Genomic DNA, 115,343 nt, shown 5'->3' on the forward strand with positions numbered 1-115,343 from the left:
GGTACTGCGTTAAATCGTTACTCCCCACCGAGAAGAAATCGACACGCTTGGCCAGCGCGTCCATCTGGTAGATGGTGGCCGGGACCTCGATCATCACGCCCACTTTGGGGCGCTCGACGCTAATGCCCTCCTCGCCCAACTCCAAGATAGCTCGGTCGAGGAGACGAATGGCTTCATCCACTTCCTCGACGTTGGTGATCATGGGGAACAGGACATAGAGATTGCCCAAATCGTGAGACGCTTTGAGCATGGCGCGTAGCTGCACCATCAGTACTTCGGGGTGATCCAGGGTTACCCGCATGCCCCGCCAGCCCAGGAACGGGTTGGCTTCCTCGATGGGAAAGTAGGGCAAGTCTTTGTCGCCACCGATATCCAGCGTACGCATCACGACAGGCAGAGGCGCAAAGCCCTCCAACTGCTCGCGGTACATACGCATTTGCTCTTTCTCACCGGGGAAGCGCTCGGTGATCATGAACGGCACTTCGGTGCGGTAGAGCCCTACTCCCCCAATCCGGCTCTTGAGCAGTGCAGAGGCGTCCACTGCCAATCCGGTGTTCACCATCAGCGGCATCTCATGGCCGTCGGGGGTTTCGCTGGGGAGGTCTTGCTCGTGCTCCAGTACTTCGCTGAGCACTTTCTCTTCGGCAATCAAGCTGGCGTAGCGGGTTTGCAGCTCGGCAGCGGGGCGAACGAACAAGCGCCCCCGATGCCCATCGAGCACCACGGGCGCGCCATTAAGACGCGGCAGCGGCAAATCGACCATGCCCAATACGGTGGGAATACCCATGGCACGGGCCACGATCGCCACGTGAGACGTACTAGAGCCGCGAACTGAGACGAGGCCTTTGAGCTTGTCGCGGGGTACTTCCCCCAGCATGGCCACACTGATTTCATCACCGACCAGGATGGCATTATCCGGATAGGTTTCCGGCGTGGAGGGCGTATCCTCCTGCAGGTGCGCCAGCACGCGGCGGCCCAGGTCACGGATATCTGCCGCCCGCTCGCGCAGGTAGTCGTCATCGACGCGTTCAAGATACTGCACATGGCGGCGGACGACATCGGCGAGCGCCCCCGGCGCCCACTGCCCTTCACGAATACGCTTCTCTACCTCTTCGGAGAGCGCGGCTTCGCCCAGCATTTGCTGGTATACGTCAAACAGCGCCAGCTCCTGGGAGGAGATCCGGTTGACCAAGCGCTCCGCTGCCGCACGAATTTCATCGCGGGTTTTGCCGATGGCCTCTTTTAGGCGAGCAATTTCGTACTCTTGATCGCTGGGAATCAGGTCAGGAACGCTGTTAAGGTCGGCAGGCGGTGTGATTACCACGGCTTCGCCCATGGCCATACCGGGTGACGCCGCGACACCTTTGAACATGGCTTGCCCGCCGGGCAGCGCCGGGCGCGACAGGTTGCCCGTGGCTAACGCATGTGCCAGCACACCCGCCAGTTGGGCGGCCATGGTCACCAAAAAGGCTTCGTCTTCATCGTCGTAGCGACGCTTTTCCGCCTGTTGAACCACCAGCACGCCGAGCATGTGGCGCTGGTGGATGATGGGCACGCCTAGAAAGCTGGAGTAGCGCTCCTCACCGGTGGCTTCGAAGTAACGGAAATGGGAGTGCGATTGGGCATCTTCCAGGTTGAGCGGTTCGCTTCGCTTGGCAACCAGGCCCACCAAACCCTCGCCCAAAGGAAGTACCACACGCCCAACCGCTTGGGTACGCAAGCCGATGGTTTCCATGAGCACGAGCGACTCCAGCTCTTTATCGTAGAGATAAAAGGAGCACACATCGGTCTGCATGGCTTTGCGTATGCGGCGAACCATGGTCGACAGCGCGGCGTCGAGGTTTCGTGCGCCATTCACTTCTTGAATAACGCGTCGCAGCACCTCAAGCATGGACGTTTTACTATTCACTATTATCTGCCTCGCTGAGGGATTGTCCGGCTGGCTACCACTGCACTTACCCTGCAGTGATACGCGCGTTATCCTTCGTCATCTTGTGCCAAGCGCTGCACGCGCGGAGAAAGCTCCCTGAGTGCGCGCCGATAAACCTCGCGTTTGAACGGCACTACTTGCCCAAGCGGGTACCAGTAGCTCACCCATCGCCAACCGTCGAATTCCGGCTTGGGCGTGGCCGTCATACAGATCCGGTTTTCTTGGCAACGAATTTTGAGTAAAAACCACTTCTGCTTCTGGCCGATACAGACCGGCCGTGAGTGGGTACGAATCATGCGTCGTGGCAGACGGTAGCGCAGCCAGCCCCGGGTGCAGGCGACAATATCAACATCGTCGGCGGTTAAGCCGATCTCTTCGTGAAGTTCACGAAAAAGCGCTTGTTGTGGAGTCTCGCTTGCTTTGATGCCTCCCTGGGGAAACTGCCACGCATTTTGCCCTACACGACGCGCCCAAAGCAGCTGCCCCTGGCTATTGGCAATGATGATGCCAACATTGGGGCGAAAGCCGTCAGCGTCGATCACGGACATCACCTTCATAAATTTTCAGTTGTCCCCATTTTTCCACAAGGGAGACAACCGTATCAATACAATATAACGCTAAGTGGTTAAACCTAGGTGACTCTGCGATAATCCGGCGCTTTGTGTCCCACGACCAACGTCCACTATTCACCACCAACCGTAACCATAAGGGGAGCGCCGTGAGTCTGGCCATTTTCGATTTGGACAATACGCTGCTATCCATCGACAGCGATCACGCCTGGGGAGAGTTCTTGCTTGAACAGGGGGCGGTGGACCCCGTGGCGTACCGCGAAGCCAACGAACGTTTCATGGCTGATTACAATGCGGGCACGCTGGACATGGCGGCGTTTTTGGAAATGGCGCTCAAGCCGTTGGCCGATAACAGCCCCGAACAGCTAGTGGCGTGGCACCAGCAGTTCATGGCCAGCAAGATCGAGCCGCACATTCTACCCAAAGCCGAAGAGCTGCTGGCTCGGCACCGTACCAAAGGCGATACGCTGCTGATCATTACCGCCACCAACCGTTTCATCACCGGCCCCATCGCCGAGCGCCTGGGCGTAGATGATTTAATCGCCGTAGAACCCGAAATGATCGACGGCCGCTATACCGGACGTGTCGATGGCGTACCCAGCTACCGCGAAGGCAAAGTCACTCGTTTACAAGCGTGGCTGGAAGCCCAAGACCTCACGATGGACGGCGCGTGGTTCTACAGCGACTCCCACAACGACCTCCCGCTGTTGGAAAAAGTCGAGCACCCCGTCGCCGTCGACCCCGACGACACCCTACGCCAAGTGGCTGAAGAGCGAAACTGGCGAATTATGAGCCTGCGGGATTAAGGTAAGTGTCACGCATTTCTTGAGATGGCGACAGCCGCCTCGATATTACCGCCGTAATTCATCCAACCTAATGCCACCATCGGCACCCCTAGCGGGGTGCTTCGCGGGTGCGCTCCGCTTACCACGCGCTACAAGGTGCCCACCGTCAGTACGTGACACTCCGTAGCGCGGCGTAACGAATCTTGCGAGGTAACGAGCAAATGAGGCACCCGCGAAGGCGGCGATTAGCCGCCCGGATGGAGCCACCATGAACCATCAAATCTTGGTGACTCCATCGTCCCCCCTAACGTGGTGCTTCGCGGGTGTGCTCCGCTTACGCCGCGCGACAGGATGAGTGAATAGATACAAAAAACCCCGCAAGACATCTTGCGGGGTTTTGCGTGACTAACCGCTTGTTAAAAGCGCTTAGCAGGCGCGCTTAGCCAAGCAGATGCTCGACGGCAGCACGCTCTTCGCGCAGTTCTTTCTCGGTGGCTTGCATCTTCTCTTTGCTGAATGCATCCAGCTCGAAACCTTGTACGATTTCGTATTTGCCACCCTGGCAACGAACCGGGTAGGAGTAGATGATGCCTTCGGCGATGCCGTAGCTGCCGTCGGAAGGAATCGCCATGCTGACGATGCCGTCGCAACCCAGCGCCCAATCGCGCATGTGGTCGATGGCAGAAGACGCAGCAGAAGCGGCAGAGGACGCACCGCGCGCTTTGATGATGGCGGCACCGCGCTGTTGAACGGTCGGGATGAAGTCGTTTTCGTACCAGTCACGCTCGACCAGATCGAAAGCGGCTTTGCCGTCGACTTTGCACTGGGCCAGATCCGGGTACTGGGTGGCACTGTGGTTGCCCCAGATGATCATGTTTTCGACGTCCGTGACGTGCTTGCCAGTTTTTTGAGCCAGCTGCGTCAGCGCGCGGTTGTGGTCCAGACGCGTCATGGCAGTGAACTGGCCTGCGTCCAGATCCGGCGCGTTGCAAGAAGCAATCAGCGCGTTGGTGTTGGCCGGGTTACCGACGACCAACACTTTGACGTCACGGCTGGCGTGGTCGTTCAGCGCTTTGCCTTGTACAGAGAAGATCGCGGCGTTGGCTTCCAGCAGATCTTTACGCTCCATACCCGGGCCACGCGGACGCGCACCTACCAGCAGGGCGAAATCGGCATCTTTGAAGGCAACGTTCGGGTCGTCGGTGGCAACGATGTCTTGTACCAGCGGGAACGCACAGTCGTTGACTTCCATCACGACGCCGTTCAGCGCGTCCATCGCTTGAGGAATTTCGAGAAGCTGGAGAATGACGGGCTGATCCGGCCCCAGCATGTCGCCAGCGGCAATACGGAAAATAAGAGAGTAGCTGATCTGGCCGGCACCGCCGGTAATCGCAATACGTACTGGATCTTTCATCATTGCTCCTTGATGGTTCGCCTAATGGAGGTTCGCCTGGTAAAGAATAGCGCCACGATGTTATGCCCAGATGCTCAAAAACTCAATCAGACATGAGACGACTACCCATTTGCCCGCGGGCTTGGTACTCGCTGAAAACGGCCAGTTACGCTATGGTGTGACGGGCTGCGGCACCTTCCTTACCGCACTCTTTATCTTTTGTCATCCTATTTGGAACCGTGACTTCCCATGCGACGAATTCCCCCCTCTTACGCGCTGGCAAGCCTTCTGGTGCTGGCGTTAGTGGTATGGCTGGCCGTTGGCGATTTTCAGCAGTTTCAATCGTCACCTCCTGAAAGTGCAGCAGAGGAAGCCGAGACCCTTCCCCGCGTCGAGGTAAACACTCAGCAGAGCACGCCCTATATTCCCCAGCAGGTGCTGCAGGGCCAGCTGACCGCCGAGCGCGAAACGGTGCTGCGTGCCAACGTCGGGGGGTATGTAGCAGAGAAGCCGATTGAGCAAGGAGAAAGCGTGCGCCAGGGCGAAACGCTACTCGTGCTGGATAACGATGCCCTGCCCGAGCGCTTGCAGCAGGCCAGAGACGAGCTAGCGCTGGCCGAAGCCGAGTACGCTGGCGCCCAGAACTTGCGCCGTCGCGAGCTAATTTCACAACCGGAACTGCTGCGCTTACAGAGTGCGCTCAGCGGCAGCGCGGCCCAAGTAGCTCAGCTCGAGAAGCAACTACAAGACACTCGCCCTACGGCCCCGTTCGAGGGCGTATTAGACCGCGTACAGGTGGAGCTTGGCGATCTGCTCCAGCCTGGCGAAGAGTGGGCGCGCTTGATCGATGACCGCCGCTTGACCGGCACCGCCTGGGTATCTCAGCAGCAGGTAGGCGAATTGGCCGTTGGCTTGCCCGTGACGGCGCGCTTGCTCAACGGCGGCTCGCTCACCGGCGAAGTCAGCTATATCAGCAGCCGGGCAGAAGAAGCTACCCGCTCCTTCTATATCGAAGTAGCGCTCGATAACCCCGAGCGCCTGCGCCTGGCGGGCGGCAGCGCCGAGTTCACCATTACTTTGCCGCCTCGTCAGGTCCACACGCTCTCCCCGGCGCTGTTTAGCCTGGATGATCGGGGCCAGCTAGCCATCAAGCACTTGGATGACGAGGATCGTGTGGTGCAAACCGCCGTCGAGCTGGTGAGCGCCGACACCGAGCGCGCCTACGTCAGCGGACTCCCCAACCCGGTCACCCTCATTACGTTAGGGGCTGGTTTGGTGAACCCCGGCGACGCGGTAACGCCGGTGCCTGCCCAGGAAGGTGGACATGCGACAGCTGATTAATGCCGCCCTCACCCATACGCGTACTACGCTGCTGCTGCTGGTAGGGCTTCTGCTGGCGGGCACTGCTGCATGGCAGATGATTCCCAAGGAGGCGAACCCGGACGTGACGATTCCGATCATCTACGTCTCCCTCGCCCTGGAAGGTGTCAGCCCCGAAGATGGCGAGCGGCTGCTGGTCCGCCCCATGGAGCAAGAACTGCGCGGCATCGAAGGGCTGCGTAAATTTACTGCGCAATCCAGCGAAGGGCATGGCTCGGTGACACTGGAGTTCGACCCCGGTTTTGACCCAGACACCGCGCTGGCCGATGTGCGCGAGCGCGTGGATATTGCCCGCAGCAGCCTGCCCGATGAAGCTGAAGAGCCTCGGGTGATGGAGGTGAATGTCTCGGAGTTCCCCGTTCTGAGTATCGGCCTCTCCGGCGACCTGGATACCCGCGAGCGTATGACCATCGCTCGGCGACTGAAAGAGGAAATCGAAGGCATCGCCGACGTGCTGGAAGTGGACATCGCCGGGGAGCGTGAGGACCTTTTAGAAATTGTCGTCGACCCACTGGTGCTAGAGAGCTACGGCGTCGATTTTGATACCCTCTTCAACCAAGTTTCCCGCAATAACCGTTTGGTGGCAGCCGGTAGCCTGGATACCGGCGCGGGGCGGCTGGCACTCAAAGTGCCCGGCATTATCGAGTCGCTGAACGATGTGATGAACATGCCTGTAAAGGTCGAGGGTGATCAAGTCGTCACCTTTGGCGACGTGGCTTGGATTCACCCTACCTACAAAGAGGCCGAAGGGTTCGCCCGCATTGATGGTCAGCCCGCCGTGGTGCTGGAAATTTCCAAACGCGCGGGGGCCAATATCATCGCCACCATCGAGGCGGTGCGCGCGACCTTTGCCCAAGCCGAGGACCTTTTGCCCGAGCAGCTGCGCGTCACGACCATCTTGGACGAGTCCGTCACGGTCCAGAGCATGCTGTCTGAGCTGCTCAATAACGTGTTGACCGCCGTGGTGCTGGTGCTGGTCGTGGTGGTCGCTGTGATGGGCTGGCGGATGGCGCTGCTGGTGGGGCTGACGATTCCGGGGGCATTTCTCACCGGTATTCTGCTGGTGTGGGCGTTTGGTTTTACGCTCAATATCGTGGTGCTGTTTGCGCTGATTCTCGTGGCGGGCATGCTGGTGGATGGGGCCATCGTGGTCAGCGAGTTGGCGGACCGCTACCTGCACGAAGGCCAAGCGCCGCATCAAGCATGGCTCAACGCGGCCTCGCGCATGAGCTGGCCGGTGATTGCTTCCACGGCAACGACACTCGCCGTATTCATCCCGCTACTGTTCTGGCCCGGCGTGGTGGGCCAATTCATGAAGTACCTACCCGCCACGGTGATTTTGTGCCTGCTAGCCTCGCTGGCCATGGCGCTGGTATTTCTGCCCACCCTTGGCCGCCTGTTCACCCGCACCTCGCAGGCGAGTGGCACCGGGCCGATAGATGAAAGTACAGCGCTTGGGCGTGGGTATCGTCGGATCTTGAGCCGCCTGCTTCAGCATCCTGCCTGGGTATTGCTGTTTGCGGTACTGCTGATTGCCCTACTCTACACCGGCTATGCGCGCTTCAATCATGGCGTGGATTTCTTCCCTAACGTCGAGCCGGACAGCGCTCAAGTACTGGTGCGCGCCCGCGGTGATTTTTCGGCGGAGGAAACCGATGCCATTTTGCAGCGCGTGGAGCAGCGGCTGGGCGGACTGAGCGAAGTGGAAGCGCTCTATGCGCGCTCTTATGCCGTGCCCGATCAACAGATGGGCAGCGATGTGATTGGCATGCTGCAGTTTCAGTTCATCGACTGGCACCAGCGCCGCCCCGCGCGCACTATTCTGGCGGATATGGCCGAACGTACGCAGGATATCCCGGGTATTACCTTGGAGTTCCAAGAGCAGGAGATGGGCCCCGGCGGTGGTAAACCTATCGTGCTGGAGGTCAGTGCGACCGACCCAGAGGTTGCCGATGCGGGGGTCGACCAACTGACGGCCATGATGCGCCAACTGGGCGGTTTCACCGATATTCAGGATAACCGCAGCTTGCCGGGGGTCGAGTGGCAGGTGAACGTGGATCGTGAAGCCGCCGCCCGCATGGGAACCGACATCACCACGATTGGTAGCGCCGTGCAGCTACTCACGACCGGGCTGCAAGTAGCGTCTTACCGCCCGCCCACGGTAAACGACGAGGTGGATATTCGGGTGCGACTGCCGGAGAACTGGCGCACGCTGAATCAGCTCGAGCGTTTGACGATTAATACCCCGCGCGGTCAGGTACCGATTTCACACTTTGTAGAGATCACCCCTGCGCCGAAAGTGGGCACGCTCAACCGTATCGATGGTCGCCGTGCCATTACGGTAGAGGCTGACTTAGCGCCAGGGTTCTTAGCCGATGAGCGGCTGCGCGCGCTATTAGACGCAGGCCAAGGTCAATTGCCCGACGGCTTGATGGTCAACGTCGCCGGTGAACAGGAGGATCAGCAGGAGTCGATGCAGTTTCTGGTCGGTGCTTTCTTGATTGCAATTGGCTTGATGGCACTGATTCTGGTGACGCAGTTCAATAGCTACTACCAAGCAGCGCTGGTGCTCTCGGCGATTGTGTTTTCCACCGCCGGAGTGTTGATGGGCTTGCTCATTACCGGGCAGGCTTTTGGCATCGTCATGGTGGGTATGGGGGTCATCGCGCTGGCAGGCATCGTGGTGAACAACAATATCGTGCTGATCGATACCTATAACGAGCTACGCGCCGATGGCATGCCACCTGCGCAGGCGGCGTTGGAAGCGGGTTGCTTACGCCTGCGGCCCGTGTTGCTCACGGCCATTACCACGGTGCTAGGTTTGATGCCGATGGTATTAGGGGTGAACGTGAACCTCTTCGCCCCGGCGCTTGGGTTCAACGCCCCTTCCGCCCAGTGGTGGACACAGATGTCCAGCGCGATCGCTGGCGGCCTCACCTTTGCCACCGCCCTTACCCTGCTGCTCACTCCCTGCATGCTGGTGATTGGCGGGGCGTTGAGGCGTAACAAGTAAAGGCTGGGCGGTGAACCGTTGTGATTCAGGCAGCGACGTGCGCTGCCTGAGGAGGAGGTGTCAAGCGGGAGACTTGGCCTGCTGAGGGCTGTGGGCAGCGTGTAGCCGGGCGATGAGCTGGTCTTCCAATGCAAAGCGCTCAGTCAGCCCTTTGGCGAGGCGGTCGATCCAAGCGGGAAGCCGCGCCAGGTTCTGCTGGCAACGCACCGGAGAGGCGAAATCCTCGTCGAACTCCAGCACCATGGCCGTGGACATCTCTAGCCGTTCGAGCAGTTTAGCGGCGATCTGGAGTGCGCTGTCGTCGTCGAACGCTTTGGCTTCTTCCGCTAGCTGCGGATACACCTCGAAGTGTCCGGCGCTGATGTAATCCATCAGCAGTTCGCTAAAGGTATCGATGCGCGCCTTGCTGACGGCCTCTAGCTCTACGTCGCAGGCATCTTTTAGCTCAATGAAGCTCACCAGCAGCGCACGGCGTTGGTCCAGCCAGCGGTCGATCAGGCTGTGCACGCCCCCCCAGCGCTCCAGGGCATTTTTGCAATCTTCGAGCATGGGGCTTTCTCCTTGCAGATAGCCGCCTTGAACAGGGCTAGACTCGCCTTTCCTTCTACCTCTGTCAATCGTGGCGGAGATGATTTCCTTGATACTGGATAGTGTGCCTTCGATAGTCAACGATTACGTCAGGCAGCCGCGACTAACTCGACCGCCTGACGCCTATCCTAGCGCTTAATGGCCAGCCATAGAATACGCAGTGGCACCAGCGCGAGCACTAAAAAGCCAATCAGCGTCCAGGCGGGCAACGAGAGGCCTAACAGCATGAAGTCGATCTCGGCGCACTCGCCTGACCCTGTCAGCACCCTCGCCACGACCTCCTGCATGGGCAGAATGTCCATCATGTAATCGAGCCCCGGGCCGCAGCTCGGCACTTCATCGGCAGGCAGACCTTGTAGCCATACGTGGCGACCGGCAATGAACGCGCCAGTGCCCACGGCCGCAAGCCCTAATACGCCGTAGATGCCTTTGCCTACACCGCCTTTGGGGTTATGAATGGCCGCTACCGCCAACACCAACCCTGCCGCAATGACCGCAACGCGCTGAAAGATACACAGCGGGCAAGGTTCCAAACCGACGATGTGTTCGAGGCTCAAGGCGACGGCCATCATCAGTACGCAAAAGGCAACACCGGCGAGCGCTGCCGGACGAATGGCGGGTGTAATCATTGAGCGTCCTCGGAGGGGAGTGCAGACAGTGCCCGTGACTCACGCGCTTTGGCAAAATAGCTTTCAAGAAACGCGCTAAAGCTCTCTTGATCGGCCTCTTCGATATCCCGCTGCTGCTGATGCGAGGTATCGATCAACTGCGCCAACAGCGCTTCGCGTGAGCGCAGCATCGGCGTAGCTTTCAGCTTATCCGCTTGTGCCTGGGCCATCTCAAGCAGCGTGTCGCTAAGCGAGCCATTACCTTCCTGTAAACGCGCCAGCATCTTTCCTGACGGCGTTAGCGATGGGTCTTCGAGACGCGGTGCCAGGTCGTCGAGCGCAGCGGCATGAGGCGCACCCTCTTCGACCGCATCGAGCAATCGCGCCACTTCCCTCATTTCCGCAAAGATTTGCTCACTCCACTCAGGCAGCGTGACCGACTCACCATCCCGCATTAGGCGCAGGTCCGGGTCGCGCCCCCGCTCCACCACCAAACGGCGGTTATCGTCTAAACGATCACACTCTTCGTCGGAGATCCAAGGGCTATCGCTGAGCAAACACCACATCAAGAACGTATCGACAAAGCGCATCTGGGTTTCGGTCACGCCCAGCGGGTCGAACGGGTTGAGGTCCAGGCAGCGCACTTCGATGTACTCGACGCCCCGAGCTTCCAGCGCTTGGCTTGGCGTTTCGTTGTGCTTGGCGACGCGCTTGGGCCGAATGTCGCTGTAGTACTCGTTTTCGATCTGCAGGATATTGGCGTTGAGCTGCTGCCACTCATCGCCGTTTCTAACGCCCAGCGCCTCGTAATCGGGCCAGGGCGTGGAGATGGCGTGACGCAGCGTATTGACGTAATTCGACAGCGAGTTGAAGCAAATTTTGAGCTGCGACTGCACCTTGTTTTGGTAGCCGAGATCCGACATGCGTAGCGTCGTGGCATAAGGCGCGTAGTAGGTGTCGTCACTCAGCGGCTGGAGCTTATCCGGCACTTGGCCATGGGGCAGGAAGCTCTTGTCGATGGCCGGAGAGGCACCAAACAAATAGAGCAACAGCCAGCTATGGCGGCGGAAGTGACGAATCATTCCGAAATAACGAGTCGAGCGGTAGTCGTTGAAGGGAATATTGGTGGCTTTTTCCATTTCCCGCAGGGCGTGCCACATATCCTCCGGCAACGATACGTTGTAATGCACGCCGGCGATGGCCTGCATGATACGCCCGTAGCGCACATCCAGTCCCTTGCGATAGACATGCTTCATGGTGCCCACGTTGGAGCTGCCGTAATCCGCAATGGGAACGCTATCGTTACCTGACAGCCTTGAGGGCATGCTACCCGGCCAAATCCACTCGTTTTCCAAGTGGTGATAGGTAAAGGTGTGCAGGTCGGATAAAAAGGCCAGCGCCTCTTTCGGCTCGGAGTACACCGGGGTGATGTACTCTAGTAGCGCCTCGGAGTAATCGGTGGTGATATGCGGGTGAGTCAGCTTCGACCCGAGCGCATGGGGATGCGCCGTTTGCGCAATATGGCCGTTGGCATCGACACGCAGCCCCTCTTTCTCTAGCCCGCGACGCAAGCGCCTTAAACGCCCTAGCCGTGCACTCGGCAGCAGCCGCTCTACCTGGGCGGTGAGCGAAGGTGGCACAGTGAGTGGTTCAGACAAGGTGAACACTCCTTGTTAGTAAGGCCTGCATCGAGCAGGCCTTGTTGACGTCAGCTGGCATTGCCATAACCATTACCCTGCTTTCTAATCGAGAATAGACAGCAGGATATGGCGGCAATGGTTAAATATTCAAGACACGCGACTATTTGCCCCGCTTGGCCTTGAGTAACGCAGCCCCCAGCGCGCCCATGGCGGCTGGGGCTTCATTGGCTTGACCTCCCTGACGCTGACCACCTTGGCGCTGGCTGCGAGCAGGTTTACGCGGCGCTGCCGAGGCCGTGGTGCCCGGCGCATCGGGCTGTTCCGGTTCGTCATCCAGGCGCATGGATAGCCCTACCCGTTTCCGCGGAATGTCCACGCTCATCACTTTGACCGTGACGATATCGCCCGCTTTGACGACGCTGCGCGGGTCATCGATGAAGCGGTCGGACAGCGCCGAGATATGCACCAAGCCGTCTTGATGAACGCCAATATCCACAAACGCCCCGAAGTGGGTCACGTTGGTGACGGTGCCTTCCAGCACCATGCCCAGCTTGAGGTCTTTGAGGGTTTCGACGCCCTCACGGAATTCGGCAGCTTTGAATTCGGGCCGCGGGTCGCGACCGGGCTTGTCCAGCTCTTTGAGAATGTCGCTAACCGTAGGCACACCAAAACGCTCGTCGGCGAAGTCGGCGGGCTTGAGCGCTTTCAGAGTGGCGCTGTCGCCAATCAGGCCTTTCACATCACGACTATTCTGCTTGGCGATACGCTCCACCAGCGTATAGGCCTCGGGGTGAACAGCACTGGCATCCAGCGGGTTATCGGCATTGCTAATGCGTAGAAAGCCTGCGCACTGCTCGAAGGTTTTCGGGCCTAGACGGCTCACTTCCAGCAGCTCTTTACGGCTCTTGAATGCCCCCTGCACGTTACGCTGGGCCACGATATTTTCGGCGATGGCGGCGCTTAGCCCTGCGACACGAGACAGCAGCGCGCTGGAGGCGGTGTTGAGATCCACGCCCACGGCGTTCACACAGTCTTCGATGACCGCTTCCAAGCTACGCGAGAGCTGCACTTGGGAAACATCGTGCTGATATTGGCCAACGCCGATGGATTTGGGTTCGATCTTCACCAGCTCGGCCAAGGGGTCTTGCAAACGCCGGGCAATCGAGACGGCACCGCGAATGGTCACGTCGAGATCCGGCAGTTCGCGCGCAGCGTACTCGGATGCCGAGTACACCGATGCGCCCGCCTCGGACACCATCACCTTGCTCAGCCGGTGGGCAGGCGCCAGCGCTTTTACCAGCTCACCCGCTAGTTTGTCGGTTTCTCGGCTGGCGGTGCCGTTACCCACGGCGATCAACTCAACGCCATGCTGCTTGACCAGCTTAGCGAGCACGTTGAGCGACTCGTCCCAACGGTTTTGCGGCGCATGGGGATAAATGGTGGCTTGGTCGACGAACTGGCCGGTGGCATCGATCACTGCTACTTTACAGCCGGTACGCAGGCCGGGGTCGAGTGCCAGAGTCACTTTCTGCCCGGCAGGCGCTGCCAGGAGCAGGTCTTTGAGGTTGGCGGCAAACACGTCGATGGCAGTCTGTTCGGCCTGGTCACGCAGGCGGCCCAGCAGCTCGGTTTCCAGCGCAGTGTAAAGTTTCACACGCCAGGTCCAGCGCACCACTTCGCTCAGCCACTTATCCGCCGCGCGCCCCTCATCGCTAATGCCCACCTGCTTGGCAATCGCCACTTGCGCAGGATGAATCGGCGCGTCGTCTTCACCCGGCAAACGGATCGCTAGGCTCAAGACGCCTTCATTGCGGCCACGGAACATGGCCAGCGCCCGGTGCGAGGGCACTTTCGCCAGCTTTTCATCGTGCTCGAAGTAGTCGGAGAACTTAGCGCCCTCCTGCTGTTTGCCATCCAGCACGCGCGCACTGAGTTCGCCTTCTTGCCATAGCCGCTCCCGCAGTTGACCAATCAGCTCGGGGTCTTCTGCAAAGCGCTCCATCAGAATCTGCTTGGCACCATCCAGCGCCGCCTTGGCATCTTCAATGGCGGGGATATCCCCTTCGGCTTCGCGCAGGTATTGGGCGGCTTCGCTTTCGGGCTCAAGCGTTGGATTTGCCAGCAGCGCATCCGCCAGCGGCTCCAGCCCCGCTTCACGGGCAATTTGCGCTTTAGTGCGGCGCTTTTTCTTGAAGGGGAGGTATAAATCTTCCAAACGCTGCTTGGTATCGGCGGCTTGAATGGTCGCTCTGAGGGTCGAATCCAGCTTGCCCTGCTCATCGATGGCGGCGAGTACCGCCTCACGACGCTCTTCCAGCTCGCGCAGGTAGCGCAGGCGTTCGTCCAACTGGCGAAGCTGCGTATCATCCAGCGCGCCGGTGACTTCTTTACGGTAACGGGCAATAAAAGGCACGGTAGCGCCCCCATCCAGAAGCTCTACCGTGGCGGCGACCTGTTCAGGCCGGACGCTTAGCTCTTCAGCCAAGCGTGCAGTAATGCGTTGTTTGACATCCATAACGTGCAACTAACTCATGCAGCATTCGAGGTGCCGACAAGGTACCACAAACCACCTGGGGTGGCATGGCTTGGGTCGCATGGACTGAGTGGCCGACACCCCATACTGCTAGGCGGGCACGAAACGCAGCGCTACGCCGTTGTTGCACCAGCGCAGGCCGGTAGGCTCGGGACCATCTTCGAAGACGTGGCCTTGGTGCCCACCGCAGCGTGCGCAGTGGTACTCGGTGCGCGGCCAAACCAGTTTGAAATCCAGCTTGGTCAGCAAGTGACCTTCGACATGTTCGAAGAAACTCGGCCAACCCGTGCCCGAGTCGTACTTCATAGCACTGGTGAACAGCAGCAAATCACAGCCTGCACAACGGTACTCGCCCTCACCGTACTGTTTATCCAAAGGGCTCGAGAACGCCGCTTCGGTGCCCTCTTCACGCAGTACGTAAAAGGCGTCGTCCGAGAGGCGCTCCCGCCACGCCTCTTCACTCAGTTCCAGTTTTTCCAACCCAGGCGCGGCTTCGAGATCGAGACGAGGAAAACCGAACGAGACCCCTGGCAGCACACCGGCTAAACCGGTCAACCCTGCCAAGCCTAAAAAGTGGCGACGTTTCATTGGCGTGACTCCCATCGACAACGGTCGAATAGCAAAGAGAAACAAGCAGATATGAAAAAGGGACAGTGCCGTGGCACCGTCCCTTTCTGACTACTTAGTTGTCCGTACGTTCGACAACTTACAGCGAGGCGTAAAAAATTACGTCAACTGCGGGCCCGCTTGAATGATTGCTTCGTTAACGCCCTCAAACTTCTTGAAGTTATCGACGAATTTCGTGGCCAGCTCTTGCAAGTGGCGGTCGTAGGCGTCGCGGTCTGCCCATGTTTCACGCGGGTCGAGCAGGCTGGAATCGACACCCGGTACGGCGACCGGCACATTCAAGTTCAGGCCATCGATGTGCTTGGTGTCCACATCACGAAGAATGCCCGACTGGATGGCGCTAATGATCGCGCGGGTGGTTGGAATGGAGAAACGCGAGCCGCCTTCACCATAAGCACCGCCGGTCCAGCCAGTATTGACCAAGTAAACCTGAGCGTCTTTTTTCTCGACGCGCTTGATGAGCAGGTCCGCGTACTCACGGGCCGGGCGCGGGAAGAATGGTGCCCCGAAGCAGGTGGAGAACGTCGCCGCCAAGCCTTCGGACGAGCCCATTTCGGTGGAGCCGACTTTGGCCGTGTAGCCTGACAGGAAGTGGTAAGCCGCTGCTTCTTTGGACAGCACGGAAACCGGCGGCAGCACACCGGACATATCGCAGGTCAGAAAGACGATGGCGTTCGGCTCGCCTGCCAGATTTTCCGCGACACGTTTTTCGACGTGCTCCAGCGGGTAAGCCGCGCGGGAGTTCTGAGTCAGGCTGTCGTCGGCGTAATCCGGCTCGCGGCGGTCGTCGAGTACGACGTTTTCCAGCACGGTGCCGAACTTGATCGCGTTCCAGATGACCGGCTCGTTCTTCTCAGACAGGTCGATGCACTTGGCGTAGCAGCCGCCTTCCATGTTGAAGACGATACCGTCGCCCCAGGCGTGTTCGTCATCACCAATCAAGAAGCGCGCCTGGTCGGCAGACAGCGTGGTTTTACCGGTGCCAGAGAGACCGAAGAACAGGCAGGTCTCACCATCTTCGCCCACGTTGGCCGAGCAGTGCATCGGCAGCACGTCGGAAGCGGGCAGCAGGAAGTTTTGAACGGAGAACATGGCTTTCTTCATTTCGCCTGCGTAGCGCATGCCAGCGATCAGCACTTTACGCTCGGCGAAATTGATGATGACGCAGCCATCGGAATTGGTGCCGTCGCGGTTCGGGTCACACTCGAAGCCAGCGGCGTTAAGAATCGTCCACTCCTCTTTGGCCGCCTGGTTGTAGGCCTGCGGGCGGACGAACATGGTGCGACCAAACAGGTTCTGCCAGGCGGTTTCCGTGGTCACGCGTACCGGCAGGTAGTGAGTGGCATCGCTGCCGACATGCAGTTCAGAGACGAAATGCTCGACGCCGCCCAGGTGCTCTTCCACGCGCGCCCACAGGGCTGAAAACTTTTCCGCGTCGAAGGGGCGGTTGACACTACCCCAGTCGATGCTGTCGCGGGTCGTGGGTTCATCGACAATATAACGATCTTTCGGCGAACGCCCAGTGCGCAGGCCGGTGTTTACTACCAGAGCACCATTGGCGGACAGGCGGCCTTCACCACGGGCCACGGCGCGCTCGATCAGTTCGGCGCTGCTGAGATTGACGTGGGCTTGGGGAGCGGCTTGAGTCGTGGTCATGTCGATTCCTGGGTCTCTATGTTTACCGGGCGTCGCCGACGCCTTGAGAAATCATCCTAGCCGCTGGCATGGCGGTCACAGCTGGCTAGGTGCGCTGAAGTCCGGCGCATTATGGCAAAAAGAAAACCCCCGGGAAACGGGGGCTTTGACCAAATATCTTGTAGTTAAACTACTACAATGACACTACATTTTGTGTTGCAGCGCAGTATGTTTTCAAACACTCGTTTGCCATTCGGCCGCTAGGCGGGGCGACATGGGGGATGCAGCCCAGGGGCCAAACAGCCTGCGTGCTAAGGGCCGACTACACAATTAGTGAATCACCGGCGGCGGCGCGCCCGGGTCTTCCAATAAAATTTCAATATCGGCGGCGGTGTAGTGATATTTCGTGTGACAAAAGTGGCATTGCGTATCAATAGCCCCTTGTTCGCGCAGAATATCGCGGAGTTCCTCTTTGCCCAGCGTGTAAAGGGCGTGGCTCATACGCTCCCGAGAGCAGGTGCAGCCAAAACGCAGTGCTTTCGGTTCGAAGACCCGCACGGTCTCTTCATGGTAGAGACGATAGAGCACCTCTCGCTGCTCCAACCCCAACAGTTCCTCGGGCTTGATGGTATCCGCCAGATGTACGCTGCGCTCCCAGGCATCGACATCCTGGTTCTGCGAGGCATCCGGCAATCGCTGAAGCAGCAAACCGCCAGCTCGCTCGCCATCGGCCGCCAGCCATAACCGAGTCGGCAACTGCTCGGATTGGCCGAAATAGGCTTCCAAACACCCGCCCAGAGTATCGTGGTCCAGCGCGACGATCCCTTGGTAGCGGTGCCCTTCGCGCGGGTCGAGGGTAATCACGATTTGGCCCTCGCCTACCAGCTCGCGGAAGCTGGCGTGCTTGCTGGGCAACGCGGCGTCTTCGGCAATACGGGCAATGGCTCGCAGCTCGCCACCAGGGTTGGATTCGGCCATGAGCAGGGCGAGCGCCCCTTGGCCGCGGACCTCGATGCTCAGCGTGCCATCGAGCTTTACGGTATCGGTCAGTAGCGCCACCGCCGCCAGCAGCTCACCTAGCAGCTGGTTGACCGCAGGTGGGTAGGCGTGACGGTCGAGCACCTCATGGTAAGCGGTGCCGAGCGTGACGATTTCGCCCCGCACGTTGGTTTGGTCGAACAGAAAACGTTGGATTTGATCGGACATAACGAGACCATAAGAAGAAGGAGTCATGGGAGAGCGTAGGGGTAAGCGACGGCTTACTCCCCTTGCTGACGCTGAAAACGCTGGATATCGCGCCGCTGCTTTTTATCGGGACGCTTGAGAGGATGCTGCATGGCTTCATTGGTCAAACGGCGCGCCTCGGCTTCTTTGGCACGGCGTTTCGCACTCTCTTCGGTTTCTGTATAGAGCTTACGCGCTTCTGGGGCGCCACGACGCTGATCCGAAAGCGCCGTGACCTCCACCTCGAAAATATCCCAGCCTTGAGGTACGCGAATCAAGGCACCCAGCTCGACGTTCTTGCTGGTTTTGACACGGGCACCGTCGTAGTGGACCTTTCCGCCCTCAATGGCTTTTTTGGCTAGGGCACGGGTTTTGAAAAACCGCGCTGCCCATAGCCACTTATCCAAGCGAACGCTGTCACTCATACGCTCTCCTCAGCTAGGTGAGTGCTGCCCCGGCAGGTCAGCGGGCAGCAGTTGGGCAAATCGGTCAAGGGCAATGAATTCCTGTAGCTCTTTTTCAGGGCGCTGGCTATCGGGCTGCTTGATACCCAGCAGATGTCGGATGCCAAACTCGCGGGCGCTCTCCAACACGCGGGGGTTATCATCGATGAAGAGCGTGCGGGCAGGGTCGAACGGCTCGCGTTCTTGAAGTGCAAACCAGAAGGCTTGCTCCTCTTTGGCCGCGCCCACATCTTCTGATGAGATGATGGCGTCTAGGTAGTTTTCCAACCCCGTGAGCGGGAGTTTTAATGCGAGGCTTGCGCGGTCGGCATTCGTAGCAAGCACCACTCTGGGGTGAGCTTGCTTGAGCCATGTGAGGAAATCCAAAGCATCGCTGCGTAGCCCAATCAAGTGCTGTACTTCGCGCTTGAGGGCAACGATATCCACGTTCAGCTCGCGGCTCCAGTAGGCGAGGCTGTACCAGTTCAGCGTGCCCTGCTCACCCATAATGCGTGCTTTAAGTGCATCCTGACTGGCTTGGTCGAGCTGATGCAGCTCTACGTAGCGACGTGGCAGATGTTCGAGCCAAAAGTGGCTGTCGAAGTGAAGGTCTAGCAGCGTGCCGTCCATGTCGAGCAGGACGGTATCGATCTCGCGCCAATCAATCATTGCCGCTCCAGTCTGAAAGAGTAAGCGTGCTATTGTAGCGTAACCCGTTTTTTGCAGCCACGGAGGCAGAATGTCACGCGACGATACAGCTAACGACCATACGCCGAGCGGCTATCCACGCAAGCCGCAAATACTGGGGCGACAGCGCGTTGCCCAAAGCCGCCTGTTCCAAATCGAGTCGTTGGATTTACGTTTCTCCAACGGCGAGGAGCGACAGTTCGAGCGACTCACGGGCGCTGACCGCGGCGCGGTGATGATTATTGCCATGCCCGACCCGGACCATGTACTGCTCATTCGGGAGTATGCCGCGGGGTTCGAAGATTATGTGCTGACGCTTCCCAAAGGTTTGGTCGACCCGGGCGAAGACATCATCACCGCCGCCAATCGCGAGCTGATGGAGGAGTGCGGCTTCGGTGCGCACCGCATTGAGCCGTTGGTGGAGCTGTCACTAGCACCCAACTATATGCGCCACCGCATGCAGGTGTTAATGGCAACGGACCTCTACCCCAAGCGCTTACCGGGCGACGAGCCAGAGCCGCTGATTGTAGAGACCCATGCCATCGAAGAGCTGCCTGCCCTACTCATGCGCGAGGACTTCCACGAAGCGCGCGCCATCGCGGCGCTCTATATTGCGCGGGATAAGTTGCGCGAAGAGCGGCGCAGTAGCGACATGGATTTGCTGTAACTGTTTGGCTTCACAGTCAGAACGCGCTAGGCGTTCTGGCTGCGGTGCATTACAGATGATGCTTGAGCGAGATCCAGCGACGCTGGCGGTGGCTATCTAGGCCAGCTTCCAGCAGGGCCATGCTACGCAGGGCGTCATCGATATCCACGGGCAGCGGCGCTTTATCACGAATCGCCGCACTCACGCCTTGGTAATACGCTAGGTAATCACCCGGTAGCGTGGGGTGCTCGTGACGGACGAGCGGTGCGTCTTCGCCGTCTTCCTCGCGCAGGGTAAGCGTTCCAGGGCTATCCTCTCCCCAGGATGGGGACGGCACCTCTCCGGCTTTCAAGCGATCTTCCTGCGGATCTAGGCCATATTTGATATAGCTACCTTTCGTGCCGTGGAGACGGTAACGCGGCGTCGGCTCGGCAACCAGCGTGCCCGCACTCAAACTGACGCGTCGACCGTCGTACTCTAGCAGGGCGAGAAAGTCATCATCGGCTTTGGCGCCATCACGCCGTACGCCCAGCTCTAGGAATATGGCATGGGGCAGACCGAACAGTTCGCACGCTTGATCCAGCAGGTGAGGCCCCAAGTCGTACCAGATCCCGCCCCCTGGCGTGGCCTTTTCTCGCCAGCGATCCCGTACTTCTGGGCGGAAACGGTCAAAGCGCGATTCGAATCCTGTTATCCGCCCCAGCGTCCCTGCTTCCAAGAGCGCTTTCAGTGTCAGGAAATCGCTATCCCAACGGCGGTTATGAAAGACCGATATCAGCCGCTCTTTATCAACCGCCAGAGCTTTAAGCTGCTTGGCCTCGGAGAGCGTAACGGTAAACGGCTTATCGACCACCACGTGTTTCCCTGCCGTGAGGGCCGCTTTGGCCAACGGGAAGTGCGTGTCGTTCGGCGTGGGAATGACGATGAGATCGATATCCGGTCGCTTACATAGCGCCAGCGCTTGGCTTTCTACCTCGACATTGGGCAGATCCGCTTTCACCTTGGCCGCATCGCTCGACGAGACGGCCACTAAATCCAGCCCTTCGGTCGCTTGAATCAAAGGGGCGTGAAACGTCTTGCTCGCAAACCCATAGCCAACGAGGCCAACGTTGATGATCGCCTTCATTACAATCCTTAGTCGATGTGACGGTTCAGGTTGGCAAAAAAACAGCCCGCACGAGACGGGCTGTGATGTCGCTTAATCCAGCTTGGAGAGGTCGCGTACCGCGCCTTTGTCAGCGGAGGTAGCGAGTAGCGCATAGGCCTTGAGCGCTGGAGTGACCTTACGCGGACGCTGCTCGACCGGTTTCCAGGCGTCTTTGCCTTTGGCGTCCATCGCTTCACGGCGTTTGGCCAGCTCGGCGTCGCTTAGCTGCACGTTGATCGAGCGGTTGGGAATGTCGATCAGGATGGTATCCCCTTGCTCGACCAAACCAATGGCGCCCCCTGCTGCTGCTTCCGGAGAGACATGACCGATCGACAGGCCCGAGGTACCGCCAGAGAAACGGCCATCGGTGAGCAGTGCACAAGCCTTGCCCAGCCCTTTCGATTTCAGATACGAGGTCGGATACAGCATCTCCTGCATACCGGGGCCACCTTTGGGGCCTTCGTAGCGGATGACGACCACATCGCCCTCTTTCACTTTGCCTTCCAACACGTTGGCCACCGCTTGGTCTTGAGACTCCACCACGTGGGCTTTGCCTTCAAACACCAGAATGGAGTCATCGACGCCGGCGGTTTTCACCACGCAGCCATCCAGCGCGATGTTGCCGTACAGCACGGCCAAACCGCCCTCGCGGGAGAACGCATGTTCCAAATCACGGATACAGCCGGTGGCGCGGTCGCCATCCAGGCTTGGCCAGCGGGCGCTTTGGGAGAAAGCGGTTTGTGTCGGAACACCGCCCGGGCCTGCTTTGAAGAACTCCACCACATCAGGGCTTGGCGAGCGCATGATGTCCCACTCGTCCAACGCTGCTTTTAGGCTGTCGCCGTAGACGGTCGGCACCGAGGTATCGAGCACGCCTGCCCGGTCCAGCTCACCGAGAATGGCCATGATCCCACCGGCACGGTGGACGTCCTCGATGTGGTACTTCTGGGTATTGGGGGCCACCTTGCACAGCTGCGGCACTTCCCGAGAGAGACGGTCGATATCCGCCATGGTGAAGTCAACTTCCGCTTCTTGGGCGGCGGCCAGCAGGTGAAGAATGGTGTTGGTCGAGCCGCCCATGGCGATATCCAGCGTCATGGCGTTCTTGAAGGCGGCTTTGCTACCAATCGCGCGGGGGAGCAGGTGCGCCTCTTCGCCCTCGTAATAGCGTTTGGCCAGCTCGACGATGCGATGACCGGCGGTCTCGAACAGACGGCGACGATCGGCGTGGGTCGCCAGGACGGTGCCGTTACCCGGCAAGGCCAACCCCAATGCTTCGGTGAGACAGTTCATGGAGTTGGCGGTGAACATACCCGAGCAGCTTCCGCAGGTAGGGCACGCACTGCGCTCGACTTCGGCCAGGGTTTCGTCATCGACACTGTCGTCGGCCGCCATGACCATGGCATCGACGAGGTCGAGGCCGTGATCCAGGAGTTTGGTTTTACCGGCTTCCATCGGGCCGCCGGAGACGAAAATGACCGGAATATTGAGGCGCATCGCGGCCATCAGCATGCCAGGGGTGATCTTGTCGCAGTTGGAGATACACACCAGCGCATCGGCACAGTGGGCGTTGCACATGTACTCGACGCTATCGGCAATGATGTCGCGACTCGGCAGCGAATAGAGCATACCGTCGTGGCCCATGGCGATCCCATCGTCCACGGCGATGGTGTTGAACTCCTTGGCAACGCCACCCGCTTTTTCGATTTCACGCGCCACCAGTTGGCCCATGTCTTTTAGGTGGACATGGCCCGGGACGAACTGGGTAAACGAGTTGGCGACCGCAATGATCGGTTTATGAAAGTCGTCATCTTTCATACCGGTGGCACGCCAAAGGGCACGAGCGCCAGCCATATTGCGGCCAGCGGTGGTGGTACGGGAGCGGTACTCGGGCATGGTGTCCTCTACATCTTTATCGTGGCCTGCCGCATACGTGGCGGCAGGCAATTGAATCCAGCGGCCTTAGATTGTGGCATGAGCGCACCGCAGAGACTAGATGTAGAGGGCAACCAAACGCGTGTGATGCCTATGGACGGTTAAAAGGTCTCCCATTCCTCTTCGGCGGGGGCGGTTTCAGGCCGGTTGAGCGCCGGACGGGATGGCGCTTCTGCCTGCGCCTCGTCTTGGCGCTGCGACGGCAGGCTGGAAGTAGAGGCATCACGCCGAGACAGTCGCATCCGCGCGGCTTCGCTGCTCTCCTCCTCTGCGCCTTCTAAACGGAAGGCGGCAATCACGTTCGCTAGGTCGAGCGCTTCGTTGGTCAACCGCTGGGCAGCGCCGGAGATCGATTGTACTTTGCTCGCGTTCTGCTGGGTGACATGATCCATCTCAGAGACCGCCGTATTGATCTGGGCGATACCGCTGCTCTGCTCGTCCGAGGCGGTGCTGATCTCTTCCATGATATCGCTGACACGCATCACTTGGTTGACGACCTGGTCGATGGCCCGTTCGGCCTCTTTGACGGCATCCGCGCCACCGGCAATCTCTTGAGAGGAGGTATCGATCAACCGACGAATCTCACCCGCCGCCTCGGCACTGCGCCCGGCCAAGTTGCGCACCTCGTTGGCGACCACGGCAAAGCCGCGCCCCTGCTCCCCTGCCCTGGCGGCTTCGACCGACGCGTTCAAGGCCAGAATATTGGTCTGGAAGGCGATGCCATCAATGACGGTGATGATGTCGTTCATTTTGTCGGCACTGGCCGCGATGCGCTCCATTCGCTCCACCAGCGCCTGCATGCGCTCCCCCGTTTCACGGCTGGTGGTGGCATTTTGCATGGCCAGTTGATTGGCCTGGCGTGCGTTCTCGGTGTTCTGCTGCACCGTGGCCGTCATTTGATCCATGCTGGACGCCGTTTGTTGCAGCGAAGAGGCCTGCTGCTCGGTGCGCGACGCCAACTCCTCGTTTTGCTGCTGGATATGCTCCGAGGCAGGCGTGACGATCTCCACTTTGTTACCGACTTCGGTAATCAAGCCAGAGAGACTGGCGCGCATGGTTTCCAGGGAAGCCAGGAGCTCCCCCAACTCATCGTCGCGTTTGAGAGTGACACGGTTGGCCAAGTTGCCCGCCGCAATTTGAAACGTCACACGGCGCGCCTCGTTGAGAGAGCGGATCAGTGAACGCAGCACGGCCACGCTGAGCCCCACCATCATCAAAATACCGAACAGGAGAACGCCCAACTGGCCCCACAGTAACCACTGCTGCTGACGCTCGGCATTGGTCATGAGCGTTTGCGCTGCGCTACGCTCGTTATCGACCAGTAGATTGATGGTGGCGCTGATGCTATCGGAGGTCGGCTTCACGACATCATTGAACGCCTCGAACGCGGCGAACCCATTGCCATCGCGTATCGCGGTGAACGCCGTATCAGCGCCGCTCAAGAACGTCGCCAAATGCGCTGTTAGCCCCTGCTGAACGCCGCTGGCTTCCGTGCGCTGGGCAGTGAACGCTTGCCATGTTTGGTTGATGTCCCCCTGGAGTGCGCTCAACTGCTCTTCGAGCAGATCCAGGTCGGCCCGGCGCGGATTGCGCACGGCGGGTTCTAGCGCCTGCAAAAGCTGCCCGGTGCCCTGCTCGATTTGTTGGAGGTCGGCGACGCCTTCAAGGCCCGTTTGATTCAGCGTGCGTAACCGGTCAGCGGAGCTGGTGATCCCGTAGACGCCTGCCGCCCCCGCGACGGCCAGCAGCGCAATGGCGACAATGACCATTCCCATCAGCTTGGCCTGCATACTGCTGAAACTAAAGCGCTGCACCCAACCACGCACGCCGGTGCGTCGTAATGCACCATAATGGAGCTTGAACCGTCGGCTCCGCCCCTGTTGCATGGCGCTATACGCCTTGGCGGCACGAGCGATGGCTTTTTGCCCGGCTTTACGACGAATTGCCGTGTAACCTGCCACTCGGTTGCCGTCGAGCAGCGGCGCTACCGTGGTATGCACCCAATACGTATCGCCATTCTTACAGCGGTTTTTGACGATCCCTTGCCACGTTCTACCTTTTTCGATGGTGGCCCACATATTGCTGAAGACCAACGCGGGCATGTCTGGATCACGAAAGATGCTGTGGGGTTCGCCCATCAGCGCCGTCTGTGAGTAACCACTGACATCGATGAATGTCTGGTTAACGTAAGTGATCTTTCCCTGCCGGTCAGAGCGTGAAATCAACACCTGATCGTCTGACAATTCGAATGCTGCCTGGCTGGATATGCTCATCAAGAACCCCACCTGTTATTTTTGAGAAAGGCCTGTTTTGCCTATGACCCAGCGACGTCCTTTTTACCAAGCCGTGACCTGACGTCGAGCCGCTTTCCGACCAACGCCTCACACCAAAAGATGCAGCAAAAAATATGCCACCCGGCGGGTGGCATATTCAAATGATCGATCATGCGATACATCAATGGTGATTAAACGCAGCGCTGCGCCTCACCTCATTCAAAACGCATCCCACTCCTCGTTCTCATTGTGAGCCGGCGTATGTGCGCGCTGGCGAGCGCTCGATTCTTGCGTCGGCGCGTCACTCGGCAGGGCTGCTACGTTCTGCTTGACGGCTTTCTGAGCCCGCGCCAGCTTTTCACGGGCCGTGCTGGTGCTCTCGGCCTGAGCGCCTTCGAGGCGGAAGGCATCGACGACGTTGGCAAGCTCGAAGGCTTCCAGCGCCAGGTTGTCTGCCGAGGCCGCGATCGACTGCACTTTGGTGGCGTTTTGCTGGGTCACCCCATCCATTTCGGCAATGGCGGCATTGATCTGGCCAATTCCGCTGCTCTGCTCGCTCGACGCAGTACTAATCGAGGCCATGAGGTCGCTCACGCGGCTCACCTGCTCCACCACGTTTTCAATCGCGCGCTCGGCTTGCTCGACAGCGCTTCGACCGCCGCTCACCTCTTGGGTGGTGCTATCGATCATTTTGCGAATTTCTTGGGCGGCGTCGGCACTGCGGCTTGCCAACGTGCGTACCTCGCTGGCGACCACGGCAAAGCCTCGCCCATGCTCGCCCGCCCGGGCTGCTTCGACCGACGCATTGAGCGCCAGAATGTTGGTTTGGAAAGCAATGCTGTCGATGACACCGATCATCTCGGTCATCTTCTCCGCGCTTTTGGCAATGCGCTGCATGCGCTCGACGAGCTGCTCCATCTGCTGGCGGGTATCCCGCGTGCTGGCGGCATTTTGCTGAGCCAATTCCGTGGCTTGGCGGGCATTGTCGTTGTTTTGCTGAACGGTCGACGTCATCTCCTCCATGCTCGACGCCGTTTGCTGCAACGAAGACGCCTGCTGCTCCGTCCGCGAGGCAAGCTCTTCGTTCTCGGCGGCAATTTGCTGAATCGCGGGGGTTACCACGGAAACACGGTTCTCCACGTCGCCGACGATGCTCGAAAGACTGAAGCGCATCGTATCCAGGGAGTAGAGCAGCTCTCCCAACTCGTCATTGCTCTGGCGGCGCTCTCGAGCCGCCAAATTACCCGCGGCGATTTGAAACGTCATGTAGCGCGCGCCCGCCAGACTGCGAAACACCGATTTCAAAATGAATACGCTGAGCGCCACTAGGACGCAGATACCAATGAGTAGGAGTACCGACTGAGCAAGAAACATCTGTTGGCGGCCTTGACGCGCATCGTCCATCAAATCGGCGGCGCCCGCTCGCTCCTCATCCACTAGCTGACTGTTGAGCTCGCGGATACTGGCCGTGGCGGGCAGCACCTCGCTATTGAGCGCCTCGAACGCTGCGAAGCCGTTGGCTTGGTCGATCGCATCGACGGCCCCCTTCACGCCAGCGCGCCAAGCAGCGAAGGCCTCATCGAACCCCTGAAGCACCGTTTGCGACGCGCTACTGGTTTGACGATACGTCTCCCATAGTGTTTGGGCACTTTGCGTGTTGGCCGCTAATTGCGTCGAGACGGCCTCCATATCCACACGACGCGGATTTCTGACCGCAGGTTCCAACTCCTCCACGGCCAACCCAATGTGGCGCTCGATGAGCTGCAGGTCGGCAACGGACTCTAGTCCGGCGCGATTGAGCGTTTCCAGGCGCTCGCCGGAAACGTTCAAACCGTACAGACCCAGCCCGCCCGACAGCCCTAACAGCACGACCGCCGCGATGACCATTCCCGTCAGCTTGGCTTTGAGGCTAGTAAATTGAAAGCGCGCCACAATGCCGCCCAAACCGCGACGCTTCAACGCCCCTTGGTGTAGCGCATAGCGGCGTGACTTGCCTTTTTCACGTATGTCGGCATAAACCTGTTCGGCCAGCGCGATACGCTTGGCCGACGCTTTACGGCGCAGCGAGGTATAGCCCACGATGCGGTCGCCATCTCGCAAGGGAGCAACCGTGGCGTTGACCCAATAGTAATCACCATTTTTGCGTCGATTCTTGACCGTCCCCTGCCAAGTACCGCCCGCTTGAATGGTTTTCCAAAAATCGGCGTACGCCGCTTCGGGCATATCGGGGTGGCGGATCAGATTGTGCGGTGCGCCCAGCAGCTCATCCCGCGAGTAGCCGCTGACCTCCACGAAGGCAGCGTTGGCATAGGTCACGTTACCTTTCAAATCAGAACGTGAAATGAGTACGGTCTCTTCATCGAGCACGTATTCACGTTGAGTAACGGGCTGGTTATTGCGCATAGAAGCTCCCTGACGCTTTATTTTTAATAATTGATTTTGCACCATTATCACGAATTTCCGGGGAACTTAACCAGTAAACAGATGTAAAAAAGCGCCGCTCTCTTCAGAGCGGCGCTGGGGTGAACGAAAAGGCTTAGGGCGTCACACGCTATTTGAAGACCACGTTCGCCACGTCTTTATAGCGATTGGCGAAATGAACGGTCATGCCCTCTTTGAGGTAGTCGGGCAGCTCCTCGTAATCTCGACGGTTGGCCTCGGGGAGAATCACCTCGAAGATCTCGCTGCGCCGCGCAGCGATGACTTTCTCACGAATGCCTCCCACCGGTAGAACTTGCCCTGTCAGGGTCAGCTCACCGGTCATGGCCAGCGGACGATCGATGGCTTGGTGCTTCGCCAGCGATAGCAGCGCCGTCGTCATGGTCACCCCGGCGGAAGGGCCATCTTTGGGCGTAGCGCCTTCAGGCACGTGCAGGTGGACGAACGCGGAGTCGAAGAAGTCGGCATCCGCGCCATACTCGGCCAAATGGCCAAGGGTATAGCTATAGGCGATGTTGGCAGACTCCTTCATGACATCGCCCAGCTTGCCGGTCAGCTTGAAACCGCGATCCAGCGAGTGCACTTTTCCGGCTTCGATGGGGAGCGTGGCGCCACCCATGGAGGTCCAGGCCAGCCCGGTCACCACCCCTTCACCTTTGAGCACTTTCTCTTTACGGAAGAGCGGCGCACCGAGAAACTCTTCGAGGTTTTTCACCGAAATCTTGACGGTATCAACCTCCTCTTCGAGCAATTTCACTGCCGCTTTGCGTACGATACGGTGGAGCTGTTTTTCCAGTTGGCGAACACCGGCCTCGCGGGCATACCCATCGATGACCTGCTTTAACGCCGCGTCGCTGAGATTGATACGCTTCTTCGGCAGATTGTCGCGTTTGAGCAGCTTCGGCCAGAGGTGATGCTTGGCGATTTGCAGCTTCTCTTCAGCGATATAGCCTGAGAGACGAATCTGCTCCATGCGGTCCAAGAGCGGGCCGGGAATGCTATCCAGTGTGTTGGCGGTACATACGAAGAGCACCTTCGAGAGATCCATGCGCACGTCGAGGTAGTGATCCAGAAAATCGACGTTCTGCTCAGGATCGAGGACTTCGAGCAGTGCCGACGCAGGGTCGCCCTGGAAGGATTGCCCCAGCTTGTCGATCTCATCGAGCATGATGACCGGGTTCTCGACCTCCACCTCTTTGAAGGCCTGGACCAGCTTACCGGGCATTGCCCCCACGTAGGTGCGACGATGGCCTTTGATCTCGGCCTCGTCTCGCATGCCCCCCACGGAAAAGCGGTAGAACTCACGGCCCAGCGCCTCGGCGATGGAGCGCCCAATAGAGGTTTTACCCACCCCTGGCGGGCCTACCAACAGCACGATGGAACCACCTACATCGCCTTTGAAGGTACCTTCGGCCAGAAACTCGATGATGCGCTCTTTGACATCCTTCAAACCGTCGTGGTCGCGGTCGAGGACCTGCCGGGCATGGGCAAGATCCAACTTATCCTGGCTGGTGACGCCCCAGGGCAGCGAGGTCAGCCAGTCGAGGTAGTTACGCGTGGTGCCGTATTCCGGGGAGCCGGTTTCCAACACGCTGAGCTTATTCAACTCGTCATCGATGCGCGCCTGCACCCGCTCGGGCACCACCAGCGATTCCAGGCGGTTTCTAAACGTATCGACGTCGTTTTCACGATCATCTTTGGAGATACCCAGTTCGCGCTGAATGACCTTGAGCTGTTCGCGTAGGAAGAATTCCCGCTGACGCTCCTGCATCTGCGCGTTGACCTGCTCGCTGATTTCGCTTTGGAGTTGGGCGACATCGATCTCTTTGCGCAGCAGCGGCAGCACTTTGTGCATGCGCTCAGCGACAGGCAGCGTGGCCAGCACATCCTGCAGCTCCGGGCCTTTGGCCGACGTGATGGCCGCCGCGAAATCGGTCAGTGGGCCGGGCTGATGCGGACTGAAACGGTTTAGGTAGTGCTTCAGCTCTTCCCCATACAGCGGGTTGATCGGCAGCAGTTCTTTGATGCCGTTGATGATCGCCATGGCATAGGCACGGGTCTCTTCGTCTTCGGCATTGACCGGCTCTTTGGGGTAGGTCACTTCGACCAAATACGGCGGCTCTTTGGAGAGCCAGCGCTGAATTTTGAAGCGCTGAAGCCCCTGAGCGATGAACTGAATCTGCTGATCTTCGCTCTTGAGTTTATGAACCTTGACCGCTGTACCGATCTCGGGAAAGCCCTCATGGTCCAGCGATTCGACGCCCTGCTCGCCCACGAAGGCCACGCCAATCGTGTGGTGCGGCGTATTGCCAACGCGACGCATGGTCTCTTCCCAGCGTTCGCGGTTGATCACCAGCGGCTGCACCTGGGCAGGGAAAAAGGGGCGATTGTGGATCGGTAGGAGATAAATGCGCTCGGGCAGCATGTCGCTGGCGGGTACTAACGAGCTTACCCGTTCGCCGTCCGAACGGTAGTCATCGCTGTGCGCACTCTCTGCGTGAGCATCCTGTTCCTGGGAATCTGGAGACTCAGCATCGGTGAGCCAGTCGTGGTGTTCGTGATCGCGGTCGTAATCCTGGTCGCTCATGCGCCCTCCCATCAACAGTGACCCGCGGCTTTCGCCGCTTAGCATGCTTCAAGGAATGTGGGCACAGAGTGAAAACTTCAACCCTAAAGACGATTTACCTAGCCGCCCACTGACCTCTATCAGGAGCACTCACGGCTGCCATAGCGGCGGCATCGGCCGCCCGTTGACACGCCATACCCCACGAATCACATCGAACTGTAGCTCGCGAGTGCCCAACGGTAGGCCGAGCCAGAGTGCCGCCACGGTTGGGGCGTCGTGCCAAATGAAGTCCCCATCAATGCGCTCGATCCAGCGTGCGCGTTCGACCGGTTTGTCAAGCGCGGTAATGCTCAGCTCTTCGAGGCGCCGCGCATCGAAGAATAGCGCGCCCTCTGCGTCCACTTGCAGCCCCAACAGCGGGCTATCCAAAGCAATGGTGGTGACATCGAGCCGTGGTGAATCGCTCAAGACCTGGCGCAGATCAGGCTCCAAACGCGCCAACAGGCCCTCCGCCATGGGCAAGCTCGCGTCGCCCCAGGCAGCCTCTTGGCGCAAACGACGAATCGTTTGCCGAACGGCGTCGCCATTCAAACGCGACAGCTCTGCCTCGATACGACCGCTGAGAAGCGGGGTGTCGGGCGCTTCACTGGGCACGCGCACCTCGCCTACGATCAGCTCGCCTTTCAGGCGTAGCTCGCTCTCGTCCAGCTCCATATGGCTATGGAGATCCAGGGGAGCGACGTGAATGTCGTAAGCCGGATAATGCAGCGCCAGCTGCTCGATATGCAGGTGATCCCGCTGGGCAAAATGGTAGGCATCGTCGATGTAGGTGTAGCGACTTTCCAAAGTGGCGGGGCCAAGCGTGAGCTGCGACAGGCCGTCGGTCAGCGTGAGTTGATCCAGCAGCCCGCGTAAGCGCCAGTCACCAAACACTCCCTCCAGGCGAACCCGTGCGCCACGTACGTCCAGCTCGCGTCCATTTTGCTGAATGACGAAGGGGGCCAGTGCCAAGCGAAGTTCGGTATGACCGCTCAAGGTCTGATAGCGGCCCTGCCAGCGCGGCACGGAGGGCGCGGAGACCTCCCCCACCGCTTTTTGCAGCACGCTATCCAAACGCGGCAGCAGCGTGCCTTCGACATCGGTGCTCAATACCCCGTGTCGGGCTCGGTAGGAGAGTTCCAAACGCCAGGGACGGCCCAACAGTGGCGAGAGAATGAGCCGCCCCCGGGACGTGAGCCACCCTTGGCGGCTCTCCACTCGGCTGACTCGCCATTCGCCTCGGGCCTCTAAGTCCTCCAGCGCCTGACGAAGGCTGCGCTCGAAAAGTACGCTGGATAGCAGTTGCGCGACCATCCACACGACGGCTATCGTCGCGAGAATAGGCACGATCAAACGTTCCTTGCGCATGCTATCTCCTTGAACGGTCTCTCAACGAGACCCGACTCCATGCCACCGATCGCTCAATGTAGCCAAAACCATAGGTGCATGGTGCTCCAGGCGTAGATCCCTGCCATGACATCATCGATCATGATGCCAAATCCGCCCGCGACCCGGCGGTCGGCCCAGCGAATGGGCCAAGGTTTGAAAACATCGAAAATGCGGAACACCACGAATCCCCATAGCGCCGCTTCCCAGGAGAATGGCACGGCTGCCATGGTAATCCAATAGCCAACGAACTCATCCCACACGATCCCCGAGTGGTCATGCACGCCCAGGTCGTGGGAAGTCTTGTCACATAGCCAAACCCCGACGACAAACGCGGCCAACACGATTCCCAGGTACCAACCCAGGCTTAAGTCGGCCATCATCCAGTAAAAGGGAATGGCGGCCAGTGTGCCGAAGGTACCCGGAGCCCACGGCACCGTGCCGCTGCCCAGGCCAAACGCAAAAAAGTGAGTGGGGCGCCGCCAAACGCTCGCCGGTGCACGATTCATCGGGCACCCCCACGGAAGTGCTGCCAGCCCGTCGCCCCTTCGGCAGGCACCCCCGTCACGCCGAGCGCTTGCGTGCAATAGCCGATCACGCTTAGCGCAAGGCCACTCTCGGCAAGCTGCGCGGCAGCTTCTTCGACCCGGTCAGGCGGCAGCGTCACCAGAAGTTCGTAATCATCTCCACCGGAGAGGGCTGCAGTCAGCGCCTGCTCATGACCGAGCGTCTCGACCAGCCCATCGACCAGCGGCAGCGCGTCGGGGATGAGGTCGACTCCCACGCCGGATGCGGCTCGCAAATGAGCCAAATCCGCCAGCAGACCGTCGGAAACATCCATGGCCGCCGACGCCAACCCGCGAAGCACGATGCCCGCACCAAGCCTCGGCTGCGGCAAAAGATAGCGCTGAAGCAACGGGTGCCCGAGGTCTCGCTCACCCTGTTGCCACAGCGCTAGCCCGCCTGCACCGCCACCTAGGGCGCCGGTCACCGCGACGACATCGCCTGGCCGTGCACCTGACCGAGTCATCGCTAACCCCGTCGGCACCTCGCCCATGACCGTCACCCCGATACTCAGCTCGCCAGAAGTCACATCGCCGCCCACCAGCGCTGTGTCGTACTGCTGACAAAGCGCATGAAAGCCACTGGCATAGCGAGATAGCCACCGCTCAGCAGCGGCATCATCGTTGAATGCCCGCTGGTCGAGGGTCAGCGCCATGAGGCACCAGCGCGGAGCTGCGCCCATGGCCGCCAAATCGCTCAGCGCGACTGCCAACGCACGATGCCCCACTGCATGGGCAGGGGCATCGTGGGGGAAGTGAACGTTCACCACTGACGTATCCACGCTAACAGCCAGCTGCTGGCCAGACTGGGGAATCAATAACGTGGCGTCATCGCCGCATCCTAGGGCAACGCCATCTGTCGCTTGCGCCTCCTGCGGCGACATGAAGTAACGTCGAATCAGATCGAATTCGGCAAGCACAAAGGCCCCTTAAACGCTTGATCAGCCCTGCCGCTTACAGGCGGCGGGCGCTGACTTCGGCACTTCGTAAGCGGTTCGCCAGCTTATCGAGAATGCCATTCACGTATTTATGGCCGTCGGTGGCGCCAAATGATTTTGCCAGCTCAACGCCTTCGTTAATCACCACGCGGTAAGGCACTTCCATCCGCCGGGAAAGCTCGTACGCCCCCAGGCGAAGAATGGCCAGTTCTACCGCGTCCAAGTCTTCCAGACGACGATCCAGCAACGGGGCAATTTCACGGTCCAGCTCGGCTTTGAAGCGTACCGTGTTGTGCAGCAGCTCATGGAACAGCGCTTTGTCCGCGATCTCCATGACCTTCACCCAGTTCTCATGATCTTCGAGATCGTCGTCGGCCACCTGGCTGCGAAATTCCGCCTCGATGGTGGTAATGGACTTACCGGTCATCTGCCACTGGTAAAGCCCTTGTACCGCTAATTCCCTTGCGGCGTGACGCCCCTGCTGTGCGGCTGAGGGCTTGCGCTCACGACGCTCACTCATTGGGAATCTCCGACCGGCAGCGCGCGCAGCAGTGAGACCATTTCCATCGCCGCCATGGCAGCTTCGGTGCCTTTGTTGCCGGCTTTGGTGCCTGCACGCTCGATGGCCTGCTCAATGGACTCAACGGTCAGTACGCCGTTGGCAACTGGCGTATCGAACTCCAACTGGAGATGATTGATGGCCGTGTTACAGCCACCGGCCACGTACTCGAAGTGCGGCGTGCCGCCACGAATGACCGCACCAAGGGCGATCACTGCATCGGGCTTCATCACGTTGAGCACTCGCTTGACGGCCAGGGGCAATTCCCAGGCGCCAGGAACGTGAACGATATGGATATTTTCCATGTCCACACCGTGACGCGTCAGGCTGTCGACAGCGCCTTCTACCAAGCTATCCACGACGTGGTGATTAAAGCGGCCCACCACGATGACGTAGCGCCCATCGACGTCTACAAAAGTGCCTTCGATTTGCGAAAGGGATTGCATCAATTTATACCTGCTGAAAAGTTGGCTCGTCGGCCGTGTCATTCGGACCCAAACGCTCGACGACTTCCAGGTCGAACCCAGAGAGCGCGGAGAACTTCCACGGTGAGCTGAGTAACCGCATCTTACCCACGCCGAGATGGCGCAGAATCTGCGAACCCGTACCAATCGTTAAATAATTGCCAGAGCCATCGGAATCGCTGGTGCGCGGCTGACGCACGCGATCCAGATAGATATCTAGCTGGTCTTTCAAATCTTGATTCGGCCGTCCGTCGTCGATCAAAACGAACACGCCTGCAGACGCTTGGGCAATTTGATCAATGGCACGATGCGCGTCCCAACGGCACTGCTCGCCTTTCATCAACCCCATTACATCGCGCAGCGTATCGGCCAAATGCACGCGAACGGTGGTCGCCTGCTCGGGCGTTGGCTGCCCCTTCACGAGGGCCAGATGGTGAGCGCCCTGGATACGATCACGGAAGACGTGAAGCGCTAGTTCGCCATGCACGGTGGTGACTTGAGTCGTTTCGACATGATCCACCGTCTGCTCATTCACGATACGGTAGTGGATCAAATCGGCAATGGTGCCCATCTTGATACCGTGCGCCTTGGCAAAGGCCTCCAGCTCCGGGCGGCGGGCCATACTGCCATCATCGTTCATGATCTCGCAAATGACGCCGCTGGGGTCCAAACCCGCCAGCGCTGCCAGATCGCAGGCGGCTTCGGTATGCCCTGCGCGGCGCAGTACGCCGCCTGGCTCGGCCATCAGCGGGAAAATGTGGCCCGGCTGAACGATGTCCGAAGGCTTGGCATTCGGAGCAACGGCGGCTTGCACCGTCCGAGCACGATCGGCAGCGGAAATACCGGTGGTGACCCCTTCGGTCGCCTCGATGGAGAGCGTGAACTTGGTACCAAAACCGGAGCCATTGTCCCGCACCATCAGCGGCAGGTTGAGCTGCTCGCAGCGCTCGCGGGTCATCGGCATACAAATTAGACCGCAGGCATACCGCGCCATGAAGTTGATATGCTCAGGCTTTACCATTTCGGCGGCCATGATGATATCACCTTCGTTCTCGCGATCCTCATCGTCCATGAGAATCACCATTTTGCCCTGGCGAATGTCATCTACCAGCTCAGCGATGGGGGATAAACCCTCTGAAGAGGAGTGCGCCATGGAATCTCCAAAAAATAGGCTCGCATCGTATGCGAATTCGGGCGTCAGGGTACCTTGCAATGACGGCTTGCGCTAGTCAGCCTGCGGGGTGGCAATGATCCACCAGTCGCTCCCAACGGTTCGCGATGCCGTCACCGCCAAACGTTTCTGATCGGCCATCTGGGTAATCCCCGGCAGAGCAAATAGCGGCCTGGCCTCGCCGCCCAACAGCGTGGGCGCGACAAAAAGCTGCAGCTCATCGATCAAATCCGCCTCTAGCAGTGCGCCCGCCAGCGTGGCACCCGTTTCCACCAACAGTTCGTTAACCTGCTCATTATCCGCTAGCCAGCGCAGCATGTCAGCCAGCGCAATACGTCCGTTTTCGGCAGGTACTACCTGAATCTCGGCCCCGGCTTCTGCCAGTTTACGCCGTTTCTCTTCGCTGTGTTGATCCGTCGTGATGATGAGCGTGCGCCCCGGCTCGCGTAGGCAGGCAGCCGCTAGTGGAAGACGAAGGCGCGAATCGAGGATCACCCGTAGCGGTTGGCGCTGGACGATGTCATCGGCGTTGTCCAGCGCTAACTGGTCGGCCCTGAGGGTGAGGCGGGAGTCATCCATGATCAGAGACTCCACGCCGCTCAGTATGGCGCTTGACCGGGCACGCAGACGCTGCACCTGCGTGCGCGCCTGGGGCCCGGTGATCCACTGCGACTCACCTGACCCCATCGCGGTACGACCATCCAGACTCATGGCCATTTTCAACCGCACGTAGGGACGGCCGCGCTCCATCCGGGAGATGAACCCTGGGTTGAGCGCCTTGGCGTCGGTCTCGAGCAGCCCCACCTGCACCTGGATGCCCGCCGCCTCTAAATGGGCGATGCCACCCCCACTAACCCGAGGGTTCGGGTCCCGCATCGCCACGACGACACGGGCAACACCGGCATCGGCCAGTGCCACGGCGCAGGGGCCGGTCCGTCCGGTATGAGAGCAGGGCTCGAGCGTGACATAGGCGGTAGCGCCTCGAGCCTCGCTGCCCGCTGCCTGCAGCGCATGGATTTCTGCGTGGGGTTCTCCGGCACGCACATGGTACCCCTCCCCCACGATATGGCCCTCTTCGCTGTCCGCGAAGGACACGATCACGCACCCCACTCTCGGATTGGGGTCGGTGGTATACACCCCCCGCTTGGCCAATTGAATCGCGCGGGCCATATAGCGATGGTCGGCGGTGGAGAACTCACCCATCATGATGCTCCGTTCGATGAACCCTGTCCGGCCGACTCATCGGAGGGCTCCTGGGAGAGCCGATCGATTTCAGCGCGGAATTCGTCGAGATCCTGAAACTTGCGGTATACCGAGGCAAAGCGAATGTAGGCAACTTGATCGAGACTACGAAGCGCTTTCATCACGGCCTCACCGATCTCGCGGGCGTTCACTTCACGGTCGCCGCGGGCGCGCAGCGTTTGCCGTATACGCTCGACCGAGGCCTCGATGGCTTCGGCGCTGACCGGACGCTTTTCCAGCGCGCGCAGCATGCCGTCGCGTAACTTCGCTTCATTGAAGCTTTCACGAGAGCCGTCGGATTTCACCACCCGCGGCATAATCAGCTCGGCGGTTTCGTAAGTCGTAAAGCGTTCATGACAGTTGGCGCACTGGCGACGACGGCGCACCTGGTCCCCCTCTGCCACCAGCCTGGAATCTGTCACTCTCGTATCGTTTGCACCACAAAAAGGGCAATGCATGGCAGTCAACCTATTATCAGTACGCACTAGAACCAGTGCGTGCAGCGTGTCAGCCTGGGCGAACGAGCAGCATCAAGGCGTCGGCCCTAGCGCGCTTCGCCATTTTATAAACTGTTTTATCGCCAACGGGTCGGCGGCAGCGTCAGCCACGACCTGATGGCATAGCGGTGTTATACGACGCGTATCTCATCGTATTGTAACGATTTGGCACACAAGCTGCAGCGTTTGTCGAAGTTGATTGATAGGACGCCCGCTATGACCGCTTTCGAACAGACCGTTCACCGCTACCTCACCCATCTATATGGCCCGCGCGCCGGGGAGGTTCAGCGGCGAATAGGACAGCACCTTGCGCATTTTCGCGCGATGTCGACGACCGCCCTAACGACGAGCGAGACGCCTCACGATGCACCAACATGGAGCGAACAAGATCAGTGGGTCATCTGTTACGGCGACTCCATTGTGGAGGAGGGAACGCCGCTGTTAGCGGTGCTGGATACCTTTCTGCAGCGCTACCTGGGGGATGCCATCAGCGGGGTCCACGTGCTGCCCTTTTTCCCCTGGAGCAGTGACGATGGTTTTTCGGTGATTCACTACCGCGAGGTCAATAGCGAGCTGGGCGAGTGGGCGCATATTCAAAACTTGGCCAGTCACTATGATTTGATGGCCGATTTAGTGCTCAATCATGTCTCGCGGGAGTCGCTCTGGTTCGTCGATTACCTGACCGGCAGCCTGCCCGGTCGCGACTACTTTATTGAAGTCGATCCGGATACCGATGTTTCCCAGGTCACCCGACCACGCAGTAGCCCACTCCTAGTGCCGATCTCTACGCGCCGGGGGACGCGCCACGTGTGGGCGACTTTCTCGGAAGACCAAATAGATCTCAACTTCGAAAACCCGGATGTGTTGCTCGAGTTCGTGGGTATTTTGCTGTTCTACCTACAGCAAGGAGTGCGCATTATTCGCTTGGACGCGGTGGCATTTTTGTGGAAGCGCCTGGGCACCTCCTGCCTTCACCTGCCCGAAACCCATACGGTGGTGCGCTTACTTCGCGCCATCGTGGATGAAATAGCCCCCGGTACGCTGCTGATCACCGAAACCAACGTGCCCCATGCCGAAAACATCAGCTACTTTGGCTTGGAGCGATTAGCGGAAGGCGCGCCCGATGAAGCCCACATGGTGTACCAGTTCGCCTTGCCCCCGCTGCTACTGCACACCTTGACTCGCGGCGAAGCGACGACGCTGCAAACGTGGCTGAACAGCCTGCCAGTACTACCGAAGCAGTGCACCTACCTAAATTTCACCGCCAGCCACGACGGTATCGGCGTACGACCGCTAGAAGGCCTGCTGCCCGACCATGAGCGCGACGCGCTGCTGGAGCTGATGCACCGCTTTGGTGGGTTTGTCAGTATGCGCAGCAACCCTGACGGTAGCGACACGCCCTACGAGATCAACATTACCTGGTTTGAAGCCATGCGCGGCACCCGCCGCGGGCCAGACCCGTGGCAAATTGCGCGCTTTCTATGTAGCCAAGCGATCATGCTCAGCCTGCAAGGAATACCCGCGCTCTATATCCATACGCTTACCGGCACGCTGAACGATGTCGAAGGCGTGGAACGCAGCGGCCGCTTACGCTCGATCAACCGTCGTCGCTGGCAGCTCGATGAGCTAGCTCTGCTATTAGAGAGCCCTTCCACCCCGACCCACGACGTGTTCCACGCCCTGCATCGGCTGCTAACACGGCGCCGTCAAGAGCCCTGCTTTCACCCCAACGCACCGCAGCGCGTGATAGAAACGCCCCCTGAACTGCTGGCGATCGAGCGCGGCCCGCTCGCTAGCGGCCGGCGCTTGCTCGCCTTGTACAACGTCACCGATGGCAAGGTTGACCTCGCCCACGCAGGCGATGCTCTGAACCAAGCGCTCACTCAGCACCACTGGCAGCCGCTAGACACGCTGACCGCTCACCACGAGGAAACACTGCCGCCCTATGCCGTCCGCTGGCTGGTGGCCGATGCGTAAGACCTGCGACAAAACGCCTCAGCCGTGCACGAACGTCGTTCTGACCTCGTCATCACCTGCGATACTGGTAGCCGATCACCTGACGGGGCATAGTGCCCCGTTTCGTTTTGCAAAAAGGATGATGCAATGTCATGCGTTTCGTTAAAGCGTTTCTGTCGTTTCAGCCTACTGGCCGCCGTAACCTGTGGCACCGTCACCAGCCACGCCGATGAGCTACCCGCCCCCGTGCAGGCGCTCGCCAACCAAGGATTGACGGTTCATGGCGAATTTGAAGCGCCGGGTGGAATGCGCGGCTTCGGGGCCAGCGTACAAGGCCAGGATATGGCGATTTATCTCACGCCTGATGGAGAACACGCGATTATTGGTACGCTGGTCGATAGTGAAGGCAGCGACCTGACTGAGGCTCAGCTCGATGAGCACGTACGTGCGCCACTGGAAGCCGATACCTGGGCACTGCTCGAAGAGAGCCACTGGATTCAAGATGGCGACCCAGACGCCCCACGCGTCATCTATACCTTCACCGACGCCAACTGCCCTTACTGCCGTCAGCTGTGGCAACAAACGCGCCCCTGGGTAGAGGCGGGTGAGGTCCAGTTTCGCCATATCATGGTCGGTATTCTCGCCCCCAATAGCCCTGCTTTAGCCGCTACGCTACTCGGTGCAGACGACCCTTCCGCCGCCTTGCACCGCCACAGTGAAGGCGATGAGTTCGCCCCCAGCGCGCAGCCACGGGATATCGAAGAGCAGGTCTACGCCAACAATCAACTTTTTGAAGAGCTGGGTCTCTATGCCACGCCCACCAGCGCTTTCCAGCGTGAGACGGAAGGCGGCACGGTGCGTATCGACCGTATCCAAGGCTTACCCAGCCAAGAGCGCCTTATCGAGATGATGGGTAGCGAAGCACCTTAATGCTCGATCAGTTCTTAGCGTTCAACGAAAGGGCGGCCTCATAGCCGCCCTTTCGTGTTATTTGCTACTCCTGAGGCATCAGCGCCTTGTTCGATTCGTGGCATGCCGACATCCCTGCACTAACTTTAGTTGCTGAATGACGATGCTCCACTGAGCCCGGCCGAGTGCTATCCGCAACGCTGATCAACTATCGGGAGAGTCGCTGAGCGATAAACCAACCCAATACCATCGCTGCCAGTAGCGCCAGCAGTGGCAGCGTTAGCCCACCGATAGAGGCAATCGCAGGCCCAGGGCAGTAACCTGAGAGGCCCCACCCCACTCCAAACAGCGCCGCGCCGCCTAACAGTTTGGCATCTAGCTCTTGCTTGGTCGGCAGTTGAAATTGGGTGCTAAAAAGTGGCGTACCGCGGGCAAAGACTAACCGATAGCCCACAAAGGTCGTGCCTACTGCGGCCCCCAGTACAAATATCAGCGTTGGGTCCCAGGCACCGGCAATATCCAAAAAGCCGAGTACCCGCGCAGGGTCGGTCATCCCAGAAATCGCGAGTCCCAGACCAAACAACAGGCCAGCGAGGTATCCCGCTGCGGTTTTTACGGCCGGTGTGCTCATACCCCACCTCCGATGACATGCCGTACCACATAGACCGTCGCGATGGCCGCGACCAGGAAGGTTCCAGTAGCCGCCATAGACCGGGGCGCTAACCGCGCCAAGCCACATACGCCATGGCCGCTGGTGCAGCCACTGCCAAGCCCCGTGCCTATCCCCACCAGCAGGCCTGCTAACAACATAAGCGGCACGCCGCCTGCAGGTTCACCAATCACCGCACCGGGCACGCCTGCCACGTTCCCCAGCCCACCCCCAACGGCCATGACGAGCAGCGGACCACTAATTAGCCCCGCTAAAAACGCTAACCGCCAAGCACTGTCTCCTTTAGGCCGCTGAGTAATTAAGCCGCCAATAATGCCGCTAATACCGGCAATACGCCCTAGCGCGCCCATCAGCCACACCGCTGAAAGCCCAATCAGCACGCCACCGACCAGCCCTTGCAGGCTTGCTATCCAACGGATCGTTTCACTCATTACTGTGTATCTCGCCTCATAGTGCTCAAACATCAAAACCGATTGAGCGGTACTTTTAAGTACACCTGGCCGTCATCTTCGGCAGGCGGTAGCTCACCAGCCCGCATATTGACCTGCACAGAAGGAATAATCAGGCGCGGCATGCCTAACGTGGCATCTCGCTCGGTGCGCATCTTGACGAACTCTTCCTCGCTAATGCCGTCGTGCACATGGACGTTGGCCTGGCGCTGTTCGGCAACGGTGGTTTCATGCTGATAAGCGTTTCGTCCCGGCGCTTTATAGTCGTGGCATAAGAACAGCCGCGTTTGCTCGGACAGTGCCAGTACTTTCTGAATGGAGTGGTAAAGCGTGCGGGCGTCGCCGCCTGGGAAATCACAGCGCGCCGTGCCGTAGTCCGGCATGAATAAGGTATCACCCACAAAGGCGGCATCGCCCACCACATAGGTCAAGCAGGCTGGCGTATGACCCGGCGTATGCAGCACCCGCCCTTCAAGCCCACCGATGTTGAAGATGTCGCCTTCTTTAAAGAGCGCATCGAACTGGCTGCCGTCCCGCGCAAACTCAGTGCCTGCATTAAAGGCTTTCCCAAAAATTTCCTGCACGTCGACGATGTGGGCGCCAATGCCGGTGCTGCCGCCCAGCTTGGTATGTAGGTACGGTGCGGCGGATAGATGATCCGCGTGGACATGGGTCTCTAGTATCCACTCCACTTTCAGCCCTTTGCCGCACACATACGCAATGATCTGCTCCGCCGAGCGAACGTCGGTGCGACCGGCGGCGTAATCGAAGTCGAGTACCGAGTCGATGATGGCGCATGCATCGCTGTTGGGGTCTTCCACCACATAGCTGAACGTATTGGTCGGTTCGTCGAAAAAGTGGGTGACGATGGGTCGTTGCATCAAGGGCCTCCCATTGATAGCTGACGGGCATTAAGTCCGTGCACTGAGCATAGCGCAATTTTAAGTTATATATTTATATCTTTTTAGAATTACAGATAAGTCTCCATCGTCAACTTTTTCTTAATTCGACTAAGGTATGAGCAATGTTGGCCGATAACAGTAAGGGCTTACTTACTGATTGGATTTTTCACAGGGACACTATGAACCGTTTGACAACGACACAGAAACTTTGGAGCACCCTCGGCATCATCTGGGTGGCGATGCTACTCCTCGTGGGCTGGTTGGCGTGGGAGAACCGCCAAACCATCGAAAGTGAACGTCGCGATAGCATTCAGCATATTGTGAGCAGCATCCATGGACAGTTGGAAGCGCTACAGGCGCGCGCCGAGCGCGGCGAATTGACGGAAGACGAAGCGCAGCAGCGAGCCATCGACAACATTGCAAGCGTCCGCTTTGGCGAAGGCGAGTATGTGTTTGCCTTCGATAACGACTTGGCGATCGTGTCGCACCCTAATCGCCCACGAGGCGAGGATATGAGCGCTTATCAAGATGCCAGCGGCATGCGGCTGTACGCTGCCTTCTTGGACGTTGCCCAAGCCGGTGGCGGTCATGTGGACTACTACTCGCGCCGCATCAGCGGGGATGACCAAGTGCCCAAAGTGAGCTATGTCGCACACCTGCCAGAGTGGGGTTGGTCATTGGCCGCCGGCGTCTATGTCGACGACATCAATGCCGCCTTCATTACCGGCCTGATTCGCTCAGCGATCATTTTATTAGTGATTGGCGTGCCGGTGACGCTGCTAATGGGCTGGGTCATTCGTGACGTTGCCCGTCGTCTAGGCGGCGACCCGCGCTATGCAGCCACGGTGGTACGCCATATTGCCGATGGTGATCTTACCCAAGCCGCCACGCTCTCCGCCAAGGATCAGCACAGCTTGCTGTATGACATTAATCGCATGCGCGAGACGTTGGCAGGCACCATCAGCGACATTCACCACGGTGCCGATCAGGTGAATCATGGCGTGGAGCAGATCGTCGGCGTCAACGAAGAGCTCTCCACCCGAACTGAAGAGCAGGCGGCCTCCTTGGCAGAAACCGCCTCCAGCATGGAGCAATTAACGGCCACGGTGAAACAGAACGCCGACCACGCTGACCATGCCCGCACCCTGGCCACCAAAACCGCTGAAAGCGCCCAACGCGGTAGCGACGCTATGGCGTCAGTGATTCACACAATGGAGAACATCAACAACAGCGCGACGCAAATGAGCAGCATCGTGAATACCATTGATGCCATCGCTTTTCAGACCAATATTCTGGCGCTGAACGCCTCGGTGGAAGCGGCCCGCGCAGGCGAGCAAGGCCGTGGTTTTGCCGTCGTCGCCAATGAAGTGCGCCAGCTGGCCAGCCGCTCGGCGTCCGCCGCCCAAGAGATCAAAGGATTGATTGAAAACGCGGATGCGCAGGTGGTCGAAGGCAGCCGCCAAGTCAAAAACACGGGTGAGATGATTACCGGTGTGGTCGCCGATATTCAGCAGCTCAGTACGCTGGTACAGGAAATCTCGGCAGCCACCATCGAGCAGAGCAGCGGTATCGAGCAGGTCAACCAGGCCGTGACGCAGATGGATCAAATGACCCAGCAAAACGCGGGACTGGTACAGCAGAGCAACCACGCGACCCAGCAGCTAGCGCAGCTAAGCACCCAGCTTCGCCACTTGGTGACTAACTTCAAGTTGAACAAAGAAACCCACCAGCCTGCCATTGCCGCGCCCGCAGCCCAACCCTCTTCCTTCAGCGACTTCTAATAGTCATAGCCCCCGCCCAACCAGGCGGGGGCTTGCTCACCTTATTTCCCAGCTACACCTTGCCCTGGTTATCCAACTCTACTGCTTCGTGCATTCGCGCCAGGATGTCGGGCACCGCAGCCTGTACGCGGTTCCAGCTAGGAATGAACGGCCGTTCGCGAGGGTTATCTAAGAATAAGTTGCCTGCTTCCAGCAGGTTGCTGGCAAACAGCTCTACCGCCTGCTCTTCACAGTGGCGATCCAAACTCAGGCCATTCATGGTGGCGTCGTGATCATAGGCTTCGATCAAATCGAGCGCTAAACGGTAGTATGTCGCTTTTAGCGTGCGGAAATCTTCACTGCTGAAGCTCACGCCTTGGGTGGCCAGCTTGCGGTACAGCGCTTTGGCGATATCCAGACTCATGCGATTCAGGCCGCCGTTGGCATCATCCTCGCTAACGGGCTGATGCTTGTGGTCGTAGGCATCGGCAATATCGACCTGACAGAGCTGGCGGTGTGAATAGTTACGCTGCAGTTCAGACAACACCCCAATCTCCAGGCCCCAGTCAGCGGGGATACGAATGCCCTCCAGCACATCGCTGCGCATCGCAAACTCTCCCGAGAGCGGATAACGGAAGCTATCCAAGTAGTCCAAATAGGGCAGCGGCCCGCATACGGTTTTGAGCGCTCGCAGTAGCGGCGTCACCATCAGCCGAGACACCCGGCCGTTGAGCTTTCCTTCGGCAATGCGGGGGTAATAGCCTTTGCAGAAACTGTAATTGAACCGTGGGTGAGCCACGGGATACATGAGCCGCGCCAGCAGGCTACGGTCATAGGTCAGAATATCGCAGTCATGCAGGCCAACCACCGACGAGCGGCCAGAGGCCAGCACGTATCCTGCGCAATACCACACGTTGCGCCCTTTGCCGGGCTCTAAGGCCCCTAAACCGTGGCTTTCCAGCTCGGCGTCTAGCTCACGCAGGCGTGGACCATCGTTCCATAGAATGCGGGTGTGCTGGGGAAGACGAGAGAAGAATTCGCGGGCATATAGGAATTGCTCACGGTCTGCCCGGTCCAGGCCGATCACAATCTCATTGAGATAAGGCACTTTCACCAGCTCATCGACAATGGCCGAAAGCGCTGGGCCTTCCAACTCGGAAAATAGCGACGGGAGTATCAACCCCATCGGACGACGCTTGGCAAACTGGCCTAGCTCCTGCTCTAGCGCCTCCACCGGACGGCGAGTGAGGTTGTGGAAATCGGTAATGACGCCATTCTGATGAAAATCACTCATACGCTGATCCCTCGTTGATTAGGCCGTAACGGACGCTTGGGTAGGTGCCGACGCTAATCGGCGGTCGTCTCGCCCCCACCAGTGGGCCACCCCCTCGGCCCAGCCTGTCGGCCCGGTTTCCTGAGTGCGATATAGCGCTGTATTCGTCGGCGTGACGGTCAAGTCGTGGCACCCTTTGATCACGACGGCCCGATCAACGGCATCGAGCATGGATATATCGTTCGGGCCGTCACCTAGTCCTAATGAGAGCGGCTCACGGCCACGCAACGCGGTAAAGCGTTTGATGAGCCAATCAACGGCGCTGCCCTTATCCGAGGCTTTCCCCATCACATGCCAAAAGCGTCCGCCTTGGGTGAGCATCAAGCCATCGCCTTTCAGCGCTAACCGGAAATTGGCCAGCGCAGCCTCGTCGTCTTCCCAAATAAGCGGCTCGCTGCCTTCACGCTGCCGGGCCGCTTTGGCGCGGGTTTCGTCTAAACCGGTGAGCGACATCACAGCCGCCATATCCAGTTCGCTCATCCGGGTAAAGCGCACGCCCAAACGCTTGCGCCAGACGTTCAGCCGTGCACGGATAAACCCCACGTCCACACCGGTGTGTTTCACGACAACGCCGTCCAGCCCGCTGCCAGGGCGATCTAACCGGGCGTGACACCAGCCCGGAGGCAGGCCAATCACAGCGCCGTTTTCCGCCACGAACGGCGTCGCCGTCAGGCCTAGTGCTTCACGCAGGGAGATCAGCTCGGCGCGGGTTTTACTGGTGACCGGGATCACGGGCACGCCCAGCTGTTTTAGGCGCGCCAACCAAGGCGCGGCAGGAGAGAAGTCGTAACTGTGGTGATCGAGCAGCGACCCATCTAAGTCGGTGACCACCAAGCGCGGCTGAAGGGCCGGGTCGGGGCTTCCTGGCGGCTGCTGGGTAAGGCTCGCCCCCTCAGAGTGGGCGGCTGTCGTGCGGGTGTGTTCGGTCATGACACCACCTTATTGCGTTCTTGAAAGCCGTTACGCGGACGTCGTTCTTAGATAAGCAATAAAGCAGAATGCATGCCAATAGCATTTAGATAATAAAAATCAAACGCTTGAAAAAAATCACGGTGCCATAACGACGGTAAGCACCAAAACAGGGCACCTAAAGTGCACCAGTACAGTGCGGGAAGAGGCTCGTAATAAAACGGCCCCGGAAGACATCTGCAAAAAAGTTGCACAAAGCCTTGGCAAACGCTCACAAATAGCTATACTCGAATTGTACCCACTGACAACCTTGTACACCCCCTCACCTGATGTCAGTGGGCTGCAGTGAGCCAAGCCCTTTCATGCCCGCCTCCCCCGGCGGGCTTTTTTTGACCACACTGCTACTCCACGTGAATCACTACCTCGACGCGGCGATTGCGTGCCCGCCCTTCTGCCGTGCTGTTATCTTCCAACGGCTGCGTCGCCGCAAGCCCCACGGCCCGCAGCCGCTCAGGCGCAACACCGGCCGCTTCCAAGGCTTCGACAATGGCAATCGCACGGGCGCTAGAGAGCGCCCAGTTCGAGGAGAACTCTGGGGTATTAATGGTCTGGCTATCGGAGTGGCCCTCAACCCACACTTCACCGTCATAGCGCTGAATCGTCTCCAGCAGGCTACCTACCAGCGATGAGCCGCCTTGTGTCAGCTCTGCCGTCGCCGAGGGGAAAAGCAGCCTGTCCTGCACGCGTAGGCTGATCCCTTCGGCCACCCGGGAGACTTCGACACCCTCCAAGTTGGGCAAATAGGGGGACGCCTCTACCCGCTCGGCCAAGTTTTCCGTGAGTGCTAGAGCGCTACTGATGGCCTCGTCGCTGACCTCTTGTACATTCACGGGGGGGCGATCCGTGAGAAGTACCATGTAATCCGCTAAGGGAAGCGGCGCTGGCGGATCCTCTTCCCGCACCAGAGGCGTGGGCAGCCTCGTCGTTGACGACGAAGGCGCAGACGCCAACGCGGCTTGCAGGGTGTCGATGAGCGACGCTACCCGCGTAGGCTCTGATGGTGATGCAGAGTTCACCGCCTCTTCCGGCAGCGCCAGTAACGGCGGCACGCTGGGCACCACCTCGGCTCGCGGGGGCAGCCCTGCCACGCCCAAGGCGGCGCTGATCGCCATGGGGCTGAGCTCACCAGGCACCACCACTGGCATTGGGGAGCGCGGTGGGCGACGCTCATCCAGTAAGGCAGGCAGCGGCACTTCCAGCGGTGTCGCCAGGCCTGTGCTCGTGTCCACTTCCGCGTCATCGGGGGTCCAGTCGGGGCTTGTGACCCCGGCAGCCGCAATAATGATGACGAATAGGGCGACCAGCAGCGTCATAATATCGATATAGCTGATCATCCAGCCGCTGTTGCTATCGTCCTCAGGGTACGTCGACATCAGGGAGTCATGACGTGGGCCGCTGCGGTGGTCCTCAAGCATGGGAGTGATTACTCATTCAAGTTTCTAACCTCGTGGCCGATCTATGCTAAGCATGGCAAACTAGTCTATCAAAAAGCCGATTAGTAGCGATAAGGAACTACCAGGTGCGCACTCGTCCTATGTCACACCCCATTGTCGATTTTTTACGCCCCGTTGGCCTGGGACTTGCGAGCCTGATGCTCAGCGGCTGTTTTTACGCCAGCACTTCTCAGGCCCCCATTGCCACAACATACCCCTACACGGAACAGCAAAAAATGCAGGCCGCCCAGCATTGGGAAGTGCTTGCTCAGCATGAAGCCGCCGGCATCCTATCCAGCGAGCGGGTGCGCTTTCGTGACCTACACATTGCGGCGCCGGAACATGAGCAGTACGGCTCATATTACAGCGGCGGGGAATTCGAGCGTGGTTTTAGAACACTGTTGACCAGCGAGCTAGTATCCGGTGGTGGCAGCGTGACGACTCAGCCTCGCGCTAACGGCGCCACCATCCAAATCGACGTGGAAGTGGTCGAACACCGGGATCGCGGCTATACGCGCCCCCCTTCGGCGCTTACACCGCCTTGGCGAGTGGCATCGCGGTGGCCAGTATCCCGTTGGGCAACTGGAGCGAGCCAGCATTGGCACTCATTCCGGCGGCCATGGTGGCCGACACTACCAACGGTAGCTGGACAGCCAAGGGTAATGAAGAAATCATCATCACCACACAGATAGTGGAACAGGATCAAATCCTCTACTCTTCCTCCAATATCTATTACATTAATTCGGGTGATCGTCGCCAATATGCCCCGCACCGGGTCCCTAGAACCCCCACGACCCCGACTGTTTCTATCACTGATACTTGGTAATGTTTATGTCTTTACGTTCGATTTTTGCATTAACGTCGGTGCGCCTGTTTCGCGCTGACGTTTTGGCTGCACTTTGCATGACGTTACTGCTGACGGGCTGCGCTAACTTGGGCAACAACGCTCAGCCTCAAGAACCAGAACCTGACCTGTCAGAGCTCGCCCATGAAGCGGCAGAGCAGATGGTGATGAACAACCCCGACTTGACCCGCTACAGCCCGATGATTGCGGCCACCTTTGTCAGTATCGACAACCTCAGCCAATCCTCGACCTTTGGTCGGATCAGTTCTGAGATCATGGCCTCGGCCCTGGCCCAACAGGGTATGCAGGTTCGCGAAGTCAAAATGCGCGATAGCATGTTTATCGAAGAGAGCGTGGGGGAGTTGATTCTATCCCGCCAAGTTCAGCGGCTAAGCTCTCAGCACAATGCACGTTCTATCCTGATGGGTACCTATGCCCAAGGTCAGGACTATTTATACGTGAGCGTTCGTGTCGTTCGCGCTGGCGATGCCATGGTATTGGGAAGTGCAGACTTCCAATTGCCATTGGATAATAATATGCGCAGCCTGTTAGAGGCTCAGGGCGGCTGGTAATACCCCGCTCTTACACCACTGACGTACTGAAAGCCTAGCCAACACGCTAGGCTTTTCATTTGCTCATCGAAAGGACGACCATGTCTTCACGTCGCCGTACCCGCCAGCCCCATATCGTGGCCGTCAGCCGGGTGATCAAACTGTTGGCCAACATTACGAAAGTATTGAGCTATGGATTTCACGCCCTCTTTCCCAACAAGCGTTTTACGCTGCCAGAACGCGCAGCCCCCTGGCTGCCCGCCAAGCAAGAGACCGTCATCCCTCGTATTATTTGGCAAACCAACTTTACCAATAAGGTGACGCTGCCGGTTTATCTCAATTATCTTTTCAATCGTCTGATGGCGCCGCGCTTTGAGTATCGTTTCATGATCACCCAAGCGCGCCAGGACTTCATTAAACAAAACTTCGATCCTGCGTGGCTCGAGAGCTACGATAAATTGCAGATTGGTGCCGCTCAGGCCGATTTTTGGCGACTATTGGCGCTTTATCAACATGGTGGCGTTTACCTGGACATCGACGCCCATGCCATCTGGCCATTAGGCCGGGTAGTACCCGCAGATATCGACGAGTTGTATGTGACGACCCGCAAAGGAGAACTAAGCAACTACTTTATTGCCAGTCGTCCCGGTAACCCCAACCTGCTTAAATTGATTGAGCAGGTCCATCACAACATCGTAGAGAATCAGCTTACTAACGTGTTTGAGCTGACGGGGCCGGGCGTTTTCATCAAGCTATTGGATCAAGCTCACGTGCCCACGGTCTCCTACCGTCATGCTTGTAACCAGGGCAGTTTTACCAATGAACACTTCCAATATATTGATAAGAAAGCGGGCAAGTGGACCAAGGAACAGCAAAAGGTGAGCATCATTCGCCAAGACTCGCCCAAGCCCTAGTTAACTCCCCTCAAATAAAAAGCGCTAGCCCAAAGGGCTAGCGCTTTTTTCACACGCGGGTAACGCCGTGTTTATTTATACACCGGGAAACGCCCACAGACGTCAGCGACTTTATCGAGCACTTGGGCTTCAACGCTGCTGGTGTCTTCGCCTTTGGCCAGTACATCGAGGATATCGCAAATCCAGCCTGCCAGCTGCGCACACTCTTCTTCACCAAAGCCGCGCGTGGTGACGGCCGGGGTGCCGATACGCAGGCCTGAGGTGACAAACGGGCTTTGCGGGTCGTTCGGTACAGCGTTTTTGTTGACGGTGATGTGGGCGCGGCCAAGGGCAGCATCCGCATCTTTACCGGTCACGCCCTGCTTGATCAGTGACAGCAGGAACAGGTGGTCTTCCGTACCACCAGATACGATGTCGTAACCGCGGTCGATAAAGACTTTCGCCATGGCTTGGGCGTTCTTAACCACCTGTTGCTGGTAAGTTTTGAACTCGGGCTCCATCGCTTCTTTGAAGCAGATCGCTTTGGCAGCAATGACGTGCATCAGCGGGCCGCCCTGACCACCGGGGAAGACCGCCGACTGCAGCTTCTTCTCAATGTCCGGATTGTTCTCTGCCGAGAGAATCACGCCGCTACGCGGGCCGCGCAGGGTTTTGTGCGTTGTGGAGGTCACCACATGAGCGTGGGGCAGCGGGCTGGGGTAAACGCCAGCAGCGACCAAGCCAGAAACGTGCGCCATATCCACCAGCAAGTAAGCGCCTACTTCGTCAGCGATTTCACGGAATTTCGCCCAGTCCACAATTTGTGAGTAGGCAGAGAAACCGGCGATGATCATCTTCGGCTTGTGTTCACGGGCCAGCTCAGCGACTTGGTCGTAATCAATCAGGCCTTGCTCGTTCAGGCCGTACTGAATGGCGTTGTAGTGCTTGCCAGAGAAGTTGGGCTTGGCACCATGAGTCAGGTGGCCGCCCGCGTCCAGGCTCATACCTAGGATGGTGTCGCCCGGCGTGACCAGCGCTTGGAAAACAGCGCTGTTGGCTTGCGAGCCAGAGTGCGGCTGCACGTTGACGTAGGTCGCGCCGAACAGCTGCTTGGCGTAGTCGATGGCCAGGTTTTCAGCGATATCGACAAACTCACAGCCGCCGTAGTAGCGCTTGCCTGGGTAGCCTTCGGCGTATTTGTTGGTCAGCTGGCTGCCTTGCGCTTCGAGTACGCGGGGGCTGGCGTAGTTTTCGGAAGCAATCAGTTCGATGTGGGCTTCTTGGCGTGCCACTTCTTTTTGCATGGCATCAAACAGCGCATCATCGAATCCGGCAATTGTCATATCGCGGCTGAACATCGGCGGGAACCTCGTTACGAAAGGATCATCATGGAGAAGCGAGGCGGCTATCATACCGCAGGCGGACGCGACTTTCATCGCATCCGCGTCAGGTCTTACATGAGCATGTTTCATGTTGCCAGCCGCCCCTCAAACCTGACCGACCGGACAACCACGCTATTTCAACTCAAAAGTGAAGGTGAGCCGCTCGCTGCTGCCCATGGGGTTGAGTATGAATTGATTGAGCATAAACGGATTGGGTAGCTCGACATCAACGGTGAGGGATTGGGCGTGGCCTGCCATGATATCCACCATACCGACCATCAGCTTCGTGATTTGCGGGCCAAGTAATGGCCCCAACTGCTGCGCCTGCGCCCAGGCTTGAGAGATCGCCTGCTCTTCGCTGATCCCCTCTTGAGCAGCCAGTTCAGTGGCCATGCGCGGTAGCATACCTTCATCGCGATATGCCACGGACACATGACCGCCGTACAGCGTCGCCGCTTCAAACAGGGCGGGGTTTTGTGTGGCCTCTTCTAAGGTGGCCCCTTTGGGCAGGCTGATGGGCACATCCATGGAGAACTCCAGGCCACCGGCTCCGTCCAGCTGCAAATACCCTTCCGAGGTGAGGCGGTTGCGGTGGCTCGGTTCATTAGAGGGTGACTCCTGCCACTGGGAGGCACTTTGACCCTCGGCACTTAAACGCCCGGTACCGCCCGTCAACACACGGTTCAAGGCTTGTAGCTCTTCACGCTCGGTGGGGGGCACTAGATGGATTAACTCGCCCAGATCAAATTCCGCGCCGCTAAAGCCCGCTTCGCCCACGTAGCTGTTGCCTTTTACCCAAGCGTTATCCAGTAATACGCTCCACTGCTCGCCGGTTAAACTGAAACCGTGCAATTCGGCATGCTTAAGGCTCTCTTCTCCGGGGCGGTCGAGCCCTTCCAACGCTTCAATGCGCATATCCCCTAATGCCAACGTCCCGGAGATGCCGTTAGCGAGGTCGTTGAGTTCGCCGCTAACCCCTTGCAGCGCAATGAGACCAACGGCACGGCTGCTCGCGTCTTCTAGCTCTAGGGAATCGATGGAGAGAACACCGGCTAGTGCTTGGCTCTCAAGTTCAGCGGCTAGCTCATCTGCCAGACTGCCCTCTAGCCGGAAGGTAATATCGCTCAGGCTGAGTGCGTTGATGATGCTACCTTCCGCTTCGAAGGCTTCTAACATGGGAACGGCAGCGCCAGGCTCTCGTAGTACCAGCTCACCCACGGTCAACACCGGCGAGTCAAACCCCAATTCAGTCATACTGATGCCATCTAGGGTAATTGACGCTGGCTGTGCGTAACGACCATCCACGCGGTAACGATCAATCGAGAGCAAATCACCGTTGGCGTAGGTAATCGCCACATCTTCCGCCACGTAGCTGTTGGCTTCTTCCACAAGCTGCCCGATAACCATACTAGCGCCATCGCTTGCCAGCTCTGCTTGTAAATCGGCCTCTAGCTGTTGCAGCGACGCCTGCGCGGCTCCCGCCACTAGCCAAAGCGATACCCCTGCAGCGCCCCACTTCACCACCTTCGCCTGCATGACACGACCTCTCTGTTGAAGGGTTTTAGCATATCACCAAGCTGCAGCGCCGCCATCTCGATTTGAGGTGTAGATGGGTGAGGGTTAGGCCATACGAGTTATGCTATTCTCACCAAATTAGTGATGTGCGAACAATGAATCTTAACTTGAGCATCTAGGTATGTTTTGCAGACGTTTTGAACGCCAAGTACATATCACTCGCCACGCGCGAGAACGAATGCTTGAGCGCAACATTAGCGAAGAACAATTGATCGAGTTACTCGAAACGGGCGATACCCGCTTTAAAGATTACACTCGACTCTGGATTGCGAAAGCATTTCCTAAGCGCACCGATAATCTCGTGTGTGCGGCGGTCGTGTTAGAAGATTTATTAGTGGTAAAGACGGTAATGCATCATTTTGACTGGGAGGCCATGCCATGAGAACCACTTACGATGAGGCTGATGATATCCTGGTGCTCCACCTTTCTGAGAAACCGATTGCTAGAGAGGTCTCTCAAGATTGGAACACCCACATTAGCTACGCTGATGACAATACCATCGTCGAAATTGTGGTTCTTGAAGCCTCAAAACAAGGCGCTTGGCCGCTACTGAAAAGCTACGCTGCATGATAATAAATGGTGGCTCTTGCATGGGAAAGGCGGCTAGAGATAGCCGCCTTTTTTATCGCTGGTAGGTTTATGCCTCGCCTAATAACCCCAAGCTTGCCGCTGGGGCTTGGCGGCGTAGGCTGTAGGAAAGCGCGTGACCGATGACACCTATCAGCAGCGCGCCGCCAATGGGGAGCGTTAGCCAAAGGCCGATATGCAGGCGCGGGGTTAAGTCGAGCCAGTAGAGGTAGAGCGCGGCGGTGGCGAGCTCTGCAAGCACCGCCCCTAGCAGGCCGCTGGCGAACCCAAGCAAGGCATATTCGGCCCCTTGCACGCGGGAGATCATCCGGTTGCCAGCACCAAATACCCGCAGCAGGCCACTTTCATGGGCGCGTACCGGGCGGCTGGCGGTGAGCGCGGCGTAGAGCACACTCACGCCCGCCAACAGCACCAGGATAAGAACGAGTTCTACTGCGCGAGTCACTTGGGTCAATACATCGCGCACCTGCCCAAGAATAGCATCTACGTTGAGCAGCGAGACGCCGGGGAAGTCGCTGACCAGCTCACGCACCAAGCCCTGCTCTTCGTCTGGTAGATGGAAAGCAGTGATGAAGCTATGGCCGAACGATTCCAGCACGCCGGGCGGGAAGATCACGAAGAAGTTCGGGTTAAAGCTGTCCCAATTCAGGCTGCGCAGGCTTTCGATGCGGGTTGTGATGCTGTCGCTGCCCACAGCGAATGTGATTTCGTCTCCCAATCCCAAACCAAGACGCTCAGCCAAACCATCTTCTACCGAAATGGGCACAGTTTCTGAATTGCTAGAAGGCGTCGCGTCCACTTCGCTCATCCAGCCTTCTGGCTCACTGGCGGGTGTGAACCACTGCCCTGCCACCACTTGGTTGCCTTCGGGCAGTTCGGATTGCCACGTCAGGTTAAGTTCACGGCGCAGCGAGTTGTCGCCCCGGGCATCAGCGGGAACAGCATCTCTGGGCGCTTGTCCGTTAATCTCGGTAATACGCCCACGCACCATGGGGTAAAGGGTACTTTGGGTATCGACCCGAGGTGCCACCGCTTGCTCGAACGCATCCCGCTCGCCGGGCTGAATGTTGATGGCGAAGTAGTTGGGGGTGTCTTCTGGTAGTTGATCTTGCCAAGTAGTGAGCAGATCCCCACGCACCAGGACGATCATCGCCATGGCAAAAAACGTGACCGAAAATGCCAGCAGCTGGCCAAGCCCCGCCTGCTTGCGGCGGGCCAGCTGACGCCCGCCCAAGCGAAATGCCTGAACCCACTCGCCGCCGCCCTTAAGGCGCTGCACAGCGTGAAGCAAACCATTCAGCAATAAAGAACTCACGCCCCACAGCAGCGCCAGTAAAGCCGAGCCACCCACCAGAAGCGCCAAGGCTAGAGGGAAGCTGCCTGAATAGAGCCACAGCAGGCCGCCAAATACGATGCTGGCCACCCCCACCACCAGCCAAGCGGCGGGCGGCAGCGGGTCCAGCTCTCGGCGCAGGACTTTCAGCGCGCTCACCTGCTTGATACGCAGCAGCGTTGGCCCTGCAAACCCCACCAGCACCGCCAGCGCGGTGAAGATACCGAGCCACAGCGGCATAATGCCAGGGGGTGGCAGCGTCATGGGCAGAAAGCTAGTCAATAGCCACAGCAGTACGGCTTGGCCGACCAAGCCCAGCAGTGCGCCAATGAGGGAGGCCATTAACGCCAGCCCAATGAGTTGCAGGCTGAAAATCGTCACAAGCTGATACTGGCTGGCCCCAAAGCAGCGCAGCAGCGCAGCGGTATCCAGGTGACGCTCTACGTAGCGGCGGGTCGACATAGCAACCGCCACCCCAGCCAACAGCACCGCTGCTAACCCGGCCAGGCCTAAGTAGCTTTCCGCACGTTGCAGGGCGTTACCCAACTGCGGGCGGTCTACCCGCACATCACGCACCTCTACCCCATCACGCCGTAGCTGTGCCAATAAGCTCTGCACTTGCTCTAACGCGGCGGGCGGCCCGGCGGCCAGCAGTTCAAACTCAATGCGTGACCCTGGCTGTACCAACCCAGTAGCTTCAAGGTCAGCGGTATTGAGCATCAAGCGCGGGTTGAAGTTACCAAAGCCAGCAGACTGGTCCGCTTCGCGCTCGATAATCCCGCTAATGGTCAGTTCCGTTTGCCCCACCTGCACGCGGTCGCCAATCTCGATATCGATCAGCTCGGCTAGCCGTGGGTCTGCCCAGGCTTCTCCCGCAGGTGGGCCAGAGGCGATTTGCTCGACGCCGCTGCCCCTGTCTACGTGAGAAACACCGTAATGCGGGTACACGTCATCCACCGCTTTGAGGCTGGCGGGCTGGAAGCGCTCCCCCTGGCTGATCATGGAGACCAGATCCACTTGGTCGCTCAGCGTAAAACCCGCCTGCTCTAGGGTATTGCGCAGCTCTTCTGGGAAAGGGTCGCGCTGTTCGAGCACTAAATCGCCACCCAGCATCTGCCCGGCTTGGCGCTCAAGGCCTCGCTCTAACCGGTCAAGAAAGAAGGCAATCATGGTGGACGCGGCCACCGCCAGTACCAGCGCGACGAACAGCGCCCGCACATCCGCCGCGCGCAGGTCGCGCTTGAGACTTCGCGCTGCTAATCGCCAGTTGATATCACTCATCGCCTTCCTCGCTGTTGGCTGGAATGGGCTCGAACGGGACGAGCTGGCCGTTGGTCAGGCGCAGGCAGCGGTCGCAGCGGCGCGCTAAGGCGTGGTCGTGGGTAACGAGAATCAGCGTTGTGCCCGCTTCTTTATTCAGCGTGAAAAGCAGGTCGATGATCTGCGCCCCGGTATCCGGGTCCAGGTTGCCAGTCGGCTCGTCGGCAAACACCAGCTCAGGGTCGGTCACGAAGGCACGCGCAATGGCGACTCGCTGCTGTTCGCCGCCAGAGAGCTGTTTGGGCTGGTGGGAAGTACGCTCGCCAAGCCCTACACGCTCCAACCACTGCTGGGCGGTACGTGTTTCTCCGGCGCGGGGCGAAAGCTCCAACGGCAGCAGCACGTTTTCCAGCGCACTGAGCGTCGGCAGCAGTTGAAAGTTCTGGAACACGAACCCTACTCGCCCTGCCCGCAATGCCGCGCGGCCATCCTCATCCAAGCGGCTCAGCGCATGGCCAAAGAGTGTCAACTCACCGTCGCTGGGCGTATCCAACCCGGCCAACAGGCCCAGCAGCGTGGATTTACCCGCGCCGCTTTTGCCTAAAATGGCAACGCTCTCTCCCGACGCTACGCTTAACGACAGGTCGTGTAAGATGGTTAGCGTGCGTTCACCGCTGGTCACTCGTTTGGCCAGCTTTTCCGCATGTAGCACGGGCTGACGAACGGCTTCTTCGGGAACCTTCGGGATAGCGGAGGGGTCGGTGTTGGGCGAGCGCGATGGTGCATCTTCGGTCGAGGTATAGGATGTTGGGTCAGAGGAGTAAGACATGAAACATGGATTCCCTGTAGCAATTCGAAAACGAGCGGTTCAACAATGTTTGGCTCAGGCGCTGACCTTTCGACGGGAGCAAACGACGGCCCGACGCGGCGTGGCGAGCGCCCTGATGCTGGTAATGTTGTTGGGTGCTGCTCCGATATATGCCAGCACCTCTGAAGAAAACTTGCTGACGCTCCTTGTGATGGGTGACAGCTTGAGCGCGGCATATGGTATTGAGCAAGAGCAGGGTTGGGTCGCGTTGCTAGCAGAGCGCCTTGAGGGTGAGGCGCAAGTGGTGAATGCCAGCATCAGCGGCGAAACCACCTCAGGCGGTGCTCAGCGATTTGCCGATATTATCGGACAGCGTGAGCCGGATATCGTTCTGTTAGAACTTGGCGGCAACGATGGCCTGCGCGGTTTACCACCCGCCCAAATGCGCGCCAATCTCGCCACCATGATCGAGCAAAGCCAGCAAGCAGGCGCAGAGGTGCTGCTGCTGGGTATCGATATTCCGCCGAATTACGGCCAAGCCTATCGCGATGCCTTCACCGGGGTCTATCACTCTCTGGCGGAGGAGTACGACCTCTCGCTCGTGCCCTTCTTACTGGAAGATATCGCCCTCAACCAACAGTTGATGCAAAGCGATGGCATTCACCCCACGGCAGACGCTCAGCCGATCATTCTCGACAACGTTTGGCCAGCGCTTGAACCGCTGTTGGAAGAGTCTCAACAAGTAGCGGCTGAATAAGAGGCTCACCCCATCACCGTTGATACTTTCTTCTGAGGAGATATAGCGCTTTTTTGCCTTAGCTTGTAGTCTTAAGCGATATTTGACCAACGCTAATGGCGTCCATGTCTACTTCCTCCTCCCGCCCGCCTTCCACCTTGTCGCGTCGGCAGTTTTTAGCCACTGCTGGCGCGTTGCTGTTGGGGGCCAAGCTGGGTATTTCGCCCTCCTCTGCCGTAGCCTTCAATCCCCAACAGCTGCGGCAAAGCATGCAGCAACTTTATGGACAAGGCGGTCTCAACGTCTTAGAAGAGTGGTTTGCATTGCTGGAGCGCTTACGTGGCCAGGACGTGCAAGCTCAGCTTCGCGATGTGAACGACTTTTTCAATCGCCGTGTGCGCTGGGTAGAAGATATCCGCGTGTGGGGAGAAGAGGACTTTTGGGCAACGCCCTTAGAAGCATTGGGTAAAGGGCAAGGCGACTGTGAGGATTACTCCATCGCTAAATACATCACCCTGAAGCAGTTGGGTGTGCCGGGGGAACGTTTGCGTATGATCTACGTTCGCGCCCGCATTGGGCGTAGCCAAATCACCCAGGCTCACATGGTGCTAGGCTACTACTCGACTCCCAATGCCGAACCGCTGGTACTGGACAACATTGCACCCTCCATTTCACCGGCTTCTCAGCGCAATGATTTAGACCCCGTCTTCAGCTTTAACAGCGACGGCCTTTGGGCAGGCGGTGGCTCGGAATCTCGTGCCGACCCGCTGGCACGGCTGTCGCGCTGGCGTAGCGTGATCGGGCGGATGCAATCACAAGGATTCATTTAAGAGGACTGGCGCTATGTCGCTGATTAAACAGCTTTGGCTGGCCATTATTGCGCTCTTGCTGTTGTCGTTTGTCGGCAGCTTGGCGATCAGTATTACCAGCAGCCGTGACTATATCGAGCAGGAAGTGCGCATCAAAAACGAAGACAATGCCACGACTCTGGCGCTCTCCATGAGCCAGCTCGACAAAGATTTAGTGATTTTAGAGCTGCTGATCTCGGCGCAGTTCGATACCGGTTACTACCGCTCAATCATTCTGCGCGATGCCGAAGGCGAAGTGTTGGTTGAGCGCCGCGCCGGTGAGTACAGCGGCGACGTTCCGGCTTGGTTCCGCAGCCTAGTGCAGTTCGATGTACCCACCGGCACCGCGACGATTCAAGATGGCTGGCGGCAGTTCGGCACGCTAGAGCTGGAGAGCCAGCACAGCTACGCTTACGCCTCGCTTTGGCGCAGCATGTTAGAACTCGCCGGCTGGTTTTTACTCGCTGGAGCCATTAGCTTAGCGATTGCCACCGTGATGGTGCGAGGCATCAAACATCCGCTAGTACGCGTCGTCGCTCAGGCAAAAGATATCAGCGCGCGACGTTTTACCACCATCCAGGAACCCCGCACGCTAGAGCTGCGTGAAGTCGCCCAAGCGATGAACGTGCTTTCCGCCAACGTGCGCCAAATGCTCAGCCAAGAGAGCCAAAAGCTCGATGAACTGCGCCGCCATTTGCAGCATGATCGCGTCACGGGTGCTTTAAACCGTGATGTTCTGATGGGCAAACTGGCATCGCTATTAGGCAGCGACGATGCCCGCGCCACAGGCCTAATGGTGATGGTGCGCGTGCAGGCTCTAGAGAGCTTGAATGACCAGCTAGGCCACCAAGCCACTGACAAACTGCTTAGCACCCTGGTCACAGAGTTGGCCGCCCTGGAAACCAGCGCCGACGAAGCGATGATTGGGCGCTTAAACGGCAGCGACTTCCTGCTGATGTTGCCGCTGGAAGAGCAGCCAGACGCCCTACTCCCCCGTTTGCAACAGGCACTGGAAAAGGTCGCTGCTAGTGCCCCAGAGGCAGACATACGCCTAGCGACGGCGGTAGTGGCTTACCACTCAGACGACGAGCGCGGTCCACTGCTGGCAACGCTAGACGATGCCCTGGCCGAAGCTGAAAGTGACAGCAGCACGAGTAATATCGCCCTTCGCCAACGTGAACAAGGTTCATTGTTCGGTAACCATACCGATTGGCGTAACGCGCTAACCGCGGCTATTGCCCAAGGCCCGCAGCTTGCTTATTTCCCCGTGGTCGATGCCCAGAACCGAGTACTGCACTATGAATGCCCGGCTCGACTAGAGTTAGCCAGCGTTTGGCAAACCGCAGGCCTGTTTATTCCCTGGGTTACCCGCTTTGCGCTTGAGCCAGCGCTGGACATCGCCGTTGTGAAAAAGGCACTCGTTCAGTTGGAAGCAAACCCCGGGCAGTTTATTGGCGTAAACCTCTCGATTGCGTCAATCAACAATGCACAATTCGTCAACGAGCTTCGTTTGCTGCTAGAGAAACAGCCTGCCCTCGCCAGCAAGCTCTGCTTCGAAGTGCCTGCTACGCTGACAGCGCACTCCATTGGAAGCCTGCGCGGGCTGTGCAGCGCACTGCGGCCACTTGGCTGCCAGTTTGGTATTGAGCACGTGGGCGCGGAATTCACTAAGTTGGCCGACTTACACGATGTAGGGCTTGCCTACCTCAAAGTAGATAGCAGTTTAATTCGCGGTATCCATACCTCAAACGAGCAGCAAACTATCGTGCGCGGCATGGCCACGCTGTGCCACTCGCTAGGGATTCAGGTGATTGCCGAAGGAGTCTCAACTCCTGAAGAGTTAGAAAGCCTGTTCCGCACAGGTGTGGATGGGGCGACGGGACCAGGCGTACGCTTGAACTAATCGCTCAAGCTACCTTTAGTACTGTGATTCAGGTAAACCATGACGCGGCATTGGCCGCGTCAGATAATCCCGCCATCATCACTAATCAAATTCACATCGTTCTTCGCGCGCAGCGACTTACGCTCCATCACCTTGCTCTGAGCGGCAGCGGGCAAATCGGTAAAGCTGAGCACGCCCTTCTCTAGCAGCACCTCCAGCATGTCTTCGACGACCCGCACGAACGCCAAGTCGGAGGCGACCATTTGCGCCGACTGCCCCGTTTGCTGGGCCAGAAAGGCAAACACCTCTGGCGAATCCGCCGCGATGGTGTCATTACACTCAGGCGAGGGCTCTTTGCTGAGCATCACAATCTCCCCACGGGCATTTCGTTTGATGTAGAGCATAGCGGCTTCCTCTGTAAGTAAACGCGCTGATTAGTTGCGAAAAGTAAACCTGGGTTAGAGACAACAAGGCCGCCCGGAGGCGGCCTTTGGGGTGAGTGGCAAATCAATCTCCGGTGGGGTCAGTTTTCAGCAAGGATTGAAGGAATGCCGATGGATCGGTACCTATATCAACACCTTTTAGTACGATATGCTGATCAGCATTTCCACCATCTTCGTTCAGCTTGCCCTCGGTATTGATGTGCAAAGTAGTACTGCCATCTTTTACCTCAGCCTGAACATAGTCACCGAGATTATTTTCATCGACATCTCCCCCAAGCAACTCGCTAATATCGAGAGCGTCTCCTTCGTCGGCATTGAAGTCCATGACGGTATCAGTGGCAGGCTGCTCGGGAGAGCCTTGGTCACCAAACTCCCACTTGAAGGTGTCAGCTCCTGCTCCTCCGTACAATAGATCATCGCCCTCGCCGCCTACCAATAGATCGTTCCCACCCTGACCATGAAGGATGTCGTCTCCCTTGCCGCCATACAACTCATCATTTCCACCGCGCGCGTCACCTGACACGTTCAGTTCTTCATGGTTTGTTTTAATGTAGTCGTACAGCTGCTGCTCGGTAGGCTCGACTCCGTCATTGCTAACTCTCAAGTACTCTTTAAGCGCAGCCATGCCTGAACCATCTGGCAATTCACGGCCTTCCCAATCCAAAGCATCGGTATTAATAGCATCACCAAAGATGATGTCGTTACCATCCCCACCGTCTACTACGTCATCACCTAACTCGGCCAGTTCGGTATTGGTCGAGCCGCTGACAAGTGCAGCGTTAAGCTCTTTGGCACTATTGACGATACTGACTTCACCTTGCAGCACATAAGGTGTGAGTTTTATGTTGTCAATATAAAGCGTGGCATCACCCAAATAAGTAGTCGCGTCATTTACGCTATACACGATACGGTATTCACCTTGCTCTAGCGCGCCACTCGCAGCCGAGTTCCAATTGTACGAGTAACCTAACGCACCTCCCTGGTTTTCAACATCGATCCAATTATTATCATTCAGCTTTTGCAGCTTCCACGCTGCACTATCGTACCCGTCACGGAAAATATAGGAAAAGGAAATACCTGCATTCTCATCTTCACCAACATCAAACTGAGGGGTAGCAACTGTATAAGCAGCATTATCCACTGACGTATCGCTAATTTTCATATAGCGATTCGAATTTCCTTCTCTGTTCAGAGTACCGCCAGATGAAGACATACTCCAGTTATTGGCATTATTCCAACCACCATTATTACTAAAATCAGCTAACACCTCCTCCGGCATCCCAAATGGAGCTTTAACCAAGCTTCCCTCCTCTGTATTGTCGAAATACTTAAGGTTATCAACGGTAACCCCATCGCCAATACCAATAGCATGTACCGAGCTCACAGCACTTAAAGGAGCGAAGGCCTCAATGGCGTCCAACATATCCTTTGGATCCGTACCTACGCTACCATTTGTACCGCTATTGCTCCGCGATGGATCCCCATCCGTCAAGAAGTAAGTTAAATTTCCAAAACCTTCATTCTCGCTTGGTTGCCCCGCAAACCACTGTGAGGCCCCAATGAATGCGCTTTCATAGTTAGTACCACCAAGCGCTTGCAACCCCTCAGTCTTTGCACGGCCAATTGCTGTTAACAGGTCGTCAATATTGTTTTCTGAAAGATTCTGAATACTCGCCTTCAGCTCAACATCTGTATCAAAAGCAATCAGCGAAACGTTAATTATGCCATCATGATTTTTAAGCTGTTCAGCCAACTGCAACAACGAATCCTTAATAAGCTTCATTCTTGAAGCAGCGTAAACACTGTCATTAATCTCATCAGGATTATTGCTAAAAAGACCATCTCCATTTAAGCCGTACTGCATAGAGCCTGAAGTATCGACAATAAGTGCAACATTGTAGTTTTTCCCCGGCTGAACATTAACGCTCGCACCGCCTTCATCAGCCACAATAACGTCACCGCCTTGGCCACCATTAACAGTATTGTCACCGTTATCATCAACCTTAAGCAGGCCTTTATACAAAGTAACACTGGCAGGAAGCTCAACGTGCTCAAAATTGCCGTTAACCTCGGTCACTACGGCAGTCAAATCTTGATCACCCGCAACCGGCACTGTTTTTGTTCCTACCCCATCACGGTCGAGATAGACCGTATAGGTGGTACCGTCCACGTCGAAAGTCGCGGTAGGGAACGTTGTTTCAAAGTCATATTGACTAGCATCAGGCGGATTTGACGTTTCTACTACGAACGTAATATCGGTTGGTCCATCAACGGTAGTTACATCCGCACCTACTACCTCTTGGTAGCTAATTGAGTGGATTAGATAGTCATCTTCAACGTCTACTGCGCTAAAGACAGCACTATTGAAAGACTGGCCATCAGGCATTGCAAAGATGTAGCTTGAGTCAATGGCATCAGTTCCAAAGCGACTACCCATATTAACCACGTCGCCAACCTGTTGGCCGTCAGCATTATAATAAGTCACTATTGCATCTGGCGACTGCCCCTCTACAACTGCATAACCAACCTTCTCATTATTGCTATCGAAAAACTCGACTTTCGCAGTCTCATGAGGGTTACGCCATGCCAAAGCCACATCAATGCTTTGCACTGCGTTGTTAAACTCTACAATTAGCTTTTCACTACCGTTTTGGTTGTCAAAGCCTAGCTCCGCATTGTTACCTGAAGCACTACCTTGTACGCCAAACCCGTCACGCCAAGAATCTTGATAGGTAGAAATTTCGCCCAAGCTGTTGTCTGGCTTCAAAGCTTTGATCGTAAAGCTGTCGTTATCGTTGACGTTATCAACAGTAACTGTTGCTGTTTTGATGATGGAGGCTTTGATTGTGACAGTGGTTGTGTCAATCGTGTCCTTCACCGTCACGGTGGCGGTGTCGCCCACGTTGAGGTTTTCGAACTCGTCACCGCCGCTTTGAACACTGGCGTTCACGGTGATGGTTTCACCGTCGAGGTAAACGTCGTCGCCCTGTACTGCAAACGGCGTCGAGGTGGCGGTGGTCTCACCGATACCAAAGGTCAGCGTGGCGCCGTTATCCAGCGCAATCACGAGCGGCTCGTCAGTCGGGGCGCTGCTTAGCGTGCCGCTGAGCGTCGCGGTGCCTGCACCTTCGTCGACCGTGACGTTGTTCAGCGTCAGGGTGGTCTCGGTGTCGTTGTCGGTGACCGTCGTGGTGACGCTGGTGTCGCCGGCCACCTCCAGGTTCTCAAGCGCATCGGCTTCGCCGGCATTCGCTTCGCTGACGGAGGCAATGCTGTTGGTGATCGCGTTCGTGTCGTAGGCGTCATCGGCCGGCGCGTCAACGGTGATCTCGCCCGTGCTGCTGTTGGCCGCAATGGTGAATACTTCGCCATTGGCCAGGGTCACGGTGATGGCGTTGTTCGCCGTGACCGGATTGCCACTGGCGTTGGTCAGGGTCGCGGTGTAGGTGATCTGGCCGCCTTCGGCCACCGATGGGGTGGCCGTTAGGCCCACCGTGACGGTGTCGATAGTGTCGTTCACCGTCACGGTGGCGGTGTCGCCCACGTTGAGGTTTTCGAACTCGTCACCGCCGCTTTGAACACTGGCGTTCACGGTGATGGTTTCACCGTCGAGGTAAACGTCGTCGCCCTGTACTGCAAACGGCGTCGAGGTGGCGGTGGTCTCACCGATACCAAAGGTCAGCGTGGCGCCGTTATCCAGCGCAATCACGAGCGGCTCGTCAGTCGGGGCGCTGCTTAGCGTGCCGCTGAGCGTCGCGGTGCCTGCACCTTCGTCGACCGTGACGTTGTTCAGCGTCAGGGTGGTCTCGGTGTCGTTGTCGGTGACCGTCGTGGTGACGCTGGTGTCGCCGGCCACCTCCAGGTTCTCAAGCGCATCGGCTTCGCCGGCATTCGCTTCGCTGACGGAGGCAATGCTGTTGGTGATCGCGTTCGTGTCGTAGGCGTCATCGGCCGGCGCGTCAACGGTGATCTCGCCCGTGCTGCTGTTGGCCGCAATGGTGAATACTTCGCCATTGGTCAAGGTCACGGTGATGGCGTTGTTCGCCGTGACCGGATTGCCACTGGCGTTGGTCAGGGTCGCGGTGTAGGTGATCTGGCCGCCTTCGGCCACCGATGGGGTGGCCGTTAGGCCCACCGTGACGGTGTCGATAGTGTCGTTCACCGTCACGGTGGCGGTGTCGCCCACGTTGAGGTTTTCGAACTCGTCACCGCCGCTTTGAACACTGGCGTTCACGGTGATGGTTTCACCGTCGAGGTAAACGTCGTCGCCCTGTACTGCAAACGGCGTCGAGGTGGCGGTGGTCTCACCGATACCAAAGGTCAGCGTGGCGCCGTTATCCAGCGCAATCACGAGCGGCTCGTCAGTCGGGGCGCTGCTTAGCGTGCCGCTGAGCGTCGCGGTGCCTGCACCTTCGTCGACCGTGACGTTGTTCAGCGTCAGGGTGGTCTCGGTGTCGTTGTCGGTGACCGTCGTGGTGACGCTGGTGTCGCCGGCCACCTCCAGGTTCTCAAGCGCATCGGCTTCGCCGGCATTCGCTTCGCTGACGGAGGCAATGCTGTTGGTGATCGCGTTCGTGTCGTAGGCGTCATCGGCCGGCGCGTCAACGGTGATCTCGCCCGTGCTGCTGTTGGCCGCAATGGTGAATACTTCGCCATTGGCCAGGGTCACGGTGATGGCGTTGTTCGCCGTGACCGGATTGCCACTGGCGTTGGTCAGGGTCGCGGTGTAGGTGATCTGGCCGCCTTCGGCCACCGATGGGGTGGCCGTTAGGCCCACCGTGACGGTGTCGATAGTGTCGTTCACCGTCACGGTGGCGGTGTCGCCCACGTTGAGGTTTTCGAACTCGTCACCGCCGCTTTGAACACTGGCGTTCACGGTGATGGTTTCACCGTCGAGGTAAACGTCGTCGCCCTGTACTGCAAACGGCGTCGAGGTGGCGGTGGTCTCACCGATACCAAAGGTCAGCGTGGCGCCGTTATCCAGCGCAATCACGAGCGGCTCGTCAGTCGGGGCGCTGCTTAGCGTGCCGCTGAGCGTCGCGGTGCCTGCACCTTCGTCGACCGTGACGTTGTTCAGCGTCAGGGTGGTCTCGGTGTCGTTGTCGGTGACCGTCGTGGTGACGCTGGTGTCGCCGGCCACCTCCAGGTTCTCAAGCGCATCGGCTTCGCCGGCATTCGCTTCGCTGACGGAGGCAATGCTGTTGGTGATCGCGTTCGTGTCGTAGGCGTCATCGGCCGGCGCGTCAACGGTGATCTCGCCCGTGCTGCTGTTGGCCGCAATGGTGAATACTTCGCCATTGGCCAGGGTCACGGTGATGGCGTTGTTCGCCGTGACCGGATTGCCACTGGCGTTGGTCAGGGTCGCGGTGTAGGTGATCTGGCCGCCTTCGGCCACCGATGGGGTGGCCGTTAGGCCCACCGTGACGGTGTCGATAGTGTCGTTCACCGTCACGGTGGCGGTGTCGCCCACGTTGAGGTTTTCGAACTCGTCACCGCCGCTTTGAACACTGGCGTTCACGGTGATGGTTTCACCGTCGAGGTAAACGTCGTCGCCCTGTACTGCAAACGGCGTCGAGGTGGCGGTGGTCTCACCGATACCAAAGGTCAGCGTGGCGCCGTTATCCAGCGCAATCACGAGCGGCTCGTCAGTCGGGGCGCTGCTTAGCGTGCCGCTGAGCGTCGCGGTGCCTGCACCTTCGTCGACCGTGACGTTGTTCAGCGTCAGGGTGGTCTCGGTGTCGTTGTCGGTGACCGTCGTGGTGACGCTGGTGTCGCCGGCCACCTCCAGGTTCTCAAGCGCATCGGCTTCGCCGGCATTCGCTTCGCTGACGGAGGCAATGCTGTTGGTGATCGCGTTCGTGTCGTAGGCGTCATCGGCCGGCGCGTCAACGGTGATCTCGCCCGTGCTGCTGTTGGCCGCAATGGTGAATACTTCGCCATTGGTCAAGGTCACGGTGATGGCGTTGTTCGCCGTGACCGGATTGCCACTGGCGTTGGTCAGGGTCGCGGTGTAGGTGATCTGGCCGCCTTCGGCCACCGATGGGGTGGCCGTTAGGCCCACCGTGACGGTGTCGATAGTGTCGTTCACCGTCACGGTGGCGGTGTCGCCCACGTTGAGGTTTTCGAACTCGTCACCGCCGCTTTGAACACTGGCGTTCACGGTGATGGTTTCACCGTCGAGGTAAACGTCGTCGCCCTGTACTGCAAACGGCGTCGAGGTGGCGGTGGTCTCACCGATACCAAAGGTCAGCGTGGCGCCGTTATCCAGCGCAATCACGAGCGGCTCGTCAGTCGGGGCGCTGCTTAGCGTGCCGCTGAGCGTCGCGGTGCCTGCACCTTCGTCGACCGTGACGTTGTTCAGCGTCAGGGTGGTCTCGGTGTCGTTGTCGGTGACCGTCGTGGTGACGCTGGTGTCGCCGGCCACCTCCAGGTTCTCAAGCGCATCGGCTTCGCCGGCATTCGCTTCGCTGACGGAGGCAATGCTGTTGGTGATCGCGTTCGTGTCGTAGGCGTCATCGGCCGGCGCGTCAACGGTGATCTCGCCCGTGCTGCTGTTGGCCGCAATGGTGAATACTTCGCCATTGGCCAGGGTCACGGTGATGGCGTTGTTCGCCGTGACCGGATTGCCACTGGCGTTGGTCAGGGTCGCGGTGTAGGTGATCTGGCCGCCTTCGGCCACCGATGGGGTGGCCGTTAGGCCCACCGTGACGGTGTCGATAGTGTCGTTCACCGTCACGGTGGCGGTGTCGCCCACGTTGAGGTTTTCGAACTCGTCACCGCCGCTTTGAACACTGGCGTTCACGGTGATGGTTTCACCGTCGAGGTAAACGTCGTCGCCCTGTACTGCAAACGGCGTCGAGGTGGCGGTGGTCTCACCGATACCAAAGGTCAGCGTGGCGCCGTTATCCAGCGCAATCACGAGCGGCTCGTCAGTCGGGGCGCTGCTTAGCGTGCCGCTGAGCGTCGCGGTGCCTGCACCTTCGTCGACCGTGACGTTGTTCAGCGTCAGGGTGGTCTCGGTGTCGTTGTCGGTGACCGTCGTGGTGACGCTGGTGTCGCCGGCCACCTCCAGGTTCTCAAGCGCATCGGCTTCGCCGGCATTCGCTTCGCTGACGGAGGCAATGCTGTTGGTGATCGCGTTCGTGTCGTAGGCGTCATCGGCCGGCGCGTCAACGGTGATCTCGCCCGTGCTGCTGTTGGCCGCAATGGTGAATACTTCGCCATTGGTCAAGGTCACGGTGATGGCGTTGTTCGCCGTGACCGGATTGCCACTGGCGTTGGTCAGGGTCGCGGTGTAGGTGATCTGGCCGCCTTCGGCCACCGATGGGGTGGCCGTTAGGCCCACCGTGACGGTGTCGATAGTGTCGTTCACCGTCACGGTGGCGGTGTCGCCCACGTTGAGGTTTTCGAACTCGTCACCGCCGCTTTGAACACTGGCGTTCACGGTGATGGTTTCACCGTCGAGGTAAACGTCGTCGCCCTGTACTGCAAACGGCGTCGAGGTGGCGGTGGTCTCACCGATACCAAAGGTCAGCGTGGCGCCGTTATCCAGCGCAATCACGAGCGGCTCGTCAGTCGGGGCGCTGCTTAGCGTGCCGCTGAGCGTCGCGGTGCCTGCACCTTCGTCGACCGTGACGTTGTTCAGCGTCAGGGTGGTGACGTCGTTGTCGTCGACAGTGGCCATCGTGGCGGTACTGGTGGTATCCAGGGCTTCGTAGTTGCCGCCCTCGGTGCCGGTGATGCTCAGGGTCTGGCTCTGCTCACCTTGCTGGTAGACATCGTCACCGCGACTATCGAAGGTCACGCTGCCAGTAGTCTCGCCCACGGCGATGGTGATCTGTTGGCCGTTGTTCAGCGTGATGACCAGCGGGCTGCCTTGCGGGGCGTTGTTGACGCTCGCGCTAACAGTAATCGATTCGCCTTCAGTAACGGCTTCCGGGGCGCTCAGCGTAATGGTGGTAGCATCGGCGTCGTCGCTGACGGTGACCGTGACGGTAGCGTCGCTGTCGAGGGCTTCGTAGTTGCCGCCTTCGGCGGTCTCGATGCTCAGATTCAGCGTGTCGGTGCCTTGCTGGTAGACGTCGTCACCGCGACTATCGAAGGTCGCGCTGCCAGTGGTTTCACCCACGGCGATGGTGATCTGTTGGCCGTTGCTGAGGGTGATGACCAGCGGGCTGCCTTGCGGGGCGTTGTTGACGCTCGCGCTGACGGTGATCGGTGAGCCTTCGGTGACGGCTTCTGGGGCGCTCAGGGTGATGGTGGTAGCGTCGGCGTCGTCGCTGACGGTGACGCTGGTTTCATCAGAGGTATCAATGGTTTCGTAGCCACCTCCCGTGGCCGTTTCGATACCAATCGAGATTGTGCCATCACCTTGCAGGTAAGCGTCGTCTGGACGGCTGTCGAAGGTCACGCTACCAGTGGTTTCACCGACAGCGATAACAATCTGCTGACCGTTGCTGAGCGTAATCACCAACGGAGTACCTTGCGGTGCACTGTTGATGCTTGCTGAAATAGTGATTGGCTGGCCCTCAGTAACCTGCTGAGGGCTCGTTAAAGTAATGACGCCATCGGTGCCGGGTTCTGGAGCAGGTACTGGATCAGCGGCATCACCCGCATCTTCCGCCGCCACATCGCCACCATCAAATTCAACAAACTCGGCACCTTCTAGGCCACCTTCTGTGCTGAAGCTGAGGGGGTCTGTCTCTTCAGCGATACGGGCAACACGCACGAAGCTGCTGCCGCCACCGCCGCCACCACCGGCACCACCACCCGCTGCGGTCGCATCGAGGATATCGAGCAGGTCGCCCTCTTCATCATCGAGTGCTGCAAGGAGTGCTTCTAAGTCGTCATCTTGTGCGCTGGCATCGGTGGCAACGATCAGGTCGCTTACCAGGTCCGGCGTGACGGCCACTTCTTGGCCGCCTTCAACAACATTGGCACCGGTACCATCAGCAAAATCCAGCTCGACACGGCCATCGGCAGAGGTGATGAGCGTTTCGCCTTCTTGAAGTACATCACCAATACGCAATTCACGCAGGTTGCCGTCTTCATCGCGAGCCCATGCCTGACCTGTAATTGCGATAACCGTTGCCGTAGCCATGTGTCATTCCTCACTCGTTGTTGGTTGCCGCCCGCTAGTACGTTATGACCAGATGGATGGGTGGCATATACAGCGAGATTAGGAGGGTATGGAACAAAAAAGTATTGTACCGATGGACAATAAAAAACGAGGCCCGCGGGCCTCGTTTTGAAGGGGATGCGACTCGGCTTGGTCCTTGCGGCCATAAGCCGAGTTACGTATCGGCTTGCTCGGCGACAGGCGCCAGCTTGAGAATCAATTGCAGGCGGTCTCGTACCGCCAACTTTTTGAAAATTGCGCTCAGATGGGCTTTTACCGTTCGTTCTGTGATATCCAACTGGCGAGCCACTTCCTTGTTGGTCGCTCCACGCGCGACGGCAAGGGCGACGCCGCGCTCTCGCTCGGTCAATAAGCGCAAGTAATCACTGTGTTGGTAACGGTCATGTTCGACACGCTGCTGAAGGGCTTTGAACGTACCGCCGAGCACTTTCGCCAATAATTCCTGGCCCACCCAAACGCCCTGATTGGTCACGACCAAGGCCACTTGGTTCAGCACGTCAGCCGCCGCCAGGGTATGAACATAGCCTCGTGCGCCTAGGTCCAGGGCGCTGAGCGCTTCTCGATCATCGGGGGCATAGCTGAGCACGACGACGATGATACCTTGCTCGACTAACCCGGGCAGTAATGATGGCCAGCTATCGACGGTCGTTGAGAGCCACACGAGATCTTTAGGCGCCACGTGCTGCCCAATCGCACCGGGTGTTAAGGCTCCAACATCTTGAAAGGCTTTTTTCCAGCGGGCTTTGATACTGCCATCCGTTGTTATGAACCAATGTTTCATCAGCGCTCCCCCATGGAATCTCGCCACGCTCTCAAAACAGGTTTTAGCATGAACTGCATCACCGTTCGCTTACCGGTGACGATATCCACCTGCGCCGTCATACCTGGTATTACCTGCAGTCGATCGGCGACGTTTTCGTTTTCTAAACTGCGCACCCGCACCAAGTAGAAGGTATTGCCCTCTTCATCTGTAATGGTGTCGGCACTGATGTGCTCAAGTTCGGCTTGCAGCCCACCGTAGATGGCGTAATCGTAGGCGGTCAGTTTGATCGTCGCAGGCTGTCCCGGGTGTAAAAACGCGATGTCTTGAGGCGCAATACGCGCTTCAACCAGAAGTTGGTCATCGCTGGGGACGATCTCCACGACTTCTTGCCCCGGCTGGGCCACTCCGCCAATCGTATTGATGTGGATACGTTGAACGATCCCATCGACCGGTGAGCGAATTTCCGTCAGCCGCACCCGATCTTGAAGCCCGGTTCCGGACTGCTGCAGCGCGTTGAGATCACCTAGCGCCTGGGCTAGGTCGTTACGCCACTCGCTGCGGCGCTCGGCACCTAATTCACGTAGCTGTGTTTCAGCCTCTTCGACCGCCGCTTCTAAACGAGAAACGGCCGCGTCGGCTTGGTTACGCTCGCCGGTGGCGCGGGACACTTCCCTTTGCAAGCGCAGCACTTCGACTTCGGACACTGCGCCTGACGCCAGCAGCGGGCGCGTCAAATTGAGCTCCTGGCTCGCCATGCTGGCTTCGCGCCCTGCCGTGTCTCGGCGAGCCTCGGCCTCGCGAAGCTCTTGTTCACGCTGGCGAATTCTGTCTTCCAACACGTTCTCTTGCTCACGCAGCTCTTCGCGACGACTTTCGTAAACTTCACGCTCTTGCATGACGATATTGGGCACTTCCTGACGCAGCTCTTCGGAAGGCTCGAAGGCGGTGCCGGTCGCCAGCGCGCGAAGGCGCTCGGCACGCGCTTCCAATGCAAATCGCTGGGCACGGTTTTCACGAAAGTCAGACACGAACCGGGTAGGGTCGATCTGCATCAGTACTTCACCCGCGTTCACGACCTGCCCTTCTCGCACCATGATTTGCTCGACGACGCCACCATCGAATGACTGGATACGCTGAAGCTGGCTGGCGGGAATCACGCGCCCTGCCCCTCGCGTCACTTCATCGATCGCGGCAAAGTAGGCCCATACCAACAGCGCGATGATGGTCAGCAGTACGGTGTACAGAAATAATCGCGCACGAATGGGTTCTTGCTGCATTCGCGCCCAGTCGGTGTCGCTGGCCCAATCACGATTGAGGTGGGCGGAGGTCACCCGCTTGGCAAACAGGCGATCCATGAAGGGGCGGAACGGTTTTTGGCCCTTTTCAGAGAAACGGCCAATCGCTTCAAAGCCTTTCTGCTCGGAAGTAGTGGAAGGTTTACGCGCCATTATGAGGCCCTCCCGATTTGGCCTTTACGTAGTGCTTCAACCACGGTATCCCGCGGACCGTCGGCCACCACTTTGCCTGCATCCATCACAATAATGCGATCTACCAGGGAGAGCAGCGAGGTACGGTGAGTCACCACAAGAATGGTTTTACCCGCCGCGACGTTTTTTAGGTTGGCTTTGAACGCCTCTTCACTGGCGTTATCCATGGAGCTGGTGGGCTCATCCAGCAGCAGAATCGGAGGGTCTTGGACCAGCGCTCGCGCGATGGCGACCGACTGTTTCTGGCCTCCCGACAGCGCTTGGCCACGCTCACCGACTTGAAGGTCGACCCCATGAGGATGGCTATTAACCAAGTTTTCCAGACCCGCTAACTCAATCGCTCGAAGCAATGCATCGTCGTCCACGCGGTCACTGCCGCCCCCGGCCACGATATTATCCCGCAGTGAGCCCGAAAACAGGCTGACATCCTGGGGTACGTAGCCGATATGGCGACGTAGCTGCAACGGGTCGAGCTGACGAATATCGACGTTGTCGACCAGCACCGCCCCAGAGGTGGGCTGATAGAACCCCAGCACGAGCTTGTTGAGCGACGATTTCCCACAGCCGATGCGCCCAAGAAGCGCCACTTTCTCGCCGGCCTTGACCGTAATGGAGACATCCTTCAAAGCGTCTCGCTCTTCGTTGGGGTAGCGCAGCGTCACTTTTTCCAAACGAATGTTACCCGCAAAGCTGGGCTTCTCTACGTACGCTTTACCTTCGTGACGCTCCACTTTTTTATCCATGACCGCATTCAAGGAATCCAATGCAGTGGAAGATTGGTGGTACTGCGCCAGCAGCGCAGCGGCTTGGCTGATGGGTGCCATGGCTCGTGAAGAGAGCATATAGGCGGCGATCAAGCCTCCCTGGGTGAGGTTGCCTTCAATGATTTGGTACACACCGACGATGATCACGCAAACGGCCACGCTGTGCTGCGCCCACTGCGCGACATTCGAGACCGATGTGCTGACCATCTTCAGCTGCGCGCCCGTTTTGGATAGAAACGCCGAGGCCTTCTCCCAATGACGCTGAATACGGCTTTCCGCTCGCAGCGCTTTGACGTTTTCCAACTGGGAAATGGATTCCACCAGTAAGGAGTTACGCTGCGCCCCAACCTCCCAGGTGGTTTGCGAGAGTTCGTGCAGCTTGCCTTGCGCCGCTAGGGCATAGAGCAGCACAAAGACAATCCCGACCAATACTGGCAACACCAGCCAGGGGTTGATCAGCGCGATGATGGCCGCAAACATTAGAACGAACGGCAAGTCTACGATGCCGAGGATGGTCGCAGAACCGATAAAAGCGCGCACCGATTCAAACGACTGCAGCGTGGAAGTGAACGACCCTGTCGAGGCTGGACGCTCTTCTAAACGCAGCCCCAGCGATTTAGCCATAATCGACGAGGAGAGTTTGACGTCTGCCCGGCTGGCGGCAAGATCGACGAAGCTGCTGCGCATGAGCCGCAGGGCCAAGTCGAAGCAAAGTACGATGAAGATACCAACGGCAAGCACCCAGAGCGTTTCAGTTGCCTGGTTAGGTACCACGCGATCATATACGTTGAGCACGAACAGTGGCATGGCAATGGCGAACAGGTTGATCGCCACCGAGCCTAGAACGATATCGCGGTATAGCCGACGATTTTCCCGAATAACCCCCCAAAACCAGTGCTGGTCTCGGCGCTTTTTGACACCCGGTTCGGACGCATTATCGGCTAAGAATTTGGGACGGACATAAATCGCTTCGCCGCTATAGCCAGCGTGAAGCTCATCCAGAGAGATCTCTACGTCCGACTCGGAGAGTTCTGGGAAAATGACGCGGGCTTTTTTTTGCTTAACATCCAGCCCTAACAAGACGCAGGCACGGCCAGGCTCTAACAAAAGAATTGCGGGGAACAGCGCTGGGTTGAGACCAGACAGCCGACTTTTTACGATCCGCGCGGTCAACCCCGCTCGAGAAGCTGCTCGCCCAAACACCGAGGGTGTCAACTTACCCTGTTCGAGAGGCAAACCTGCCCGAAGTGCTTCTGATGACACATCATGCTGATGAAACGAGGCAATGGCCTTAAGACACTCGAGCAGCTCATCGCCTGTATCCCGCTCATTGGAAACGGCTTCATCCGAAAGCGAGTCTGGCGCTTCCGTATTACTCAGGTTTGCTTGTGTCACAAAGACCTCGTTGCCCTAATACTCATTATGCGACTCGTGCTACGCACCCAAGAGGATGCGTCTGCCCGCCGCGATGGCACGGCAGGCGACGACTATTACGGGTGCCGGCATTGGCACGTAGTGCTAGCCATTGGTGACGAAGGCATCACCATACCCCATTCCGTGAAGTGTTTGTCGGAGTACTTGTGCGTCGCTCAGCGATGCCACCGGCCCCAACTGGACACGGTAGTTACCCGCCGATGCATACACCCGTGACGGGCTCGTTAGCTGCTCGCTCAACTCGGCGCTCAGCTGTTGCGCGCGGGTTTCTGCCGTCAGCGATGCGACTTGAATGTAGAGACTGCTTTCAATCGCCGCTGGCTCAACCGCCTCGTAGGTATAGGCAGCCGCACCAGACGGCACGACTACCGATTCGCTCGGCGCGTCGTACGCGGTAGCGGGGGCCTCACTCGTCATCGTCGCTGCGGAAATGCCGCGCGTGAAATCTTCCAGGGTGAAACCGCGCGGACCATCGGTGGCACACGCCATCTCTGGGTCTTGCGCCAAGTCTTCATAACCCAGTTCTGCCAGCGTGGGAATATCGTCGCGGACGACTTCCAACGTTTGCATGAGCTGCCCCATGGCAGCCAGCGTACGCGCATGCGCCAGGGTCAGATCGAATTCGGCATTGGCATACGCCCGGCTGGCTTCGAAGTATTCGTTCTCGCTGTCCAAAACGTCCAGCAGAGTGCGCTGGCCAATATCGAACTGTTGCTGATAAGCACCCCGGACGCGGTCGATGGATTGGCGGTGATCGTTCAGATAGCGCAGCTGCTCATTCAGGCGTTGCGTATCGTTGTAGGCGATTTGCGTCGTTTGACGCACGTTGGTACACGCCACTTCACGCTGATTGACCGCTTGTTCGATACGCGTTGCGGCCGCGTCGAAGGCAGCGCTGTCAGAACCGCCTCGGTACAGGTTCATGCTTGCCACGAGCTGAATGCTGTGCTCGTCGCTGCGACCTGCAATGGCGTCATCTTGGTTATTCGTGCCAGTACGGCCTTGAATGTCCAAACGGGGCATGAAGGCTGCCCGTGCGGCGTCCTGCTCCGCCCGCTGAACGGCAATATTCTCGATGGCGGCATGAAAATCGGGGTTGCCCTCGAAGGCCATCCGCACGGCTTCACTGACATCACTAGGCAGTTCATCGGCCAGAGAGGGTGCGGGTGACATGTTTTGAGGCGGCAGCTCGCCCACGATCCGCTGATAGCGCGCCGTCACGTCGTGAAGGTTCGATGCTTCGGTCATGAGGTTGGATTCGGCCAGCGCCAGGCGACCGCTGATTTGCTCAAGATCCACCCCTCGCCCTGCGCCGGAAAGCGCCCGCTCTTCAATTTGCGAAAAGACGCGCTGGTGCTCGCGGTAGTTGTCCTGCGCCAGACGCACCATTTCACGGAAAGGCAAGACATCCAGGTACGTTTCAAACGCTTCGAGCGCCACCGTTTCACTGGCACCCAATAGCTCGAAGTACGCAATTAGTCGGGTGCGGTCCAATCGCTCGACTTCGCTACGCGTCGCAAACCCGTCAAACACCATCTGCGTCAGCGTGAGCTCGGCAAAGTCGCTGCTGTAGCTACCACGACCATCGTTTTGTTGGTCTTGGCGCCCCACCCCAGCCCGGACATCAATAGATGGCAGATAGTTACCTTGTGCCACCCGAACGTCGCTTCCCGCTGCACTGAAATTGTTCCAGGCAGCGTTGACCTGCGGGTTGCTCACGATGGTTTGTTGGATGGTGGTATTGAGATCGGTCGTGCCAGGTGCATACAGCGTGGAGGGAAGCGGCTGCGCGAGCGCCGTGAGCGGCAAGCAGGCAATGGTGGTGAGCGTCAAGGGGCGCAGTGCGCGCTGAAATGCGAGAGGTGTTCTTTTCATTGTAACGTTGTCTTTCATGGCCATGTTCCCTAATGATCGTTTTCGCTACTGGTGAGCAAGTAGCCTTTCCTTTGCAACAACGCACCGACGCATTGTCACCCCCTGGGCTGCTTACCCGCTGCTGAGCACTACCTGACTGACAATAAGCTGTATGGCATCGCTGGTGATTTTGCCTGAGCAGAAGCACCTTAGATGAATGATATTAGCTTAAGTTAATCGCCTTAGCGGCAGTGACAAGCTGTAAAAACAAAAGTCACAAAAATTTACAATAAAACCTCAAAAAAACACACTACGCTGTCGACGCATGCCGCGCTTGCGGCAGTTGCTGAATCGCCAAGCCGCATAGAATCAACACTAGCCCCACCAAGGTAGAGAGCCGCATGGGCTCGCCAACGATCAAGAAAAGCAGCAATAAAGAGACAGGAGGGGACAGAAAAATCAGGTTGGACACCTTGGCAGTTCGAGAAACGCTCTGGACCGCCATCTGCCATAGTACGAAAGCAATGCCCATTTCAAACAGCCCGACATACACCCCAGCCCCAAGGGCAGCCCATCCGTGCCACTGAAACCCAGGCCCCAAAAGTAACAGAACTGTTAAAACAGGTAACCCAACACTGAAGTTCTGCCACTGACCGACCAGCGGCTGGCGGGAGTCCTTGGCATTGAGCAGCCAATAGAGCGCCCATAGCAGCGTGGAGGCTAGCGCAAACACGACCCCAAGCGGGTTTTCGAAGGCGACGTTGAACACCTCCCCTCGGGTGGCAATCACCCAAACACCGCTGTAGGCCACCAGGCCTGCCGCCACGTCCAGACGCGTCAGCCGATGACCTAAAATGGGCACCGCTAAGAAAGCCATCGCCAATGCCCACGTATAGTTCAGTGCCATGGCTTCTTGGCCAGGCAGCCGATCGTAGGCTGCAAATAGTACTAGGTAGTAGGCTACCGGGTTCATCACACCTGCCCACAGAGCTGTTCGCCACCCCCGGCGAAGCGCGACACCCATATTGCCTTGCTTGAGAACGATGATGCCCATGAGCAGCCATGACACCAGCGCTGCCCACCACATCAATTCGAGCGGGCTCATCCACGCCAGCGCCACCTTGAATGCCGTCGCCACGGTCGACCACAGAGCCACCGCCCCAAGGCCATAAAGCATCGCCCGTTGATCTTGCGTCATTGATCGATGTGTCCTAGATCCTGAGCAGGGTCGATCTGGTCGCGCACCTGCCGTTTGAGCGTTTTGATATCGGGAAACCCACCTTCCCGCTTGCGCTCCCAAAGCAGCGTGTCATCACACCAGATTTCGAAAGTACCGCCATGGGAGGGAGACAGTGCGACTTCCGTCAGCTGTTCGCCAAACGTGGACAGAAGCTCTTGGGCGTACCAAGCGCTGCGTAGCAGCCACTGACACTGGGTGCAGTAGCGAATATGAATGCGTGCCATCGTATAAATCCTTATCGATCAGTTCCTTTGCTACGCGCGGCGTTCGATGAAGCCTTTCGTCAGCATTATGTGGCATCCTAAAGGCATTCTGTCATCTTATACGAGTCACCGCCAAGGAACCGACAATGGCCCAAAAGGACGTTTCACAGACACAGCTTTACGAGTGGCTAACCGGCGACGACGACAGCCGGATGTGCGACGACATTCCTGATGGCGCGTGCCAAGAACAGCCGCGCAACTTTTTCCTTCATCTGCTGGCATCGCTAGGCAACAAGCTCGCCGATGAGCTGTCGAGCGCACGGCTAGTGCTGCCCTGGCTGTTGGGTATCATCGGTGCGCCGGTGTGGATGGTGGGCTTGCTCGTCCCCATCCGCGAAGCAGGCGCGCTGCTACCGCAACTGTTCGTGGCGGGCTTCATTCGTTTGAAGCCACAGCGTAAATGGGTCTGGGTCGCGGGCGCCACCGTGCAGGCAATCGCCGCCGCAGTGCTTGCTCTGCTTGCTTTGATGGGAAGCGGTGCGATGGGCGGGGCGCTGGTTTTGGCGGCGCTCATACTACTCTCACTAGCGCGGGGGCTCTCTTCGATTGCCACCAAGGACGTACTGGGTAAGACCATTGCCAAGCGCCGTCGCGGTACGCTGATGGGTTGGAGTGGCAGTATCGCCGGTGCTGCCACACTGGTGGCCGGCGGGGTATTGGTAGCCTTCGGCGACCGACCGGGCCATGTTGCCTTGGCTACCCTATTAGGAGTCGCTGCCGGTGGGTGGTTGCTCAATGCGCTATGCGCGGCGCGCATCAACGAAGTGCCCGGTGCCGTGGAAGGCGGCGAGAATGCCTGGGACAGCATCAAGCTCGGGATGTCTCTGATGCGTGAGGATGCCACGTTCCTGCACTTCAACCTTGCCCGGGCACTGCTGCTATCAAGCGCACTCGCTTTGCCCTACGTGGCCCTGCTTGGCCAACAGCAAAGCGGCACCGAACTTGGCGGGCTGGGCATTCTAGTCGTGGTCTCGGGGTTAGCCGCTATGGTGGCCAGCCCGATTTGGGGGAAACGAGCGGACCGTTCCAGCCGCCGGGTGATGCGTGACGCGGCCATCGGCACGGCCATTTGCTGCCTGTTGGGTGCTCTGATTGCGTGGTTGCCGGGCAGTTGGACACAGAGCGTACTGCCCTACGCGGGCGTGTACGCGTTACTGGTGGTGGTTCACCATGGCGTACGTTTAGGGCGTAAAACCTATTTGGTCGACATCGCTAATCAAGACAATAGAGCCCTGTATGTCGCGCTTTCCAACACCTTCACCGGGGTGCTAATGCTGGTCGTTGGTGGCATGATGGGCGCATTGGCACAGTGGCTGGGCAGCGCTATGCTGCTGGTGATATTGGCGTTGACGGCCATCGGCGCCATGCTCAGTGCACAGCGCCTCCCGGAGGCCGAATAGCATTGCCGATTGCAAAGCCGAACCACGCTCGCCATGATGGTCAGCAAATCACGGTGGCTAGCTGTTTTTTTGCTATCCTACCTTTGTTTGATGGTGTGAAAGACTGCATCGTCCTGCACTTAAGAGCGCCCCGCGCTGACGCACAGCGCCACGGCGAAGAAAGACGAGAAGCAACAGGAACCCATTGATGAAACGATCTCCCTTGATAAGCCCGGAGTTACTCGAACGCATTGTTGACGCTTCTGAAGATGGCATCGTCGTTGCAGAGCAGGAAGGTGACGAAAACATCCTGATTTACGTGAACAAAGGTTTTGAACGTTTAACGGGCTACAGTGCGGATGAAATCCTCTATCGCGACTGCCGCTTCCTTCAAAACGAAGATCGCGATCAAGATGCCCTCATGTCGATCCGTGAGGCGCTTCAGGATGGCCGCCCTTCTCGTGAAGTGCTGCGTAACTACCGCAAAGACGGCACGATGTTTTGGAACGAGCTATCGATCACGCCGGTTTACGACGAAGCCGACAAACTGATGTACTACATCGGGGTACAAAAAGACGTCACGGAGCGTGTCGAAGCGCAGTTGGCGCTGGCAGAACTAAAAAAACAGCAAGAGCACGCGGAGTAACGGTTAGCCGCCATGGGCGCTTACCAATAGCAAAAAGACTCGAACGCGCGCCTACTGCCCCTATGCCCGCAGTGATGCAAACATTCTTCAAAAACGCTTGAACTTCCAACCCAGTGGCGCTATATAGCGCCTAGGCGCTTAATGAGCGTTAGGCGCTTCTTGCTTCATACGTCGGTTGTATTGGTATGGCGCAAGAAGCCGTTGTGATGCCGGTGCGCCGGCTTGGGTTGGAGGGCATACCATGAGCCGTGACCCCTTAAATCGTGAAACCTACACCAACGACGGGCTTGACGCAGACGAGTTCGACAACCTGGATGCCGTCAACGACGATCACTACGGTAAAAGCAAACCCAGTAAAGCGGATACACTGCGCGCCCGTCGCCAGGTAGAAGCGTGGCTGGAAGAGCGGCGTTTACAGCGCGCAATCGAAGACGATTGGGATGAAGAAGAGTAACGCCTTGCCAATCTGCCAAGCAGTTCCAAGGTAATGACGACCCGAGGGGCACCGAGCGCGTGCCCTTCTTTTTTGGCGCTGCTTGCGCCGCCGGTTTACTGGCCTTTAGCCGCGCTGGGCACTATCATCTGTGCACCAAGCCAGCCTCGTGCTGGTCTCGCTTTTACCACAACCTAACGGATTTCCATGGCGCAATACGTATTCACCATGAATCGGGTTGGCAAAGTAGTGCCGCCCAAAAAGCAAATTCTCAAGGATATTTCCCTCTCGTTCTTTCCTGGCGCCAAGATTGGTGTGCTGGGCTTGAACGGTGCCGGTAAATCCACGCTGCTGCGCATTATGGCCGGTGTCGATAAAGAGTTTGAAGGTGAAGCTCGTCCGATGCCCGGTATCAATGTGGGCTACCTGCCCCAGGAGCCGCAGCTCGACGACGAGAAAAACGTCCGGGATACCGTCGAAGAGGCGCTGGGTGCCATCAAAGAAGCACAGGAAAAGCTCGACGCGGTCTACGCCGCCTACGCTGAACCTGACGCGGATTTCGATGCCCTGGCCAGCGAGCAAGCGCGCCTTGAGAACATCATCGAAGCGGCCGATGCGCACAACCTCGAGCGTAAGCTGGAAGTGGCCGCAGAGGCGCTGCGTCTGCCGCCGTGGGAGGCAAAAGTCGGCCACCTCTCTGGGGGCGAGCGCCGCCGTGTGGCGCTATGCCGCCTGCTGCTCTCCAGCCCGGACATGCTGCTGCTGGACGAACCAACCAACCACTTGGATGCCGAGTCCGTTGCTTGGCTCGAGCGCTTCCTGCACGACTACAACGGCACCGTCGTGGCAATCACCCACGACCGCTACTTCCTCGATAACGTCGCAGGCTGGATTCTCGAGCTCGACCGGGGGCAGGGCATTCCGTTCGAAGGTAACTACTCTCAGTGGCTAGAGCAGAAAGAGCAGCGCCTGACCCAAGAAGCGAAGCAAGAAGCGTCTCGTCAGAAAGCCATCAAGCAAGAGCTTGAGTGGGTGCGCAGCAATGCCAAAGGCCGCCAAGCGAAGAGCAAAGCGCGTCTTAACCGCTTCGAAGAGATGCAGTCGGGCGACTTCCAGAAACGTAACGAGACCAACGAGATCTACATTCCGCCCGGCCCGCGCCTGGGTGACAAGGTCATCGAGTTTCATAACGTCACTAAGCGCTTCGATGACAAACTGCTCTATCAGGACCTCTCCTTTACCATTCCGCCGGGGGCGATCGTGGGCATTGTGGGGGGTAACGGTGCCGGTAAATCGACGCTGTTCAAGCTAGTGACCGGCAAAGAGCAGCCGGATAGCGGTGACGTGGTGATCGGCGACACCGTCGATATTGCCTATGTCGAACAGTTGCGGGACGCGCTGGATGACAAGCAAACCGTTTGGGAGGCGGTATCCGATGGTCAGGATATCCTCAACATCAACGGTTATGAGGTGTCTTCACGGGCTTACGTGGGTCGCTTCAACTTCAAGGGTAACGACCAGCAGAAGCGTCTGGACGAGCTCTCCGGCGGTGAGCGTGGCCGCCTGCAGTTGGCTCAAACGCTGAAGCAGGGAGCCAACGTCCTGTTGTTGGATGAACCCTCGAACGACCTGGATATCGAAACCCTGCGCGCGCTGGAAGAGGCGCTGCTCGCCTTCCCCGGCTGCGCGATGGTGATCTCTCACGACCGCTGGTTCCTGGATCGTATCTCCACGCACATCTTGGCGTTTGAAGGCGACTCTGAAGTGGTGTTCTTCGACGGCAACTACACCGAGTACGAAGAGGATCACAAAAAACGCGTGGGCAATGACACACCGAAGCGCATGAAGTACAAGCGCATCGACGCCTAACGTCGCGTTGCTCGACACAAAAAGCCCTGCTGATGCAGGGCTTTTTTTATGGCGATGGGATCGCGTCTGCCGAATGATTCATCCAGCGGGCCACGTAAACTCACGCCCGCCCAGTAGATGCATATGAATATGGTAGACGGTCTGCCCTCCCATCTCGTTGCAGTTCATGACGACCCGGTAACCCTCTTCGGCAAAGCCTTGCTGCTTGGCGAGCTGCGCCGCGGTGTGCTGTAAGCGACCCACGAGCGCCAAATCGTCGGCTTCGATATCGTTCAGCGTAGGGATATGCTTCTTGGGAATGATGAGCTGATGTGTCGGCGCTTGAGGGCTGATGTCATTGAACGCCAGAACGTGCTCATCCTCGAACACGATGTCCGCCGGAATATCGCGGTTAATGATCTTACAGAACAGGCACTCCATCGCAGCCTCCTTACGTTTGGCGCGTTTATGGTCAGTTCGGGCAGCGCCGCGTTAGCGAAAACGGCGCTGGGAGAGCAGGTGGCGAACCAGGGGAGCGAGAATCAGCTCCATCGCCAAGGACATACGAGCACCGGGCACCACCAGAGTATGCGGGCGAGTCATAAAGGCATCTTTGATCATCGCCAGCAGCCAAGGAAAGTCCACCGTCGAAGGGTCCCGGAAGCGAATCACCACGAACGACTCAGCATCGGTGGGAATATCCTGTACCTCGAAAGGGTTGGACGTATCGACCGTGGGCACTCGCTGGAAATTGATGTGGGTGCGAGAAAACTGCGGCTGGATATAGCGCACGTAGTCATCCATACGCCCCAAAATCGTGTCGATCACCGCTTCCTGGGAGTAGCCGCGCAACTTGGTGTCTCGGTCGATCTTTTGAATCCACTCCAGGTTCATGGTGGGCGCCACGCCTACCAGCAGATCGACGTGACGGGCAATATCGTACTCTTGCGTCACCAAGCCGCCATGTAGCCCCTCATAGAACAGCAGGTCGGTACCGCAGGGCAACGACTGCCACTCGGTGAAGGTGCCCACCCGGTAGCCCGCTTCGATCTTCTGCTTATCTTCTGCATGAATGTAGTGACGAAACGTGCCGGTCCCGTGCTCCCCATACTCGATGAACAGCCCTTCCAGGCGGTCGAGCAGGTTGGCTTCGACGGCAAAGTGGGAGAGTTCGTCCTTGCGCTCCGGCTCTTCGCGAAAAATACGCTTGAGATCATCACGGGTATAGCGGTGAAAGGCATCGCCATCCACCATGGCGGCATGCACGTCTTCACGCAGGAACATACGCTCGAAGCTGCGGCGCACGGTGGTGGTGCCCGCCCCGGAGGAGCCCGTCACCGCGATAATGGGATACTCTCGTGACATTATCCCCCCCTGGCATCCGCAAGCGTTTGCTTGAGCGTATCTGGAATCGCCACCGGACGGCCTGCCGCCAGGTCCAGCAGCAGTTTGGTCACACGTGCAGTCGCCACCACGTCGCCCGTCTCTGCCTTGGTAACCCGCTGATAGACCGTCAAGGCTTTACCCTCTGGTTCGGGCACCGCCGTTTCGATCACCAGCGCATCAGGAAAGCGCGCCTCCTGCTGATACTGCACGGCGAGGTCTACGACCACGCTGGGATAACCGTGCATATCCCACTCTGGTAGATCCAGAGACGCAAAGGCCTGCACTCGCGCTTCATGGAGCAACGACACCAGGGCATCGTGCCCCAAGTGGCGGCCATAGTTCATATCCGTCACCCGCACCGTCAGCGGATGACGGTGAATGACCGCTGCCAAAGGGAAGTCCAGCGAGACACGCTCCATTGCTCTACTCCTTGTCGGGTGACGATATGACCTCGAAAAGCCGCTATTTACTGCTCCCGCGCGATGGCACGGAACGCGATATCACGACGAAATTCGACGCCGTCCCAGTGAATCGCGTTAACGCCTTGGTACGCCTGTTGCTGAGCCGCCGACACGCTATCGCCCAGCGCTGTTACACACAGCACACGCCCACCGGCCGTGGTGATCTCACCGTCTGCATTTTGCGCCGTCCCCGCGTGGAAGACCTTGCACTGCGCCCGTTCGGCATCGGCCAAGCCGTGAATCACGTCGCCTTTACGGTAATTGCCAGGGTACCCACCAGCGGCCAGCACCACGCCGACGGCTGCGCGGGGGTCCCACTCGCACTGTTTGCTGGCCAGCTCGCCTTTGGCGCCTGCCAGGCAGAGCGCCGCCAAATCCGAAGTCAGACGCATCATGATCGGCTGGGTTTCTGGATCACCGAACCGGCAGTTGTACTCGATCACTTTAGGGTTGCCCTGTGGATCGATCATCAGGCCTGCATACAAGAAACCGGTATACGCATTTCCCTCTGCCGCCATACCACGCACGGTGGGCAGAATGACCTGCTCCATGATTCGCGCATCGACCTCTGGCGTGACGACGGGCGCCGGTGAGTAGGCTCCCATGCCCCCGGTATTGGGGCCGGTATCGCCGTCGTAGGCACGCTTATGATCCTGGCTGGTGGCCATGGGCACGACGTTGTCGCCATCCACCATGACGATGAAGCTCGCCTCTTCACCTTCGAGAAACTCTTCGATGACGACACGGGCGCCCGCATCACCAAAGGCGTTGGCTTCGAGCATATCGCGGATCGCCGCCTCGGCTTCGGCCTCGCTCATGGCTACGATGACGCCTTTACCCGCCGCCAAGCCGTCGGCTTTGATGACGATCGGCGCGCCCATGTCGGCTAGATACGCCAACGCAGGCTCTACAGCCGTGAAGGTTTGATAGGCCGCTGTGGGAATAGCATGGCGGGCCAGAAAGTCTTTGGTGAACGACTTGGACCCTTCGAGCTGAGCCGCGCGCTGGCTGGGGCCGAAAATCGTCAAACCGGCGGCTTGGAAGCGGTCTACGACGCCTTCGACGAGCGGCGCTTCAGGGCCAACGACGGTCAACGCTACCTGCTCTTGCTGCGCAAACGCCACCAGAGCCTCCAGGTCGGTTGCGCCAATCGCAACATTGGTCAGCTTGGGCTCTGTCGCGGTGCCTGCATTGCCAGGCGCGACGAACACCTGCTCGACATCACGGGATTGGGCAAGTTTCCAAGCCAGAGCATGTTCGCGGCCACCGCCACCGATCATCAAAACTTTCATGGGTATCCTTCTCAAACGGGAGAGCGTCGATGGGCGGCATTATGCCACAACGGACCGTAAAACGTGGCCTTAGGAACGCTTATCCGACGTATCGTCATCGTCCGATGGATTGGGCTGATGGAGCGCGTTTTGCCAAAAGCGCATATTCTCTTCGGCCAACTCACGCATGAATTCCATGGGCGAGTGGCGCATGGCTTGCTGCCACTGAGTCTGCATGCGCTTTTGCTGCTCCAGCATCAGCTGCGTGCCCTGCTCCAAATAGCGCGCCAACGGCAGTGGTGACGACATGTCATACACACGAATCAGCTGCGCCAATAGATCGTTCGAAAACACTTCGGCTTCACTATCCGCCTGCTCTTGTTCGATAATGATCGACAGTAGAATGGTGCGCGTCAGGTCCTCGCCGCTTTTCGCATCTTCGACGCGAAACGGCTCTTCTTCAATGATGAGACGCCGCAGATCCTCGAGCGTGACGTAACGGCTCTGCTGGGTGTCGTACAACCTGCGGTTGGCATATTTACGAATTACGCGCACAGCGCATCTCCTTAAACGCGATAAAGGCTTTTGTCGCCGTTGCTGCTATTGTGCCTGCAACACGCGCCCATGCAAGCCAGCTTAGCGGATTAGTGGTGGTAAGCACGCCTTTCCTTTGACCAATAGACGACGACTATGAATTTGATACTGCTAGACCCGAGCGAGGTCGACGCTCACCACGCTCGGATTACCGATGCGCGCCGCTTGACCCATCTGCATGACGTGCATCGCGCCCAGGAGGGAGACCGACTCACAGTAGGCATTCAGGGCGGTGCCATGGGAAAGGCCACGCTGGTAGCGCTCAGCCCTGACCAGGCGCTGTTCGCACTGGAGGAGCTCAAGGAGACGCCACCTCCCGCCCTGCCCGTTCATCTCGTGCTGGCCCTACCACGCCCGCGCATGTTGGCGCGAACGCTGGAGCACGTCACGGCGCTGGGCGTGAAAGAGATCACGTTATTGCATGCGAAACGGGTGGAGAAGAGCTACTGGCAATCGCCAGAGCTGCGGCCCGACAAGATTCACCAGCACCTCGTGCTGGGCCTTGAACAAGCGCGGGATACGCAGCTGCCCAACGTGACGCTGTGCAAAGGGTTCAAAGCGTTCTTAGAGGAGCAGCTTCCTGAGCTGTTGGCAGAGCGCCGCGGGCTGGTCGCCCACCCCGGCATGGAGAATACCTGCCCACGCGGTATCAATACGCCAACGCTGCTGCTGGTCGGCCCAGAAGGCGGGTTCATTCCATGGGAAGTCGAACAGCTAATTCAAGCAGGGTGCGAAGGCATGCACTTGGGTCCACGTATTCTGCGCGTCGAAACAGCCGTGACGGCGCTGCTGTCACGGCTGTTTTGAGTCATGCCTAATTAGACGATCAAGACTGCTCGTCTTCTGGGTCGTGGGGAACGTAGGGGGCGTTTTCTCCACACCCGGGCTCTTGCAGGAAGGTATTACGCACGTCTAACAAGCCTAAATGACTGATGGTGCGGCGTCCTAGCAGCAGCGGGTAGTTCATCTCTTCACGGTTGCGTAGGCTGAACTGCTCTTCATACACGGTATCGCCCATGCAAACATCCATGAGCACGACCGGACGCTCGTCGCGGCCACCAGCGCCTCGAACGGTTTGCTCACGGTAGAGCGGACGCTCGATCTGGTCGCTGAACGTTTCACCACTGTCTTGATCTTCCAGCTTCAGGCGAAAGCGAACCCACTCTTCCCCCTCTTTTTCGAACATTTCAATGTCGCGGGCATCCAGTGAAGAGGTCAACGCACCGCTATCCAGCTTGGCTTTGACGGCAATTCCCCACGGCTCGATGTAGGCGTTTTCGACCCAACCAAACACCTTGTCTTCCGCTTGCGCGCTCGTTCCCATCAGTAAAGCACTGGCCAGCACGCTGGCTCCCCATACTCCTAGACCTGCTTTTCCCATAACGACTCATCCTTGGTGAGGCATTGACGATTCGAATCATGCGTAACAACCGTAGCCGCGCATATTACCTAGCGCAGCCGCTCCAGCAGCGACTGAGTCGCGAAGCCGTCCGGTACGAGCCCTTGGTCACGCTGAAACGCCCTCAGGCCCGCTTGGGTATTCGGACCCATGATGCCATCTGCCGTACCCACGCCGTAACCGGCCTCGTTCAACCGCTGCTGGAGCGTTCGGACATCGTCTCGCGTCAAAGGTGCCTCATCTCTTGGCCATGACTGTGCGATACCGTCACGGCCAGCGATGGCATCGGCCAGCGTCGCCACCGCCAGAGCATAGCTCGTGGCGTTGTTGTAGCGCAGAATCGCACGGAAGTTGGGACCGACGATAAACGCAGGACCGCTCGCTCCGGCGGGAACGATGACCGCAGCGCTATCGAAAGTCGGCAGCTCGCCACGAACGGCACGCACGCCCTGGGCAGCCCAGTCGGCGCTGCTCTTGCGGTCGGTTTGCGCGTAATCAAAGTCGTCGGGTAGCCTGACCTCGGCGCCCCAGGGTTGGCCTGCCTGCCAGCCAGCGCGCGCCAGATAGTTCGCCGTCGACGCCATGACATCGGGAATACTGCCCCAGATATCGCGTCGCCCGTCATCATCGCCATCCACGGCGTAGGCTTCGAAACTGCTGGGAATGAACTGGGTATGCCCCATCGCCCCGGCCCAGGAGCCTTTCATCTGCTCGGCCGCAATATCCCCTTGATCGATGATACGCAGCGCTGCCAGCAGCTCACCCCGGGCGAACTCCCGGCGGCGGCCGTCGTAAGCCAGTGTTGCGAGGGATTCGAGCGTCGAAAAGTCACCAAAATTGCTGCCGTAGTTACTCTCGACGCCCCAAATCGCTACGATGATCTCAGCGGGAACGCCATAGCGCTGCTGCATCGCCTGAGCGGTGTCGCGATGTTGTGCGAGCTTTTCCTGACCGTTGGCGACACGCGTGCTCGATACGGCGCTGTCCAAATATTGCCAAATCGCGCGGACGAACTCAGGCTGGTAACGATCTAACTCAATGACCCGTTCGCGGTAGCGCAGCCCATCGAACGCCGATGCGAGGGTCGCCTCGCTAATGCCTTGGGTCGCCGCATAGCGGCGGAACTCGCGGAGCCACTCATTGAAGTTACCGTAGCGCACCTCTTCGGCCGCGCGGGCATCGACTTCTGTCATGAGCTGGGGGTTAGCCATCACAGCAGGGGCGTAAAAAGTAGTTGCCGCCGCAGCGGCTAACAGCGGCCATAGCAAATGGCGGCGGGCACGTAATGAACCATTACATGTCAATGACTTGGGGCTTGACGTCATAGTACTCATCTCTCGGCAATCCTTAGCGTGAGGCTGATGATGGCTCAGAAACAAGCGAGTTACCAGCCTCAGAGAGACAAGCGCCACAACACGATAAGATGGAATATGGCGACGACCGCCGTTAGCACACAGCGCAAGCTGAGGTACCACTTGGGAAAGCCTTCGCGCCCTTCCCTGCTAATATCGTAGCCCCCCATCAACAGAAACCCTGCCAACAGTACCCAAAGCCCGGTCACCGTGTTGAACAGCAAAGCAGGCCACGCAATCAGGCTGGGCACCATGGCCAGTACTAGCCGCCGTACGTTGTTGTCACGGGGCACTTGAAGCGCACTGCCCCAATGAATGCCCCCTAAAAACGACAAAATCACGGCGCTGTAGTAAGTAAAGCCATAGATGGCACTGACCTGCCAGACAGGCGGTGCCCACCAAGCGGCGAGGCCGCCACCGATGAACGGCAGCAGCCCCGCCAAGCCCAATCCCCAGGCGACGCGCCGATCACTCTCCATTAACGCCATCGTTACTCATCCGTCTCTTCGAATTCGGTTGCGGCAATCAACCAGCGCTGCCACTCATCCGGTAGCACGCAGGGCGGTTGAAATTGAGAAGGCGCCACTCGCCAGGGCTGGTGGCGCTCCAGACCGAAGGGTAACGATTCCAGCGCGGGTAACCAATAGGCCACGTACAGCCCTTTCGGATCGTAATGCCCTGCTTGCTTCAACACATTGAAATAGCGATCCTGACGCGGATCACGCCCAACCCCGGCAATGTAGCGCCAATTGCCCCAGTTGCTGGCCACGTCGTAGTCGATCAGGCAGTGCTCGAACCACCAAGCGCCTAGCCGCCAATCTACCTGCAAATCTTTTACCAAGAAGCTGGCGACGTTCTGGCGGGCACGGTTGGAAATCCAGCCGGTTCGCTTCAATTCGAGCATGGCCGCATCAATGAACGGCACGCCGGTCTCCGCGTTGCGCCAAGTGTCGAAGGCTTCGCTCGCTGGCGGCAGCGACTCCCGACCAAACAGGGAGGCCCCTTCCAACTGTGCGGCGCGGTGAAAGTAGTCGCGCCATAGAAGCTCGAAGACAATCCAGTAGCTCGATTCGCAGCTACCGTGTTCGGACTCCCATGCTTTGACTTCTCGATGCGCTTGACGAGCAGACAAGCAGCCACGGGCAAGCCAAGGAGAAAAACGCGTCGAAAAGTTGGCACCCAACAGACCGTTACGCGTTTTCTTGTAAGACTCCGCCCCGTTCTGACGCCAGATATAGTGCTGTAATCGGTCGTTGGCCGCCGACTCGCCGCCCACGAACACGAACCCCTGACGCTGGTCGGGCTGCCAGGCCGCACTGGTTTCACACACGGATTTTAACGGCGGGAAACCGCGCGGCGCGCCTTCGGGCCAACACGGTAAGGTGATTGGCGCAGGCTTGGGAGCCGGTATTTCACACTGCTTTTCGACGCTACGCCGAAAGGCAGAGAAGCTGGCTGGCAGGTCTGCTAGATCGAACGGCAGCGCAGCGGCATCGATCAAGTAACCGCTATCCGCACGATAGAGCTGACAGCCTTTGGGCAGGTTGGCAGCCGCACGGGTGATGTTATCCGACTCTTCACAGCCGGAGTGTTCGGCTACCCGCACTTGCCGCGCATTGAGCGTGGTCGCCAACTCGACCACGACCTCGGCCGGGTCGCCAATACGCACTAACAGATCGCTGCCACGCTGCAACAGCTCGCCACGCAGTTCCATCAGGCTTTGCCATAAAAAGCGCAGCCGCGCTGGACCCAGCCTGGGCGTGGACTCCCCCGGCACGGCAGCCGTTAACCAACGCTGGTCGAGCACGTACAGACAAAGCAGCTGGTGTGGGAAATGTTCGAAATGTAATAAAGGATTGTCGGCAACGCGCAGATTGTCCTGCAGCCAGACAATATCAGTCGTGCTGTTCATGCTCTTGCCTCCTCGGCGTGCTGTGCTGCTTGGCCTCGCGACGGCAGCGTTCGCTGCAGAAGCGCACCTCGTCCCAGCAGCGCGCCCATTTTTTCCGCCAAGTAAATGGGCGCTGGCATTGAACGCAGTCTTTTTGCGGTAAGTCTTGTTTACGTCTCATCTATTCATCTCGCTGCGTGCTGGCTGTGCCACGCCACGCCGTAATACATGGACATAATAACTTATACAGTACAATTATTGTATATAAATTGACACCTCGACTTTGCCGTAACACGCACCTGCGCTCTTTTACGATGGGTATAAAAAAAGCCACCCAACTCGGGTGGCTTCCATCGATAACGTTGACTCCTAACGTTAGTCGGGATCGGTATTACGTGGGTGACGCTTGGCGTTTTCTTGCGTCTCCATACCGCTTTTCAGCTCGTGGGTGAGCGGATCGTAGTTAGGGCGCAGCTCATCTTTGACCGTGCCGCTCCAAAGCCGAGAGCCCACGAAGTAGCCAGCTCTGCCAATCACGTGGGCGGCAATGGGCGCAGTGATCAAGATGAATACGATGATCGCGAACGAACGCGCGACGACCCCTACCTCGGCAAAATGCATGGCCGAGGCCAGCATGATGAGGATTACCCCGAGGGCCGCCGCCTTGGTGGTGGCGTGCATGCGGGTCAACAAATCGGGCAAGCGCAGTAACCCCACGGCAGCCAACAGCATGAAGCTCGAGCCCGTGAGCAGCATGGCGCCCTTGATGACGTCAATCATCCCGCGGCCCTCCTCGTTCCAAAAAGCGTGCAAAGCCAATGGCAGCCAAAAAGCCCATCAGCGCGATGACGATGGCCGCATCCAAAAAGCTGGAGACGCCCGATTGAATAGCATACACGCCGACCAGGCCTACGACCGTCGTCGAGAACAGCTCCAGCGCCACGACGCGGTCTGGCAGGCTGGGGCCGCGGACCACGCGCACGAACGTGAGTACCAGCGCGAGCCCCATAATCACCTGACTGATTAAGATCACGGTTTCCATTAACGAAATAGCTCCAGTGCCCGGTGTTCCATCTCTTTCAAGTTGCGTCGCAGCTCCTCTTCGTCATCTAGGAACATCGCGTGGATATACAGCACCTTACGATCATCCGACACGTCCAAACTGAGGGTCCCAGGCGTCAGGGAAATCAAATTGGCCACCATGGTAATCTCCATCTCGGTACGCGCCGAAAGCGGCAAAGCGATGACCCCTGGCTGCATGTGCCACGGCGGCGTCAAGATATCGAACGCCACGCGCAGGTTAGCCTGCACCAGCTCTTTGATGAAAAATCCAAGAAAGCCAATGAAGCGCGGCACGCGGGCCGGATAGCCCTTCAACCCATCGACTTGAGGCTCGATCAGCAGCAACGCGATGTAGCCAAAAATCATCCCCACCAATAAGTTCAACCCGGAGAAATCGCCGCTGAGCAGTACCCAGGCCAAACCAAGCAAAAGGTTCCAAATGGCGCCCGTCATGGTGTCTCCTCCAGGTGGTTATCGACACGTTCGGCCTGTATGTCGACGGGCTCCAGCAGCGCCGCTTCTGCACTGGCGGAGGCGCCCAGAACCGCTTCGATATAGCCTGAAGGCGTCATCAACTGCTCCCCTATTTGGTTCATCACCAGCATGAGGGGCTCTGCAAAGACGCCAATCAGCAGCGACATCGTCGCGAGCACCACGACAGGCAGATACATCATCCACAGGCTAGGCTTCAATAATCGCCCATCGTCCCCTGTCGGAGTCGGCGTTTGCGGCACTTGGTTCTCCTCCGGCAGCGCTTTCCAGAACACTTCGTTCCAGATCTTCACCATGGAGTAGAGCGTCATCAGCCCCACGGCCAAGGCAATGCCGGTCGCCACGTATGCCTCGGCCTCCAGGCCTGCACGCACCAGCACGAACTTCGCAAAGAAGCCCGATAGCGGTGGGATGCCCGCCAGAGAGAAAGCGCTGATGAAAAACGCCACGGCCAGCCAGGGACGCTCACGATAGAGCCCGCCCATCTTCTTGAGCTGATAAGTGCCCTGCAGGCGATGTGTAATACCGCTGATCAAGAACAAGTTCGTCTTGACGATGATGTTGTGCATGATGGCGAACACGCCGCCGGCAATCGCCAGCGGTGTGTAGAGCGCCAGCCCCAACAACATATAGCCAATTTGGCTGACGATATGGAACGAGAGGATACGTCGAAACTCGTACTGGGCGGCGGCGCCCAATACGCCGGTCACCATGGTGATGACCGCCCCCCACAGCATGATGTCCTGAAGGTAGCCCATGGTCTGATCGAAAATCAGCGTGAACACCCGAAACAGCGAGTAAACCCCCACCTTGGTCAGCAGGCCCGCAAACAGCGCGGAGACCGCCACAGGCGGCGTATGGTAAGAGGCGGGCAACCAGAAAAACAGCGGAAAAGCGGCCGCCTTGATACCAAAGGCCACCATGAACATCACTGCCAACACCTCGACCATGCCGCTGTGTTCGGCGACATCCATGCGCAGGGCGATATCGGCCATGTTGAGTGTCCCCACCGTCCCGTAGAGCAACCCAACGGCACTGAGGAAAATCACTGACGCCAGCAGGTTGAGCGTCACGTACTTGATGGCCCCTTCCATCTGCGCGCGTTCGCCTCCCAGCGTCAGTAGCGCAAACGAGGCCACCAGCATGACTTCGAACCACACATAGAGGTTGAAGATATCGCCAGTCAGAAAAGCCCCCGCCACACCGGCCAGCAGCAGATGCATGAGGGGATAGTAGCCAAACCGTTCATGCCCTCGACCAGTGGTCGCCAGCGAGTAGACCCCCATGGCCAAGCCAATGATCCCGGTGAGCAGAATCATCACCGCACTGAGCATGTCGGCGACGAGGGTGATGCCGAACGGCGCTGGCCAGCTACCCATTTGCATGGTGATGTAGCCATCCTCCAACACCGCGACAAACAGCCAAAGGCTCACGAGGAATAACGCGACATTGCCCGCGACGGCGATAAAGCGCTGCATGGGCCGCGAGCGCCAGAACATCAGCGAAACAGCCCCCGAAAGCAGCGGCAGTAGAATGGGAAGTGCGACTTCAGGCCTCACGTGTCGGTATCCTTCATCTTGTCCAAATCATCTGCCTTAACGATTTCGTAGGCCCGGCGAATCAGCACCACCGCAAACGCCAGCACCCCAAAAGCAATTACGATGGCGGTCAACACCACCGCTTGTGGCAGCGGGTCAGCGACTTCGCCAAGCGGCTGCATCATCCCCTCGGGGATCAGCGGCGGCGCGCCTCGGGTCATCCCAGCGGTGGTAAAAATCAGCAAGTTGGCGGCGTTGGAAAGCAGCAATAAGCCAATCACCAGCTTGACGATGGAGCGGCGCAACATCATGAAAATAGCGGTCGCGTATAGCAGGCCAATCGCCAATGCCATCAACGGTTCCATGGGTATCCTCCTGCGGTCATCGGAAGGGGTAACTCAAGGCTCATCTTTATCCACCTCCATCAGCGCCATGACCATGCCGGTGACCGAGCCCAGTACCGCCAAGTACACCCCGATATCGAAAATCAGCGGCGTCGAGGCTTTGAAGTCGATCACCGGAATCGTCCACCACTGGGCGGTAAGAAAGGGTTGCCCCATGAACCACGCGGGTACCACCGAGATCATCCCCAACAGCAGGCCTGCGCCAATCAAATCCCGTGGGTCGACCATGCGCAGCACCTCCTTGGTGGCACTCACCCCAAAGGCGAACAGGTACAGGGTGAAGGCGCCCGCAGCCACTAGCCCAGCAATAAAGCCGCCCCCCGGCTCATCGTGGCCTCGCAGTAACAGAAATACCGAAAACATGAGCTGCAGCGGCATAAGAAAGCGCGCCGCCGTATTCAAAATAATCGTGCCTGACTTAACCATCGTAGGGCTCCTTCACGCTGGCTTTCTCGCCGTCCGCGGTGTTGCCTGCCTTTCCACCGTGGCGAAGCTTCAGCATGGCGATCACGCCAATCGCGGCCAGCGCCAACACGAACATCTCACCCAGCGTATCGAGGGCACGGTAATCGACCAAGATGACGTTGACGATATTCCGGCCATGGGCAAGCGGTGCGCTGTTATCCACCATATAGGTCGAAATGGTTTCGAACTGGTCGATGCTCCAAGCGGTCATGATCAGCAGGAAAATCAGCACGCCCATGGTTGCCGCCACGGCCCCGTCGCGAATGCGCTCCAGGTGGGTGGAGAGGTTGGAGAAACGCGGCAAGCGGAAGAGCACCAGTACCAGAAGGATGACCGTCATGGTCTCCACGAGCAGCTGCGTGATCCCGAGGTCTGGCGCGCTGAAGAGAATGAAGATCAGCGCAATCGAGAAGCCCATGATCCCCACGGATACCACCGCCCCCAGGCGGGAGCGTGAAATCGTGGCAAACAGAGCCCCCATGGCCATGGTGCCCACCACGATCACTTCGTGAAAACGCACGTCTAGCGTAAGCGCCAGCTGAGGCGAATGGCGCAGTAGGATGGAGTTACCGATCAGCGCAATGAGCACCACCAGCATGACCAGAATGTAGTTACGCATGTAGCCATTTTGTAGCACGCGCGTTTGCCATTCCGAAAAATGCACGATGCCGTTCATAAGCCCTTCATAGCCCGCTTCAGGGCCGTAGCGCATCACGGGCGACAATCTGGCTAGCTGGCCGCGCACGCTGTCCCACCGTTTGAAGAGCAAGAAACCGAGCATCAGGCTAACCACCGACATGATCAGCGCCACATTGATGCCATACCACAACGATAGCGAGACCGGCAGTGACTGCCCCGCAACGGCCGTGGCGGCCGACGTCAATAACGCGTCAGCCCCCAACATAGCTGGCGCCAAACCCAGCGCGAGGGAGCCAAAGGCTAGCAGCGCGGGGCCAATCAGCATGCTCAGCGGCGCCTCATGGGGCGTTTGGGGCGTCTCATGGCGTGCGCCATAAAAAGGTCTCAGCGCGATGATGGCCGCCACCGCAATGGTCAGCACGGCGGCTAGGAAGGCAAACACCACCAACATCCATTGAACGCGCTCGGCGCCTAGCGCTGCTTCCAGCATCAGCTCTTTACCGATAAAGCCCAGCAGCGGCGGCACCCCCGCCAGAGAAAGCGCCGCCACCATGGCAATCACTGCCGTCACGGGCATGACGCTGCGTAGCCCTCCCATGGCAGTCACGTCTTTGGTGCCCGTTTCATGGTCCAGAATACCCGCAACCATAAACAACGCTCCTTTATACAAGGAGTGGGCCAGCAAAAAGGTGACGAACGCGGTCATGGCGTACTCCGAGCCAATCCCCAACAGCATGGTCAACGTTCCCAGCGCCATGACCGTCGAGTACGCCAATAGCTTCTTGATATTGGTGTGGTGAATCGCCAGGAAAGCGCCGGTCAGCATGGTCGTCGCCCCGACCACAGAGAGCAGCGTCATCCACATGGCCGTGCCGCCCAGTTCCGGCTGCAGCCGCGCCAGTAAATAAATGCCCGCTTTCACCATGGTGGCAGAGTGCAGATAAGCCGATACGGGGGTCGGAGCGGCCATGGCGTTGGGCAACCAAAAGTGAAACGGGAACTGTGCCGACTTGGTAAAGGCCCCCAGCAACAGACAGACCAGCATGGGAGTGTAGAGAGCATGCTGACGTAGGTCTTCATCTGACTGCAGAATCTCATGAAACGACCAGTGACCGCTGGCTACCCCCAGTAGCACCAGCCCGGCCATTAGGGCCAGGCCTCCGGCAACCGTGACGAATAGACCTTGCCGCGCAGATTTACGCGCCTCGATATCCGTGTGATTGAAGCCAATCAGCAGATAAGACGTGATGCTGGTCAGCTCCCAAAAGATAAAGAGCGTGAGCAATCCATCGGCGAGTACGAGCCCCAGCATGGATGCCATGAAGGCAACCAGGGCCAAGTGGAAACGAGCGACATCGGGGTGGCCTTTCAAATAGCCACCGGCATAAACCAGTACGCAGGTGCCGATCACCGTGATCAGCAAACCAAACAGCAACGACAGGCCATCGAGCAGAAAACTCAGGCTGATACCCAGCGAGGGCACCCACGCCCACGCCAACAACTGCGGGCCTTCTTGGAGGACCAGAGGTGCCTGACTCAGCAGCCAACCGGCCAGGAGCGCCGGAAACAGCGCAAGCACGAGGCTTGCGCGCTCTCCAAACCAGCGGTTGAGCAGCGGCGACAACGCTGCCAACACGAAGCCCATTAATACGGCAAATTGCATCCGACGCTTTCTCCCTAGTGACGTTTTTTCATCCTAACCAGCGGCTTACACATTTGCATAAGCTGCTTGAGCGTTGAATAAGTGTGATTTTATATACACAAACCTTATACCAGCCCTGCTTCGTTTTCTAGAAAAGTCGGTTCCAATAAAAAACCGCCTAGCGCGATACGCTAGACGGTTTTGATAGCAACCGTGTGACGTTACGGTGTCGGCAGCCAGCCTGACAGCTCGTTATTGACCACCGCCAGCAAGGCGTCGATATGATCATCACGATCATTCAAGCAGGGAATGTAGCTGAAGGTTTCACCGCCAGCCTCCATGAAGCTGTCGTGGATCTCCTCTTTGATCTCTTCCAGGGTTTCCACACAGTCGGAAGAGAACGCTGGAGAGAGGATGGCAATATGCTTGTGCCCCTGTTTCGCCAGCTCGGCAACGTGATCCACCGTTTGCGGACCCACCCACTTCTCAGGGCCAAACTGGGACTGGAAAGCGGTATCGACCTCCTCTTTGCTCAGTCCCAGCGTTTCACGCAGTAGACGCGTGGTTTTCTGACACTGGCAGTGGTAAGGGTCCCCTTCCATCAAATAGCGCTCCGGCACGCCGTGATAGCTCGCCACGAGCTTGGTAGGACGGCTCTCGAAGCCGTCGTACGCCTCTTGTACCGAGTTAGCCAACGCCTGAATATACGCCGGATGCTCGAAATAGGCCGGCACGGTACGGATATAGGGCTGCCACTTCATTTTCATCAGCGTGCGAAACGCTTGGTCATTGGCAGTAGCGGTAGTGGGCGAGCCGTACTGCGGATAGAGCGGGAAGAAGACAATGCGCTCACAACCCTTCTCTTTCATGCGTTTGAGCACGCTGTCCGTGGAAGGATTGCCGTAGCGCATACAGAAATCGACCTCGACATCGTCGCCATAAAGCGCTTTCAGGCGCTCGGTCATTTTTTCCGTTTGCGCACGGGTGATGGTCAGCAACGGGCTTTCGTTCTTCTCGTTATTCCAGATGCTTTTGTACGCGTTGCCCGAGGAGAACGGACGCTTGGTCAGGATGATGAGCTGCAAAAGAGGCTGCCATTTCCATCCGGCATAATCTACGACTCGTTTATCGGACAAGAACTCGCTGAGATAGCGACGCATGGACCAGTAGTCGGTGGCATCGGGCGTTCCCAGGTTCGCTAGAACGACGCCCACCTTGGCGCGGGGAACGGCAGGGTGGCTGCTGGGCGCGTGGGCCAAGCGCCCCTCACCGGGTTGATCCTTCACGATGCTATCGGCCATCTCGCTAACTCCTCGGGTGTACGTAATGGGCAAAATCTTAACACTTTTCGGCAAAGTCGCGGCATAAAGTTATACTATCAGCATTATTTGTATAACTGCAGGCCAACTCATGTCCAAGCCGTTACTCCTGGTACTGGGTGATCAGCTCACGCTGACGCTGCCAACCCTTCGCGAAGCGCCTTCCAATGCGGTGGTGGCGATGTGCGAAGTGGCCGAAGAGGCACGCTACGTGCCGCATCATCTGCATAAGATCGGTCTTTTCATGGCCGCCATGCGCCACTTTGCCGACGCCTTGAGAGACAAAGGCTATACGGTGCACTACAGCCGCATCAATGATGGCGATAACACCCAGTCGTTGATAGAAGAAGCCGAGCGGCTCGCCAACCAGTACGGCTGTGATGAAATTCGCGTTACCCGCCCCGGCGAGTGGCGGCTGTGGAACGATATGCAGCAGCGCCAACACAACGCCCTCCCCTGGCAGCTATGGGAAGATAACCGCTTCTTCACCACACCGGACGACTTTTCACGCTGGGCGGAGGGCCGCAAACAGCTGCGCCTAGAGTACTTCTACCGCGAGCAACGCAAGCGCACCGGCCTGCTCATGGAAGGCGACACGCCGCTTGGCGGGCAGTGGAACTACGACCATGACAACCGCGAGCCCATCGACGCATCGCTGAGCTTTCCTGCGCTGCCTAACCACGGCAAGGATGACGTGACTCAAGCAGCGCTCCAGGATGCCGCTGACCACTTCCCTGATCACATGGGAACGATGGAGACCTTCAACTTGCCGGTCACCCGGCGGCAGGCACTGGTCGACCTGAATCACTTCATCGAACACGGGCTGGCAGACTTTGGCCGCTATCAAGATGCCATCAGCGACCGAGAACCCTTTTTGTATCACTCACGCCTCTCTGCAGCGATGAATATCGGTCTGCTCTCACCGATGGAAGTGTGTGACGCCGCCGAGGCGCACTACCATGCTGGCAAAGCGCCTATCAATGCGGTAGAGGGTTTCATCCGCCAAATACTCGGCTGGCGCGAATACGTGCGCGGGCTCTACTGGACGCAAATGCCCGGGTACAAGCAGGCAAACCAGCTAGGCTTCACCCGCGAGCTGCCCGGGTTTTACTGGGACGCCAACACCGACATGCGCTGCCTCCAACGCGCCATTCAAATGACCATCGACAATAGCTACGCGCATCATATTCAGCGCCTCATGGTCACCGGCAACTTTGCCCTGCTGTGCGGCGTCAAGCCTGAAGCGCTGTGCGATTGGTACCTCGCCGTATATGCCGATGCTTGCGAATGGGTCGAACTGCCCAACACGCTGGGCATGGTGCTGCACGCCGATGGCGGCTTGATGGGCTCCAAGCCTTACTGTGCCTCGGGTAAATACATCGACAAAATGTCTGATCACTGCCAACACTGTCGCTACTCCCCCAAACAGATGACCGGCCCCAAAGCCTGCCCCTTCAACAGCCTTTACTGGCATTTTTTGGAAACCAATGCGGAACAGCTCAACCGTAACCCACGAATGAAGCTCATCTATGGATCGCTAGGACGCATGAAAGAGGAGAAGCGCGAGGCCATTCGCCAGCAGGCCGAGCAATTCCTTGCCAAACTACCCACCAGCGCCGGTTACGGCCAACCGGCGCACACGAAGGGCTATGCCTCTACAGCCCAACACTCCTCCTCTACGTCTGACTCGGAGAAACGCTCATGAGCCGCTTCGCCACGCTAGATGCCCAGGCCCCGGTCACGCTCTACCATGACGGGCACTGCCCCTTTTGCCGAGTGGAAGTCGCTTGGCTTGCCAAACATCGCCATCGGTCACGCGTTCGGCTCGTCGATATTCAGAGCAGCGAGTTCAAACCAGAGGAGGTAGGCCGCAGTTTCGACACCATGATGGGTCAACTGCATTTGCAAGATCGCGAGGGGAGATGGTTCATCGGTATGGACGCCAGCCGGGCCCTCTATGCGGTGTTGGGCTACCGGCGGCTGGTAAGGCTATCTTGCTTACCGGGCCTGCGCAGCATGATGGATGCAGGCTACCGTTTCTTTGCCCGTCGCCGTATTCGGCTGGGGCGGTGGTGGGAAAAACGTCAGGGTAACGCCGCTCAATGATTCAGCGGAGGAATTAAAACACCAGAGGCATACGCGAGGTGAGCGGCGCGCTGTAATGAGCGTCGCGACCAATCACTTCGTCTTGGGGCACGTGCTGCACCAAGTAAGCGCGATGAATGCCTGCGCGTTTTAGCTCTAAATAAACGTCGTCCAGTGAGCGAAACAGCATCGGCTTGCCGCGCTGCATCAGCATGTGACGCTCGCCTTCAACATCTTCCAGCTCGACTTGGTAAAAACGGCTACCCGAATGGGTAATGACACGAATTTCGAAATTGTCGTGATTCGCGACGAACTGTTTTAACGCTTTCAGTTCCATGGTTCCCTCCTGTTATTGGTCATCGTCATGGAGCACAGCATGACGTGGCTCCATGACAATTATATTACCTTGGCACTAACCGCCTAAGACGGCAATAACAGAAAAGAGTTCCTGCCTTTATCGTCAACTTATGGTCGACTTATTGATACTCGGACGGGTCGATCGCCTTGCCCAGCGAGTTACGATCGATCCAGTTACCGCCTTTGGTCTCTTTGTAACGAAAGACCACTTTATCGCCCACCGCGACGGGAAGTTCAGCATCTTCGGTTTGGTAGCTGTACTTCTCCCCTTCCACCACCAAAAAGTAGCGATAAAGGTCGGGCATGCCCAGCCACTCTTTGAAAGGGCCTTCGCGCTCTAGCGACTGGAGCTCACCACGGCCTTCCAGTTTCGGAAGACGTTTGCGGTTACCGCGCCTAAAACCACCTGCCATTTGTAACTCCTGTCTCTCTATCTGCTCGAGGCGAACTGCTCATGAGGGTGCGCATTATACGTTCTCCCCCATGACGCTCAAGTTAATCGCCAAACGCTTCGCCGTAGCTGTCGGGTGCCAAGTCCTCGAAGCGCGTGTACTTGCCTATGAAGGCCATGTGGACGGTGCCAATCGGCCCGTTACGCTGCTTACCAATGATGAGCTCCGCAATACCCTGGTTATCCGGGTTGTCCGGGTTATACACCTCATCTCGGTACACGAAGGCGATGACGTCCGCATCCTGCTCGATCGCGCCCGACTCCCTCAAATCCGACATCACGGGTCGCTTGTTGGGGCGCTGCTCTAGCGAGCGGTTCAGCTGCGAAAGCGCCACGACCGGGCAGTTGAACTCTTTTGCCAAGCCTTTCAAGGAGCGCGAAATCTCGGAGATCTCCCCCGTACGGTTTTCGGAAAAGCCGGGAATCTGCATCAGCTGCAGATAGTCGATCATGATCAGCGCCATGTTGCCGTGCTCACGTACGATACGACGCAGCCGCGAACGCATCTCGTTGGGTGAGAGCGCGGCGGTATCATCGATGAACAGCTGCTTGTCTTTTAGAAGATTGACGGCCGACGTAAGTCGCGGCCAATCCTCATCTTCCAGCTGGCCCGAGCGAACTCGCGTTTGGTCGATGCGCCCCAGTGAAGAGAGCATACGCAGCATCAGCGATTCTGCGGGCATCTCCATGGAAAACACCATGACCGGCTTGTCGCTGGAGATGACTGCATGCTCGACCAAGTTCATGGCGAAAGTCGTCTTACCCATCGACGGACGCCCGGCGATGATCACCAAGTCGGAGGGCTGCAGGCCCGAGGTCATCTCGTCCAGATCGCGGAAACCGGTGGAGAGGCCGGTCATCTCCCCTTTGAGGTTGAAGAGCTCATCGATGCGGTCGACCGCTTTGGTGAGCAGGTCGCTCATACCGATCGGACCACCGGTTTTGGGGCGCTCTTCGGCAATTTGAAACACCAGCCGCTCGGCTTCGTTCAACAGCTCATCGGCAGGTCGCCCCTGCGGCGAGAACGCCCCTTCGGCAATTTGGTTAGCTGCCCGAATCAGCTTACGCAGCGTGGCACGTTCGCGAACGATATCCGCGTAGGCGCGTATGTTGCTGGCCGAGGGCGTATTGCGGGCAAGCTCCGCCAGAAACCCAAGCCCGCCGACGGTATCCAACTGGTCCCGCGCTTCCAGCGCTTCAGAAAGCGTGACGACATCGAGCGGCTGTCCCGATTCCGCCAAGTGAATCATGACGTTGAACACCAAACGGTGCTCATAGCGATAAAAATCGTCTGCTACCAAACGCTCGGATACGTTATCCCAGGCTTGGTTATCTAGCATGAGCCCGCCTAACACCGACTGCTCCGCCTCTAGCGAGTGCGGCGGCAGCTTTAACGCCGCCGTTTCCTGATCAGCAGAGGGCTGGTCCTGCATAGCGAGCTCCTTAAAAGTAACGCATTGCCAACGGCGCTTATCTTAGCCGGGCTGCTTCCTTCACACCACTGGCCAAATCACACTCGTCAGCGGCTCAGAAAAGACAAAGGGCGCGGGAGGTCCCGCGCCCTTTGAGGCGTTAGCGTTGACGAGCGAGATTACTCGGCGACAACCACCACGCGTACAACGGCATCCACTTCTGCATGCAGGTGGAGGTCGATGTCGTATTCGCCAGTTTGACGAATCGGGCCCTGCGGCATACGCACTTCGCTCTTGGCAACTTCGATGCCAGCAGAGGAGATGGCGTCGGCCAGATCACGCGGACCGATAGAGCCGAACAGCTTGCCTTCGTCGCCCGCTTTAGAAACCAACGACAGTTCGATGTCGTTCAGTTGCTCAGCGCGTGCTTGGGCTTCTGCTTTACGCTCAGCGGCTTGAGCTTCGAGCTCGGCACGCTGTGCTTCAAACGCTTCTACGTTTTCTTTGGTGGCCGGTACGGCTAAGCCGTAAGGCACCAAGTAGTTACGACCATAACCGGGCTTAACAGTGACCTTGTCACCCAGGCCGCCCAGCTTACCAATGTTGTCGAGCAGAATGACTTCCATCTCGTAAACCTCTTGTCAATTGCTGCGGGCAAGGCGTGCGCGAACGTTCGCGAATGTATCGATCAGCCCCAACAGCAGCACAATGAGAATCGTGGGCCAGGTCGTGATCAGCAGCACATAAAATGCTACCAGCCACAGCCCGTTCATCCCCTTTATTCCAATAAACCCGTGCACTAACGCAATACCGGCTATCAACAGCGGAATCCAGCTAAGCATGGCCAGCGCCTGCGCACCTAGCACCATACCTGCCACCCCAAGCACTACTAAAATAGCGAGTTCTTTGGGAGCCAGGCGCAGCGCATGGAACTCTTCACGAAAGCCGCCTGGGTTATAAAGCCCAGCCTGCCAGCTGCGTGCTAGCGCCAAACATGCGATGGCCGCTAACAGCACAACCAACCCCGTTACGCCCCCGATCACCATGGAGGCCAGAGTCGTCGTGTCGACGCCTTGGTTGGCAAACTCTGTGAGCATGCGGTCGATCTCTTCCGAGCTCTCGCGCAACTGCTCCAGCATGAGCTCTGTGCCGCCCGGTGGGCTGAAGATGCCAAGCTGCACCATGACCGCGGCCGCTAAGGTGCCAACGATCAAGGCTTCACTCCAGCGCATCCTCTCGCGCAATATGACCGCCATGAGCGAAACGAGTAGTACGCTCGCCAGCGGAATCACATCACCCTGCGCCCACCAGAAACCGGCTGGTAATGCCGCAGCGATAATGACGGGAAGCGCGGGAGCAAAGCCCTTGCGCAGCGTCACTAACGCCGCAATGGCCGCACCTAACCAAAACAGCCAGGGCACTAACGCTGCTAGCGCTGCCCCGCCTGCGGCATAGGGCGTACCACGCATCAGCCATCTTGCTAGTGCCAGCATCACGTTAAACGCTTACTGGTGGCTATCGGAGTAGGGCAGCAGTGCCAGGTAGCGTGAACGCTTGATAGCGGTCGCCAGCTGACGCTGATAGCGTGCTTTGGTGCCGGTGATGCGGCTCGGAACGATCTTGCCGGTTTCGGTGATGTAAGCCTTCAGCGTGTCGAGATCTTTGTAGTCGATCTGCTTGACGCCTTCAGCGGTGAAGCGGCAAAACTTACGGCGACGGAAAAAACGTGCCATGGACTAGCTCCTTAAAACGTGCGGTGGATAAAATCAGGCAGTTTCTTCAGCTTCAGCGCGCGGTTTTTCTTCGCGACGCGGACGCTTTTCTTCTGCCGGCTTCATCATCGGAGACGCTTCGGTGATCGCTTCTTTGCAACGAACGACCAAGCTGCGGATGATGGCGTCGTTGAAACGGAAGATGTTCTCGATTTCTTCGAGAGTCTCGCCGGTGCACTCAACGTTCATCAGCACGTAGTGGGCTTTGTGGATCTTGTTGATCGGGTAAGCCAGGTGACGACGGCCCCAATCTTCCAGGCGATGCACAGTACCAGCGTTTTCGGTAACGATGCTGGTGTAGCGCTCGACCATAGCCGGCACTTGCTCGCTCTGATCCGGGTGGACCATAAACACGATTTCGTAATGACGCATGGAATCTCCTTGCGGTTTGGCAGCTTCCGATGTGCGCTGGGGCAGATACCTCAACGGCGACAGGGAAGCAAGGAGTTAACTGAAATGCCCTTTCTAGGCCGCGAACAGCCGAGATAGCGCATCAAGCAGAACTGTTGATCGTACAGATGAGTTACCCATACGAACGCCCGCTTATGAATAAACGAGCGCAAGCATTCTAGTGGGCTGGCCGCTAACTTGCAAGCTGCCGCTGGCGAACGGCTTCAAACAGGCAGATACCGGTGGCCACAGAGACATTCAAGCTCGACACCTGCCCGGCCATGGGCAGTTTGGCGAGATTATCGCAGGCTTCGCGGGTCAAACGGCGCATGCCCTTCCCTTCGGCGCCCATCACCAGCGCGGTAGGACCGGTCATGTCGATCTCGAACACGCTGGCCTCCGCCTCACCGGCGGTACCGGTAATCCAAACACCCGCATCTTTGAGCTTGGCCAACGTGCGCGAAAGATTCGTGACCTGATAGACCGGCACGACTTCTGCAGCACCGCAGGCCACTTTCCTGACCGTGGCATTGAGCGGCGCGGCCTTGTCTTTCGCCACGATCACGCCGTGGGCGCCGGCGGCATCGGCGCTACGCAGGCAGGCACCGAAGTTATGCACATCGGTGACGCCATCCAGCACCAGCAACAGCGGCGGTGCGGATGCCTGCCAGGCACGCAGTTTCAACCACAGCGACTCTTCACCTTCGGGCATCAAAGGGGCACAAAATGCCACCACGCCTTGGTGCGCTGCGCCCTGGGTGAGCTGATCGAGCACGTCACGGGGCTGCTCTCTGATACGCGCACCGCCGGACTGGGCCGTGGCGACCAACTCTTTCAAACGGTTACCCGCCCCCTGCTGAACCCACAGCTCCTGAGGGGACTCGCCACGCCCTAGCAAGCTCTCCAGCGCGTGAACGCCGTACACGTGATCCAAGCCATCCGGCGTGCGAATGGCCGTACGCGGGGGGCGTCGAGACGACGACTTCATGCTCACCCCTTTTTCGCTGATGGTTTGCGCGAGCCGTTGCGCGTGCGGCGCGGGCCACGACGCGTTGACGGCTTATCCTGGGCAGCGACTGCCTTGGGGCCACCACTTTCACCACGACGCTTACGCGGCTGGCGACGCGGGCGCGGCTTGTCATCGGCCAAGCCAAAGTCGATTTTCCGGTCGTCCATGTCCACGCGCGCCACCTGAACGGTCAAGCCATCCCCCAGGCGGTAGGTGGTGCCGGTACGCTCCCCTTTCAGGCGATGCTTTTCGGCTTCGTAGTGATAGTAGTCCGACGGCAGCGAGGTCACGTGTACCAAGCCCTCGACATAGAAGTCATCGAGACGCACGAACAGGCCAAACTGGGTCACCGAGGCAATCGTACCTTCGAAAGTCTCTCCGAGCTTATCGGACATGAACTCACACTTGAGCCAGCTCTCGACATCGCGGGTCGCTTCATCCGCACGCCGCTCGGTCATCGAGCAGTGCTCGCCCAGCTCCAGCATTTGTTCGAAGGTATAGGGGCACCATTTGCTCGGTGGCTCTACCGGCGCACCCTCTACCCGCACGACCGTATTGGTTTGACGCGGGCCACGAATCACCGAGCGAATGGCGCGGTGAACCAGCAGATCCGGATAACGGCGGATCGGCGAGGTAAAGTGGGCGTACGCCTGGTACGCCAAACCAAAGTGGCCTTCGTTCTGAGGCGAATAGACGGCCTGATTCATCGAGCGCAGCATGACCGTTTGAATGATATCGGCGTCCGGTCGGTCGGCAATGGCTTCGCGAAGCGCTTGGTAATCTTGCGGCGTGGGCTCGTCGCCCCCTCCGACGGAAAGTCCCAGCTCACTCAAGAACAGGCGCAGCTTGTCCAAACGCTCGGGCGTGGGACGCTCGTGAATACGGTAGAGCGCTGGCAGGTCGTGCTTGTCCAGGAAGCGCGCCGTGGCCACGTTGGCGGCCAGCATGCACTCCTCGATGAGCTTGTGAGCGTCGTTACGGGTACGCGGCACGATTTTTTCGATCTTGCGCTCGTCATTGAAGATGATCGCCGTTTCCGTGGTATCGAAATCGATCGCGCCACGCTCTTCCCGCGCAGAGCGCAGTAGGCCATACAGCTCGTGCAGATTTTTGAGCGGCTTGACCAGTTCCGCATGCTCACGACGCAGCGCTTCGCCCTCCTCGCTCTCGCCGTCCAACATCGCCGCCACCTTGTTATAGGTCAGGCGTGCATGGGAGTTCATCACGGCTTCATAAAACGAGTAGCGACTGATGGCGCCGGTTTTGGAGATGTTCATCTCGCACACCATCACCAAACGATCGACGTGAGGGTTCAGTGAACAGAGGCCGTTGGAGAGCAGCTCTGGCAGCATCGGCACGACCTGCCCCGGGAAGTAGACCGAGTTCCCTCGCGTGCGCGCCTCATCATCCAGCGCAGTGCCGGGGCGTACATAGTGGGAAACGTCGGCAATCGCCACCAACAGCTTCCAGCTGCCGGACTTGGTCTTCCAGGCACAGACTGCGTCGTCGAAATCTTTGGCGGACTCATCGTCGATGGTGACGAGCGGAATATCACGCAAATCGACGCGATGCTGTTTATCCTCCTCCAAGACCTCTGCAGAGATGTCGCTGGTTTGATCCAGCACCTCTGGCGGAAACTCGGCAGGGATGTCGTAGCTGCGGATGGCAATATCGATCTCCATGCCGGGATCCATACGCTCGCCCAGCACTTCGATCACTTCACCCACCGGCTGCACCCGAGTAGCGGGCTGCTGCACGATCCTGGCCGAAATGACCTGGCCATCCTTTGCCCCCCCACAGGAGGTGTGCGGTATGATGACTTCTTGCGTAATGCGCGGGTTTTCGGGAATCAACACCCCAAACTCCGGGGTATTGCTGCGGTAGACACCCACGATGGTTTGGGTATTGCGCGCGATGACATCGGCAATGGTGGCTTCGTCACGGCCGCGACGGTCACGGCCACTGATGCGTACCAGCACGTGATCACCGTGAAAGACACGACGCATTTGACGTGGCGGCAACACGAGATCTGGCTTCTTACCGTCATCCCGCAGCACGAAACCAAAACCATCGCGATGCCCCAAGACCTTACCTTTGATTAGGTCGAGCTTGTCGATGAGCGCGTAGGCGCCACGACGGTCCCGTAGCACCTGCCCGTCGCGTTCCATGGCCGCCATGCGCCGACGCACGGCTTCGAGATGGTCTTCATCCTCGATGCCCAGCATGCGGCTCATGTTTTCATGGGTAATGGGCTTGCCATAACTTTCTAGGGCAGCCAATAAGTATTCGCGGCTAGGCGCAGGGTTATCGTACTTTTGCGCCTCGCGCTCGGCGTGCGGATCATCACTCAACGTCCAGTACTTCATGCGATCAACATCCTTGATGGCGTTTGCGGGAGGCGGACAGTTAGCGCAGCGGCTTGGCACTGCGGGCGGGATTCGGTATCGACGCTATTGGCGTCGGCGCAAGCGGTTAATGAGCTAGCGCGTGTCATGTTTTGTTTGGTCATGGGCGCAGTATAGCGCTGCCGGTTCAATCACCCAACCACCTAACGCTGCATTAATATGATTTCAGTGTTAAAAAATTCGCCTCAGGGCTTGCATTTAACCACGGCCCCGGTATCATACGCGCCACTTGCCCAGATGGCGGAATTGGTAGACGCGCTAGCTTCAGGTGCTAGTGACCGTATGGTCGTGGAGGTTCAAGTCCTCTTCTGGGCACCAAATAACATCATGTTATCCCCTTTTCATGACGTTATAAGGTGCAGCGGCAAGTTAGCGGTGACAGCAGTAGAAGGTTAGTTTGTATTCGCCCAGGTGGCGGAATTGGTAGACGCGCTAGCTTCAGGTGCTAGTGACCGTATGGTCGTGGAGGTTCAAGTCCTCTCCTGGGCACCATGCGAATACAAACGCCGCGCTGTAACTGCAAACGAAAAGATGATGCGCCCAGGTGGCGGAATTGGTAGACGCGCTAGCTTCAGGTGCTAGTGTCCGTACGGACGTGGAGGTTCAAGTCCTCTCCTGGGCACCATGACATGGTCCCTTCCGCATCACTCTTTCATCCATGCTATCCCCTCTTATTTCTCTTTTTCTCTGTGTATTTTTTCTAGTATAAGCCACGTGCCCTATGCGCTTTTCCGATCACCGCCCTAGCGTGGTGTGTTGTAGCGCCTGCACGTTAACACGGTGGCGCATTGCGACAAGCGAGGGTCAAGCCCCCGCCCGCCGATTTACTGATAGCGTCCGGGACGACGCGCCACCTCTTCCAACGCCCAGTCTTGGGTGCGCAACTCACCTTCGAGTACGGACTCCATTGCGGGTGTCAAATCAGGAAAGAAATCCAGTCCCGTTCGCGCTTCCACCTCATCGATAGTGACGAGATAGTCATCCAGCGGCTCGTTGCCTCTTACGTCTTGAGGCATGATGAACGCTAGCGCTAACGGCGCCTCTTCGTGAGGGGCGACGATGATTTTATAAAACGCCGACGGCACTTCCACGAAACCCACGCGATTGAACACGTTATCCATAAAGTGCTCCGGGTAGATGGGCCCGGTGATTACCTGCAAGCGCTCAAAGCGAGGGGCAAAGTGGTCCATGACCGACTCTTCCAAACGCTGCCAAAGCTGACGATTCAAATTAGGCCGTTGAGGCGCCATGTTGCTCATCAAGAAGGTATCGATTTGCGCACGGCGGCCATGCACGGCGGCAATGGCATAGTTGGGGGCTAGATGCCCTCGGTCGTAGCCACTGCCGGAATAGCTGTCCGTATCTACGGGCCATAGCGTGCGCCAGTCTGCTTGGAAATTGGGCCGACTGCCGATGCGCGTATCGTCTGGCACGGCGGTGACTTGGTAGCTGACCCACAGCGCCCCGACGCGTACATCCGACCATCCCGCTAAAAACCCATCGTTGCGCAATACGCGATGAAACGTCGTCGGTTGAAACGACTCCCACGTGGGCACGCCTTTCCACGTGTACGCATCTTGATGTTGACGGCCCTGAAACTCCCACAGACCAGTACCTACGATTACAAACAGCACAGCAATGCCCAGACGTCGCCCTTGGCGACGCCAGCGCACGAACGAATTCCCCAACGAAGTCACTCCCCTACGATATTCTTTTCATCCACTCGTCTATCCGTTGCCGCGATAGCGAGGGTTACCAGCCGAGTGAAAACATGGTTTCCAGATCGTGACGAGAGTGCACCTGCATGGCGTTCAACGTTTCAGTATCGCTGATCCCCTCTACCGCATTGAGACGCTCGGTGACCAGTTCTGCCAAGCTCTCGAAGTCACGGGTGCGGGCAATGGCGACTAAGTCGTAACGACCACAGGTAGAGTAGACCTCACTGATCCCCTCTACATCTGCTAGACGCTCGGCCACTGCTTTTACCTGGCCTTTTTCGGTATTGATCAAGATCACTGCGTTCTGCATGGCGCCCTCGTTGCTCATGAAAGGTGGATATCAGGCTACGGGGCGAGTATAGCAGCCTGCGGGGTAGGGCCAAGCGCTGCTCACCTGCGTGGCTAATTGTCGCGCTATTTATAAGGTTATTCGCACTAATTTTGAGCATGCGCTAGCATGTACCTTAGACCTCCGATTTATAAGACTTGTCGGAGTATTAAGAGGTGGACCACCACCCGATCACCGTAGCAAAACGTCAGACCGTGACGATAAGGAGACACCATGGCTAATCAGAGCCGTCGTAAGTTCATGCGTAACAGCGTGCTAGGCCTCGCCGCCCTGCCGTTTGGTGCTGGAATCCTGTCGAAGACTGCTTTTGCCCAGGAACTCCCGCGTTTGGATCCCTCCTCACCTACCGCCCAGGCGCTCAACTACGTTGAAGTGGCCAGCGAAGCCAGCGATCACCCTGCTTACGAAGAGGGCGAACTCTGCTCTAACTGCATGTTCTTCAATACCGATACGCAAGGCTGCCAGCTGTTCCCCGAAAACAGTGTCGCCCCGGAAGGTTGGTGCCAATCCTGGACCGCCAAAGCGTAATACGCTGTGCCAGCGGTTAAAACGACTCACCCCGCGCCTTGCGCGGGGTGATGACGTTTGAAGACGTATAAAACACGTTCGCCATCAACTCGCCTCTTTGCTCTCCTCTTCTACCGGCCAGTGGTAGCGTCGTGTCACTTTTCCCTCCTCCATGGACACCAAGTGTACGGGGAACCCCCACAGCTGCTGTAAATGGCGAATCACCGGGTATACGCTTCGGCCCAAAGGGCGGCGATTGTCTTGAATATGGTGCAGCGTCAGCGAGCGATCTCCTCGGATGGCGGCTTCCACCACCTGAATATTGGGCTCGCGAACGGAGAGCGCGTATTGGCTGGAGAGCGCCTCCCGAACACGCTTGTAGCCCCGATCGTCATGTATCGCGGCGACTTCCAGCGTCTCGGACTGATCATCATCGACGATCAAAAAGAGCTTTAGGTCGCGAATGACTTTGGGGGAGAGAAACTGCTGAATGAAAGACTCATCCTTGAAGTTGCGCATCGCGAACTCCAGGGTGTCTCGCCAGGGGCTGCCCGCTATGTCGGGGAACCACTCACGATCTTCCGCCGTCGGCGCGTCACATATCCGCTTAATGTCCATGAAGATGGCAAAACCCAAAGCGTAAGGGTTCAGCCCGCTGTAATAGGGGCTATCGAACCCCGGCTGGTTGATGACCGCCGCGTGGGACTGCAAGAACTCCAGCATCAGCCCTTCATCCACCTTGCCTTCATCGTATAGCCGGTTCATCAACGTGTAGTGCCAAAAACATGCCCACCCCTCGTTCATTACCTGCGTTTGCCGCTGCGGGTAGAAGTACTGCGCCAGCTTACGCACGATACGTACGATCTCACGCTGCCAAGGGGCCAACAGTGGAGCATTCTTTTCGATGAAGTAGAGCAGGTTCTCCTGGGGCTCTGAGGGGTAGCGACCGCCCGTATGCAGTCCCAACGGGTCGTCGTCGCTGTGCAAGCTACCCGGCAACGGTGCCATGCCAGCCGGCGGCTCGGGGATCGTTCGCCACAGCATGTTGACCTGGGTTTGCAGGTACGCCTCGCGCTCGTCTTGGCGTTTGGCTTCCTCCTCCGCCGAGATGGGTGATGGCCGCTTGTAGCGGTCTACCCCGTAGTTTTGTAGCGCATGACAGGCATCCAGCAGTTGCTCGACGGCGTGCACGCCGTGGCGCTCTTCGCACTGCGCGATGTATTTGCGGGCGAATACCAGGTAATCGACGATGGACTCCGCATCGGTCCAAGTGCGGAATAAGTAGTTGCCCTTGAAGAAGGAGTTATGACCGTAGCAGGCGTGGGCAATGACCAGCACCTGCATCATCAAAGTATTCTCCTCCATCAAGTAGGCAATGCAGGGGTTGGAGTTGATCACCAGTTCATAGGCCAGCCCCATTTGTCCCCGTTTATAGGCCTGCTCCACGGCAAGAAACTGCTTCCCGAACGACCAGTGGTGATACCCCACCGGCATGCCGACGCTGGCGTAAGCATCCATCATCTGCTCGGTAGTGATGACTTCGATCTGATTGGGATAGGTATCCAGCCGGTACTCATCGGCGAGCCTGGCGAGTTCCTCGTCGAAGCGCTCCAGCACGCTGAAATTCCAGTCCGACCCAGTGGCGATGGGCTTGCGGGTTACACTCATGGCGCCCTCCTCGACTCGCACTAGCGCTCTTGACTCAAGCGGCGCTTGAATAGCTCACGAAAAACGGGGTAGATATCTCCCGCATCGACGATCTGGCGCATCGCAAACCGCTCGGGAAACTGTGCTGCTACGGTTTCGTACTCGTGCCACAACGACTGATGATCGTGCGGGGTAATCTCCACGTAGGCGTAATACTGCAGCTGGGGCATCAACTGCTTTACCAGCAGATCACGACAGATGTTGGAGTCGTCGTCCCAGTTGTCGCCATCGGATGCCTGCGCCACATACAAATTCCATTGCCCAGCGGGGTAGCGTTTTTCGATGATTTTATTGACCAGATTCAGTGCGCTGGACACGATGGTGCCGCCGGTTTCGCGAGAGTAGAAGAACTCCTCCTCGTTCACCTCCCTGGCGGCGGTATGGTGGCGCACGAACACCAACTCCACCTTCTCGTAGTGCTTCTCCAAAAAAAGATAGAGCAGTAAAAAGAAACGCTTGGCGATGTCTTTATGGTTCTGTGTCATGGAGCCCGACACGTCCATCACGCAGAACATCACTGCCTGGCTCGACGGCTGTGGCTGAGCAGCCAACTGGTGGTAGCGCAGGTCGTAGGTATCGATGAAGGGAATGGCGTCGATGCGCTTCTCCAGCCGCTCGATCTCGGCTTTGAGCTCCACGATACGCGCCGGGTTACGCAGCACCGGGTCTTTGCGCTCCTCGGCCGCTAGCGCCTCTTGCGCCTCTTTCAAAGCACGTTTGATGGGCGCGCGCATGGCGATACGCCGTGCATAGGCTTCGCGCATCGAGCGGGTAATGCTAATGCGCGAGGGCACGCCATCTCGCGCAAGGCCTGCCCGCACCATTTTGATCTCTTCCAGCGACTTTAGCGGCTTGCGCTGCAAATGGGGCAGCTCCAAGCCGTCGAACACAAACTCCAAGAACTCTTCACGGCTGAGGGTGAAGGCAAACTCGTCGTTTCCTTCCCCCTGGTTGGAGGCGCCGCCCTCGCCCGCTCCATTGCCGCCCCCCTGGCCCGCCGGGCGACGAATCTTATCCCCCTCCAGAAACTCCTTATTACCCGGCGAGACGATATTACGCGCCCCGCCCGGCCCGTGCTGAAACACGGGCTCTGAAATGTCCTTGGCAGGAATCGAAATTTTCTCGCCACGCTCCATGTCGGTGATGGAGCGGCGGTTGACCGCCTCCTCCACCGAGCGCTTGATGTGCTTGCGATAACGCTCCAAGAAGCGCTGCCGATTGACCGCGCTCTTGTGCTTAGCGTTAGGTCTGCGATCAATAAAGTAGGTCATTCGACCTCCTCAACACCTCGATCTTGAGCGCCGACTCTTGGCGCTCTTGTGTGCGGGCCGACAGCGGCCCGCTACTGAGACTTACGCACGCGCAGGTACCATTCGGAGAGCAGCCGCACCTGTTTTTCGGTATAGCCACGGTCCACCATGCGCGCCACGAAATCCTCGTGCTTTTTTTGATCCGACTTCGACGCTTTGGCGTTGAACGAGATCACCGGCAACAGCTCTTCGGTGTTGGCAAACATCTTGTGTTCGATGACGCCTTTCAGCTTCTCATACGACTGCCAGCTAGGGTTCATACCGTTGTTTTGCGCCCGCGCCCGCAACACGAAGTTCACGACCTCATGGCGGAAATCTTTCGGGTTGGAGATACCCGCCGGTTTCTCGATCTTCTCGAGTTCCTCGTTCAGCGATTGGCGGTTGAGCAGCTCGCCGGTTTCAGGGTCACGGTACTCCTGGTCTTGAATCCAGAAGTCGGCATAGGTCACATAGCGGTCAAAGATGTTCTGACCGTACTCGCTGTAAGACTCGAGATACGCGGTCTGAATCTCTTTGCCGATGAAGTCCACGTAACGCGGGGCCAAAAACTCCTTGATGAAGCCCAGGTAGCGCTCGAATACTTCGGACGGCAGCTGCTCGCGCTCCAACGCCTGCTCCAACACGTACAGCAGATGCACCGGGTTGGCCGCGACTTCGGTACTATCGAAGTTGAACACCTTGGAGAGAATTTTGAAGGCAAAGCGGGTCGAGAGGCCCTGCATGCCCTCGTCTACGCCTGCCGCATCGCGGTACTCCTGGATCGATTTGGCGCGCGGGTCGGTGTCTTTCAAATTCTCCCCGTCATATACCCGCATCTTGGAGTAGATGCTGGAGTTCTCCGGCACCTTGAGCCGCGACAACACCGAGAACTGCGCCAGCATACGCAGCGTATCCGGCGCGCAGGGCGCTGCGTTGAGGGAGGAGTCTTCCAGCAGCTTTTGATAGATCTTGATCTCTTCCGACACACGCAGGCAGTAAGGCACCTTGACGATGTAGACGCGGTCCAGGAAAGCCTCGTTGTTACGGTTATTGCGGAACGCCTGCCATTCCGATTCGTTGGAGTGGGCCAGAATCACGCCATCGAAAGGAATCGCGCCCATGCCTTCCGTGGGGTTGTAGTTGCCCTCTTGGGTGGCGGTCAGCAGCGGGTGAAGCACCTTGATGGGTGCCTTGAACATCTCCACGAACTCCATCAGCCCCTGGTTGGCGCGACAAAGCCCGCCTGAGAAACTGTAAGCATCCGGGTCGTCTTGGGAGTAAAGCTCCAACTGACGAATATCCACCTTACCGACCAGCGACGAGATATCCTGATTGTTCTCGTCCCCCGGCTCGGTTTTGGAGATGGCAATTTGATTCAGCCGTGACGGATAGAGCCGCACCACGCGGAACTGGGAAATATCGCCGCCGTACTCTTTTAGGCGTTTGGCGGCCCAAGGCGACATGACGCTGCGCAGATAGCGTGCAGGAATGCCGTACTCTTGTTCCAGCAGCTCGCCATCCTCTTCCGGTGAGAAGAGCCCAAGGGGCGATTCATAGACCGGCGAGCCTTTGATGGCATAGAAAGGAATGCGCTCCATCAATAGCTTCAGGCGTTCGGCCAACGACGACTTACCGCCGCCGACCGGACCCAGCAAGTAAAGAATCTGCTTGCGCTCTTCGAGCCCCTGGGCCGCGTGGCGGAAATAAGCCACGATCTGTTCGATGGCCTCTTCCATGCCATGAAACTCGGCGAAGGCAGGATAGCGGCGAATCACCTTGTTCGAAAAAATGCGTGATAGACGCGGGTCTTTCGCCGTGTCGATCACTTCAGGCTCGCCTATCGCTTCCAGCATGCGCTCGGCGGCGCTGGCATACACCTTAGGGTCGCGGCGACAAAGCGCCAAGTACTCCTCAAGGCTCATGTCCTCTTGCTGAACGCGGGCAAATCGGTCTTGAACGTGATCAAAGATGCTCATGGAACTCTCCTGTGGCCCATCCCCCAGCGCGACCGCCAAGCCAATACCCCAGGCGGCGTGCTATTTGAGGTGTCGCTCTATCAGCGTAGTCAGCATTAGCAAAAAGTGATGACATCACCTTCAACGCAGCGCATCTGACCGCTGAGATAAACCTATGAGCATCGGAGGAGAGCTTTAGTTGCGTTGAATTCTACAGAGCACTACAACGCAACACGCCACCGCAGCGGTGGCGTGCAGGCGGTCCAAGAGCCGCATCGAGCTAGGCAGCGGGGGGCTGCTCCAGCACCTCTTTGACGTCGGCCAATAG

Annotated in this window: 99 protein-coding genes and 3 tRNA genes (2 of these 102 running past the window's edge); 26 read left to right on the forward strand and 76 right to left on the reverse strand. The window is 58.2% G+C overall.

The features are described 5' to 3' along the window. Positions 1 to 1,891 carry the 5' portion of a phosphoenolpyruvate--protein phosphotransferase gene (gene ptsP / locus CTT34_RS12315; protein WP_159343786.1) on the reverse strand. 371 nt of this gene lie to the left of the window's left edge, so only the first 1,891 of its 2,262 coding nucleotides appear in the window; its start codon is at positions 1,889 to 1,891; the stop codon falls past the left edge of the window. A gap of 86 nt (positions 1,892 to 1,977) precedes the next feature. Beyond that, a complete protein-coding gene (locus CTT34_RS12320; RefSeq protein WP_139527002.1) occupies positions 1,978 to 2,472 on the reverse strand; it encodes an RNA pyrophosphohydrolase in 495 nt (164 codons plus the stop codon). Positions 2,473 to 2,648: 176 nt separating this feature from the next. Between CTT34_RS12320 and CTT34_RS12325 the strand changes: the two genes are divergently transcribed. Further along, the gene (locus CTT34_RS12325) at positions 2,649 to 3,305 is read left to right on the forward strand and encodes a histidinol-phosphatase (protein ID WP_159342694.1); all 657 of its coding nucleotides are present in this window, start codon (positions 2,649 to 2,651) and stop codon (positions 3,303 to 3,305) included. 418 nt (positions 3,306 to 3,723) lie between these two features. Here the strand turns inward: CTT34_RS12325 and CTT34_RS12330 are convergent, their stop codons facing one another. Then, on the reverse strand, positions 3,724 to 4,698 hold the full coding sequence (locus CTT34_RS12330; RefSeq protein ID WP_016913321.1) for a malate dehydrogenase: 975 nt from the start codon (positions 4,696 to 4,698) through the stop codon (positions 3,724 to 3,726). A 228-nt stretch (positions 4,699 to 4,926) separates the two neighbouring features. On the opposite strand from CTT34_RS12330, the gene CTT34_RS12335 reads away from it, so the two are divergent. After that, entirely contained in the window at positions 4,927 to 6,018 is a 1,092-nt protein-coding gene (locus CTT34_RS12335; protein WP_159342695.1) for an efflux RND transporter periplasmic adaptor subunit, read from the forward strand. Further along, on the forward strand, positions 6,002 to 9,070 hold the full coding sequence (locus CTT34_RS12340; protein ID WP_159342696.1) for an efflux RND transporter permease subunit: 3,069 nt from the start codon (positions 6,002 to 6,004) through the stop codon (positions 9,068 to 9,070). The genes CTT34_RS12335 and CTT34_RS12340 overlap by 17 nt, the downstream gene beginning before the upstream one ends. Positions 9,071 to 9,130: 60 nt before the next feature. Here CTT34_RS12340 and rsd read toward each other — a convergent pair whose 3' ends face one another. The 9 genes from rsd to yrfG form a co-directional block, all read right to left on the reverse strand. Further along, positions 9,131 to 9,619, reverse strand: coding sequence for a sigma D regulator (gene rsd, locus CTT34_RS12345; RefSeq protein ID WP_159342697.1), 489 nt, complete (start codon positions 9,617 to 9,619; stop codon positions 9,131 to 9,133). Positions 9,620 to 9,786: 167 nt separating this feature from the next. Then, positions 9,787 to 10,287, reverse strand: a complete 501-nt coding sequence (locus CTT34_RS12350; protein ID WP_159342698.1) for a disulfide bond formation protein B — start codon at positions 10,285 to 10,287, stop codon at positions 9,787 to 9,789. Continuing rightward, entirely contained in the window at positions 10,284 to 11,924 is a 1,641-nt protein-coding gene (gene gshA, locus CTT34_RS12355) for a glutamate--cysteine ligase (RefSeq protein ID WP_159342699.1), read from the reverse strand. Before gshA ends, CTT34_RS12350 begins: the two co-directional genes overlap by 4 nt. Positions 11,925 to 12,066: 142 nt before the next feature. Beyond that, positions 12,067 to 14,421, reverse strand: coding sequence for a Tex family protein (locus tag CTT34_RS12360; RefSeq protein ID WP_159342700.1), 2,355 nt, complete (start codon positions 14,419 to 14,421; stop codon positions 12,067 to 12,069). A 108-nt stretch (positions 14,422 to 14,529) separates the two neighbouring features. Next, complete coding sequence (msrB, locus tag CTT34_RS12365) at positions 14,530 to 15,027, reverse strand: peptide-methionine (R)-S-oxide reductase MsrB (protein WP_159342701.1); 498 nt, start codon at positions 15,025 to 15,027, stop codon at positions 14,530 to 14,532. Between the two features lie 138 nt (positions 15,028 to 15,165). Next, the gene (locus CTT34_RS12370) at positions 15,166 to 16,722 is read right to left on the reverse strand and encodes a phosphoenolpyruvate carboxykinase (protein WP_159342702.1); all 1,557 of its coding nucleotides are present in this window, start codon (positions 16,720 to 16,722) and stop codon (positions 15,166 to 15,168) included. Between the two features lie 309 nt (positions 16,723 to 17,031). Beyond that, complete coding sequence (gene hslO, locus CTT34_RS12375) at positions 17,032 to 17,907, reverse strand: Hsp33 family molecular chaperone HslO (protein ID WP_159342703.1); 876 nt, start codon at positions 17,905 to 17,907, stop codon at positions 17,032 to 17,034. 53 nt (positions 17,908 to 17,960) lie between these two features. Next, on the reverse strand, positions 17,961 to 18,350 hold the full coding sequence (hslR, locus tag CTT34_RS12380; protein WP_159342704.1) for a ribosome-associated heat shock protein Hsp15: 390 nt from the start codon (positions 18,348 to 18,350) through the stop codon (positions 17,961 to 17,963). A gap of 9 nt (positions 18,351 to 18,359) precedes the next feature. Further along, positions 18,360 to 19,037, reverse strand: a complete 678-nt coding sequence (yrfG, locus tag CTT34_RS12385) for a GMP/IMP nucleotidase (RefSeq protein WP_159342705.1) — start codon at positions 19,035 to 19,037, stop codon at positions 18,360 to 18,362. Between the two features lie 70 nt (positions 19,038 to 19,107). On the opposite strand from yrfG, the gene nudE reads away from it, so the two are divergent. Beyond that, on the forward strand, positions 19,108 to 19,722 hold the full coding sequence (nudE, locus tag CTT34_RS12390) for an ADP compounds hydrolase NudE (protein ID WP_159342706.1): 615 nt from the start codon (positions 19,108 to 19,110) through the stop codon (positions 19,720 to 19,722). 49 nt (positions 19,723 to 19,771) lie between these two features. Here nudE and CTT34_RS12395 read toward each other — a convergent pair whose 3' ends face one another. From CTT34_RS12395 to nrdR, 13 genes are all read right to left on the reverse strand, one after another. Beyond that, complete coding sequence (locus tag CTT34_RS12395) at positions 19,772 to 20,827, reverse strand: oxidoreductase (RefSeq protein ID WP_159342707.1); 1,056 nt, start codon at positions 20,825 to 20,827, stop codon at positions 19,772 to 19,774. A 72-nt stretch (positions 20,828 to 20,899) separates the two neighbouring features. After that, a complete protein-coding gene (ilvD, locus tag CTT34_RS12400) occupies positions 20,900 to 22,744 on the reverse strand; it encodes a dihydroxy-acid dehydratase (protein ID WP_159343787.1) in 1,845 nt (614 codons plus the stop codon). A gap of 140 nt (positions 22,745 to 22,884) precedes the next feature. Next, positions 22,885 to 25,056, reverse strand: a complete 2,172-nt coding sequence (locus CTT34_RS12405; RefSeq protein ID WP_159342708.1) for a methyl-accepting chemotaxis protein — start codon at positions 25,054 to 25,056, stop codon at positions 22,885 to 22,887. A 219-nt stretch (positions 25,057 to 25,275) separates the two neighbouring features. After that, positions 25,276 to 27,459 (reverse strand): methyl-accepting chemotaxis protein, encoded by a 2,184-nt coding sequence (locus CTT34_RS12410; protein WP_159342709.1) that lies wholly within the window; start codon positions 27,457 to 27,459, stop codon positions 25,276 to 25,278. A 148-nt stretch (positions 27,460 to 27,607) separates the two neighbouring features. After that, positions 27,608 to 30,082 (reverse strand): endopeptidase La, encoded by a 2,475-nt coding sequence (lon, locus tag CTT34_RS12415; protein WP_159342710.1) that lies wholly within the window; start codon positions 30,080 to 30,082, stop codon positions 27,608 to 27,610. 129 nt (positions 30,083 to 30,211) lie between these two features. Next, positions 30,212 to 31,468: a DUF945 family protein gene (locus CTT34_RS12420; protein WP_159342711.1), complete on the reverse strand. Its 1,257-nt coding sequence runs from the start codon at positions 31,466 to 31,468 to the stop codon at positions 30,212 to 30,214. Positions 31,469 to 31,521: 53 nt separating this feature from the next. Continuing rightward, positions 31,522 to 31,995: a phosphatidylglycerophosphatase A family protein gene (locus CTT34_RS12425; protein WP_159342712.1), complete on the reverse strand. Its 474-nt coding sequence runs from the start codon at positions 31,993 to 31,995 to the stop codon at positions 31,522 to 31,524. Further along, positions 31,992 to 32,969, reverse strand: coding sequence for a thiamine-phosphate kinase (gene thiL, locus CTT34_RS12430; RefSeq protein ID WP_159342713.1), 978 nt, complete (start codon positions 32,967 to 32,969; stop codon positions 31,992 to 31,994). Before thiL ends, CTT34_RS12425 begins: the two co-directional genes overlap by 4 nt. 34 nt (positions 32,970 to 33,003) lie before the next feature. Then, the gene (gene nusB / locus CTT34_RS12435) at positions 33,004 to 33,507 is read right to left on the reverse strand and encodes a transcription antitermination factor NusB (RefSeq protein ID WP_159342714.1); all 504 of its coding nucleotides are present in this window, start codon (positions 33,505 to 33,507) and stop codon (positions 33,004 to 33,006) included. After that, on the reverse strand, positions 33,504 to 33,992 hold the full coding sequence (ribH, locus tag CTT34_RS12440) for a 6,7-dimethyl-8-ribityllumazine synthase (RefSeq protein WP_139526976.1): 489 nt from the start codon (positions 33,990 to 33,992) through the stop codon (positions 33,504 to 33,506). Before ribH ends, nusB begins: the two co-directional genes overlap by 4 nt. 4 nt (positions 33,993 to 33,996) lie before the next feature. Next, positions 33,997 to 35,163 (reverse strand): bifunctional 3,4-dihydroxy-2-butanone-4-phosphate synthase/GTP cyclohydrolase II, encoded by a 1,167-nt coding sequence (gene ribBA, locus CTT34_RS12445; RefSeq protein WP_159342715.1) that lies wholly within the window; start codon positions 35,161 to 35,163, stop codon positions 33,997 to 33,999. Positions 35,164 to 35,235: 72 nt separating this feature from the next. Further along, the gene (ribD, locus tag CTT34_RS12450; protein ID WP_159343788.1) at positions 35,236 to 36,384 is read right to left on the reverse strand and encodes a bifunctional diaminohydroxyphosphoribosylaminopyrimidine deaminase/5-amino-6-(5-phosphoribosylamino)uracil reductase RibD; all 1,149 of its coding nucleotides are present in this window, start codon (positions 36,382 to 36,384) and stop codon (positions 35,236 to 35,238) included. Continuing rightward, positions 36,384 to 36,881 carry a transcriptional regulator NrdR gene (gene nrdR, locus CTT34_RS12455; protein WP_159342716.1) on the reverse strand — a complete coding sequence of 166 codons (498 nt, stop codon included), beginning with the start codon at positions 36,879 to 36,881 and terminating at the stop codon, positions 36,384 to 36,386. Before nrdR ends, ribD begins: the two co-directional genes overlap by 1 nt. A gap of 255 nt (positions 36,882 to 37,136) precedes the next feature. On the opposite strand from nrdR, the gene CTT34_RS12460 reads away from it, so the two are divergent. Continuing rightward, positions 37,137 to 38,897 (forward strand): sugar phosphorylase, encoded by a 1,761-nt coding sequence (locus tag CTT34_RS12460; RefSeq protein WP_159342717.1) that lies wholly within the window; start codon positions 37,137 to 37,139, stop codon positions 38,895 to 38,897. A 126-nt stretch (positions 38,898 to 39,023) separates the two neighbouring features. Continuing rightward, positions 39,024 to 39,806 carry a thiol:disulfide interchange protein DsbG gene (gene dsbG, locus CTT34_RS12465; RefSeq protein ID WP_159342718.1) on the forward strand — a complete coding sequence of 261 codons (783 nt, stop codon included), beginning with the start codon at positions 39,024 to 39,026 and terminating at the stop codon, positions 39,804 to 39,806. Between the two features lie 187 nt (positions 39,807 to 39,993). Here the strand turns inward: dsbG and CTT34_RS12470 are convergent, their stop codons facing one another. From CTT34_RS12470 to CTT34_RS12480, 3 genes are read right to left on the reverse strand one after another with little or no spacing between them, the layout of a single operon-like run. After that, complete coding sequence (locus tag CTT34_RS12470; protein ID WP_159342719.1) at positions 39,994 to 40,416, reverse strand: DUF6691 family protein; 423 nt, start codon at positions 40,414 to 40,416, stop codon at positions 39,994 to 39,996. Next, a complete protein-coding gene (locus CTT34_RS12475; protein WP_390620232.1) occupies positions 40,413 to 40,886 on the reverse strand; it encodes a YeeE/YedE family protein in 474 nt (157 codons plus the stop codon). Before CTT34_RS12475 ends, CTT34_RS12470 begins: the two co-directional genes overlap by 4 nt. A gap of 32 nt (positions 40,887 to 40,918) precedes the next feature. Further along, positions 40,919 to 41,785 carry an MBL fold metallo-hydrolase gene (locus CTT34_RS12480; RefSeq protein WP_159342720.1) on the reverse strand — a complete coding sequence of 289 codons (867 nt, stop codon included), beginning with the start codon at positions 41,783 to 41,785 and terminating at the stop codon, positions 40,919 to 40,921. Between the two features lie 200 nt (positions 41,786 to 41,985). Here CTT34_RS12480 and CTT34_RS12485 point away from each other — a divergent pair, with 200 nt between their 5' ends. Then, entirely contained in the window at positions 41,986 to 43,587 is a 1,602-nt protein-coding gene (locus CTT34_RS12485) for a methyl-accepting chemotaxis protein (protein WP_159342721.1), read from the forward strand. Between the two features lie 52 nt (positions 43,588 to 43,639). Here the strand turns inward: CTT34_RS12485 and CTT34_RS12490 are convergent, their stop codons facing one another. From CTT34_RS12490 to CTT34_RS12500, 3 genes are all read right to left on the reverse strand, one after another. Continuing rightward, on the reverse strand, positions 43,640 to 44,860 hold the full coding sequence (locus CTT34_RS12490; protein WP_159342722.1) for a glycosyltransferase family protein: 1,221 nt from the start codon (positions 44,858 to 44,860) through the stop codon (positions 43,640 to 43,642). Between the two features lie 18 nt (positions 44,861 to 44,878). Beyond that, positions 44,879 to 45,829: an HAD-IIB family hydrolase gene (locus CTT34_RS12495; RefSeq protein WP_159342723.1), complete on the reverse strand. Its 951-nt coding sequence runs from the start codon at positions 45,827 to 45,829 to the stop codon at positions 44,879 to 44,881. A 380-nt stretch (positions 45,830 to 46,209) separates the two neighbouring features. Further along, positions 46,210 to 47,283, reverse strand: a complete 1,074-nt coding sequence (locus tag CTT34_RS12500; RefSeq protein WP_159342724.1) for an OmpA family protein — start codon at positions 47,281 to 47,283, stop codon at positions 46,210 to 46,212. A gap of 104 nt (positions 47,284 to 47,387) precedes the next feature. Here CTT34_RS12500 and CTT34_RS12505 point away from each other — a divergent pair, with 104 nt between their 5' ends. From CTT34_RS12505 to CTT34_RS12515, 3 genes are all read left to right on the forward strand, one after another. Further along, positions 47,388 to 47,993: a hypothetical protein gene (locus tag CTT34_RS12505; RefSeq protein ID WP_254436375.1), complete on the forward strand. Its 606-nt coding sequence runs from the start codon at positions 47,388 to 47,390 to the stop codon at positions 47,991 to 47,993. 139 nt (positions 47,994 to 48,132) lie between these two features. Then, positions 48,133 to 48,717: a FlgO family outer membrane protein gene (locus CTT34_RS12510; RefSeq protein ID WP_159342725.1), complete on the forward strand. Its 585-nt coding sequence runs from the start codon at positions 48,133 to 48,135 to the stop codon at positions 48,715 to 48,717. Between the two features lie 80 nt (positions 48,718 to 48,797). Further along, positions 48,798 to 49,610, forward strand: a complete 813-nt coding sequence (locus CTT34_RS12515) for a glycosyltransferase family 32 protein (protein ID WP_159342726.1) — start codon at positions 48,798 to 48,800, stop codon at positions 49,608 to 49,610. A 71-nt stretch (positions 49,611 to 49,681) separates the two neighbouring features. Here CTT34_RS12515 and glyA read toward each other — a convergent pair whose 3' ends face one another. Continuing rightward, positions 49,682 to 50,947, reverse strand: a complete 1,266-nt coding sequence (gene glyA, locus CTT34_RS12520) for a serine hydroxymethyltransferase (RefSeq protein ID WP_159342727.1) — start codon at positions 50,945 to 50,947, stop codon at positions 49,682 to 49,684. Positions 50,948 to 51,103: 156 nt separating this feature from the next. After that, complete coding sequence (locus CTT34_RS12525) at positions 51,104 to 52,507, reverse strand: hypothetical protein (protein ID WP_159342728.1); 1,404 nt, start codon at positions 52,505 to 52,507, stop codon at positions 51,104 to 51,106. Between the two features lie 160 nt (positions 52,508 to 52,667). Here CTT34_RS12525 and CTT34_RS12530 point away from each other — a divergent pair, with 160 nt between their 5' ends. Both CTT34_RS12530 and CTT34_RS12535 read left to right on the forward strand, forming a co-directional pair. Beyond that, entirely contained in the window at positions 52,668 to 52,928 is a 261-nt protein-coding gene (locus tag CTT34_RS12530) for a DUF4258 domain-containing protein (RefSeq protein ID WP_159342729.1), read from the forward strand. Beyond that, positions 52,925 to 53,116, forward strand: a complete 192-nt coding sequence (locus tag CTT34_RS12535; RefSeq protein WP_058577243.1) for a DUF2283 domain-containing protein — start codon at positions 52,925 to 52,927, stop codon at positions 53,114 to 53,116. The genes CTT34_RS12530 and CTT34_RS12535 overlap by 4 nt, the downstream gene beginning before the upstream one ends. A 67-nt stretch (positions 53,117 to 53,183) precedes the next feature. On the opposite strand, the gene CTT34_RS12540 is transcribed toward CTT34_RS12535, so the two are convergent. Next, complete coding sequence (locus tag CTT34_RS12540) at positions 53,184 to 55,748, reverse strand: ABC transporter permease (RefSeq protein ID WP_159342730.1); 2,565 nt, start codon at positions 55,746 to 55,748, stop codon at positions 53,184 to 53,186. After that, complete coding sequence (locus tag CTT34_RS12545) at positions 55,741 to 56,556, reverse strand: ABC transporter ATP-binding protein (RefSeq protein ID WP_159342731.1); 816 nt, start codon at positions 56,554 to 56,556, stop codon at positions 55,741 to 55,743. The genes CTT34_RS12540 and CTT34_RS12545 overlap by 8 nt, the downstream gene beginning before the upstream one ends. A 124-nt stretch (positions 56,557 to 56,680) precedes the next feature. Here CTT34_RS12545 and CTT34_RS12550 point away from each other — a divergent pair, with 124 nt between their 5' ends. The 3 genes from CTT34_RS12550 to CTT34_RS12560 all read left to right on the forward strand — a co-directional run bounded on the left by CTT34_RS12550 (position 56,681) and on the right by CTT34_RS12560 (position 60,022). Beyond that, positions 56,681 to 57,292 (forward strand): arylesterase, encoded by a 612-nt coding sequence (locus CTT34_RS12550; RefSeq protein WP_254436493.1) that lies wholly within the window; start codon positions 56,681 to 56,683, stop codon positions 57,290 to 57,292. A gap of 95 nt (positions 57,293 to 57,387) precedes the next feature. Then, the gene (locus tag CTT34_RS12555) at positions 57,388 to 58,101 is read left to right on the forward strand and encodes a transglutaminase-like cysteine peptidase (protein WP_371825095.1); all 714 of its coding nucleotides are present in this window, start codon (positions 57,388 to 57,390) and stop codon (positions 58,099 to 58,101) included. 13 nt (positions 58,102 to 58,114) lie between these two features. Further along, a complete protein-coding gene (locus CTT34_RS12560; protein WP_159342734.1) occupies positions 58,115 to 60,022 on the forward strand; it encodes an EAL domain-containing protein in 1,908 nt (635 codons plus the stop codon). A 59-nt stretch (positions 60,023 to 60,081) separates the two neighbouring features. On the opposite strand, the gene CTT34_RS12565 is transcribed toward CTT34_RS12560, so the two are convergent. From CTT34_RS12565 to CTT34_RS12600, 8 genes are all read right to left on the reverse strand, one after another. After that, positions 60,082 to 60,405 carry a tryptophan synthase subunit beta like protein gene (locus CTT34_RS12565; protein ID WP_159342735.1) on the reverse strand — a complete coding sequence of 108 codons (324 nt, stop codon included), beginning with the start codon at positions 60,403 to 60,405 and terminating at the stop codon, positions 60,082 to 60,084. 103 nt (positions 60,406 to 60,508) lie between these two features. Next, a complete protein-coding gene (locus CTT34_RS12570) occupies positions 60,509 to 69,544 on the reverse strand; it encodes a retention module-containing protein (protein ID WP_159342736.1) in 9,036 nt (3,011 codons plus the stop codon). 193 nt (positions 69,545 to 69,737) lie between these two features. Further along, on the reverse strand, positions 69,738 to 70,364 hold the full coding sequence (locus CTT34_RS12575) for a response regulator transcription factor (protein WP_159342737.1): 627 nt from the start codon (positions 70,362 to 70,364) through the stop codon (positions 69,738 to 69,740). Beyond that, complete coding sequence (locus tag CTT34_RS12580; protein WP_159342738.1) at positions 70,364 to 71,794, reverse strand: HlyD family type I secretion periplasmic adaptor subunit; 1,431 nt, start codon at positions 71,792 to 71,794, stop codon at positions 70,364 to 70,366. Before CTT34_RS12580 ends, CTT34_RS12575 begins: the two co-directional genes overlap by 1 nt. Continuing rightward, positions 71,794 to 73,977: a type I secretion system permease/ATPase gene (locus CTT34_RS12585; protein ID WP_159343790.1), complete on the reverse strand. Its 2,184-nt coding sequence runs from the start codon at positions 73,975 to 73,977 to the stop codon at positions 71,794 to 71,796. The genes CTT34_RS12580 and CTT34_RS12585 overlap by 1 nt, the downstream gene beginning before the upstream one ends. A 138-nt stretch (positions 73,978 to 74,115) precedes the next feature. Beyond that, complete coding sequence (locus tag CTT34_RS12590; RefSeq protein WP_407071537.1) at positions 74,116 to 75,906, reverse strand: TolC family outer membrane protein; 1,791 nt, start codon at positions 75,904 to 75,906, stop codon at positions 74,116 to 74,118. A gap of 289 nt (positions 75,907 to 76,195) precedes the next feature. Beyond that, positions 76,196 to 77,083 (reverse strand): DMT family transporter, encoded by an 888-nt coding sequence (locus CTT34_RS12595; protein WP_159342740.1) that lies wholly within the window; start codon positions 77,081 to 77,083, stop codon positions 76,196 to 76,198. Then, positions 77,080 to 77,349 carry an Rdx family protein gene (locus CTT34_RS12600; RefSeq protein WP_159342741.1) on the reverse strand — a complete coding sequence of 90 codons (270 nt, stop codon included), beginning with the start codon at positions 77,347 to 77,349 and terminating at the stop codon, positions 77,080 to 77,082. The genes CTT34_RS12595 and CTT34_RS12600 overlap by 4 nt, the downstream gene beginning before the upstream one ends. Before the next feature lie 125 nt (positions 77,350 to 77,474). On the opposite strand from CTT34_RS12600, the gene CTT34_RS12605 reads away from it, so the two are divergent. The 4 genes from CTT34_RS12605 (at position 77,475) to ettA (ending at position 81,715) form a co-directional block, all read left to right on the forward strand. Beyond that, positions 77,475 to 78,788 carry an MFS transporter gene (locus CTT34_RS12605; protein WP_159342742.1) on the forward strand — a complete coding sequence of 438 codons (1,314 nt, stop codon included), beginning with the start codon at positions 77,475 to 77,477 and terminating at the stop codon, positions 78,786 to 78,788. Positions 78,789 to 78,975: 187 nt separating this feature from the next. Continuing rightward, positions 78,976 to 79,413 (forward strand): PAS domain S-box protein, encoded by a 438-nt coding sequence (locus CTT34_RS12610; protein WP_139526853.1) that lies wholly within the window; start codon positions 78,976 to 78,978, stop codon positions 79,411 to 79,413. A 241-nt stretch (positions 79,414 to 79,654) separates the two neighbouring features. Next, positions 79,655 to 79,867 carry a PA3496 family putative envelope integrity protein gene (locus tag CTT34_RS12615; protein ID WP_044628513.1) on the forward strand — a complete coding sequence of 71 codons (213 nt, stop codon included), beginning with the start codon at positions 79,655 to 79,657 and terminating at the stop codon, positions 79,865 to 79,867. A gap of 186 nt (positions 79,868 to 80,053) precedes the next feature. Then, complete coding sequence (ettA, locus tag CTT34_RS12620) at positions 80,054 to 81,715, forward strand: energy-dependent translational throttle protein EttA (protein ID WP_159342743.1); 1,662 nt, start codon at positions 80,054 to 80,056, stop codon at positions 81,713 to 81,715. A 78-nt stretch (positions 81,716 to 81,793) separates the two neighbouring features. Here the strand turns inward: ettA and CTT34_RS12625 are convergent, their stop codons facing one another. From CTT34_RS12625 to phaR, 5 genes are all read right to left on the reverse strand, one after another. Then, complete coding sequence (locus CTT34_RS12625) at positions 81,794 to 82,135, reverse strand: histidine triad nucleotide-binding protein (protein ID WP_159342744.1); 342 nt, start codon at positions 82,133 to 82,135, stop codon at positions 81,794 to 81,796. A gap of 51 nt (positions 82,136 to 82,186) precedes the next feature. Next, positions 82,187 to 83,059 (reverse strand): phosphoribulokinase, encoded by an 873-nt coding sequence (locus CTT34_RS12630; protein ID WP_159342745.1) that lies wholly within the window; start codon positions 83,057 to 83,059, stop codon positions 82,187 to 82,189. Next, on the reverse strand, positions 83,059 to 83,499 hold the full coding sequence (locus tag CTT34_RS12635; RefSeq protein ID WP_159342746.1) for an acyl-CoA thioesterase: 441 nt from the start codon (positions 83,497 to 83,499) through the stop codon (positions 83,059 to 83,061). The genes CTT34_RS12630 and CTT34_RS12635 overlap by 1 nt, the downstream gene beginning before the upstream one ends. Before the next feature lie 47 nt (positions 83,500 to 83,546). After that, positions 83,547 to 84,833 carry a phosphoribosylamine--glycine ligase gene (gene purD, locus CTT34_RS12640; RefSeq protein WP_159342747.1) on the reverse strand — a complete coding sequence of 429 codons (1,287 nt, stop codon included), beginning with the start codon at positions 84,831 to 84,833 and terminating at the stop codon, positions 83,547 to 83,549. Positions 84,834 to 84,902: 69 nt separating this feature from the next. Then, positions 84,903 to 85,367 carry a polyhydroxyalkanoate synthesis repressor PhaR gene (gene phaR / locus CTT34_RS12645; RefSeq protein WP_159342748.1) on the reverse strand — a complete coding sequence of 155 codons (465 nt, stop codon included), beginning with the start codon at positions 85,365 to 85,367 and terminating at the stop codon, positions 84,903 to 84,905. 135 nt (positions 85,368 to 85,502) lie between these two features. Here phaR and CTT34_RS12650 point away from each other — a divergent pair, with 135 nt between their 5' ends. Continuing rightward, positions 85,503 to 86,213, forward strand: a complete 711-nt coding sequence (locus CTT34_RS12650) for a 16S rRNA (uracil(1498)-N(3))-methyltransferase (RefSeq protein WP_159342749.1) — start codon at positions 85,503 to 85,505, stop codon at positions 86,211 to 86,213. A 19-nt stretch (positions 86,214 to 86,232) separates the two neighbouring features. On the opposite strand, the gene rloA3 is transcribed toward CTT34_RS12650, so the two are convergent. From rloA3 to hemH, 13 genes are all read right to left on the reverse strand, one after another. Continuing rightward, positions 86,233 to 86,787 carry a retropepsin-like aspartic peptidase RloA3 gene (gene rloA3 / locus CTT34_RS12655; protein ID WP_159342750.1) on the reverse strand — a complete coding sequence of 185 codons (555 nt, stop codon included), beginning with the start codon at positions 86,785 to 86,787 and terminating at the stop codon, positions 86,233 to 86,235. Positions 86,788 to 86,855: 68 nt separating this feature from the next. Then, positions 86,856 to 88,016: a lytic murein transglycosylase gene (locus tag CTT34_RS12660; RefSeq protein ID WP_159342751.1), complete on the reverse strand. Its 1,161-nt coding sequence runs from the start codon at positions 88,014 to 88,016 to the stop codon at positions 86,856 to 86,858. 182 nt (positions 88,017 to 88,198) lie between these two features. Beyond that, the gene (locus CTT34_RS12665; RefSeq protein WP_159342752.1) at positions 88,199 to 88,645 is read right to left on the reverse strand and encodes a DUF3429 domain-containing protein; all 447 of its coding nucleotides are present in this window, start codon (positions 88,643 to 88,645) and stop codon (positions 88,199 to 88,201) included. A 2-nt stretch (positions 88,646 to 88,647) separates the two neighbouring features. Further along, positions 88,648 to 90,069: a DASH family cryptochrome gene (locus CTT34_RS12670; protein ID WP_159342753.1), complete on the reverse strand. Its 1,422-nt coding sequence runs from the start codon at positions 90,067 to 90,069 to the stop codon at positions 88,648 to 88,650. Continuing rightward, positions 90,053 to 90,229 (reverse strand): DUF2256 domain-containing protein, encoded by a 177-nt coding sequence (locus tag CTT34_RS12675; protein WP_083025732.1) that lies wholly within the window; start codon positions 90,227 to 90,229, stop codon positions 90,053 to 90,055. The genes CTT34_RS12670 and CTT34_RS12675 overlap by 17 nt, the downstream gene beginning before the upstream one ends. 194 nt (positions 90,230 to 90,423) lie before the next feature. Continuing rightward, positions 90,424 to 90,828 carry a monovalent cation/H(+) antiporter subunit G gene (mnhG, locus tag CTT34_RS12680; protein WP_044628503.1) on the reverse strand — a complete coding sequence of 135 codons (405 nt, stop codon included), beginning with the start codon at positions 90,826 to 90,828 and terminating at the stop codon, positions 90,424 to 90,426. Next, positions 90,821 to 91,090: an MrpF/PhaF family protein gene (locus CTT34_RS12685; RefSeq protein ID WP_044628502.1), complete on the reverse strand. Its 270-nt coding sequence runs from the start codon at positions 91,088 to 91,090 to the stop codon at positions 90,821 to 90,823. The genes mnhG and CTT34_RS12685 overlap by 8 nt, the downstream gene beginning before the upstream one ends. Then, entirely contained in the window at positions 91,090 to 91,563 is a 474-nt protein-coding gene (locus CTT34_RS12690; protein WP_159342754.1) for a Na+/H+ antiporter subunit E, read from the reverse strand. Before CTT34_RS12690 ends, CTT34_RS12685 begins: the two co-directional genes overlap by 1 nt. Beyond that, positions 91,560 to 93,161 (reverse strand): Na+/H+ antiporter subunit D, encoded by a 1,602-nt coding sequence (locus CTT34_RS12695; RefSeq protein ID WP_159342755.1) that lies wholly within the window; start codon positions 93,159 to 93,161, stop codon positions 91,560 to 91,562. The genes CTT34_RS12690 and CTT34_RS12695 overlap by 4 nt, the downstream gene beginning before the upstream one ends. Further along, positions 93,158 to 93,505 carry a Na+/H+ antiporter subunit C gene (locus CTT34_RS12700; RefSeq protein WP_159342756.1) on the reverse strand — a complete coding sequence of 116 codons (348 nt, stop codon included), beginning with the start codon at positions 93,503 to 93,505 and terminating at the stop codon, positions 93,158 to 93,160. Before CTT34_RS12700 ends, CTT34_RS12695 begins: the two co-directional genes overlap by 4 nt. Positions 93,506 to 93,538: 33 nt before the next feature. Then, entirely contained in the window at positions 93,539 to 93,970 is a 432-nt protein-coding gene (locus CTT34_RS12705; RefSeq protein WP_159342757.1) for a Na+/H+ antiporter subunit B, read from the reverse strand. Next, on the reverse strand, positions 93,963 to 96,311 hold the full coding sequence (locus tag CTT34_RS12710) for a putative monovalent cation/H+ antiporter subunit A (protein WP_159342758.1): 2,349 nt from the start codon (positions 96,309 to 96,311) through the stop codon (positions 93,963 to 93,965). The genes CTT34_RS12705 and CTT34_RS12710 overlap by 8 nt, the downstream gene beginning before the upstream one ends. Positions 96,312 to 96,511: 200 nt before the next feature. After that, the gene (gene hemH, locus CTT34_RS12715) at positions 96,512 to 97,591 is read right to left on the reverse strand and encodes a ferrochelatase (protein ID WP_159342759.1); all 1,080 of its coding nucleotides are present in this window, start codon (positions 97,589 to 97,591) and stop codon (positions 96,512 to 96,514) included. Between the two features lie 109 nt (positions 97,592 to 97,700). On the opposite strand from hemH, the gene CTT34_RS12720 reads away from it, so the two are divergent. Continuing rightward, entirely contained in the window at positions 97,701 to 99,314 is a 1,614-nt protein-coding gene (locus CTT34_RS12720; protein WP_159342760.1) for a cryptochrome/photolyase family protein, read from the forward strand. Further along, a complete protein-coding gene (locus CTT34_RS12725; RefSeq protein ID WP_159342761.1) occupies positions 99,311 to 99,715 on the forward strand; it encodes a thiol-disulfide oxidoreductase DCC family protein in 405 nt (134 codons plus the stop codon). Before CTT34_RS12720 ends, CTT34_RS12725 begins: the two co-directional genes overlap by 4 nt. Before the next feature lie 13 nt (positions 99,716 to 99,728). Here the strand turns inward: CTT34_RS12725 and CTT34_RS12730 are convergent, their stop codons facing one another. From CTT34_RS12730 to rnr, 9 genes are all read right to left on the reverse strand, one after another. Beyond that, positions 99,729 to 100,031: a DUF6482 family protein gene (locus tag CTT34_RS12730; protein ID WP_159342762.1), complete on the reverse strand. Its 303-nt coding sequence runs from the start codon at positions 100,029 to 100,031 to the stop codon at positions 99,729 to 99,731. A 139-nt stretch (positions 100,032 to 100,170) separates the two neighbouring features. After that, entirely contained in the window at positions 100,171 to 100,464 is a 294-nt protein-coding gene (locus CTT34_RS12735; protein WP_044628494.1) for a hypothetical protein, read from the reverse strand. 82 nt (positions 100,465 to 100,546) lie between these two features. Further along, complete coding sequence (gene dnaB, locus CTT34_RS12740; protein WP_139526810.1) at positions 100,547 to 101,935, reverse strand: replicative DNA helicase; 1,389 nt, start codon at positions 101,933 to 101,935, stop codon at positions 100,547 to 100,549. Between the two features lie 158 nt (positions 101,936 to 102,093). After that, on the reverse strand, positions 102,094 to 102,540 hold the full coding sequence (gene rplI / locus CTT34_RS12745; protein ID WP_044628492.1) for a 50S ribosomal protein L9: 447 nt from the start codon (positions 102,538 to 102,540) through the stop codon (positions 102,094 to 102,096). Between the two features lie 15 nt (positions 102,541 to 102,555). After that, complete coding sequence (locus tag CTT34_RS12750) at positions 102,556 to 103,407, reverse strand: hypothetical protein (protein WP_159343791.1); 852 nt, start codon at positions 103,405 to 103,407, stop codon at positions 102,556 to 102,558. A 12-nt stretch (positions 103,408 to 103,419) separates the two neighbouring features. Beyond that, positions 103,420 to 103,647, reverse strand: coding sequence for a 30S ribosomal protein S18 (gene rpsR / locus CTT34_RS12755; protein ID WP_009097135.1), 228 nt, complete (start codon positions 103,645 to 103,647; stop codon positions 103,420 to 103,422). A 33-nt stretch (positions 103,648 to 103,680) separates the two neighbouring features. Next, positions 103,681 to 104,058, reverse strand: a complete 378-nt coding sequence (rpsF, locus tag CTT34_RS12760; protein WP_044628490.1) for a 30S ribosomal protein S6 — start codon at positions 104,056 to 104,058, stop codon at positions 103,681 to 103,683. Between the two features lie 211 nt (positions 104,059 to 104,269). Next, positions 104,270 to 105,064, reverse strand: a complete 795-nt coding sequence (rlmB, locus tag CTT34_RS12765; RefSeq protein WP_159342763.1) for a 23S rRNA (guanosine(2251)-2'-O)-methyltransferase RlmB — start codon at positions 105,062 to 105,064, stop codon at positions 104,270 to 104,272. A 2-nt stretch (positions 105,065 to 105,066) separates the two neighbouring features. Continuing rightward, on the reverse strand, positions 105,067 to 107,451 hold the full coding sequence (gene rnr / locus CTT34_RS12770; protein ID WP_159342764.1) for a ribonuclease R: 2,385 nt from the start codon (positions 107,449 to 107,451) through the stop codon (positions 105,067 to 105,069). 270 nt (positions 107,452 to 107,721) lie between these two features. On the opposite strand from rnr, the gene CTT34_RS12775 reads away from it, so the two are divergent. The 3 genes from CTT34_RS12775 to CTT34_RS12785 all read left to right on the forward strand — a co-directional run bounded on the left by CTT34_RS12775 (position 107,722) and on the right by CTT34_RS12785 (position 108,115). Then, a tRNA-Leu gene (locus tag CTT34_RS12775) sits at positions 107,722 to 107,808 on the forward strand. An 87-nt stretch (positions 107,809 to 107,895) separates the two neighbouring features. Further along, positions 107,896 to 107,982, forward strand: a tRNA-Leu gene (locus tag CTT34_RS12780). A 46-nt stretch (positions 107,983 to 108,028) separates the two neighbouring features. After that, a tRNA-Leu gene (locus CTT34_RS12785) sits at positions 108,029 to 108,115 on the forward strand. Between the two features lie 199 nt (positions 108,116 to 108,314). On the opposite strand, the gene CTT34_RS12790 is transcribed toward CTT34_RS12785, so the two are convergent. Continuing rightward, positions 108,315 to 109,163 (reverse strand): DNA/RNA non-specific endonuclease, encoded by an 849-nt coding sequence (locus CTT34_RS12790; protein ID WP_159343792.1) that lies wholly within the window; start codon positions 109,161 to 109,163, stop codon positions 108,315 to 108,317. A gap of 79 nt (positions 109,164 to 109,242) precedes the next feature. Beyond that, positions 109,243 to 109,518, reverse strand: a complete 276-nt coding sequence (locus tag CTT34_RS12795; protein ID WP_044628486.1) for an Lrp/AsnC family transcriptional regulator — start codon at positions 109,516 to 109,518, stop codon at positions 109,243 to 109,245. Positions 109,519 to 109,770: 252 nt separating this feature from the next. On the opposite strand from CTT34_RS12795, the gene CTT34_RS12800 reads away from it, so the two are divergent. Further along, on the forward strand, positions 109,771 to 110,085 hold the full coding sequence (locus CTT34_RS12800) for a high-potential iron-sulfur protein (protein ID WP_159342765.1): 315 nt from the start codon (positions 109,771 to 109,773) through the stop codon (positions 110,083 to 110,085). A gap of 84 nt (positions 110,086 to 110,169) precedes the next feature. On the opposite strand, the gene CTT34_RS12805 is transcribed toward CTT34_RS12800, so the two are convergent. The 4 genes from CTT34_RS12805 to CTT34_RS12820 all read right to left on the reverse strand — a co-directional run. Beyond that, a complete protein-coding gene (locus tag CTT34_RS12805; protein WP_159342766.1) occupies positions 110,170 to 111,732 on the reverse strand; it encodes a SpoVR family protein in 1,563 nt (520 codons plus the stop codon). A 20-nt stretch (positions 111,733 to 111,752) separates the two neighbouring features. Then, complete coding sequence (locus CTT34_RS12810; RefSeq protein WP_159342767.1) at positions 111,753 to 113,042, reverse strand: YeaH/YhbH family protein; 1,290 nt, start codon at positions 113,040 to 113,042, stop codon at positions 111,753 to 111,755. 71 nt (positions 113,043 to 113,113) lie between these two features. Next, positions 113,114 to 115,036 (reverse strand): PrkA family serine protein kinase, encoded by a 1,923-nt coding sequence (locus tag CTT34_RS12815; protein WP_159342768.1) that lies wholly within the window; start codon positions 115,034 to 115,036, stop codon positions 113,114 to 113,116. Positions 115,037 to 115,295: 259 nt separating this feature from the next. After that, positions 115,296 to 115,343, reverse strand: the end of a protein-coding gene (locus CTT34_RS12820; RefSeq protein ID WP_159342769.1) for a threonine aldolase family protein. 1,011 nt of this gene lie beyond the right edge of the window; only the last 48 of its 1,059 coding nucleotides appear in the window; the start codon falls outside the window, past its right edge — the gene reads right to left on this strand; its stop codon occupies positions 115,296 to 115,298.

It is taken from the genome of Halomonas meridiana (assembly GCF_009846525.1).
Lineage (GTDB): Bacteria > Pseudomonadota > Gammaproteobacteria > Pseudomonadales > Halomonadaceae > Vreelandella.

Bases quoted from the DNA above. Each gene is read 5' to 3' on its own strand.
- CTT34_RS12700 (WP_159342756.1), bottom strand. From the start codon at position 93,505: ATGGAACCGTTGATGGCATTGGCGATTGGCCTGCTATACGCGACCGCT.
- CTT34_RS12670 (WP_159342753.1), bottom strand. From the start codon at position 90,069: ATGAACAGCACGACTGATATTGTCTGGCTGCAGGACAATCTGCGCGTT.
- CTT34_RS12490 (WP_159342722.1), bottom strand. From the start codon at position 44,860: ATGAGTGATTTTCATCAGAATGGCGTCATTACCGATTTCCACAACCTC.
- rloA3 (WP_159342750.1), bottom strand. From the start codon at position 86,787: ATGGGAAAAGCAGGTCTAGGAGTATGGGGAGCCAGCGTGCTGGCCAGT.
- CTT34_RS12570 (WP_159342736.1), bottom strand. From the start codon at position 69,544: ATGGCTACGGCAACGGTTATCGCAATTACAGGTCAGGCATGGGCTCGC.
- CTT34_RS12560 (WP_159342734.1), top strand. From the start codon at position 58,115: ATGTCGCTGATTAAACAGCTTTGGCTGGCCATTATTGCGCTCTTGCTG.
- CTT34_RS12660 (WP_159342751.1), bottom strand. From the start codon at position 88,016: ATGGCTAACCCCCAGCTCATGACAGAAGTCGATGCCCGCGCGGCCGAA.
- CTT34_RS12635 (WP_159342746.1), bottom strand. From the start codon at position 83,499: ATGGAGCGTGTCTCGCTGGACTTCCCTTTGGCAGCGGTCATTCACCGT.
- CTT34_RS12515 (WP_159342726.1), top strand. From the start codon at position 48,798: ATGTCTTCACGTCGCCGTACCCGCCAGCCCCATATCGTGGCCGTCAGC.
- CTT34_RS12665 (WP_159342752.1), bottom strand. From the start codon at position 88,645: ATGGCGTTAATGGAGAGTGATCGGCGCGTCGCCTGGGGATTGGGCTTG.
- CTT34_RS12420 (WP_159342711.1), bottom strand. From the start codon at position 31,468: ATGCGCAAGGAACGTTTGATCGTGCCTATTCTCGCGACGATAGCCGTC.
- rlmB (WP_159342763.1), bottom strand. From the start codon at position 105,064: ATGAAGTCGTCGTCTCGACGCCCCCCGCGTACGGCCATTCGCACGCCG.
- CTT34_RS12800 (WP_159342765.1), top strand. From the start codon at position 109,771: ATGGCTAATCAGAGCCGTCGTAAGTTCATGCGTAACAGCGTGCTAGGC.
- CTT34_RS12425 (WP_159342712.1), bottom strand. From the start codon at position 31,995: ATGAATCGTGCACCGGCGAGCGTTTGGCGGCGCCCCACTCACTTTTTT.
- rpsF (WP_044628490.1), bottom strand. From the start codon at position 104,058: ATGCGTCATTACGAAATCGTGTTTATGGTCCACCCGGATCAGAGCGAG.
- CTT34_RS12675 (WP_083025732.1), bottom strand. From the start codon at position 90,229: ATGAGACGTAAACAAGACTTACCGCAAAAAGACTGCGTTCAATGCCAG.
- CTT34_RS12575 (WP_159342737.1), bottom strand. From the start codon at position 70,364: ATGAAACATTGGTTCATAACAACGGATGGCAGTATCAAAGCCCGCTGG.
- rplI (WP_044628492.1), bottom strand. From the start codon at position 102,540: ATGGAAGTCATTCTGCTCGACAACATTGGTAAGCTGGGCGGCCTGGGT.
- nusB (WP_159342714.1), bottom strand. From the start codon at position 33,507: ATGAGTGAGCGTCGTGAGCGCAAGCCCTCAGCCGCACAGCAGGGGCGT.
- CTT34_RS12730 (WP_159342762.1), bottom strand. From the start codon at position 100,031: ATGGAACTGAAAGCGTTAAAACAGTTCGTCGCGAATCACGACAATTTC.
- CTT34_RS12405 (WP_159342708.1), bottom strand. From the start codon at position 25,056: ATGAGCATATCCAGCCAGGCAGCATTCGAATTGTCAGACGATCAGGTG.
- CTT34_RS12545 (WP_159342731.1), bottom strand. From the start codon at position 56,556: ATGTCTTACTCCTCTGACCCAACATCCTATACCTCGACCGAAGATGCA.
- CTT34_RS12565 (WP_159342735.1), bottom strand. From the start codon at position 60,405: ATGCTCTACATCAAACGAAATGCCCGTGGGGAGATTGTGATGCTCAGC.
- CTT34_RS12610 (WP_139526853.1), top strand. From the start codon at position 78,976: ATGAAACGATCTCCCTTGATAAGCCCGGAGTTACTCGAACGCATTGTT.
- CTT34_RS12470 (WP_159342719.1), bottom strand. From the start codon at position 40,416: ATGAGCACACCGGCCGTAAAAACCGCAGCGGGATACCTCGCTGGCCTG.
- CTT34_RS12500 (WP_159342724.1), bottom strand. From the start codon at position 47,283: ATGCTTGAGGACCACCGCAGCGGCCCACGTCATGACTCCCTGATGTCG.
- CTT34_RS12795 (WP_044628486.1), bottom strand. From the start codon at position 109,518: ATGCAGAACGCAGTGATCTTGATCAATACCGAAAAAGGCCAGGTAAAA.
- ribBA (WP_159342715.1), bottom strand. From the start codon at position 35,163: ATGGCGCACTCCTCTTCAGAGGGTTTATCCCCCATCGCTGAGCTGGTA.
- ribD (WP_159343788.1), bottom strand. From the start codon at position 36,384: ATGGGTGAGTTCTCCACCGCCGACCATCGCTATATGGCCCGCGCGATT.
- CTT34_RS12480 (WP_159342720.1), bottom strand. From the start codon at position 41,785: ATGCAACGACCCATCGTCACCCACTTTTTCGACGAACCGACCAATACG.
- CTT34_RS12360 (WP_159342700.1), bottom strand. From the start codon at position 14,421: ATGGATGTCAAACAACGCATTACTGCACGCTTGGCTGAAGAGCTAAGC.
- CTT34_RS12650 (WP_159342749.1), top strand. From the start codon at position 85,503: ATGAATTTGATACTGCTAGACCCGAGCGAGGTCGACGCTCACCACGCT.
- glyA (WP_159342727.1), bottom strand. From the start codon at position 50,947: ATGTTCAGCCGCGATATGACAATTGCCGGATTCGATGATGCGCTGTTT.
- hemH (WP_159342759.1), bottom strand. From the start codon at position 97,591: ATGGCCGATAGCATCGTGAAGGATCAACCCGGTGAGGGGCGCTTGGCC.
- CTT34_RS12475 (WP_390620232.1), bottom strand. From the start codon at position 40,886: ATGAGTGAAACGATCCGTTGGATAGCAAGCCTGCAAGGGCTGGTCGGT.
- purD (WP_159342747.1), bottom strand. From the start codon at position 84,833: ATGAAAGTTTTGATGATCGGTGGCGGTGGCCGCGAACATGCTCTGGCT.
- CTT34_RS12525 (WP_159342728.1), bottom strand. From the start codon at position 52,507: ATGCAGGCGAAGGTGGTGAAGTGGGGCGCTGCAGGGGTATCGCTTTGG.
- nrdR (WP_159342716.1), bottom strand. From the start codon at position 36,881: ATGCATTGCCCTTTTTGTGGTGCAAACGATACGAGAGTGACAGATTCC.
- CTT34_RS12810 (WP_159342767.1), bottom strand. From the start codon at position 113,042: ATGACCTACTTTATTGATCGCAGACCTAACGCTAAGCACAAGAGCGCG.
- CTT34_RS12550 (WP_254436493.1), top strand. From the start codon at position 56,681: ATGTTGTTGGGTGCTGCTCCGATATATGCCAGCACCTCTGAAGAAAAC.
- CTT34_RS12370 (WP_159342702.1), bottom strand. From the start codon at position 16,722: ATGACCACGACTCAAGCCGCTCCCCAAGCCCACGTCAATCTCAGCAGC.
- CTT34_RS12705 (WP_159342757.1), bottom strand. From the start codon at position 93,970: ATGGTTAAGTCAGGCACGATTATTTTGAATACGGCGGCGCGCTTTCTT.
- hslO (WP_159342703.1), bottom strand. From the start codon at position 17,907: ATGTCCGATCAAATCCAACGTTTTCTGTTCGACCAAACCAACGTGCGG.
- msrB (WP_159342701.1), bottom strand. From the start codon at position 15,027: ATGAAACGTCGCCACTTTTTAGGCTTGGCAGGGTTGACCGGTTTAGCC.
- CTT34_RS12590 (WP_407071537.1), bottom strand. From the start codon at position 75,906: ATGAAAAGAACACCTCTCGCATTTCAGCGCGCACTGCGCCCCTTGACG.
- CTT34_RS12615 (WP_044628513.1), top strand. From the start codon at position 79,655: ATGAGCCGTGACCCCTTAAATCGTGAAACCTACACCAACGACGGGCTT.
- CTT34_RS12330 (WP_016913321.1), bottom strand. From the start codon at position 4,698: ATGAAAGATCCAGTACGTATTGCGATTACCGGCGGTGCCGGCCAGATC.
- dnaB (WP_139526810.1), bottom strand. From the start codon at position 101,935: ATGCAGGACCAGCCCTCTGCTGATCAGGAAACGGCGGCGTTAAAGCTG.
- ilvD (WP_159343787.1), bottom strand. From the start codon at position 22,744: ATGCCCGAGTACCGCTCCCGTACCACCACCGCTGGCCGCAATATGGCT.
- CTT34_RS12750 (WP_159343791.1), bottom strand. From the start codon at position 103,407: ATGCTGGCACTAGCAAGATGGCTGATGCGTGGTACGCCCTATGCCGCA.
- CTT34_RS12625 (WP_159342744.1), bottom strand. From the start codon at position 82,135: ATGGAGTGCCTGTTCTGTAAGATCATTAACCGCGATATTCCGGCGGAC.
- CTT34_RS12815 (WP_159342768.1), bottom strand. From the start codon at position 115,036: ATGAGCATCTTTGATCACGTTCAAGACCGATTTGCCCGCGTTCAGCAA.
- CTT34_RS12535 (WP_058577243.1), top strand. From the start codon at position 52,925: ATGAGAACCACTTACGATGAGGCTGATGATATCCTGGTGCTCCACCTT.
- CTT34_RS12805 (WP_159342766.1), bottom strand. From the start codon at position 111,732: ATGAGTGTAACCCGCAAGCCCATCGCCACTGGGTCGGACTGGAATTTC.
- mnhG (WP_044628503.1), bottom strand. From the start codon at position 90,828: ATGATTGACGTCATCAAGGGCGCCATGCTGCTCACGGGCTCGAGCTTC.
- rnr (WP_159342764.1), bottom strand. From the start codon at position 107,451: ATGAAGTACTGGACGTTGAGTGATGATCCGCACGCCGAGCGCGAGGCG.
- CTT34_RS12410 (WP_159342709.1), bottom strand. From the start codon at position 27,459: ATGCGCAATAACCAGCCCGTTACTCAACGTGAATACGTGCTCGATGAA.
- CTT34_RS12600 (WP_159342741.1), bottom strand. From the start codon at position 77,349: ATGGCACGCATTCATATTCGCTACTGCACCCAGTGTCAGTGGCTGCTA.
- CTT34_RS12595 (WP_159342740.1), bottom strand. From the start codon at position 77,083: ATGACGCAAGATCAACGGGCGATGCTTTATGGCCTTGGGGCGGTGGCT.
- CTT34_RS12530 (WP_159342729.1), top strand. From the start codon at position 52,668: ATGTTTTGCAGACGTTTTGAACGCCAAGTACATATCACTCGCCACGCG.
- CTT34_RS12540 (WP_159342730.1), bottom strand. From the start codon at position 55,748: ATGAGTGATATCAACTGGCGATTAGCAGCGCGAAGTCTCAAGCGCGAC.
- CTT34_RS12555 (WP_371825095.1), top strand. From the start codon at position 57,388: ATGGCGTCCATGTCTACTTCCTCCTCCCGCCCGCCTTCCACCTTGTCG.
- dsbG (WP_159342718.1), top strand. From the start codon at position 39,024: ATGTCATGCGTTTCGTTAAAGCGTTTCTGTCGTTTCAGCCTACTGGCC.
- nudE (WP_159342706.1), top strand. From the start codon at position 19,108: ATGTCACGCGACGATACAGCTAACGACCATACGCCGAGCGGCTATCCA.
- CTT34_RS12605 (WP_159342742.1), top strand. From the start codon at position 77,475: ATGGCCCAAAAGGACGTTTCACAGACACAGCTTTACGAGTGGCTAACC.
- CTT34_RS12495 (WP_159342723.1), bottom strand. From the start codon at position 45,829: ATGACCGAACACACCCGCACGACAGCCGCCCACTCTGAGGGGGCGAGC.
- CTT34_RS12720 (WP_159342760.1), top strand. From the start codon at position 97,701: ATGTCCAAGCCGTTACTCCTGGTACTGGGTGATCAGCTCACGCTGACG.
- CTT34_RS12335 (WP_159342695.1), top strand. From the start codon at position 4,927: ATGCGACGAATTCCCCCCTCTTACGCGCTGGCAAGCCTTCTGGTGCTG.
- rpsR (WP_009097135.1), bottom strand. From the start codon at position 103,647: ATGGCACGTTTTTTCCGTCGCCGTAAGTTTTGCCGCTTCACCGCTGAA.
- CTT34_RS12735 (WP_044628494.1), bottom strand. From the start codon at position 100,464: ATGGCAGGTGGTTTTAGGCGCGGTAACCGCAAACGTCTTCCGAAACTG.
- rsd (WP_159342697.1), bottom strand. From the start codon at position 9,619: ATGCTCGAAGATTGCAAAAATGCCCTGGAGCGCTGGGGGGGCGTGCAC.
- hslR (WP_159342704.1), bottom strand. From the start codon at position 18,350: ATGAGTGACAGCGTTCGCTTGGATAAGTGGCTATGGGCAGCGCGGTTT.
- CTT34_RS12685 (WP_044628502.1), bottom strand. From the start codon at position 91,090: ATGGAAACCGTGATCTTAATCAGTCAGGTGATTATGGGGCTCGCGCTG.
- ettA (WP_159342743.1), top strand. From the start codon at position 80,054: ATGGCGCAATACGTATTCACCATGAATCGGGTTGGCAAAGTAGTGCCG.
- CTT34_RS12690 (WP_159342754.1), bottom strand. From the start codon at position 91,563: ATGACGGGCGCCATTTGGAACCTTTTGCTTGGTTTGGCCTGGGTACTG.
- CTT34_RS12630 (WP_159342745.1), bottom strand. From the start codon at position 83,059: ATGTCACGAGAGTATCCCATTATCGCGGTGACGGGCTCCTCCGGGGCG.
- CTT34_RS12510 (WP_159342725.1), top strand. From the start codon at position 48,133: ATGTCTTTACGTTCGATTTTTGCATTAACGTCGGTGCGCCTGTTTCGC.
- CTT34_RS12350 (WP_159342698.1), bottom strand. From the start codon at position 10,287: ATGATTACACCCGCCATTCGTCCGGCAGCGCTCGCCGGTGTTGCCTTT.
- CTT34_RS12725 (WP_159342761.1), top strand. From the start codon at position 99,311: ATGAGCCGCTTCGCCACGCTAGATGCCCAGGCCCCGGTCACGCTCTAC.
- ribH (WP_139526976.1), bottom strand. From the start codon at position 33,992: ATGCAATCCCTTTCGCAAATCGAAGGCACTTTTGTAGACGTCGATGGG.
- yrfG (WP_159342705.1), bottom strand. From the start codon at position 19,037: ATGATTGATTGGCGCGAGATCGATACCGTCCTGCTCGACATGGACGGC.
- lon (WP_159342710.1), bottom strand. From the start codon at position 30,082: ATGAGCGACCAGGATTACGACCGCGATCACGAACACCACGACTGGCTC.
- CTT34_RS12580 (WP_159342738.1), bottom strand. From the start codon at position 71,794: ATGGCGCGTAAACCTTCCACTACTTCCGAGCAGAAAGGCTTTGAAGCG.
- CTT34_RS12485 (WP_159342721.1), top strand. From the start codon at position 41,986: ATGAACCGTTTGACAACGACACAGAAACTTTGGAGCACCCTCGGCATC.
- CTT34_RS12340 (WP_159342696.1), top strand. From the start codon at position 6,002: ATGCGACAGCTGATTAATGCCGCCCTCACCCATACGCGTACTACGCTG.
- CTT34_RS12395 (WP_159342707.1), bottom strand. From the start codon at position 20,827: ATGAAGGCGATCATCAACGTTGGCCTCGTTGGCTATGGGTTTGCGAGC.
- CTT34_RS12710 (WP_159342758.1), bottom strand. From the start codon at position 96,311: ATGCAATTTGCCGTATTAATGGGCTTCGTGTTGGCAGCGTTGTCGCCG.
- CTT34_RS12460 (WP_159342717.1), top strand. From the start codon at position 37,137: ATGACCGCTTTCGAACAGACCGTTCACCGCTACCTCACCCATCTATAT.